This is a genomic window from Pseudomonas protegens CHA0, assembly GCF_000397205.1.
Classification (GTDB): Bacteria; Pseudomonadota; Gammaproteobacteria; order Pseudomonadales; family Pseudomonadaceae; genus Aquipseudomonas; species Aquipseudomonas protegens.
This window is the reverse complement of sequence record NC_021237.1, coordinates 4871408-4982858: the sequence shown is the minus strand read 5'-3', so window position 1 is coordinate 4982858 and position 111451 is coordinate 4871408. Positions and strand designations below refer to the sequence as shown.

General features: G+C 59.7%; 100 protein-coding genes and 1 pseudogene (2 of these 101 cut by a window edge). 65 read left to right on the top strand and 36 right to left on the bottom strand.

Annotated features, from left to right (window positions below):
• The 5 genes from trhO to PFLCHA0_RS21950 form a co-directional block, all read left to right on the top strand.
• Positions 1–929, top strand: partial view of an oxygen-dependent tRNA uridine(34) hydroxylase TrhO gene (gene trhO, locus PFLCHA0_RS21970; protein WP_011062595.1) — the 3' portion only. It extends 13 nt beyond the left edge of the window; the window shows 929 of its 942 coding nt (coding positions 14–942); the start codon falls outside the window, past its left edge; it ends in the stop codon at positions 927–929.
• Between the two features lie 36 nt (positions 930–965).
• Positions 966–1568, top strand: a complete 603-nt coding sequence (locus PFLCHA0_RS21965; protein ID WP_169892285.1) for a DsbA family protein — start codon at positions 966–968, stop codon at positions 1566–1568.
• 31 nt (positions 1569–1599) lie between these two features.
• On the top strand, positions 1600–3381 hold the full coding sequence (locus PFLCHA0_RS21960; protein WP_169892275.1) for an ABC transporter ATP-binding protein: 1782 nt from the start codon (positions 1600–1602) through the stop codon (positions 3379–3381).
• Between the two features lie 208 nt (positions 3382–3589).
• Positions 3590–6049, top strand: coding sequence for an EAL domain-containing protein (locus tag PFLCHA0_RS21955; RefSeq protein WP_011062592.1), 2460 nt, complete (start codon positions 3590–3592; stop codon positions 6047–6049).
• A gap of 77 nt (positions 6050–6126) precedes the next feature.
• Positions 6127–6879, top strand: a complete 753-nt coding sequence (locus tag PFLCHA0_RS21950) for a TenA family transcriptional regulator (RefSeq protein ID WP_220802812.1) — start codon at positions 6127–6129, stop codon at positions 6877–6879.
• Between the two features lie 96 nt (positions 6880–6975).
• Here PFLCHA0_RS21950 and PFLCHA0_RS21945 read toward each other — a convergent pair whose 3' ends face one another.
• The 5 genes from PFLCHA0_RS21945 to PFLCHA0_RS21925 all read right to left on the bottom strand — a co-directional run bounded on the left by PFLCHA0_RS21945 (position 6976) and on the right by PFLCHA0_RS21925 (position 11837).
• On the bottom strand, positions 6976–7902 hold the full coding sequence (locus tag PFLCHA0_RS21945; protein WP_011062590.1) for a GGDEF domain-containing protein: 927 nt from the start codon (positions 7900–7902) through the stop codon (positions 6976–6978).
• A 370-nt stretch (positions 7903–8272) separates the two neighbouring features.
• On the bottom strand, positions 8273–9013 hold the full coding sequence (locus tag PFLCHA0_RS21940; RefSeq protein WP_015636577.1) for a YciK family oxidoreductase: 741 nt from the start codon (positions 9011–9013) through the stop codon (positions 8273–8275).
• A gap of 56 nt (positions 9014–9069) precedes the next feature.
• Positions 9070–9741: an N-acetylmuramic acid 6-phosphate phosphatase MupP gene (gene mupP / locus PFLCHA0_RS21935; protein WP_011062589.1), complete on the bottom strand. Its 672-nt coding sequence runs from the start codon at positions 9739–9741 to the stop codon at positions 9070–9072.
• Between the two features lie 3 nt (positions 9742–9744).
• Positions 9745–10443, bottom strand: coding sequence for a bifunctional 2-polyprenyl-6-hydroxyphenol methylase/3-demethylubiquinol 3-O-methyltransferase UbiG (gene ubiG / locus PFLCHA0_RS21930; protein ID WP_011062588.1), 699 nt, complete (start codon positions 10441–10443; stop codon positions 9745–9747).
• Between the two features lie 62 nt (positions 10444–10505).
• Positions 10506–11837: a TRZ/ATZ family hydrolase gene (locus tag PFLCHA0_RS21925; RefSeq protein ID WP_015636576.1), complete on the bottom strand. Its 1332-nt coding sequence runs from the start codon at positions 11835–11837 to the stop codon at positions 10506–10508.
• Between the two features lie 109 nt (positions 11838–11946).
• Here PFLCHA0_RS21925 and mtnA point away from each other — a divergent pair, with 109 nt between their 5' ends.
• The 20 genes from mtnA to PFLCHA0_RS21845 all read left to right on the top strand — a co-directional run bounded on the left by mtnA (position 11947) and on the right by PFLCHA0_RS21845 (position 37388).
• Positions 11947–13023 carry an S-methyl-5-thioribose-1-phosphate isomerase gene (mtnA, locus tag PFLCHA0_RS21920; protein WP_015636575.1) on the top strand — a complete coding sequence of 359 codons (1077 nt, stop codon included), beginning with the start codon at positions 11947–11949 and terminating at the stop codon, positions 13021–13023.
• 354 nt (positions 13024–13377) lie between these two features.
• A complete protein-coding gene (gene gyrA / locus PFLCHA0_RS21915; RefSeq protein WP_011062585.1) occupies positions 13378–16047 on the top strand; it encodes a DNA gyrase subunit A in 2670 nt (889 codons plus the stop codon).
• A gap of 64 nt (positions 16048–16111) precedes the next feature.
• The gene (serC, locus tag PFLCHA0_RS21910) at positions 16112–17197 is read left to right on the top strand and encodes a 3-phosphoserine/phosphohydroxythreonine transaminase (RefSeq protein ID WP_041120697.1); all 1086 of its coding nucleotides are present in this window, start codon (positions 16112–16114) and stop codon (positions 17195–17197) included.
• Entirely contained in the window at positions 17197–18291 is a 1095-nt protein-coding gene (pheA, locus tag PFLCHA0_RS21905; protein ID WP_011062583.1) for a prephenate dehydratase, read from the top strand. The genes serC and pheA overlap by 1 nt, the downstream gene beginning before the upstream one ends.
• Before the next feature lie 10 nt (positions 18292–18301).
• A complete protein-coding gene (gene hisC / locus PFLCHA0_RS21900) occupies positions 18302–19414 on the top strand; it encodes a histidinol-phosphate transaminase (protein WP_015636573.1) in 1113 nt (370 codons plus the stop codon).
• A 28-nt stretch (positions 19415–19442) separates the two neighbouring features.
• Complete coding sequence (locus PFLCHA0_RS21895) at positions 19443–21650, top strand: bifunctional prephenate dehydrogenase/3-phosphoshikimate 1-carboxyvinyltransferase (RefSeq protein ID WP_041752460.1); 2208 nt, start codon at positions 19443–19445, stop codon at positions 21648–21650.
• Positions 21647–22336: a (d)CMP kinase gene (gene cmk / locus PFLCHA0_RS21890; protein WP_011062580.1), complete on the top strand. Its 690-nt coding sequence runs from the start codon at positions 21647–21649 to the stop codon at positions 22334–22336. The genes PFLCHA0_RS21895 and cmk overlap by 4 nt, the downstream gene beginning before the upstream one ends.
• Positions 22337–22457: 121 nt before the next feature.
• Complete coding sequence (rpsA, locus tag PFLCHA0_RS21885) at positions 22458–24152, top strand: 30S ribosomal protein S1 (protein WP_007931318.1); 1695 nt, start codon at positions 22458–22460, stop codon at positions 24150–24152.
• 195 nt (positions 24153–24347) lie between these two features.
• Positions 24348–24629 (top strand): hypothetical protein, encoded by a 282-nt coding sequence (locus tag PFLCHA0_RS32015; protein WP_015636571.1) that lies wholly within the window; start codon positions 24348–24350, stop codon positions 24627–24629.
• A 141-nt stretch (positions 24630–24770) separates the two neighbouring features.
• The gene (ihfB, locus tag PFLCHA0_RS31380; RefSeq protein ID WP_015636570.1) at positions 24771–25058 is read left to right on the top strand and encodes an integration host factor subunit beta; all 288 of its coding nucleotides are present in this window, start codon (positions 24771–24773) and stop codon (positions 25056–25058) included.
• 215 nt (positions 25059–25273) lie between these two features.
• A complete protein-coding gene (locus PFLCHA0_RS32390; RefSeq protein ID WP_077934601.1) occupies positions 25274–25609 on the top strand; it encodes a Wzz/FepE/Etk N-terminal domain-containing protein in 336 nt (111 codons plus the stop codon).
• Positions 25610–26666: 1057 nt separating this feature from the next.
• A complete protein-coding gene (gene rffA, locus PFLCHA0_RS31370; RefSeq protein WP_015636569.1) occupies positions 26667–27809 on the top strand; it encodes a dTDP-4-amino-4,6-dideoxygalactose transaminase in 1143 nt (380 codons plus the stop codon).
• On the top strand, positions 27796–29091 hold the full coding sequence (locus PFLCHA0_RS21870; RefSeq protein ID WP_172621752.1) for an O-antigen translocase: 1296 nt from the start codon (positions 27796–27798) through the stop codon (positions 29089–29091). The genes rffA and PFLCHA0_RS21870 overlap by 14 nt, the downstream gene beginning before the upstream one ends.
• Positions 29091–29996, top strand: a complete 906-nt coding sequence (locus PFLCHA0_RS30945; protein ID WP_015636567.1) for a glycosyltransferase — start codon at positions 29091–29093, stop codon at positions 29994–29996. Before PFLCHA0_RS21870 ends, PFLCHA0_RS30945 begins: the two co-directional genes overlap by 1 nt.
• A gap of 763 nt (positions 29997–30759) precedes the next feature.
• Entirely contained in the window at positions 30760–31917 is a 1158-nt protein-coding gene (locus PFLCHA0_RS21865) for a glycosyltransferase family 4 protein (RefSeq protein ID WP_015636566.1), read from the top strand.
• Entirely contained in the window at positions 31917–32897 is a 981-nt protein-coding gene (locus tag PFLCHA0_RS30940) for a UDP-glucose 4-epimerase family protein (protein ID WP_015636565.1), read from the top strand. The genes PFLCHA0_RS21865 and PFLCHA0_RS30940 overlap by 1 nt, the downstream gene beginning before the upstream one ends.
• Positions 32894–33910, top strand: a complete 1017-nt coding sequence (locus PFLCHA0_RS21860; protein WP_015636564.1) for an MraY family glycosyltransferase — start codon at positions 32894–32896, stop codon at positions 33908–33910. Before PFLCHA0_RS30940 ends, PFLCHA0_RS21860 begins: the two co-directional genes overlap by 4 nt.
• Before the next feature lie 53 nt (positions 33911–33963).
• Positions 33964–35952 (top strand): polysaccharide biosynthesis protein, encoded by a 1989-nt coding sequence (locus PFLCHA0_RS21855; RefSeq protein ID WP_015636563.1) that lies wholly within the window; start codon positions 33964–33966, stop codon positions 35950–35952.
• Between the two features lie 110 nt (positions 35953–36062).
• Entirely contained in the window at positions 36063–36392 is a 330-nt protein-coding gene (locus PFLCHA0_RS21850; protein WP_015636562.1) for a ComEA family DNA-binding protein, read from the top strand.
• A 201-nt stretch (positions 36393–36593) separates the two neighbouring features.
• Positions 36594–37388 carry an SDR family NAD(P)-dependent oxidoreductase gene (locus PFLCHA0_RS21845; RefSeq protein ID WP_015636561.1) on the top strand — a complete coding sequence of 265 codons (795 nt, stop codon included), beginning with the start codon at positions 36594–36596 and terminating at the stop codon, positions 37386–37388.
• Positions 37389–37413: 25 nt separating this feature from the next.
• Here PFLCHA0_RS21845 and PFLCHA0_RS21840 read toward each other — a convergent pair whose 3' ends face one another.
• Positions 37414–37974, bottom strand: a complete 561-nt coding sequence (locus PFLCHA0_RS21840; RefSeq protein ID WP_011062574.1) for a TetR/AcrR family transcriptional regulator — start codon at positions 37972–37974, stop codon at positions 37414–37416.
• Between the two features lie 191 nt (positions 37975–38165).
• Between PFLCHA0_RS21840 and PFLCHA0_RS21835 the strand changes: the two genes are divergently transcribed.
• Together PFLCHA0_RS21835 and PFLCHA0_RS21830 are read left to right on the top strand one after the other, a co-directional pair.
• Positions 38166–38819 carry a GntR family transcriptional regulator gene (locus PFLCHA0_RS21835; RefSeq protein ID WP_015636560.1) on the top strand — a complete coding sequence of 218 codons (654 nt, stop codon included), beginning with the start codon at positions 38166–38168 and terminating at the stop codon, positions 38817–38819.
• Between the two features lie 15 nt (positions 38820–38834).
• Positions 38835–39686 carry an urea carboxylase-associated family protein gene (locus PFLCHA0_RS21830; RefSeq protein WP_011062572.1) on the top strand — a complete coding sequence of 284 codons (852 nt, stop codon included), beginning with the start codon at positions 38835–38837 and terminating at the stop codon, positions 39684–39686.
• Between the two features lie 44 nt (positions 39687–39730).
• Here PFLCHA0_RS21830 and PFLCHA0_RS31365 read toward each other — a convergent pair whose 3' ends face one another.
• Positions 39731–39898, bottom strand: coding sequence for a DUF2897 family protein (locus tag PFLCHA0_RS31365; RefSeq protein WP_011062571.1), 168 nt, complete (start codon positions 39896–39898; stop codon positions 39731–39733).
• Between the two features lie 132 nt (positions 39899–40030).
• Positions 40031–41395, bottom strand: coding sequence for an ethanolamine permease (gene eat, locus PFLCHA0_RS21825; protein ID WP_015636559.1), 1365 nt, complete (start codon positions 41393–41395; stop codon positions 40031–40033).
• A 342-nt stretch (positions 41396–41737) separates the two neighbouring features.
• Here eat and kdpF point away from each other — a divergent pair, with 342 nt between their 5' ends.
• The 6 genes from kdpF to PFLCHA0_RS21795 all read left to right on the top strand — a co-directional run bounded on the left by kdpF (position 41738) and on the right by PFLCHA0_RS21795 (position 49782).
• A complete protein-coding gene (gene kdpF, locus PFLCHA0_RS21820; RefSeq protein ID WP_019092894.1) occupies positions 41738–41827 on the top strand; it encodes a K(+)-transporting ATPase subunit F in 90 nt (29 codons plus the stop codon).
• An 11-nt stretch (positions 41828–41838) separates the two neighbouring features.
• On the top strand, positions 41839–43533 hold the full coding sequence (kdpA, locus tag PFLCHA0_RS21815) for a potassium-transporting ATPase subunit KdpA (protein WP_015636557.1): 1695 nt from the start codon (positions 41839–41841) through the stop codon (positions 43531–43533).
• 10 nt (positions 43534–43543) lie between these two features.
• On the top strand, positions 43544–45628 hold the full coding sequence (kdpB, locus tag PFLCHA0_RS21810) for a potassium-transporting ATPase subunit KdpB (RefSeq protein ID WP_011062568.1): 2085 nt from the start codon (positions 43544–43546) through the stop codon (positions 45626–45628).
• A gap of 36 nt (positions 45629–45664) precedes the next feature.
• Complete coding sequence (gene kdpC / locus PFLCHA0_RS21805) at positions 45665–46210, top strand: potassium-transporting ATPase subunit KdpC (RefSeq protein WP_015636555.1); 546 nt, start codon at positions 45665–45667, stop codon at positions 46208–46210.
• A gap of 123 nt (positions 46211–46333) precedes the next feature.
• A complete protein-coding gene (locus tag PFLCHA0_RS21800; protein ID WP_015636554.1) occupies positions 46334–48985 on the top strand; it encodes a sensor histidine kinase in 2652 nt (883 codons plus the stop codon).
• 101 nt (positions 48986–49086) lie between these two features.
• Positions 49087–49782, top strand: a complete 696-nt coding sequence (locus PFLCHA0_RS21795) for a response regulator (RefSeq protein ID WP_011062565.1) — start codon at positions 49087–49089, stop codon at positions 49780–49782.
• Positions 49783–49797: 15 nt separating this feature from the next.
• On the opposite strand, the gene PFLCHA0_RS21790 is transcribed toward PFLCHA0_RS21795, so the two are convergent.
• Positions 49798–50832, bottom strand: coding sequence for a patatin-like phospholipase family protein (locus tag PFLCHA0_RS21790; RefSeq protein WP_011062564.1), 1035 nt, complete (start codon positions 50830–50832; stop codon positions 49798–49800).
• Positions 50833–51051: 219 nt separating this feature from the next.
• On the opposite strand from PFLCHA0_RS21790, the gene PFLCHA0_RS21785 reads away from it, so the two are divergent.
• The 3 genes from PFLCHA0_RS21785 (at position 51052) to PFLCHA0_RS21775 (ending at position 53148) form a co-directional block, all read left to right on the top strand.
• Positions 51052–51330 (top strand): hypothetical protein, encoded by a 279-nt coding sequence (locus PFLCHA0_RS21785; protein ID WP_011062563.1) that lies wholly within the window; start codon positions 51052–51054, stop codon positions 51328–51330.
• Between the two features lie 143 nt (positions 51331–51473).
• Positions 51474–52241 carry a CHAD domain-containing protein gene (locus tag PFLCHA0_RS21780; RefSeq protein ID WP_015636552.1) on the top strand — a complete coding sequence of 256 codons (768 nt, stop codon included), beginning with the start codon at positions 51474–51476 and terminating at the stop codon, positions 52239–52241.
• 109 nt (positions 52242–52350) lie between these two features.
• Positions 52351–53148: an acyl-CoA thioesterase gene (locus PFLCHA0_RS21775; RefSeq protein ID WP_011062561.1), complete on the top strand. Its 798-nt coding sequence runs from the start codon at positions 52351–52353 to the stop codon at positions 53146–53148.
• 4 nt (positions 53149–53152) lie between these two features.
• On the opposite strand, the gene PFLCHA0_RS21770 is transcribed toward PFLCHA0_RS21775, so the two are convergent.
• From PFLCHA0_RS21770 to PFLCHA0_RS21760, 3 genes are all read right to left on the bottom strand, one after another.
• Positions 53153–53515, bottom strand: a complete 363-nt coding sequence (locus PFLCHA0_RS21770) for a hypothetical protein (RefSeq protein WP_015636551.1) — start codon at positions 53513–53515, stop codon at positions 53153–53155.
• A gap of 119 nt (positions 53516–53634) precedes the next feature.
• The gene (locus PFLCHA0_RS21765) at positions 53635–55116 is read right to left on the bottom strand and encodes a methyl-accepting chemotaxis protein (RefSeq protein ID WP_015636550.1); all 1482 of its coding nucleotides are present in this window, start codon (positions 55114–55116) and stop codon (positions 53635–53637) included.
• Positions 55117–55201: 85 nt separating this feature from the next.
• Positions 55202–56008: a TatD family hydrolase gene (locus PFLCHA0_RS21760; protein WP_015636549.1), complete on the bottom strand. Its 807-nt coding sequence runs from the start codon at positions 56006–56008 to the stop codon at positions 55202–55204.
• Between the two features lie 235 nt (positions 56009–56243).
• Between PFLCHA0_RS21760 and PFLCHA0_RS21755 the strand changes: the two genes are divergently transcribed.
• The 3 genes from PFLCHA0_RS21755 to PFLCHA0_RS21745 all read left to right on the top strand — a co-directional run bounded on the left by PFLCHA0_RS21755 (position 56244) and on the right by PFLCHA0_RS21745 (position 58809).
• Complete coding sequence (locus PFLCHA0_RS21755; RefSeq protein WP_015636548.1) at positions 56244–57665, top strand: MltF family protein; 1422 nt, start codon at positions 56244–56246, stop codon at positions 57663–57665.
• Positions 57666–57768: 103 nt separating this feature from the next.
• The gene (locus tag PFLCHA0_RS21750) at positions 57769–58203 is read left to right on the top strand and encodes a DoxX family protein (RefSeq protein WP_011062556.1); all 435 of its coding nucleotides are present in this window, start codon (positions 57769–57771) and stop codon (positions 58201–58203) included.
• 285 nt (positions 58204–58488) lie between these two features.
• Positions 58489–58809 carry a hypothetical protein gene (locus PFLCHA0_RS21745; RefSeq protein WP_011062555.1) on the top strand — a complete coding sequence of 107 codons (321 nt, stop codon included), beginning with the start codon at positions 58489–58491 and terminating at the stop codon, positions 58807–58809.
• 131 nt (positions 58810–58940) lie between these two features.
• Here the strand turns inward: PFLCHA0_RS21745 and PFLCHA0_RS21740 are convergent, their stop codons facing one another.
• Entirely contained in the window at positions 58941–59570 is a 630-nt protein-coding gene (locus tag PFLCHA0_RS21740; RefSeq protein ID WP_011062554.1) for a response regulator transcription factor, read from the bottom strand.
• 292 nt (positions 59571–59862) lie between these two features.
• On the opposite strand from PFLCHA0_RS21740, the gene greB reads away from it, so the two are divergent.
• Positions 59863–60336, top strand: a complete 474-nt coding sequence (gene greB, locus PFLCHA0_RS21735) for a transcription elongation factor GreB (RefSeq protein ID WP_011062553.1) — start codon at positions 59863–59865, stop codon at positions 60334–60336.
• A 33-nt stretch (positions 60337–60369) separates the two neighbouring features.
• On the opposite strand, the gene PFLCHA0_RS21730 is transcribed toward greB, so the two are convergent.
• Together PFLCHA0_RS21730 and PFLCHA0_RS21725 are read right to left on the bottom strand one after the other, a co-directional pair.
• Positions 60370–62874: an ABC transporter permease gene (locus PFLCHA0_RS21730; protein WP_015636547.1), complete on the bottom strand. Its 2505-nt coding sequence runs from the start codon at positions 62872–62874 to the stop codon at positions 60370–60372.
• Positions 62874–63557: an ABC transporter ATP-binding protein gene (locus PFLCHA0_RS21725; RefSeq protein WP_011062551.1), complete on the bottom strand. Its 684-nt coding sequence runs from the start codon at positions 63555–63557 to the stop codon at positions 62874–62876. Before PFLCHA0_RS21725 ends, PFLCHA0_RS21730 begins: the two co-directional genes overlap by 1 nt.
• 10 nt (positions 63558–63567) lie before the next feature.
• On the opposite strand from PFLCHA0_RS21725, the gene PFLCHA0_RS21720 reads away from it, so the two are divergent.
• The 3 genes from PFLCHA0_RS21720 to PFLCHA0_RS21710 all read left to right on the top strand — a co-directional run bounded on the left by PFLCHA0_RS21720 (position 63568) and on the right by PFLCHA0_RS21710 (position 65632).
• Positions 63568–64173 (top strand): arylesterase, encoded by a 606-nt coding sequence (locus tag PFLCHA0_RS21720; protein ID WP_041752456.1) that lies wholly within the window; start codon positions 63568–63570, stop codon positions 64171–64173.
• 56 nt (positions 64174–64229) lie between these two features.
• Positions 64230–64523, top strand: coding sequence for a hypothetical protein (locus tag PFLCHA0_RS21715; protein WP_007931378.1), 294 nt, complete (start codon positions 64230–64232; stop codon positions 64521–64523).
• Between the two features lie 134 nt (positions 64524–64657).
• Positions 64658–65632 (top strand): L,D-transpeptidase family protein, encoded by a 975-nt coding sequence (locus PFLCHA0_RS21710; RefSeq protein ID WP_015636545.1) that lies wholly within the window; start codon positions 64658–64660, stop codon positions 65630–65632.
• Positions 65633–65758: 126 nt separating this feature from the next.
• On the opposite strand, the gene oprI is transcribed toward PFLCHA0_RS21710, so the two are convergent.
• Positions 65759–66010 carry an outer membrane lipoprotei OprI gene (gene oprI, locus PFLCHA0_RS31360; protein WP_003448337.1) on the bottom strand — a complete coding sequence of 84 codons (252 nt, stop codon included), beginning with the start codon at positions 66008–66010 and terminating at the stop codon, positions 65759–65761.
• 641 nt (positions 66011–66651) lie between these two features.
• Here oprI and PFLCHA0_RS21700 point away from each other — a divergent pair.
• Positions 66652–66933, top strand: a complete 282-nt coding sequence (locus PFLCHA0_RS21700) for a GNAT family N-acetyltransferase (protein WP_011062548.1) — start codon at positions 66652–66654, stop codon at positions 66931–66933.
• Positions 66934–66993: 60 nt separating this feature from the next.
• On the opposite strand, the gene PFLCHA0_RS21695 is transcribed toward PFLCHA0_RS21700, so the two are convergent.
• Together PFLCHA0_RS21695 and PFLCHA0_RS21690 are read right to left on the bottom strand one after the other, a co-directional pair.
• On the bottom strand, positions 66994–68070 hold the full coding sequence (locus tag PFLCHA0_RS21695; RefSeq protein ID WP_011062547.1) for a 3-deoxy-7-phosphoheptulonate synthase: 1077 nt from the start codon (positions 68068–68070) through the stop codon (positions 66994–66996).
• A gap of 140 nt (positions 68071–68210) precedes the next feature.
• On the bottom strand, positions 68211–68645 hold the full coding sequence (locus tag PFLCHA0_RS21690; protein WP_011062546.1) for a PilZ domain-containing protein: 435 nt from the start codon (positions 68643–68645) through the stop codon (positions 68211–68213).
• Between PFLCHA0_RS21690 and PFLCHA0_RS21685 the strand changes: the two genes are divergently transcribed.
• The 5 genes from PFLCHA0_RS21685 (at position 68644) to cysB (ending at position 72605) form a co-directional block, all read left to right on the top strand.
• Positions 68644–69030, top strand: coding sequence for a thioredoxin family protein (locus PFLCHA0_RS21685; RefSeq protein WP_011062545.1), 387 nt, complete (start codon positions 68644–68646; stop codon positions 69028–69030). The two genes, PFLCHA0_RS21690 and PFLCHA0_RS21685, sit on opposite strands and share 2 nt — an antisense overlap.
• Positions 69030–69986, top strand: coding sequence for a putative 2-dehydropantoate 2-reductase (locus PFLCHA0_RS21680; protein ID WP_011062544.1), 957 nt, complete (start codon positions 69030–69032; stop codon positions 69984–69986). The genes PFLCHA0_RS21685 and PFLCHA0_RS21680 overlap by 1 nt, the downstream gene beginning before the upstream one ends.
• A 31-nt stretch (positions 69987–70017) precedes the next feature.
• Positions 70018–70923, top strand: coding sequence for a 5'-nucleotidase (locus PFLCHA0_RS21675; RefSeq protein ID WP_015636544.1), 906 nt, complete (start codon positions 70018–70020; stop codon positions 70921–70923).
• A gap of 95 nt (positions 70924–71018) precedes the next feature.
• Positions 71019–71519, top strand: a complete 501-nt coding sequence (locus PFLCHA0_RS21670) for a universal stress protein (RefSeq protein ID WP_011062542.1) — start codon at positions 71019–71021, stop codon at positions 71517–71519.
• A gap of 111 nt (positions 71520–71630) precedes the next feature.
• Positions 71631–72605: an HTH-type transcriptional regulator CysB gene (cysB, locus tag PFLCHA0_RS21665; protein WP_011062541.1), complete on the top strand. Its 975-nt coding sequence runs from the start codon at positions 71631–71633 to the stop codon at positions 72603–72605.
• 12 nt (positions 72606–72617) lie between these two features.
• Here cysB and PFLCHA0_RS21660 read toward each other — a convergent pair whose 3' ends face one another.
• Positions 72618–73100, bottom strand: coding sequence for a GreA/GreB family elongation factor (locus tag PFLCHA0_RS21660; protein ID WP_015636543.1), 483 nt, complete (start codon positions 73098–73100; stop codon positions 72618–72620).
• 2 nt (positions 73101–73102) lie between these two features.
• Entirely contained in the window at positions 73103–73501 is a 399-nt protein-coding gene (locus tag PFLCHA0_RS21655) for a hypothetical protein (RefSeq protein ID WP_011062539.1), read from the bottom strand.
• A gap of 123 nt (positions 73502–73624) precedes the next feature.
• Here PFLCHA0_RS21655 and earP point away from each other — a divergent pair, with 123 nt between their 5' ends.
• Together earP and PFLCHA0_RS21645 are read left to right on the top strand one after the other, a co-directional pair.
• Positions 73625–74758 (top strand): elongation factor P maturation arginine rhamnosyltransferase EarP, encoded by a 1134-nt coding sequence (gene earP / locus PFLCHA0_RS21650; protein ID WP_015636542.1) that lies wholly within the window; start codon positions 73625–73627, stop codon positions 74756–74758.
• Between the two features lie 48 nt (positions 74759–74806).
• Complete coding sequence (locus tag PFLCHA0_RS21645) at positions 74807–75379, top strand: elongation factor P (protein WP_007931398.1); 573 nt, start codon at positions 74807–74809, stop codon at positions 75377–75379.
• A gap of 71 nt (positions 75380–75450) precedes the next feature.
• Here PFLCHA0_RS21645 and PFLCHA0_RS21640 read toward each other — a convergent pair whose 3' ends face one another.
• From PFLCHA0_RS21640 to PFLCHA0_RS21630, 3 genes are all read right to left on the bottom strand, one after another.
• On the bottom strand, positions 75451–75870 hold the full coding sequence (locus PFLCHA0_RS21640; RefSeq protein ID WP_015636541.1) for an organic hydroperoxide resistance protein: 420 nt from the start codon (positions 75868–75870) through the stop codon (positions 75451–75453).
• Between the two features lie 218 nt (positions 75871–76088).
• A complete protein-coding gene (locus tag PFLCHA0_RS21635) occupies positions 76089–76550 on the bottom strand; it encodes a MarR family winged helix-turn-helix transcriptional regulator (RefSeq protein ID WP_041752775.1) in 462 nt (153 codons plus the stop codon).
• Positions 76551–76626: 76 nt separating this feature from the next.
• The gene (locus PFLCHA0_RS21630; RefSeq protein WP_011062535.1) at positions 76627–77577 is read right to left on the bottom strand and encodes a LysR family transcriptional regulator; all 951 of its coding nucleotides are present in this window, start codon (positions 77575–77577) and stop codon (positions 76627–76629) included.
• 105 nt (positions 77578–77682) lie between these two features.
• On the opposite strand from PFLCHA0_RS21630, the gene PFLCHA0_RS21625 reads away from it, so the two are divergent.
• Positions 77683–78432 (top strand): sulfite exporter TauE/SafE family protein, encoded by a 750-nt coding sequence (locus PFLCHA0_RS21625; RefSeq protein ID WP_041752451.1) that lies wholly within the window; start codon positions 77683–77685, stop codon positions 78430–78432.
• On the opposite strand, the gene PFLCHA0_RS21620 is transcribed toward PFLCHA0_RS21625, so the two are convergent.
• Together PFLCHA0_RS21620 and PFLCHA0_RS21615 are read right to left on the bottom strand one after the other, a co-directional pair.
• Positions 78422–79276, bottom strand: a complete 855-nt coding sequence (locus tag PFLCHA0_RS21620; RefSeq protein WP_011062533.1) for a LysR substrate-binding domain-containing protein — start codon at positions 79274–79276, stop codon at positions 78422–78424. The two genes, PFLCHA0_RS21625 and PFLCHA0_RS21620, sit on opposite strands and share 11 nt — an antisense overlap.
• A 72-nt stretch (positions 79277–79348) precedes the next feature.
• The gene (locus PFLCHA0_RS21615) at positions 79349–79918 is read right to left on the bottom strand and encodes a peroxiredoxin (protein WP_011062532.1); all 570 of its coding nucleotides are present in this window, start codon (positions 79916–79918) and stop codon (positions 79349–79351) included.
• A 415-nt stretch (positions 79919–80333) separates the two neighbouring features.
• On the opposite strand from PFLCHA0_RS21615, the gene PFLCHA0_RS31880 reads away from it, so the two are divergent.
• The 5 genes from PFLCHA0_RS31880 to PFLCHA0_RS21595 all read left to right on the top strand — a co-directional run bounded on the left by PFLCHA0_RS31880 (position 80334) and on the right by PFLCHA0_RS21595 (position 84936).
• Positions 80334–80501 (top strand): hypothetical protein, encoded by a 168-nt coding sequence (locus PFLCHA0_RS31880; protein WP_015636538.1) that lies wholly within the window; start codon positions 80334–80336, stop codon positions 80499–80501.
• A gap of 447 nt (positions 80502–80948) precedes the next feature.
• Complete coding sequence (locus tag PFLCHA0_RS21610; RefSeq protein WP_169892177.1) at positions 80949–82406, top strand: thiaminase II/PqqC family protein; 1458 nt, start codon at positions 80949–80951, stop codon at positions 82404–82406.
• Entirely contained in the window at positions 82403–83305 is a 903-nt protein-coding gene (locus PFLCHA0_RS21605; RefSeq protein WP_015636536.1) for a hypothetical protein, read from the top strand. The genes PFLCHA0_RS21610 and PFLCHA0_RS21605 overlap by 4 nt, the downstream gene beginning before the upstream one ends.
• Positions 83306–83435: 130 nt before the next feature.
• The gene (locus tag PFLCHA0_RS21600; RefSeq protein ID WP_015636535.1) at positions 83436–83657 is read left to right on the top strand and encodes a DUF1127 domain-containing protein; all 222 of its coding nucleotides are present in this window, start codon (positions 83436–83438) and stop codon (positions 83655–83657) included.
• A gap of 64 nt (positions 83658–83721) precedes the next feature.
• Entirely contained in the window at positions 83722–84936 is a 1215-nt protein-coding gene (locus PFLCHA0_RS21595) for a winged helix-turn-helix domain-containing protein (RefSeq protein WP_015636534.1), read from the top strand.
• A 67-nt stretch (positions 84937–85003) separates the two neighbouring features.
• Here PFLCHA0_RS21595 and PFLCHA0_RS21590 read toward each other — a convergent pair whose 3' ends face one another.
• Positions 85004–86350: a class II 3-deoxy-7-phosphoheptulonate synthase gene (locus tag PFLCHA0_RS21590; protein WP_011062528.1), complete on the bottom strand. Its 1347-nt coding sequence runs from the start codon at positions 86348–86350 to the stop codon at positions 85004–85006.
• Between the two features lie 162 nt (positions 86351–86512).
• Here PFLCHA0_RS21590 and PFLCHA0_RS21585 point away from each other — a divergent pair, with 162 nt between their 5' ends.
• Entirely contained in the window at positions 86513–87268 is a 756-nt protein-coding gene (locus PFLCHA0_RS21585) for a spermidine synthase (protein WP_011062527.1), read from the top strand.
• Between the two features lie 49 nt (positions 87269–87317).
• Here PFLCHA0_RS21585 and PFLCHA0_RS21580 read toward each other — a convergent pair whose 3' ends face one another.
• Complete coding sequence (locus tag PFLCHA0_RS21580) at positions 87318–88109, bottom strand: crotonase/enoyl-CoA hydratase family protein (protein WP_015636533.1); 792 nt, start codon at positions 88107–88109, stop codon at positions 87318–87320.
• Between the two features lie 386 nt (positions 88110–88495).
• On the opposite strand from PFLCHA0_RS21580, the pseudogene PFLCHA0_RS21575 reads away from it, so the two are divergent.
• Positions 88496–90203 (top strand): annotated as a pseudogene (locus PFLCHA0_RS21575) (DEAD/DEAH box helicase).
• A gap of 91 nt (positions 90204–90294) precedes the next feature.
• Here the strand turns inward: PFLCHA0_RS21575 and PFLCHA0_RS21570 are convergent.
• Positions 90295–91062 (bottom strand): DODA-type extradiol aromatic ring-opening family dioxygenase, encoded by a 768-nt coding sequence (locus tag PFLCHA0_RS21570; protein WP_015636532.1) that lies wholly within the window; start codon positions 91060–91062, stop codon positions 90295–90297.
• 102 nt (positions 91063–91164) lie between these two features.
• On the opposite strand from PFLCHA0_RS21570, the gene PFLCHA0_RS21565 reads away from it, so the two are divergent.
• Positions 91165–91833, top strand: coding sequence for a thiopurine S-methyltransferase (locus tag PFLCHA0_RS21565; protein ID WP_011062523.1), 669 nt, complete (start codon positions 91165–91167; stop codon positions 91831–91833).
• 63 nt (positions 91834–91896) lie between these two features.
• Here the strand turns inward: PFLCHA0_RS21565 and htpX are convergent, their stop codons facing one another.
• Both htpX and PFLCHA0_RS21555 read right to left on the bottom strand, forming a co-directional pair.
• Complete coding sequence (htpX, locus tag PFLCHA0_RS21560) at positions 91897–92784, bottom strand: protease HtpX (RefSeq protein WP_015636531.1); 888 nt, start codon at positions 92782–92784, stop codon at positions 91897–91899.
• Between the two features lie 301 nt (positions 92785–93085).
• Positions 93086–94297, bottom strand: coding sequence for a pyridoxal phosphate-dependent aminotransferase (locus tag PFLCHA0_RS21555; RefSeq protein WP_011062521.1), 1212 nt, complete (start codon positions 94295–94297; stop codon positions 93086–93088).
• Between the two features lie 224 nt (positions 94298–94521).
• Between PFLCHA0_RS21555 and msrB the strand changes: the two genes are divergently transcribed.
• The 3 genes from msrB to PFLCHA0_RS21540 all read left to right on the top strand — a co-directional run bounded on the left by msrB (position 94522) and on the right by PFLCHA0_RS21540 (position 95961).
• Positions 94522–94914 carry a peptide-methionine (R)-S-oxide reductase MsrB gene (gene msrB, locus PFLCHA0_RS21550; RefSeq protein ID WP_011062520.1) on the top strand — a complete coding sequence of 131 codons (393 nt, stop codon included), beginning with the start codon at positions 94522–94524 and terminating at the stop codon, positions 94912–94914.
• 103 nt (positions 94915–95017) lie between these two features.
• A complete protein-coding gene (locus PFLCHA0_RS21545; protein ID WP_015636530.1) occupies positions 95018–95503 on the top strand; it encodes a glutathione peroxidase in 486 nt (161 codons plus the stop codon).
• Positions 95500–95961, top strand: coding sequence for a MarR family winged helix-turn-helix transcriptional regulator (locus tag PFLCHA0_RS21540; protein ID WP_015636529.1), 462 nt, complete (start codon positions 95500–95502; stop codon positions 95959–95961). Before PFLCHA0_RS21545 ends, PFLCHA0_RS21540 begins: the two co-directional genes overlap by 4 nt.
• Here the strand turns inward: PFLCHA0_RS21540 and PFLCHA0_RS21535 are convergent.
• Complete coding sequence (locus PFLCHA0_RS21535; protein ID WP_011062517.1) at positions 95945–98266, bottom strand: hybrid sensor histidine kinase/response regulator; 2322 nt, start codon at positions 98264–98266, stop codon at positions 95945–95947. The genes PFLCHA0_RS21540 and PFLCHA0_RS21535 overlap by 17 nt on opposite strands.
• A 165-nt stretch (positions 98267–98431) precedes the next feature.
• On the opposite strand from PFLCHA0_RS21535, the gene PFLCHA0_RS21530 reads away from it, so the two are divergent.
• Together PFLCHA0_RS21530 and PFLCHA0_RS21525 are read left to right on the top strand one after the other, a co-directional pair.
• Positions 98432–99322, top strand: a complete 891-nt coding sequence (locus PFLCHA0_RS21530) for an ATP-binding protein (RefSeq protein WP_015636527.1) — start codon at positions 98432–98434, stop codon at positions 99320–99322.
• On the top strand, positions 99319–99801 hold the full coding sequence (locus PFLCHA0_RS21525; RefSeq protein ID WP_011062515.1) for a GAF domain-containing protein: 483 nt from the start codon (positions 99319–99321) through the stop codon (positions 99799–99801). The genes PFLCHA0_RS21530 and PFLCHA0_RS21525 overlap by 4 nt, the downstream gene beginning before the upstream one ends.
• Positions 99802–99806: 5 nt before the next feature.
• Here the strand turns inward: PFLCHA0_RS21525 and PFLCHA0_RS21520 are convergent, their stop codons facing one another.
• The 5 genes from PFLCHA0_RS21520 to PFLCHA0_RS21500 all read right to left on the bottom strand — a co-directional run.
• A complete protein-coding gene (locus tag PFLCHA0_RS21520; protein WP_015636526.1) occupies positions 99807–102755 on the bottom strand; it encodes an HD domain-containing phosphohydrolase in 2949 nt (982 codons plus the stop codon).
• A gap of 120 nt (positions 102756–102875) precedes the next feature.
• Complete coding sequence (locus tag PFLCHA0_RS21515) at positions 102876–104618, bottom strand: response regulator (protein WP_019092869.1); 1743 nt, start codon at positions 104616–104618, stop codon at positions 102876–102878.
• A gap of 43 nt (positions 104619–104661) precedes the next feature.
• Positions 104662–105288, bottom strand: a complete 627-nt coding sequence (locus tag PFLCHA0_RS21510) for a response regulator transcription factor (protein WP_015636524.1) — start codon at positions 105286–105288, stop codon at positions 104662–104664.
• Positions 105289–105490: 202 nt separating this feature from the next.
• Positions 105491–110449 carry a hemagglutinin repeat-containing protein gene (locus PFLCHA0_RS21505; RefSeq protein ID WP_015636523.1) on the bottom strand — a complete coding sequence of 1653 codons (4959 nt, stop codon included), beginning with the start codon at positions 110447–110449 and terminating at the stop codon, positions 105491–105493.
• Positions 110450–110552: 103 nt separating this feature from the next.
• Positions 110553–111451, bottom strand: partial view of a ShlB/FhaC/HecB family hemolysin secretion/activation protein gene (locus PFLCHA0_RS21500; protein ID WP_011062511.1) — the 3' portion only. It continues 826 nt past the right edge of the window; 899 of the gene's 1725 nt are visible here — the last part of the coding sequence; the start codon falls outside the window, past its right edge; it ends in the stop codon at positions 110553–110555.

Genomic DNA, 111451 nt, shown 5'->3' with positions numbered 1-111451 from the left:
TTGTCGTGGCGGCACTGTACAAGTTCGTCACCCTCGAAGATTACGTCAACCTGCGTGAGCCCCTGTTGCAGGCAATGCTCGACAACGGCATCAAGGGCACCTTGCTGATTGCCGAAGAAGGCATCAACGGCACGGTTTCCGGCAGCCGCGAAGGCATCGACGGGCTGTTGGCCTGGCTGAAGAACGACCCGCGCATGGTGGATATCGATCACAAGGAATCCTACTGCGACGAGCAGCCGTTCTACCGCACCAAGGTCAAGCTCAAGAAAGAGATCGTTACCCTGGGCGTGCCCGGCGTCGATCCCAACAAGAAGGTCGGGACCTACGTCGAGCCACAGGACTGGAACGCCCTGATCAGCGATCCGGAAGTGCTGCTGATCGATACCCGCAACGACTATGAAGTGTCCATTGGCACCTTCGAAGGCGCCATCGACCCCAAGACCACCAGCTTCCGCGAATTCCCGGACTACATCAAAGCCCACTTCGACCCGAGCAAGCACAAGAAGGTGGCGATGTTCTGCACCGGCGGCATCCGTTGCGAGAAGGCCTCGAGCTACATGCTCAGTGAAGGCTTCGACGAGGTGTTCCACCTCAAGGGCGGGATCCTCAAGTACCTCGAAGAGGTACCGCAGCAAGAGAGCAAATGGCAGGGCGACTGCTTCGTGTTCGATAACCGGGTCACCGTGCGCCACGACCTGAGCGAAGGCGACTACGATCAATGTCATGCCTGCCGTACTCCAGTGAGCGTCGAGGATCGTGCATCCGAGCACTATGTGCCTGGTATCAGCTGCCCGCACTGCTGGGACAAGCTGAGCGAGAAGACCCGCCGCAGTGCCATCGACCGGCAGAAGCAGATCGAATTGGCCAAGGCTCGCAACATGCCGCACCCGATTGGTTACAACTACAAGCAATCTTCTTCCGAGGCTTGAGCCATGTCTGCCCGCCTGCTCTATGTGATGGACCCGATGTGTTCATGGTGCTGGGGCTTTGCGCCCGTGGCCCAGGCCCTGGCGGAGCAGGCCCGGGCCGCCGGGGTCGAGGTGCACCTGGTGGTGGGGGGCTTGCGTACCGGTAGCGGTGCGGCCCTGGAACCCAATACCCGGCGCTACATCCTCGAGCACTGGCAGGCGGTGCACCAGGCCACCGGCCAACCGTTCGGCTTCGAGGGCGCCTTGCCCGATGGCTTTGTCTATGACACCGAACCGGCCTGTCGCGCCATCGTCACCGCACGTGGCCTGGCGGCGGACTGCGCCTGGACCCTGCTGGGGCTGATCCAGCAGGCGTTCTATGTCGAAGGCCGGGATGTCACCCTGGCCAGTGTGCTGGTGGAGCTGGCGGAGCGGGCAGGGGTGCCGCGCATCGAATTCGCCGAGGCCTTCGACCGGGCCGAGCAGCATGTGGCTACCGCGGCGGACTTCACCTGGGTCCAGGACCTGGGAATCGCCGGCTTTCCTACCTTGCTGGCCGAGCGTAATGGCCAGTTGGCGTTGCTGACCAACGGCTATCAGCCGCTGAGCGAGCTGTCTCCTCTGTTGGGGCGCTGGCTGGAGCGCGCTGCCTGTGCCTGAACCGGTGGATTCAAGCGTCAGCGGTAAGCCGATCGATCGCCTGAGCTGGGCGCATATCCGTCGCCTGGCTCTTGAGCACAAGAAATCTCTGTGGATCGCCAACGGCGTCGCCGTGCTGGCGACCCTGTGCAGTGTGCCGATCCCGCTGCTGCTGCCCTTGCTGGTGGATGAGGTGCTGTTGGGGCACGGCGATGCCGCTCTGCAGGTGATGAACCGCTTCCTGCCCCAGGGATGGCAGAGTGCCGCTGGCTATATCGGCCTGATGCTCATGGTGACGCTGATCCTGCGCTGCTCGGCGCTGGTGTTCAACGTCATTCAGGCGCGGCTGTTTGCCGGGCTGGCCAAGGACATCGTCTACCGCATCCGCGTGCGGCTGATCGAGCGGCTCAAGCGCATTTCCCTGGGGGAATACGAAAGCCTGGGGGGCGGTACGGTCACCACTCACCTGGTCACCGACCTGGACACTGTGGACAAGTTCGTCGGTGAGACCCTCAGCCGCTTCCTGGTGGCCATGCTGACCCTGGTGGGCACGGCGGGCATCCTGATGTGGATGCACTGGAAACTGGCCTTGCTGATCCTGCTGTTCAACCCGCTGGTGATCTTCGCCACGGTGCAGTTGGGCAAGCGGGTCAAGCACCTGAAGAAGCTGGAAAACGACAGCACCTCGCGCTTTACCCAGGCCCTGACCGAGACCCTGGAGGCTATCCAGGAAATTCGCGCGAGCAATCGCCAGGGCTACTTTCTCGGGCGCCTGGGGCGGCGTGCCGAGGAAGTGCGGGACTACGCTGTGGCCTCGCAATGGAAAAGCGATGCCTCGGGCCGCGCCAGCGGGCTGCTGTTCCAGTTCGGCATCGATATCTTCCGTGCGGCGGCGATGCTGACCGTGTTGTTCTCCGACCTGTCCATCGGCCAGATGCTGGCGGTATTCAGTTACCTGTGGTTCATGATCGGGCCGGTGGAACAGTTGCTGAACCTGCAATACGCCTACTACGCCGCGGGCGGCGCACTGACCCGGATCAACGAGCTGCTGGCGCGGGCCGACGAACCGCAGTACGGCCCGGGTGCGGACCCGTTCGTGGGGCGCGAGACCGTCGGCATCGAGGTCCGCGGCTTGAGCTTCGGCTACGGTGACGAGCGGGTGCTGGACAATATGGACCTGTCCATCGCTCCCGGTGAAAAGGTAGCCATTGTCGGTGCCAGCGGTGGCGGCAAGAGCACCCTGGTGCAGTTGCTGCTGGGGCTGTACACACCGCAGACCGGGGTGATCCGCTTTGGTGGTTCGACCCAGCAGGAAATCGGCCTGGAGACGGTGCGGGAGAACGTGGCGGTGGTGTTGCAGCATCCCGCGCTGTTCAACGACACCATCCGCGCCAACCTGGCCATGGGGCGCGAGCGCAGTGACGAAGCCTGCTGGCAGGCCCTGGAAATTGCCCAGTTGGACGCTACCGTCAGGGCCTTGCCGCAGGGGCTGGACAGCGTGGTGGGGCGTTCCGGCGTGCGTTTGTCCGGGGGCCAGCGCCAGCGCCTGGCGATTGCGCGGATGGTTCTGGCCGAGCCCAAGGTGGTGATCCTCGATGAGGCCACTTCCGCCCTGGATGCTGCCACCGAGTACAACCTGCATCAGGCCTTGACGCGTTTTCTGCGTGGGCGGACTACGCTGATCATTGCCCATCGCTTGTCAGCGGTAAAACAGGCGGACCGGGTTTTGGTGTTCGATGGCGGGCAGATTGCCGAAGATGGCGACCATCAGCAGCTGATTGCCGATGGCGGCCTTTACGCCAAGCTGTACGGGCATTTGCAGCAGGTTCGATAGCCTTGAGTTTTATCCGTCTTTCTGTGCTTAGTGCTTGAATTTCCTGGTGGAACAACCGTTTCGACTTTAGTGCGGCGGCCCGTTTCTCCAGCCAGCCTGCGTCAACGGCGGTCTGCCCTGCGCCGGTTCTGTGGAAATTGGCCTAACCTGTGCTGTCTGAGGCGCAACTACTGGGTGTTCATTTGGCTGTGCGCAAGCAAGGACCCTCATGAAGCAAAAGCGGACTTTCGCAACGCCGCGCTTGTTGGGCATCGTCTGGCCCTTCATCGCCGTGGTGTTATTTCAAGCGCTGTTGGGCGGCCTCAGCCTGTACGTACTGTCGGCGGTACGGGGCTATGTGGCTGGTGAAAGCCTGTGGTCCAAAGGCCAGAAAGACGCCATCTACTACCTCAATCTGTATGCCGACAGCCGCGACGAAGGCACTTTCCTCAAGTACCAGAACGCAATTGCCGTGCCCCAGGGCGGGCATGAGTTGCGGGTTGCCCTGGATCACCAGCCACCGGATCTGGAGGCCGCACGCCTGGGCATCCTCAAGGGCGGCAATCACCCGGACGATGTCTCCAGCCTGATCTGGCTGTACCTCAACTTCCGTCATTTCAGCTACCTGGAAAAGGCCATCGATCTGTGGACCGTGGGGGACGGATACCTGTTGCAACTGGACACCGTGGCCCGGGAGATGCACCAGAGGATCGGCAGCAACAGCGCCAGCGAAGGCGACGTGCAGCGCTGGAAGAGTCAGATTTTCGCCATCAATGATGGCGTCACTCCCGCTGCCAAGGCCTTCAGCGATGCCTTGGGCGAGGGTTCGCGGGTGATCTTGCGGCTGTTGCTGGTGACCAATCTGGCAACCGCGCTGGTGCTGATTGCCCTGGCCCTGCTGCGCACGCACAAGCTGCTGGCCCAGCGCCATGCCTTTGCCGACGCCCTGCAACTGGAAAAGGAGCGGGCGCAGATCACCCTGCAGTCCATCGGCGACGGGGTGATCACCACCGACGTCGAAGGTGCCATCGCCTACATGAACCCGGCGGCAGAGGACCTGACTCGCTGGAAGGCCGAGCAGGCAGTGGGGTTGCCCCTGGCAGCCTTGTTCAACCTGCTGGATGAAAATGCCCAGGCTGACGGTTTTACCCTTATCGAACACATCCTCAGCGGTCAGCTCAGCGGCGGCAGCGAGCATTCCAAACTGATCCAGCGTCTGGATGGCAGCACGGTCTCGGTGACCCTGGTGGGGGCGCCGATCCGCAATGCCGGCAAGGTCAGCGGCACGGTGCTGGTGCTGCACGACATGACCCAGGAGCGGCAATACATCGCCAACCTCTCCTGGCAGGCGACCCATGACGCCCTGACCGGGCTGGCCAATCGGCGGGAGTTCGAGTTCCGCCTGGAGCAGGCCCTGCACAGCCTGATTCGCCAGCCGGCACGGCATGCGCTGATGTTCCTCGATCTGGATCAGTTCAAGCTGGTCAATGACACCTGTGGCCATGCTGCCGGGGACGAGCTGCTGCGGCATATCTGCGCGCTGCTGCAGTCGGGCCTGCGCGAAGGCGACACCCTGGCACGGCTGGGTGGGGACGAGTTCGGCATCCTCCTGGAGAATTGCTCGCCCGAGGCCGCGGAGAAGATTGCCGAGGGGCTGCGCCAGACCGTGCAGAATCTGCATTTCGTCTGGAAAGGCCGGCCCTTCGTGACCACCGTGAGTATCGGCCTGGTGCACATCGCCCAGACCCCGACCACCCTCGAAGCCTCGCTGAGAGCGGCGGACATGGCCTGCTACATGGCCAAGGAAAAGGGGCGTAACCGGGTGCAGGTCTACCATGCCGACGATTCCGAGCTGTCGCTGCGCTTTGGCGAGATGGCCTGGGTCCAGCGTCTGCACATGGCGCTGGAGGAAAACCGCTTCTGCCTCTATTCGCAGGAGATCACCGCCCTGGGGCATGTCGAGCGTGGCGGCGGGCATGTGGAGATTCTGTTGCGCCTGCATGACGAGGCGGGCCGGATGATTCTGCCGGACAGCTTCATTCCGGCGGCGGAGCGCTACGGCCTGATGACCTCTCTGGACCGTTGGGTGGTACAGAACGTATTCAAGATCATTGCCCAATGCATTGCCGAAGGCCGTGAAGGGCCAATGGCAATGTGCGCCATCAACCTGTCGGGTATCACCATCGGTGATGATGCGTTTCTCGACTTCTTGCGCGAGCAGTTTGTCGTCTATGGCGTACCGCCAAAGTTGATCTGTTTTGAAATTACTGAAACCAGTGCGATTGCCAATTTGGGCAGTGCCATTCGTTTCATAAATGAACTCAAGGGCTTAGGCTGCCATTTTTCCCTGGATGACTTTTGTGCGGGAATGTCGTCGTTCGCTTATCTCAAACATTTGCCTGTAGACTTCCTCAAGATCGATGGAAGTTTCGTAAAGGATATGCTGGACGACCCGATTAACCGCGCCATGGTCGAAGTGATCAACCACATCGGGCATGTCATGGGTAAGCGCACGATTGCCGAGTTTGTTGAAACACCGCAGATCGAGCAGGCATTGCTTGAGATCGGCGTGGATTATGCTCAAGGCTACATTATTGAACGCCCGCAATTGTTCACCTGTGACAGCCTGCAGTGTCGACCCGTGAGACCACAGCCACTGTTGTTCAAGGCGCCCGGTACGTTCCGTTGAAACCTCTTTTGGATCCGTACATCACAATCAAAAGGAGCCCGACAGTGATCGACACATTCAGCCGAACCGGCCCGCTCATGGAAGCTGCCAGTTACCCCGCCTGGACCCAGCAATTGATCCAGGACTGCAGCGAGAGTAAGCGCCGCGTCGTGGAGCATGAGCTGTACCAGCGCATGCGCGATAACAAACTCAGTGCCAAAGTCATGCGTCAGTATCTGATTGGCGGCTGGCCGGTGGTTGAACAGTTCGCCCTGTACATGGCGCAAAACCTGACCAAGACCCGTTTTGCCCGCCATCCCGGCGAAGACATGGCGCGTCGCTGGCTGATGCGCAATATTCGGGTCGAGCTCAATCATGCCGATTACTGGGTGCACTGGAGCCGGGCCCATGGCGTGACCCTGGAAGACCTGCAGGCCCAGCAAGTACCGCCAGAGCTGCATGCCTTGAGCCATTGGTGCTGGCATACCAGTTCTGCCGATTCCCTGATCGTGGCCATTGCCGCCACCAACTACGCCATTGAAGGGGCGACGGGCGAGTGGTCGGCGCTGGTGTGTTCCAACGGCATCTATGCCGCGGCGTTCCCGGAAGAGGATCGCAAACGTGCCATGAAGTGGCTGAAGATGCATGCCCAGTACGACGACGCCCATCCCTGGGAAGCGCTGGAAATCATCGTCACCCTGGCAGGGCTGAACCCGAGCAAGGCCCTGCAGGTCGAGCTGCGTCAGGCCATCTGCAAGAGCTATGACTATATGTACCTGTTCCTGGAACGCTGCATGCAGCAGGAAAAGACTGCGGTGACCCGCGAGCGCCTGGCACTGGCCGAAGGCTGAGTCAGGGAATGTCGGGCGCTTCAATTGCCGCGCACGCTGGACGTGTGGGGTGATGAAGTTGCCCGTGCATCAACGGGGCAGGGCGCTACCTTGTGCTCAGCCCGCCATTGCCAGGCGGTTGCGCCCTTCGCGCTTGGCCACGTACAGCGCGCTGTCGGCGCGTCGCAACAGGCTTTCTGCGGATTCTCCCGGTAGCAGAGTCGAACACCCCAGGCTTACGGTAAGTTCGATCGGCTGACCATCGGCCCGGTAGTCCTGGGCCTGGGCGGCATGGCGCAGACGCTCGCCCACCATCGCCGCGGCTTCGCGCCCGGTGTTGGACAGCAGGATCAAGAACTCTTCCCCGCCAAAGCGAAACACCATGTCGACATTGCGTAATTGCCCCTTGATTGCCGCGGCAACGGCCTTGAGCACTTGATCGCCGGCGCTGTGGCCGTGGTTGTCGTTGATGCGCTTGAAGTGATCGATGTCCAGCATCAGCAGCGACAGTGGAAGCAGGTGACGACGGGCCATTTCGATTTCCCGTTGCAGGGTCTGGTCCATGGCGATGCGATTGCCGGTATCGGTCAGTGGATCCCGCAGGGCACTGCGAGTGGCGGCGCGATACAGCAGGGCATTGCGCATCGGGTACAGCAGGGTCGAGAGCAGCGATTCCAGGGAGCCCTGTTCTGATTCGCTGAAGCGCTGGTTGCGGCGAAAGACCAGCTCGCCCATCGGTTCGCCTTCGTGGCTCAGGCTGTAGCTGATGGAGTGATGGCCGCGCTGGCCGAACTCCAGGCGCAGGTCGCTCGGAGTGTGCTGGTACTGCAGGGCATCCAGGGGGACCAGGCGCTGAACCTCACGAAAGAACAGGCCCAGGATGCGTTGCGGTTCAAGGCTGGTCTGCAGCTGCAGGCCCAGTTGCTGGCGCAACTGGGCGAGGCTGATGGGCTGCTTGATCAGTGGCGACTGCTGGCCAAAGCCCAGGCGTTGCAATTTGGCGCTATCGAAGTCAATTGCGTTGGTCTGGGTCGGTGTTTTCATCTGAGCTTGAGCCCCCTGAGCACTGTGTACGGTCTAACTGCCTGGGTGAGAGCGGCTCAGAGCTGCGCGTCATACTGTTCCATCAGTCCCGTAGGACAACGCGCATATTTTAGGCCGTCTCGCCTGTGGCTATAAAGCCCTCAGCGCAAGCCGTTTTCCACAGCGTCAATGCACTGTGTATTGAGTGTCGTTAGAGCGAAACTCGTGCCATTCGGTTCATATTGGGAAAACTTGTTTGGATTCAGCAGCTTGGGTTTCGGCGTAAAAAGGCTGTCGTCAAAAATGACATTTGTTTGGCTTGAAACCTACGCGGGGTAGGCATTGCCGAGGCGTCGCGACGGTATTCCGTCGCGACGAACGGGAGGGGGTATTACTGCGCGTCGAAGGCTTGACCGTTGATCCCGGTGCTGTCCGGCCCCATCAGGTACAGATAGACCGGCATGATTTCTTCCGGGGTCGGATTGTTGCTGGGGTTTTCTCCCGGGTAGGCCTGGGCCCGCATGCTGGTGCGGGTGGCGCCTGGGTTGATGCTGTTGGCACGCACCGGAGCCACGGTGTCCAGCTCGTCGGCCAGGGTCTGCATCAAGCCTTCGGTGGCGAATTTCGACACGCCGTAGGCGCCCCAGTAAGCCCGGCCCTTGCGGCCAACGCTGCTGGAGGTGAAGACCACCGAAGCATCCTGGGACAGCTTGAGCAGGGGCAGCAGGGTGCTGGTAAGCATGAACATGGCGTTGACGTTGACCTGCATCACACGCATGAAGTTCTCCCCGGAGAGCTGCTCCAGAGGCGTGCGCGGGCCGATGATCGAGGCGTTGTGCAACAGGCCGTCGAGGTGGCCGAACTCGGTTTCGATCATGGCCGCCAATTCGTCGTACTGGTGCGGCAGGGCGGTTTCCAGGTTGAACGGGATTACCGCCGGCTGCGGATGGCCGGCCGCCTCGATGGCGTCGTAGACCTCGGTCAGGTTGGCTTCGGTCTTGCCCAGCAGCAGCACGGTGGCGCCATGAGCGGCAAAGGTCTTGGCGGCGGCGGCGCCGATGCCACGACCGGCGCCGGTGACCAGAATGACCCGGTCCTTGAGCAGTTCTGGACGAGCGGAATAATCAAACATAAAAGGCCTCAACAGAAATTGGATCGTCCCCGGCGCTTAGCCGGGCATGCCGCTGCTCAGCAGCTGCACAGCGCGTTGTCCAGAACCTGGCGCAGTTCCAGCGGGTGACTGACCACCACGTCGGCGCCCCAGTGCCGTGGGTTGTCGTCCGGATGGATATAGCCATAGGTCACCGCAGCGGTCCTGGTGCCCGCATCGCGGCCGGATTCGATATCGCGCAGGTCGTCGCCGACAAACAGCACGCTGGACGGGGCCAGGTCGAGCATCTTGCACGCCAGGATCAGCGGTTCGGGGTCGGGCTTGCTGTTCTTCACGTGGTCAGGGCAGATCAGCAGTGCCGAGCGCTCGGCCAGCCCCAGTTGTTGCATGATCGGCTCGGCGAAGCGCAGCGGCTTGTTGGTGACCACGCCCCAGACCAGGTGGGCCTTTTCGATATCTGCCAGCAGCTCGGCCATGCCGTCGAAGAGCTTGCTGTGCACGGCGCAATGCTTGAGGTAGCGCTCGAGAAACTCCAGTCGCAGTTCCTCGAAGCCCGGGGATTCGGGGTCCATGGAGAAGGTCACCGCCACCATGGCGCGGGCGCCGCCGGAGATCTCGTCGCGAATGTGCTGGTCGGCGATGGGTGGCAGGCCGCGATCACGGCGCATGCCCTGGCACACCGCGATGAAGTCCGGAGCGGTATCGAGCAGGGTGCCATCCATGTCGAAGAGAACGGCTCTGATAGCCATGTCTTACTCCTCTCGCAGGGTCTGGATCATGTAGTTGACGTCCACGTCCGGGGCCAGCTTGTAGTGCTTGGTCAGCGGGTTGTAGGTCAGGCCGATGATGTCCTTGACGGTCAGGCCGGCAGAGCGGCTCCAGGCACCGAGCTCGGATGGGCGGATGAACTTCTTGAAGTCGTGGGTGCCGCGCGGCAGCAGCTTCATGATGTATTCAGCGCCGATGATGGCGAACAGGTAGGCCTTGGGGTTGCGGTTGATGGTGGAGAAGAACACCTGGCCACCGGGCTTGACCATGCGGAAGCAGGCGCGAATCACCGACGAAGGGTCCGGCACGTGCTCGAGCATTTCCAGGCAGGTGACCACGTCGAATTGCTCGGGCATTTCCTCGGCCAGGGCCTCGGCAGTGATCTGCCGGTACTCGACGTTGACGCCGGATTCCAGCTGGTGCAATTGCGCCACGGCCAGCGGGGCCTCGCCCATGTCGATGCCGGTCACGGTAGCGCCGCGCTGGGCCATGGCTTCGCTGAGGATGCCGCCGCCGCAACCGACGTCGAGAACTTTCTTGCCCGCCAGGCCGACCCGTTCGTCGATCCAGTTTACCCGCAGGGGGTTGATGTCGTGCAGGGGCTTGAACTCGCTTTCACGGTCCCACCAGCGATGGGCCAGGGCTTCGAATTTGGCGATTTCAGCGTGGTCGACGTTGCTCATGGGTAGTGCTCCAAAGCTAGAAAATTCTCTGTCGGGCCTCGAGCCTGTGCTCAAGGCCCGGGTTATGGGTGGTGGCCGCTGATGCGCCGGGCCCAGTCGCGGGCGGTAGCGCCCAGCTGATGTTCGTCCAGGCGGGTCAGGCGTCGGTCATCCAGCAGTTGCTTGCCGGCGACCCATACATGTTTCACGCAGTCTCGGCCGGTGGCGTAGATCAGTTGCGACACCGGGTCGTAGATCGGCTGCTGGGCCAGACCGGACAGGTCGAAGGCTGTCAGGTCTGCGGCCTTGCCGATTTCCAGGGAGCCCACTTGGCTTTCCAGGCCCATGGCCCTGGCGCCGTTGAGGGTAGCCATGCGCAGTGCGCGATGGGCATCCAGGGCGGTAGCCGACCCGGCCACGGCCTTGGCCAGCAGCGCGGCGGTACGGGTTTCCCCCAGCAGGTCCAGGTCGTTGTTGCTGGCGGCGCCATCGGTGCCTACCGCCACGTTGACTCCGGCCTGCCACAGACGTTCTACAGGGCAGAAGCCGCTGGCCAGTTTCAGGTTGGATTCCGGGCAGTGAATGACGCTGGTGTTGGTTTCTACCAGTAAAGCCAGGTCGTCATCGCTGATTTGGGTCATATGAACGGCCTGGAAGCGGGGTCCCAGCAGGCCCAGGCGAGCCAGGCGCGCCAGCGGTCGCTCACCGTGCTGTTCCATGGATTGCTGCACCTCATGGGCGGTCTCATGCACATGCATGTGGATCGCAGCGTCGAGTTCTTCGGCAATGATCCGGATTTTTTCCAGGTTCTCGTCGCCAACGGTGTAGGGTGCATGAGGGCCGAAGGTGATGTTGATCCGCGGATGATGCTTGAGATCGCCGAACAGCTCTACGCCCTGGCGGATGGCTTCGTCGGCATTCTGGGCACCGGGAATCGGGAAGTCGAGAATGGGGATGGCGACCTGTGCTCGCATGCCGCTGTTGTGCACCCGCTCACTGGCAACCTTCGGGAAGAAGTACATGTCCGAGAAACAGGTGATCCCACCCTTGATCTGCTCGGCGATGGCCAGGTCGGTACCGTCGCGGACGAAGGCTTCATCCACCCACTTGGCTTCGGCGGGCCAGATGTGCTTTTCCAGCCAGGTCATCAGCGGCAGGTCATCGGCCAGGCCGCGAAACAGGGTCATGGCGGCGTGCCCGTGGGCGTTGATCAGGCCCGGGGTGAGCAGGGTGTCGGGCAGTTCGCGGATTTCCGTGGCGCGATACTTCAAGGCCTCGGCGCGTGGGCCGATGAACACGATGTGCCCGTCGCGGATGCCCAGGCCGTGTTCCCTGAGGACGACGCCGGCCGGCTCCACCGGCACCAGCCAGGTCGGGAGCAGCAGCAGGTCGAGCGCAATGTCGCGGTTCGGCATCGAATATCGGTCCAGGGCTTTATATAAAAGGATGGCGAAGTATACCCGAGCGTCCTGGCAGGGGGATCGCTATAATCGGCGGCTTTTGTTCATGAGTGCGGGGTGAGGGATGCGCGATCGTCTGTTGGCTGCGGAGAAAGTCAGGGCCATTGAATGGCGGGATAGCACTCTGTACCTGCTCGATCAGCGGGCCTTGCCTTTCGAGGAGTCCTGGATTGCCTATGACAGCGCCGCTGGAGTGGCCGAGGCGATTCGCTCGATGGTGGTCTGTGGGGCGCCGGCCATTGGCATCAGTGCTGCCTACGGCCTGGTTCTGGCAGCACGTGGACGATTTGTCGCGGGTGGCGACTGGTTTACGGCGCTGGAAGAGGATTTCACCTTGCTGGCGGATGCCGCTCCTGCGGCGGTGAATCTGTCCTGGGCGCTCAATCGCATGCGCGAGCGCCTGGAGCGGGTCAGGGAGCATGCTGCCCCGTTGGCAGCGCTGGAAGCTGAAGCCCTGGCCATTCATGAGAGCGATCGCGAAGCCAACCTGACCATGGCTCAGCTGGGTGTGGACCTGATCCGGCGGCATCAGGGCAACCCCCAGGCCCTGTTGACTCACAGCAATACCGGCGCCCTGGCCACCGGTGGTTTCGGCACGGCCCTGGGGGTGATTCGCGCGGCCTGGCTGGAAGGTATGGTGGAGCGGGTCTACGCCGATGAAACCCGGCCCTGGTTGCAGGGTTCGCGCCTGACGGCCTGGGAGCTCGCCAGCGAAGGCATTCCGGTAACGGTAAATGTCGATGCAGCCGCCGCGCACATCATGAAGACCAAGGGCGTGACCTGGGTCGTGGTGGGGGCGGACCGCATCACTGCCAATGGCGATGTAGCGAACCAGATTGGCACTTACCAGCTGGCGGTCAATGCCATGCACCACGGTGTTCGCTTCATGGTGGTGGCGCCCAGTTCGAGCATCGACATGAGCCTTGCCAGCGGTGATGACATTCCCTTGGCAGAGCGGGCGGGCGAGGAGTTGCTGGAGATCGCGGGCAAGCGCATGGGGGAGGGGGTAGAAGGCTTCAATCTGCTGTTCGATGTCACGCCAGCGGACCTGATCGATGCCATCGTCACCGAGAAGGGCGTTGTCGAGCGGCCGGACACGGCCAAGATGGCGCAATTGATGTGCCGCAAGCGCTTGCACTGACGAGTGTCCGGGCAAGTCGTTGGTGGCGGCTTCCCGGGAAAGCTGTCAGCTCAGTAAAAAGCGCTTAATTATGTGCGAATTTGGCCTCTGAGCCCCTCTCGTCTCTTATCAGGCTGTCACCGGTCAACTAACTATGCTCCATGCGCGTCAGGGGGATAGGTGCGTGGCGGCGATTGTGATAACATCCGGCGGTTTCCAAGGTGGTCCGACGCGGCTGCCTTCACTGCGCAAATCCATGGCATAACTTGTTGATTTGTCGTAAGTCGGTGCATGGCACTAGGCCTGCAGCGGCGAGCTTCGTTCGTCCCATATGGATGTGACGAAGTTTCACCAGAAAAAGGAATCAGGCTTCTCATGGGCGAACTGGCCAAAGAAATCCTCCCGGTCAATATCGAAGACGAGCTGAAACAGTCCTACCTCGACTACGCGATGAGCGTAATCGTCGGGCGGGCACTGCCTGATGCGCGCGATGGCTTGAAGCCCGTGCACCGGCGTGTGCTGTACGCGATGAGCGAGCTCGGTAACGACTGGAACAAGCCGTACAAGAAATCTGCCCGTGTTGTCGGTGACGTGATCGGTAAGTATCACCCGCACGGTGATACCGCGGTGTACGACACCATCGTTCGTATGGCCCAGCCATTCTCCCTGCGCTACCTGCTGGTAGACGGCCAGGGTAACTTCGGTTCGGTCGACGGCGACAACGCGGCGGCCATGCGATACACCGAAGTTCGCATGACCAAGCTGGCGCATGAGCTGCTGGCCGACCTGCACAAGGAAACCGTGGACTGGGTGCCGAACTACGACGGCACCGAGATGATCCCGGCGGTCATGCCGACCAAGATCCCCAACCTGCTGGTCAACGGTTCCAGCGGTATCGCCGTGGGCATGGCGACCAACATTCCGCCGCACAACCTCGGTGAAGTCATCGATGGTTGCCTGGCGCTGATCGACAATCCCGAGCTGACTGTCGACGAACTGATGCAGTACATCCCCGGCCCGGATTTCCCGACCGCGGCGATCATCAACGGTCGCGAAGGCATCATCGAGGCCTATCGCACCGGCCGTGGCCGCATTTATATGCGTGCCCGCTCGATCATCGAAGACATCGACAAGGTTGGCGGCCGCCAACAGATCGTCATCACCGAGCTGCCTTACCAACTGAACAAGGCGCGGTTGATCGAGAAGATCGCCGAGCTGGTGAAAGAGAAGAAACTCGAAGGCATCACTGAACTGCGCGATGAGTCCGACAAGGACGGTATGCGCGTCGTGATCGAGCTGCGTCGTGGCGAAGTGCCTGAGGTGATCCTCAATAACCTCTACGCCCAGACCCAGCTGCAAGCAGTGTTCGGCATCAACATCGTGGCGCTGATCGACGGCCGTCCGCGGATTCTCAATCTCAAGGATCTGCTGGAAGCCTTCGTTCGTCACCGTCGTGAAGTCGTTACCCGGCGTACCGTGTTCGAGCTGCGCAAGGCTCGTGAGCGTGGCCACATCCTTGAAGGCCAGGCCGTTGCCCTGTCCAACATCGATCCGGTGATCGCCCTGATCAAGGCCTCGCCGACGCCGTCGGAAGCCAAGGAAGCGCTGATCAGCACCCCTTGGGAGTCCAGCGCGGTCATGACCATGGTCGAGCGTGCCGGTGCGGATTCCTGCCGTCCGGAAAACCTTGATCCGCAATACGGTCTGCGCGACGGCAAGTACTTCCTGTCCCCGGAACAGGCACAAGCCATTCTGGAGTTGCGCCTGCACCGCCTGACTGGCCTGGAGCACGAAAAGCTGCTGGCCGAGTACCAGGAGATCCTCAACCAGATCGGCGAGCTGATCCGCATCCTCAATAGCGCCACGCGCCTGATGGAAGTGATCCGCGAAGAGCTGGAAGTGATCCGCGCTGAATACGGCGACGTGCGCCGCACCGAGATTCTCGATGCCCGCCTCGACCTGACCCTGGGTGACATGATCCCGGAAGAAGAGCGTGTGGTGACCATTTCCCACGGCGGCTACGCCAAGACCCAGCCGCTGGCAGCCTACCAGGCCCAGCGTCGTGGCGGTAAAGGCAAGTCGGCCACAGGCGTCAAGGATGAGGACTACATCGCTCACCTGCTGGTTGCCAACAGCCACACCACGCTGCTGCTGTTCTCCAGCAAGGGCAAGGTGTACTGGCTGAAGACTTATGAAATTCCTGAAGCATCCCGTGCCGCACGCGGTCGTCCGCTGGTCAACCTGCTACCGCTGGATGAGGGTGAATACATCACCACCATGCTGCCGGTAGAGGAGTACACCGAAGGTCACTACATCTTCATGGCGACCGCCAACGGCACCGTGAAGAAGACCCCGCTGGAGTCCTTCAGCCGCCAGCGCAGCGTGGGCCTGATCGCCCTGGAGCTGGACGAAGGCGACGTGCTGATCAGTGCCGCCATCACCGATGGCGAGCGTGAAGTCATGCTGTTCTCCGACGGAGGCAAGGTCACTCGCTTCAAGGAGTCCGACGTGCGCGCCATGGGCCGTACCGCTCGCGGTGTGCGCGGCATGCGCCTGGCGGAAGGTCAGAAGCTGATTTCCATGCTGATTCCGGAAGAAGGCAGCCAGATCCTCACCGCCTCCGAGCGTGGTTTCGGCAAGCGTACCGCCATTGGCGAGTTCCCCGAGTACAAGCGTGGCGGCCAGGGCGTTATCGCCATGGTCAGCAACGAGCGTAACGGTCGCCTGGTTGGCGCGGTGCAGGTGCTGGATGGTGAGGAGATCATGCTGATTTCCGATCAGGGCACCCTGGTGCGTACCCGTGTCGACGAAGTGTCGAGCCTGGGCCGTAACACTCAAGGCGTGACCCTGATCAAGCTGGCCAGCGATGAAACCCTGGTGGGCCTGGAGCGGGTGCAGGAGCCATCGGAAATCGAGGGCGAAGAGTTCGAAGGTGAAGAGGGTGCTGAATTCGAGGGAGCCGTGCTGGATGCGGTTGCCGATACCGATGAGGCAGCCGAAGGCCAACAGGCAGACGCCGCAGGCGAAGAAGAGTCGCAAGACTAAATAAATCGTAGCAGGGCAGAGTGTTTGCTCTGTCCGCTACCGTGAATGCATAGCGAGAGTGGATGTGAGCAAACGAGCCTATAACTTCTGCGCAGGTCCCGCTGCGCTACCTGAAGCTGTCCTGTTGCGTGCCCAGGCCGAATTGCTGGATTGGCATGGCAAGGGCCTGTCGGTCATGGAAATGAGCCATCGCAGCGATGAGTTCGTATCCATTGCCACCAAGGCCGAGCAGGATCTGCGTGATCTGCTGAATATCCCCTCGAACTATAAAGTGCTGTTTCTGCAAGGCGGCGCCAGCCAGCAATTTGCCCAGATCCCACTGAACCTGCTGCCCGAGGGTGGCAAGGCCGACTATGTCGACACCGGTATCTGGTCGCAGAAAGCCATTGAAGAAGCCTCCCGCTACGGGCAGGTGAATGTGGCGGCCACTGCCAAGCCTTACAACTATTTCGCAATTCCCGGCCAGAACGAATGGCAGCTGTCGCAAGATGCGGCCTACGTGCATTACGCGCCGAACGAAACCATTGGCGGCCTGGAATTCAACTGGATCCCGGAAACCGGCGACGTTCCTCTGGTGGCCGACATGTCGTCCGACATCCTCTCGCGCCCTGTGGATATCTCCCGTTTCGGCATGATCTACGCTGGCGCGCAGAAGAATATCGGCCCCAGCGGCATCCTGGTGAACATCATTCGCGAAGACCTGCTGGGACGCGCCCGTTCGCTGTGCCCGACCATGCTCGACTACAAGGTCGCGGCGGACAACGGCTCGATGTACAACACGCCGCCGACCCTGGCCTGGTATCTGTCCGGCCTGGTGTTCGAATGGCTCAAGGAGCAGGGCGGGGTTGAAGCCATCGCCAAGCTCAATGAGGCCAAGCAGCGCACTCTGTACGATTTCATTGACGCCAGCGGCCTGTACAGCAACCCGATCAACAAGACTGACCGCTCCTGGATGAACGTACCGTTCCGTCTGGCCGACGATCGCCTGGACAAACCGTTCCTGGTGGGCGCCGAGGCTCGCGGCCTGTTGAACCTCAAGGGCCACCGCTCGGTGGGTGGCATGCGCGCTTCCATCTACAACGCCGTGGACATCAACGCAGTCAATGCGCTGGTGGCCTACATGGCGGAGTTCGAGAAGGAACACGGCTGATGTCTGAGCAAGAACTCAAGGCCCTGCGCCTGCGTATTGACGCCCTGGACGAGAAGGTCCTGGAGCTGATCAGTGAGCGCGCGCGCTGTGCCCAGGAAGTGGCGCGGGTCAAGATGGGCTCTCTCGCCGAAGGCGAAGTGCCGGTATTCTATCGTCCCGAGCGTGAAGCCCAGGTGCTCAAGCGGGTGATGGAGCGCAACCAGGGGCCGCTGGGCAATGAAGAGATGGCGCGCTTGTTCCGCGAAATCATGTCTTCGTGCCTGGCCCTGGAGCAGCCATTGAAAGTGGCCTACCTCGGTCCTGAAGGTACCTTCACCCAAGCTGCGGCCATGAAGCACTTCGGTCATGCGGTGATCAGCAAGCCGATGGCGGCGATCGACGAGGTGTTCCGTGAAGTGGCGGCCGGCGCCGTGAACTTCGGCGTGGTGCCGGTGGAAAACTCCACCGAGGGTGCGGTGAACCACACTCTCGACAGCTTCCTCGAGCACGACATGGTGATCTGCGGTGAAGTCGAACTGCGTATTCACCATCATCTGCTGGTGGGCGAGAACACCAAGACCGACAGCATCAGTCGCATCTATTCCCATGCCCAGTCCCTGGCCCAGTGCCGCAAGTGGCTGGACGCCCATTACCCGAATGTCGAGCGCGTGGCGGTGTCCAGCAACGCCGAGGCGGCCAAGCGGGTCAAGGGCGAGTGGAATTCGGCGGCGATCGCCGGCGACATGGCGGCAGGCCTGTATGGCCTGACGCGCCTGGCAGAGAAAATCGAGGATCGTCCGGACAACTCCACGCGCTTTTTGATGATCGGTAATCAGGAAGTGCCGCCGACCGGCGACGACAAGACCTCGATCATCGTGTCCATGAGTAACAAGCCCGGTGCCTTGCACGAGCTGTTGGTGCCATTCCACGACAATGGCATCGACCTGACGCGAATCGAGACCCGACCTTCGCGCAGTGGTAAATGGACCTATGTGTTCTTCATCGACTTCGTCGGCCACCACCGTGATCCGTTGGTCAAGGGTGTGCTGGAAAAGATCAGTCAGGAAGCAGTAGCACTCAAGGTGCTGGGTTCCTACCCGAAAGCGGTTCTCTGAGGCTTTAACAATGAGTGGCGACTTCCTCGCACTGGCACAACCAGGCGTGCAACAACTTTCGCCTTACGTTCCGGGCAAGCCCGTGGACGAACTGGCCCGTGAGCTGGACATCGATCCGGCCACCATCGTCAAGCTGGCGAGCAATGAAAACCCGCTGGGCGCCAGCCCCAAGGCCCTGGCGGCGATTCGTGACGAGCTTGCCGAGCTGCCCCGTTATCCGGATGGCAATGGTTTTGCCCTCAAGTCCCTGCTGGCCGAGCGCTGCGGCGTGGAAATCGACCAGGTGACCCTGGGCAACGGTTCCAACGACATTCTGGAGCTGGTGGCTCGTGCCTACCTGGCGCCTGGCTTGAATGCGGTGTTCAGCGAGCACGCATTTGCCGTCTACCCCATCGTTACCCAGGCTGTCGGAGCCCAGGCTCGCGTGGTTCAGGCCAAGAACTGGGGGCATGACCTGCCAGCCATGCTCAAGGCGATCGATGATCGGACCCGCGTGGTGTTCATCGCCAACCCGAACAACCCGACCGGTACCTGGTTCGGTGCCGAGGAGCTGGACGAGTTTTTGCAGGATGTACCGGCCCACGTGCTGGTGGTGCTGGACGAGGCCTATATCGAGTACGCCGAAGGCAGCGACCTGCCGGATGGCCTGGACTTCCTGGCGGCCTACCCGAACCTGCTGGTTTCGCGAACCTTCTCCAAGGCCTATGGCCTGGCGGCCCTGCGGGTCGGTTATGGGCTGTCGACCCCGGTGGTGGCGGATGTGCTGAACCGCGTGCGCCAGCCTTTCAACGTCAACAGCCTGGCCTTGGCTGCGGCTTGCGCCGCACTTGAGGATGTGGACTACCTGGCCGAGAGTCGTCGTCTTAACGAGGCCGGCATGCAGCAGTTGGAGGCGGGGTTCCGTGATCTGGGCCTGAGCTGGATTCCTTCCAAGGGCAATTTCATTGCCGTGGACCTGGGGCGTGAGGCTGCGCCGATCTTCCAGGGGTTGTTGCGCGAGGGGGTGATCGTGCGTCCGGTGGCCAACTACGGCATGCCAAATCATTTGCGCATCACCATCGGCCTGCCGGCGGAAAATACTCGTTTCCTTGAGGCTTTGGCCAAGGTTCTGGCCCGTGCTTGATGTCATTCCAATGCAATCTGCTGTGCCTATGATCGGTCGCCTGGTGGTGATCGGCCTGGGGTTGATTGGCGGTTCCTTTGCCAAGGGTTTGCGTGAAAGTGGCCTGTGTCGTGAGGTAGTCGGTGTCGATCTGGATCCGCAGTCCCGCCAGTTGGCGGTCGAACTGGGGGTGGTGGATCGCTGTGAAGAGGATCTGGTCCTGGCTTGCCAGGGTGCCGATGTGATTCAACTGGCGGTGCCGATCCTGGCCATGGAAAAGCTGCTGGCTCTGCTTGCCGGCATGGATCTGGGCCAGGCGGTGCTGACCGACGTCGGTAGCGCCAAAGGCAATGTGGTGCGCGCTGCACAAGAAGCTTTTGGCGGCATGCCTGCACGTTTTGTCCCGGGGCACCCCATTGCGGGCTCCGAGCAGAGTGGTGTGGAAGCCTCCAACGCGCAGCTGTTTCGTCGACACAAGGTGATCCTGACGCCTCTGGAGCAGACTGATGCCGCGGCGCTGGACCTGGTCGACAGGCTTTGGCGTGAGCTGGGGGCGGATGTCGAGCACATGCAGGTCGAGCGTCACGATGAAGTCCTGGCGGCGACCAGCCATTTGCCGCACCTGCTGGCGTTCGGTCTGGTCGATTCCCTGGCCAAGCGCAGTGAAAATCTCGATATCTTCCGTTACGCTGCGGGCGGGTTCCGCGATTTCACGAGAATCGCCGGCAGCGACCCGGTCATGTGGCACGACATCTTCCTTGCCAATCGCGAGGCGGTACTGCGCACACTCGATACATTTCGCAACGACCTCGACGCTCTGCGTGATGCGGTCGATGCAGGGGACGGGCATCAATTGTTGGGCGTATTCACTCGCGCCCGGGTTGCCCGCGAGCATTTCGGTAAAATCCTGGCCCGCCGGGCCTATGTGGACGCTATGAACTCCAACGATCTGATTTTCCTGGCAAATCCTGGTGGCCGCCTGTCTGGGCGGATTCGTGTACCGGGCGACAAGTCGATTTCTCACCGCTCGATCATGCTTGGCTCGCTGGCTGAGGGCACCACTGAAGTGGAAGGTTTCCTCGAGGGCGAAGATGCTCTGGCAACCTTGCAGGCTTTCCGCGACATGGGCGTGGTCATCGAAGGGCCGCATCATGGTCGTGTGACCATTCATGGTGTTGGCTTGCACGGCTTGAAGCCGGCTCCAGGGCCGATCTACCTGGGGAACTCCGGTACCTCGATGCGCCTGTTGTCAGGCTTGCTGGCTGCACAAAGCTTCGACAGCACGTTGACTGGCGATCCGTCCCTGTCCAAGCGTCCGATGAATCGTGTGGCGAACCCGCTGCGGGAAATGGGCGCGGTCATTGAGACGGCTGCCGAGGGTCGCCCGCCGATGGTGATTCGTGGCGGTCACAAGCTCAAGGGGCTGACCTACACCTTGCCGATGGCCAGTGCGCAGGTTAAGTCCTGCCTGTTGTTGGCAGGTTTATATGCCGAAGGGAAAACCACGGTCACCGAGCCGGCTCCGACCCGTGACCATACCGAGCGCATGCTGCGTGGCTTCGGCTACTCGGTGAGTGTCGACGGCGCCACGGCCTCGGTCGAATCCGGCGGCAAGCTCAAGGCAACCCATATTGAAGTGCCTGCGGACATTTCTTCCGCGGCGTTCTTCCTGGTGGCTGCATCCATTGCCGAAGGTTCCGAACTGGTGCTGGAGCACGTGGGGATCAACCCGACCCGTACAGGTGTGATCGATATCCTGCGGTTGATGGGCGCTGACATTCGCCTGGAAAACCAGCGCGAAGTGGGTGGCGAGCCGGTTGCCGATCTGCATGTGCGCGCCGCCAAGCTCAAGGGGATCGAGATTCCCGAAGAGTTGGTGCCGCTGGCAATCGATGAGTTCCCTGTGTTGTTCGTCGCGGCCGCTTGCGCCGAAGGGCGCACGGTGCTGCGTGGCGCTGAAGAACTGCGGGTCAAGGAGTCTGACCGTATCCAGGTGATGGCTGATGGCCTGCTGACCCTGGGGGTCAAGTGCGAACCGACCCCGGACGGCATCATCATCGAGGGTGGCCAGATCGGTGGCGGGGAGGTTCATGGGCATGGTGACCACCGTATCGCCATGGCTTTCAGTGTTGCCTCGCTGCGCGCCAACGCGCCGATCCGCATTCATGACTGCGCCAACGTCGCGACCTCGTTCCCGAACTTCCTTGCGCTTTGCGCGCAGGTGGGGATCCGTGTCGCGCAAGAGGCTCAGTCGTGAATATCAAGGCGCCGGTGATCACCATCGATGGGCCGAGTGGTTCGGGTAAGGGCACCATTGCTGGCAAGCTGGCCAAGCATCTGGGCTGGTGTCTGCTGGACTCCGGAGCGCTGTACCGGCTGCTGGCGTTCGCTGCGCGCAATCATGGCGTCGATCTGACCAACGAAGAGTCGCTGAAATTGTTGGCGGCTCACCTGGATGTGCAGTTTCTCGGAGCTACTGAGAACCATCCGCAGCGGATCATTCTTGAGGGTGATGACGTGACGGATGACCTGCGCAACGAGCAGGTCGGGGCCTGGGCTTCTCAGGTTGCGGCGTTGCCTGCTGTGCGAGACGCCCTGCTGCAGCGTCAGCGTGCCTTTCAGGAGCCGCCAGGGTTGGTTGCCGATGGCCGTGACATGGGAACCGTGGTGTTTCCCGACGCTCCGTTGAAGATTTTCCTGACTGCCAGTGCCGAGGAGCGTGCTCGTCGCCGTTACTTGCAGTTGAAGGGAAAGGTCGATGGTGTTAGTCTGTCGAGTCTGCTAGATGAGATACGTGCGCGTGATGAGCGCGATACCCAGCGAGCGGTGGCCCCGCTCAAGCCGGCGGCTGACGCCATACAGCTGGATTCCACGGAGTTGTCCATTGATCAGGTGTTGCAACGCATCTTGAGTGAAATCGCCATTCGCGATATCGCCGGGTGAACAAGAAGGATTGCAGGGGACCAGTCATAGTCCTGCGATCGTTCTTTTATATGAACGTAACCCACATCGTCTGGGATGTGGCAGATGGGCGGATTCTTCGCCCTTATCAACAGGAATTAAAATGAGCGAAAGCTTTGCGGAACTCTTTGAAGAAAGCCTAAAAACCCTGAACCTTCAGGCAGGCTCCATCATCACCGGTGTTATCGTCGACATCGACTACCAAGCGCGTTGGGTAACCGTTCACGCTGGTCTGAAGTCTGAAGCGCTGATCCCGCTTGAGCAGTTCTACAACGATGCTGGCGAACTGTCCATCAATGTTGGTGATGAAGTTCACGTTGCTCTGGATTCGGTTGAAGACGGCTTTGGTGAAACCAAGCTCTCCCGTGAAAAAGCCAAGCGCGCTGAATGCTGGATCGTTCTGGAAGCAGCCTTCGCAGCCGAAGAAGTGGTCAAGGGCGTTATCAACGGTAAGGTTAAAGGCGGCTTCACTGTCGACGTTAACGGCATCCGTGCGTTCCTGCCAGGTTCTCTGGTTGACGTCCGTCCAGTGCGCGACACCACGCACCTGGAAGGCAAAGAGCTCGAGTTTAAAGTCATCAAACTCGACCAGAAGCGCAACAACGTTGTCGTTTCCCGCCGCAGCGTCCTCGAAGCCGAGAACTCCGCTGAGCGTGAAGCTCTGCTGGAATCCCTGCAGGAAGGTCAGCAAGTCAAAGGTATCGTCAAGAACCTCACCGATTACGGCGCATTCGTCGATCTGGGTGGCGTCGATGGCCTGTTGCACATCACCGACATGGCTTGGAAGCGTATCAAGCATCCTTCCGAAATCGTCAACGTTGGCGACGAGATCGATGTCAAGGTTCTGAAGTACGATCGCGAGCGCAATCGTGTTTCCCTGGGCCTGAAGCAACTGGGCGAAGATCCATGGGTTGCTATCAAGGCTCGTTACCCAGAAAGCACCCGCGTTACCGCTCGTGTAACCAACCTGACCGACTACGGCTGCTTCGCTGAGCTGGAAGAAGGCGTGGAAGGCCTGGTACACGTTTCGGAAATGGACTGGACCAACAAGAACATCCATCCTTCGAAAGTCGTACAAGTCGGCGACGAAGTGGAAGTTATGGTTCTGGACATCGACGAAGAGCGTCGTCGTATCTCCCTCGGCATCAAGCAGTGCAAGTCCAACCCATGGGAAGACTTCTCTGGCCAGTTCAACAAGGGCGATAAGATCTCCGGCACCATCAAGTCGATCACCGATTTCGGTATCTTCATTGGTCTGGACGGCGGCATCGACGGTCTGGTTCACCTGTCCGACATCTCTTGGAACGAAGTGGGCGAAGAAGCCGTACGCCGTTTCAAGAAGGGCGACGAGCTGGACACCGTTATCCTGTCGGTTGACCCAGAGCGCGAGCGTATCTCCCTGGGTATCAAGCAACTGGAAAGCGATCCGTTCTCCGAGTACGTCCAAGAGAACGACAAAGGCGCAATCGTTAAGGGTGTTGTAAAAGAAGTTGACGCCAAAGGCGCCATCATCACCCTGGCTAACGATATCGAAGCTACTCTGAAAGCCTCCGAAATCAGCCGTGACCGCATCGAAGATGCGCGTAACGTTCTGAAAGAAGGCGAAGAAGTTGAAGCCAAGATCATCAGCGTTGACCGTAAGAGCCGTGTAATCCAGCTCTCGATCAAGTCGAAAGACGTTGAAGACGAGAAAGAAGCTATCCAGAGCCTGCGCGACAAGCCAGCTGCTTCGGATATCGCTGCTGGTCCTACCACTCTGGGTGACCTGCTGCGTGCACAAATGGAAAAGCAGAACTAAGTTCTGTCAGACCATAAAAAGGGCGACTTCGGTCGCCCTTTTTTATGCCTGAAATTCGAGAAGCTCAGCGGAGTGCTGGGGAAACCAATCTGTGCAATGAGTTGTCTCTTTCTTAGGTGGGTTGGCTGCCGTGTCAGGGTCTAGGTACCCAATGGGTGCATTATTCAAGCAGCATAAGCTGCCTTAAGGAAGAGTATGAGCAGGTTGGGTGTAGTGGTTTTGATTCTTCTTTTGGCAGGGTGTACGACCAGTGTAAAGACCCACGCGGTGCGCGGGGTCAGTGGCATAGAGATCGACTGTTCGGGGCTGGGGTCGGATTGGGACAAATGCTACAAGCGTGCTGCACGTGAGTGTAAGGCCAATGGCTACAAGGTCATTACAAAATCCAGTGATGCCAAGGATGAGGAGGGGGATTATCCTTTCGGTTGGAATCCGGCGGGTTATCTGACTCGAACGATGTTGGTCATGTGTCGATAGGGCCGCTTTGTGTTTTTGTCACTGCATCTTCTGCAAAAAAAGGAGTTTGTATCAGTGTGGTAGATGGGCTGTTCAAAACCCTCAGAGCATGCTAAAACCTTTGAAGCACTGACCTAGCTGCTTGAAAAAGAAGGGAAAAATATGACGAAGTCGGAGTTGATCGAACGAATTGTCACCCATCAAGGGCTGCTCTCATCCAAGGATGTCGAGTTGGCGATAAAGACCATGCTTGAACAGATGTCACAGTGTCTGGCTACCGGTGATCGAATTGAGATTCGAGGATTTGGTAGTTTCTCTCTTCACTATCGTGCTCCTCGCGTAGGCAGAAATCCAAAAACTGGTCAATCAGTCAGTCTGGATGGCAAGTTTGTACCTCATTTCAAACCGGGTAAAGAGTTGAGAGATCGTGTCAATGAAGAAGAAATTTAAATAATGGAAGTTGCACTTAAAGTTATATGTCGCTCATTTTGAATTCTGTTTTTTGAAGTTGCGGATATATATTTTAAAATTCTAAGATAAATATTAAAGTTATCTCTGCTTGAATGTTGGTTAAGGGGGAGTATTTTTTATATTCTATATATCTATAAGTGAATCTTGGTCCGGGAATGGCTAGTTATTATCAATGTGCTGCTCAGAGTCTTTAAATGGCTATAGAAACAGATCATTCTGAGGTTTTCTCCCCTATTCGAATAAAGCTCTTCACCTTGCTAAGGATTTTATGGTTTGAACGGTTGCTGTTTTTATTCAGTATATTAGTTGTGACGTTTATTTTTACTGTTTTCGCTTTTATTATCAAGCCCGCTTACGAAGCTCGAATTTTATTGTACCCACCAGGGGTTAGGGACGTTTCGATTATCGGTTATAGCTTTCTGAAAGATGAAGATACTATACGTGAAGCGATCGCTAAAATTTACTCTACATTTATTCGTAACGCTCGATCTGATAACTATCTTAGAGAGTTTTCTGGGAGCATATTCTGAGGTCGTCTAAAGTGAGCAAAAATATAAAATTAACTCAAGCATAAATAGCTATGAGGAGTTCTCAGAGAGAATCTCGTTTAATGAACTATTTATAAAGCGAGCTGCAGGAAATGATTCTAAAGATAATGAGACTCCTAAACCGGTTCTTGTGACTTTTAGAGGTCCTGAGGGAGAAGACTTGGTGTTTTTGCTGGGGGTCATATGATCTTGTTATGAGGAAGACTGCAAGTGAGGTTGCGTCTAATATAAATGCAGATGCTGCTATGCGAGCTGGTTATTAGGCAAAACAAATTGATATTCGGCGAGAGGTTGAAGGGGAGGAAGCTGTAGATGATCTTAGGAGGGCGCTAGATGTCTCAAGTATATTTGCGTTGGGCTCTACACTAAATGGTACAGGGGCTTCGGTTTCGCTTAAGAAGAAAACTAATGAAGCAGGAAATGAAGAAAATAGAGACAAGGGTTTATTTGCTGACGAGCTTCGATATCTACTAGTTCAAAAAATATTTTATAGTTCAGTGGTTGTTGAGTCTGATGAATTATCAGTTTGTTTGAAAGACGGACCTATGGCCAGCATAGGTAATCCCATACACCCATAAAAAATGTTCATCATCCTGATTGAGGTTCTCGTAGGGGCGGGGTTAGGGGGGGGGGGCTCTGTCTGTTACTCTTTATCATTATAAGAAGTCGCTTTCGTGTGCATGATGAAGGGGCATCTCTCGCGCGATGAGCTTTTGCAGAGAGGAAGGGAGCGTGGAATTTTGACCATCCAAGGCTAAAAATAGTCCGTAAAGGTTAAGATTTTCCGATAGTTGTGTATAATTTAAATGTTATTGAGTGCAAGCCACATGTTGTGAAACTGGCGTAAGCTAGCTAACAGTTGCAGGATGCTGAAAAACTATTCGTATATGCTACGGAATCAAGATGATTTTATACTTTATGTGAAATATCTTTATTGTTGGGTGGTAACTTTTAAGTTATATGCTTGTAATGAGTTATAGATTGGTTAACTATTTTAAATAAATGTAAAAGTATTTTGGCTAAAGGATGTAAACGAAAAATGAATATCCCATTCAACAAGCCACCATATACTGGAAGTGAAGATCAGTATGTGATATCAGCTATGCGCAGTGATAAGATGTCCGGTGATGGAAAATTCACCATCCTTTGCCAAAAATGGTTTGAAGAAAGTTTGGGCTGCAAAAAAGCTCTATTAACCCCTTCCTGCACTCAAGCTTTAGAAATGTCTGCTTTGTTAATCGATATTCAGCCGGGTGATGAAGTAATTATGCCTAGCTATACTTTCGTAAGTACGGCGAATGCGTTTGCTCTAAGGGGGGCAAAAATTATTTTTGTAGATATTCGTCCAGATACGATGAATATTGATGAGACGCTTATTGAAGCGGCTATCTCAAAGAATACCAAAGCCATAGTTCCAGTTCATTATGCCGGTGTTGCTTGTGAAATGGATACAATAATGGGTATAGCAAATCATTATGGATTGTATGTGATTGAAGATGCCGCACAGGGAATGACATCTTTCTATAAAGGAAGACCCTTAGGGACAATAGGGCATATGGCAGCTTATAGTTTTCATGAAACAAAAAACTATACAAGTGGTGGCGAAGGCGGCTTATTAATTATAAATGATGAAAGTTTTATACTCAGGGCTGAAGTCATTCGAGAGAAAGGGACGAATAGAAATCTATTTTTTCGAGGAATGATTGATAAGTATACTTGGGTGGATTTGGGCAGTAGTTACCTTCCTGGGGAACTTCAAGCAGCTTATCTGTATGGCCAGCTTGAAAAAGTTGAAGAAATAAAAGAGTCTAGGATTAAAACATGGAGATTTTTTTATGAAAATCTCAGTGAGCTTTCAGCTAATGGGAAGCTAGAGCTGCCTATAATTCCCGCAGAATGTATAAGTAATGCTCATATGTTTTACGTTAAGCTTCCTGATATTGGTATTAGGACAAAGGTCTTAGAGTATTTAAAGAATAATGGGATTGGTGCGGTATTCCACTATATTCCATTGCACTCTGCTCCAGCGGGTATTCGACTTGGTGCTTTTGTTGGTAAGGATAAATTTACAACATCTGAGAGCGAGCGTTTAATCAGACTTCCAATTTGGTATGGAATGACTGATCTCGAGAGAACTACTGTAGTGGATGCTGTCGTCGAGGCTGTCAATGCATGTTGCTAGTAATGCAAGTCGAATTTTAGTTAGTCGAAAACATGCATTACAGAGTGCTGCTTTAACTGTCGCCTCTCAAACATCTAAAATCGCAGTTGGTTTTATTTTGATAAAACTGATTGCGGTTTATTTAGGTGCTGGTGGTATGGGGTTGCTGGGTAACTTTATGAGTCTCGTTGCTATGCTATCTCTGATGGCCGGTGGCGGCATATCTAATGGAGTGATCAAATATGTAGCAGAGTATAAAAAACAACCTCGACGGTTGGCTGAGTTTATTGGTTCAGCAAAATTATACTCTCTTTTGTTTTGTACTTTTTTTTGTATAGTTGGAGTTTGTTTTTCGCAAGATATCTCGGGTTATATTTTTAAGAGCGAGGAATATTATAAAATAATAGTTTTTTTATTTTTTGCTCAGTTTGGTTTTGCATTTGTTAATCTAGTGTGCGGTGTCGCTAATGGGCTGCGTGATACTAAAACATATGCACTTATTCAGATATCAGGAAATGTTCTAGTTGTACCGATCAGCTGGTTCCTAATTGGATTTTATCAGCTGGTAGGTGCCGCAATTTCAATGGTTTTGATGTTTCTTATTTATTCAATTCCAGCATATTTTTTTTATCGTAGGTCTTTTTTCTTTAGAGCCAAAATTAAAACAAAGATTAATGCGCTAGCTATAAGAAGGCTATCCGTTTTTACTTCCATGGCCCTGGTGGGAGCAGTGAGCGTACCTCTGATAGAAATACTAGTTCGGCAACAGATTATCAATCACATAGGCTATGCGTCAGCTGGAATATGGCAAGGGGCGATTAAAGTTTCAAGTGCATATATGGGTTTTTTTACCATATTCCTTGCAGTCTATTTTATGCCTACAATCTCAGGAAGTAATAATAGAAAAGAAATCGCAAGTTTAGTGTTGAGATTCATGGCAGTCGTGATGTTTGTTTTTCTTTTTGGGGCGAGCATTTTCTTTTTATTAAGAGTGCAAATTATACCAATAATATTATCGAGTGATTTTGAGTCATTAGAGTCATTGATTAAGTATCAATTAATTGCGGATTTTTTTCGTGTTTCGACTTATGTTATCGGTTTTGTAGTTATAGCCAAGGCTGCACTGAAAATCTATATCGTAAGCGAATTGCTGCAGGGGATATTCTTTTTTAGTGCCAGCTCTATTTTTCTTAATTTGGGGCTCGGTCTAAAAGGTGTATTCCTAGCTACTTTGTTGATGAATATTGTATATTTTGTGGTTGCCGTATCAGGTTTTTTTCTCTATAGGAGAAGGGAAGTATAATGTTATCAGCTACTGTCGTCGTATCTTGCTACAATCAAGAGCGCTATATTGTAGAGTGTCTTGATAGTATCCTGTCGCAAGAAATAAATTTCGAGTGTGAAGTTATAGTCTCTGATGATTGTTCTACTGATAGAACTCAAGAGGTTCTTCTTGAGTACTCTCGTTTGCATGAGGGAAGACTCAAACTAAACCTCCGCTCAGAAAATGTAGGGCCTGCCTTAAACTATCTTGGTTTACACTCAATGGCTTCAGGCGACATCGTTTTCCATTTTGATGGTGATGATGTAATGCTCCCTGGAAAGTTAGCTCTTCAATATAAGGAGTTTCAGGAAGATGCTCAAGTCAATGTCGTCTTCCATAAAGCAGTATACTTTTCTGATGATGATAAATACTTGTCTGATACACAATTTCCAGACTCTGCCGAAAGATCAATAGATGTTTCGGGGGAGGAGCTTGCTCGTTGGGGGTCAGTTGCTGTCCATAGTTCGTATGCATATAGAAGAAGTTCAAGGAAAACGGTTATAAAACGTGAGTTTATGGAGTGGTTTTTTGCTATGGACTCTTTAATTCCCGAAGGAAAGGCTGTTTATATAAACCAAACTTTGGTTAAGTATAGATGCAATCCATCTGCGGGTTCGTATCTATCCACACAATCAGGAAAGTTAAAGGCATACTCTATCTATTTTGATGATATTGAGCGTTATTTTGATAGCTATAAAGTTTTACGATGTGATCTATATGCAAACTACTTTGTTACGTTTTTGGCTATGCTAAGGTCTACTAATAGATTTTCGCTGAAGCGTTCATTGTTCTTGCTGCGCAATATATATTGCCTCCGGCCCAAAAAAGTACTCAACACACTTGGTGTGCGAAGGCTGGTTGGTCCTAAATTGAAAAATCGATAATTTGGAGAAGAGATGACTTATCTAAATCTCTATGGTTTGGATGTTTATATAGTTATCTCTTTTTTTGTTTTTTAGCATTCTAAATGCTTTTGGCGAAATCAAGGTCTCTTAAAGAGGTATTGTGTTTAGCTGAGTTTTTTGTGGTGCTGCGGGCCATAGGATTTGTTTCTCAGAGTATTGCTGTACGTTAATTTTATACAGATGGCGATACTTGGTTTTATATAAAGTTATATGACTATCTGGATGCGGGGTTGATAACCCTTTTCAAACAATAGAAACTTCATTCGTTTTGCTGATGAGGTTTTTTGTTTTTTGGGGGGGCATCAAGCACTATTTTTTCTAATAACATTTTCTTTTGCTATTTCTTATTACTAACTGGCGATGGGGCTTTTGGATGTATTCCTCGCTGCTGGTAGCTTTAATTCTGATCCTCAGGTTATTCAATCTATCAAATGGGTCTGGGCTTTATCTTTTTCATGTGTGCACCTTGGTTTCTTTTTTATAGTGATCGGATTGGTCTTTGTTTTTGGATATTTTATCCAATTTTAATTTTGTATACTTCGTGCGAGTTCTCGAAAGTTGGTTTTTTGAGTATTTAAAATAATTGATGCTAATTAAGTACTTGTCCTTGTTCGTAGGTATCACCCTGTTCGGTGACTTTTTTTCATAAATATGCTATTTTCTCGCCGTTGGATAAGGTTGGGGTTTATGAGTGGCGACGTTATTTTTTGGTTTGAGTTTTAATCGGGCGAGGGCTTAGTGGGTGACAAAAGAAGCAATCAGGGTTGCTAGGGTTTCCACAGTTTCGTTTTTCATAGTGACGCAACTAGAGACTCAATTTGAGCAGTTGGCAATGTCTGGCGTTGATTTGACGGCCATTTCAAGTGCTGATGAATCGGTTAGTAGGTTGCTCGAAAATAAGAGATTTAATTTTTTACCAATTAATATTGAGCGTAAAATTAATATTAAAAAAGATATTTTAAGTTTGTTTCTTTTGATAAAGGCTTTTCGAAAATATAATTTTGATATAATTCACTCAACTACACCGAAAGCAGGATTGTTATGTTCTATTGCGGGTCTGTTTGCTAGACGGTCCGTTCGATTGCATACATTTACTGGGCAGCCATGGGTAACTATGTCTGGTTTAAAATGCTCACTTCTAAGAGCGTGCGATAAGCTTGTCGGTATACTCAATACGCACTGTTATGCAGATAGCCATAGCCAAATGAAATTTCTAATTTCGAATGGTATTATTAAGCCAGAGAGAATATCAGTTCTGGGGGCTGGGTCGCTCGCGGGTATAGATTTAGAAAGATTCAATAAGAAATACTTTCCAGAAAGTACATGCTTGGATTTGAGGTCAAAACTTGGTATTTCAGAAAATAGCAAGGTGGTTCTATATGTTGGCCGAATAACACCGGATAAAGGGATTAGTGAGTTAGTTCAGGCTTTCGAGAGGATATCTGCGAAAGACAGTGATGTATTTCTTGTGCTGGTTGGGCCTTCTGAGCCTGAAGGTCAACTAATTATTGATAGCATTCCTGAATATATAAAGTCGCATGTTAAAGTTGTCGGTTACGACCGCGAGCCTGAACGATATATGGCCGTCGCAGACTTGCTATGTTTGCCTAGTTACCGTGAAGGATTTGGCACGGTTATCATTGAAGCGGGGGCGATGGGGATCCCTTCAGTCGGGACCGATATCTATGGCTTGTCTGATGCGATTTTAGACGGGCTGACAGGTTTGCTAGTTAAAGTTGCAGATCCCGTATCTCTGGAAGAAGGGATCTGGACGTTATTGTCTAATCCATCGATGAGATACTCTATGGGCGCTGAGGCACACCGTCGAGCCTCGGAAAATTTTAGTTCTTCCAGATGCTCGGAGTTGCTGCTGAAAGAGTATAAGGCGTTTATAAGTTGATGGACGAAGTCTTTGAGGAAAAACAGCGCGTCATGGTAACGGGGGCAGCAGGGTTTGTCGGGGGCTGCTTAGTTCGTGCACTTACTTTACATGAGGCTTATATTCCCATATCAGTTTTTCGCTCTGAAGGTGATTTGCAGCTTATATCAAATAATGTATATGCTGCCAATGTATCCCCGGAAACGGACTGGGCTGTAGCTTTGGCCGGCGTATCTATAGTTGTTCACGCTGCTGCACGAGTGCATGTGATGAACGAAAGTTCCGCTACTGCTCTAGACGAATATAGAAGAGTAAACTTTCATGGTACTTTGAAGTTGGCGCGTCAAGCCGCTGAGGCCGGTGTGCGTCGCTTTGTTTTTATTAGCTCCATAAAAGTTAATGGAGAGGCTACTAGCCTTGCACGACCTTATTGTGCAGATGATCCAGTTAACCCAGTTGATCCATATGGTGTATCCAAACATGAGGCTGAAGTTGCTCTCCGCCAGCTCGCTTTGAAAACTGGTATGGAGGTGGTAATTATTCGTCCTACACTGGTTTATGGACCAGGAGTAAAAGCAAATTTTGAGGCTATGCTTGCGTGGGTTAAGCGAGGAGTCCCCTTGCCTTTAGGGTCGATTAACAATAAGCGTAGTCTGGTTTTTATTGAAAATTTAATTGATCTAGTTATTCTGTCTATGCATCATGAGAGTGCTGCAAATCAAACTTTTCTCGTTAGTGATGATGAAGATCTCTCTACAAGTGAGTTGTTGGCGAAAGCAGCAAATGCATTGGGTGTAAAAAGCCGAGTTTTTCCATTTCCAAGTAGTATGCTTAGATTATTTTTAACTCTCTTAGGACGTAAGGCAATTTCGCAACGCCTATGTGGAAGCTTGCAGGTTGATATAAGTAAGACCTGCCTTCTCTTAGGTTGGCGTCCCGCAGTAAACGTTAACGAGGCGTTAAAAAGAACCGCGGCAGTCTTTGTGGAAAAAAGCGTATGAGCCATGTGTACTGGGTGATGTTCTTTTCGTTTGTTGGTTCCTTGATGGGGACTGCAGTTTTACGCAGATACGCTTTATCTAATAGCCTTATTGATATACCTAACTCCCGAAGCTCTCATACTGTTCCCACTCCTAGGGGCGGAGGGGTGGCTATCGTTGTTGTTTTTATAATCAGTGCCATCGTTTTAGAGATTACCAGTAATTTGCAATTTTTTACTATGTTAGCTCTTACAGTTACAGGGGGGATGGTTGCCGTTATCGGGTTTCTCGATGACCATGGGCATATTCCCGCTCGCTGGAGATTATTGGGGCACTTTACAGCCGCAATTTTGGGGGTGGCATTATTGGGTGGGATGCCATCTATGCTTATACTTAATGTATATGTTGAATTGGCATGGGCAGGACATATCTTTGCAGTTTTTTACTTAGTATGGATGCTTAATTTATATAATTTTATGGATGGTATTGACGGTCTGGCTGCCATTGAGGCTGTGTTTGTTTGTTTAGCTGGCGCAGGCTTATATTGGATAGTTGGTAGCTATGACTTAGCTTGGGCTCCTTTGGGTCTGGCTCTTGCGGTCTTGGGCTTTTTGTACTGGAATTTTCCCCCTGCTCGAATTTTTATGGGCGATGCAGGTAGCGGATTTCTTGGATTAGTTCTTGGTTTGCTTGCCCTGCAGGCTGCTTGGACTAATCCATCGTTATTTTGGAGTTGGTTGATTTTTCTAGGTGTTTTCATTGTCGACGCGACGTTTACTCTTTTCTGTCGGCTATTAAGAGGGGAGAAGCTGTACGAGGCGCATCGCAGCCACGCTTATCAATTTGCAGCGAGGCGTTACGGTAGGCATTTTCCGGTAACGTTGGCAGTGCTATTTGTAAATATAATTTGGCTATTACCACTAGGCTTTCTTGTGGGTACAGAAAAGCTCGAAGGAATTATTGGTCTTATAATAGCTTATGTACCTTTGATTCTTCTTGCAGTGTTCTACAAAGCCGGCGCAAGAGAGAACTGAGATGCGGGTTCTGGTTTACGTCTGTGGCGTTTTTATTTAAGAAGGGTATTAGTATGTTTCGTCAGTGGTTGCTTGAGCTTCCGAGGCGCCAAAAACGCTTGATCCAAGTCGCAGTAGATACTGTGCTTGTCTGGCTTGCGTTGTGGTTAGCGTTCCTTGTACGTCTTGGCATTGATGAAATTGCCAATCCATTAGAGGCGCACCCATGGCTTTTCCTGTTTGCACCTTTAGTTTCTATTCCACTATTCATCCATTTCGGTCTATATCGAGCAGTTTTACGTTATTTTGGTACCGATGCACTCATCGCTATTACTAAGGCTGTGACGTTGTCTGCGTTGGTAATGGGGGTTATTGTTTATGTTTATAGTAATCATAAGTTTGTAGTTCCTCGTTCTATTGTTTTTAATTTCTGGTGGTTGAGCCTCATCATGATTGGAGGCTTGCGCTTAGCAATGCGTCAATACTTTCTTGATGATTGGTTTTCTACAACACAACACATGCCTTTCTCCAATACAGATAATAATCTTCCTAAAGTTGCTATTTATGGAGCAGGCGCTGCTGGTAATCAACTGGTTGCGGCGTTGAGGATGGGGCGAGCAATGCGTCCTGTTGCTTTTATTGACGATGATAAGAGCATTGCAGACAGGGTAATCGCCGGACTACATGTTTATCAGCCCAAAAATATTCAACGAATGATTGATGCAACTGGAGCGCAGGAAGTTCTTTTGGCCATTCCTTCTTCAAGCCGTGGGCGTCGTCGTGAAATCTTGAGCTTTCTTGAAAACTATCCTTTTCATGTTCGAAGTGTTCCCGGGTTTATGGATCTCGCCAGTGGCCGAGTGAAAGTTGATGATATTCAGGCTGTTGATATTGCTGATTTGTTAGGACGTGACGCAGTTCCGGCTCAAGAGGATTTGCTTGAACGCTGTGTGACGAAGAAGGTAGTTCTTGTAACTGGCGCCGGAGGATCCATTGGCTCCGAGCTATGTCGGCAAATATTGCTTCTTCGTCCTACTGTATTGTTGTTGTTCGAGCATAGCGAGTTTAATCTCTATAGTATTTTTTCCGAGTTAGAAGGGCGTGTTGCTCGTGAGTCACTTTCCGTAAAGGTATTACCTATTCTTGGCACTATAAAAAGTCATGAAAAGCTCGTTGATATAATGACTACCTGGAAAGTTAATACAGTTTACCATGCTGCGGCTTATAAGCATGTCCCAATGGTAGAACATAATATTTCCGAAGGCTTTTTTAATAATGTAATCGGCACGCTTAATACAGCCCAGGCAGCATTGATATCTGGTGTTACAGATTTTGTCTTGATATCTACAGATAAGGCAGTTCGTCCCACCAATATAATGGGAAGCACTAAACGCTTGGCTGAGCTGACGTTACAAGCACTTAGTCGAGAAAAAGATCCAGTTTTATTTGATGTGGCTGGTTGTGAACAGATAAGAAACAACACTCGATTTACAATGGTTCGTTTCGGTAATGTTTTGGGCTCTTCAGGTTCTGTAATTCCATTGTTTCATAAACAAATACAGTCTGGTGGCCCCTTGACTGTTACTCACCCTAAAATTACTCGATATTTCATGACCATTCCTGAAGCTGCACAGCTAGTTATTCAAGCGGGGTCGATGGGCTTGGGCGGGGATGTATTTGTATTGGATATGGGAGAACCGGTAAAAATTGTAGAACTGGCTGAGAAAATGATTCATCTCTCAGGTCTGACTGTTCGCTCGGAAAAAATGCCTCATGGCGATATTGCTATCGAATTTACCGGGTTGAGGCCCGGTGAGAAACTTTACGAAGAGCTATTAATAGGTGATAACGTTTCTATCACTCCACACCCGATGATTATGACAGCTAATGAAGATTATTTGCCTTGGGGTGTGTTGAAAACTAACCTAGCTAAGATGCTCGAGTCTGTTCATCAAGATGATTACGTCACATTCCGCCAATTGTTGCGTGAAACAGTGAGTGGCTATACGCCAGACGGTGAAATTGTCGATTGGATTTATCAACAACGCCGTTTACAACCATAAGTTTACATAAACAGTAACCATCTACATTTTGACTTGTCCCCTGCATCACCTAGGTTTGGAAGGCAGCTTTGGAAAGCTGCTTTCCTTACTCGATGTCATGGAGCGTCACTATGCGTAACTCTTTTTTCACCTCATTGATCTTTGCTTTTCTCGCCAGCTTTGCACTTGTCACTCAAGCAGCGCCGGGTCCCCAGACCCAGCCCAGTTCTGCGCAAGTGGCGGAGCAGGCGCCGATTCAAGCGAGCAAGGTCAACCTCAATACGGCGGATGAGGCTGTGCTGCAACGCGAGCTTTTTGGGGTGGGGGCTGCCAAGGCCAAGGCGATTGTCGCTTATCGGGAAGAAAATGGGCCCTTTGCTTCGGTGGACGAGTTGCTGGAGGTCAAGGGGATTGGCAGGGCAATTCTGGAACGAAATCTGGATAAGCTCGAAGTCAATTGAGTTCTCCCGCATAACGTTTGAAGGCCGGTCTCTGACCGGCCTTTTGCATTTCATGAGTGGGGTAGCTGACAGTGAATCTCTATCGCCTGGATTGATTATTTTCATGATGGCTCGAAAATATTATGGCAATAATATTTTTGGGCGCCAAATGTTTCTGGCCGAAGGCGCTCATTACTTTCATGCATTGTCAGGAGTCCAGCTATGAGTTCGATTCAATCCCAAGGTACAGCATTGGTCACTGGGGCCTCATCCGGTATTGGAGCGGTTTATGCCGAGCGACTGGCAGAGCGAGGTTTTGATTTGTTGCTGGTTGCTCGGGATGAGGGACGTTTGAAGGTGGCAGCCAATGCGTTGAGCGATAAATATAACGTGCAAGTGGAGGTGTTGAAGGCGGATTTGACGCTCAAGAAGGACTTACTGAATGTCGAGCGACGTTTGCGCGACGACTCCCGTATCAGCTTGCTGCTGAACAATGCGGGAGTAGCTGCCAACGGGGCTTTGGCTGGCGCCGATCTGGATCAGATGGAGCACATGATTCAGCTCAATGTAGTGGCACTGACCCGGCTGGCCGGGGTGGCTGCAACGAGTTTCTCTGCGACTGGGCGTGGGGCGATTATCAATATTGCCTCGGTGGTGGCCTTGATTCCTGAGCGTTTCAACGCGACTTATAGTGCAACCAAGGCATATGTACTCAGTTTGACTCAGTCGCTGCAGGCTGAGTTGAAGGGCAGCGGGGTTCGTGTACAGGCTGTCTTGCCGGGTGTCACTCGTACCGAAATCTGGGAGCGTTCAGGGCTCGATGCCAAGGCCATTCCGGCGGAAATGGTGATGGAGGTACAGGAGATGGTCGATGCGGCGTTGAGCGGCTTGGATCAGGGTGAGTTGATTACATTGCCTTCGCTACCCGATCCTGCGGATTGGCAGGCTTTGGTGGCGGCGCGCTTGGCTCTTGGCCCCAATCTGTCCAGGAGCAGTGCGGCCGCTCGCTATAAATAAGAAGAGTAGGTTGGAGCGGATCGCTTCAGCGCCGCTCCTGTTGCTTCAGGCCCTCGCGAACCACCTCCAGTATCCGAGTTCCCAACTCCGGGTTTTCCACGCTGCGAGAAAGCATGAGTGCACCGACCAAGGTGGACATGAGCATCAGACTTCGCTCGGCTTTCTGTTCGCCTTCCAGCACCGATTCTAGTTGTTCGAGCCTGGTGTTGAGCACCTCATCTGTAGTCGCACTGGGTTGCCCGCGCTGGCCGAGTTCCGAGCTCATGGTCGGTAGCGGGCAGCCTTGATGAGGGGACTTCTGGTGCCACTCGCAGAGGTAGTTATCGATAAAGGCTGGCAGTGGATGCTCTTGTGCGAACAGTGCAGCGCAATGGGCGTCCAGCTCTTGGGCGGCGGCGCGCAGGGCTTCTTCTACCAGTTCATCCTTGGACTTGAAGTGGGAATAGAAGCCGCCATGGGTCAACCCCAGGGCTTTCATCAGGGGCTGTAGACCTGTTGCACCTATCCCGTCACGCCGAAAACGTTCTGAAGCTTCCTTGATAATGCGTTGATGAGTCTGGGCTTTATGGTCTGGCGAGTAACGCATTTGAGAAACCTCCGCAACTAGAAGACCATTTTAACCAAGGATTCTCAGATCATGCCCCTACTTCTAGGCAGGGATTGTCAGCGTTGACAGCTTCCCGACAGCTTTTCGTGAGGGCATAAGGGGTGATTGAAGTTGGCACGATAAGTGATTACCTGCTGTTCATAAATTGTTGAACAATCGTGAGGTGCCCCATGAGCGACGGACTATCCCTGGCGGATCACATTACTGTGGAACTGCGGGCTGACATCATCGGTGGTCGTTTATTGCCCGGAATGGCGCTGGTGGAAAGCGAGCTGGTCAGTGCCTATAGCGCCTCACGCAATACCATCCGTGAAGCCCTGCACCGCCTGGGGCAGGAAGGGTTGACCTGGTACGTGCGGCACAAAGGCGTGGTGGTCCGTCGCCTTGGTGCTGATGACGTGCGGGATCTGTTCCGAGTGCGCCGTACCCTGGAGTTGCAGGCCATCGCCAATGCTCGCCCGCTACGCGAGTACCAGTCCGATCGCATGCTCGATGCCATGGAAGCGGCGGAGCTTGCCCGGGAGCGCGAGGACTGGCGCGCCGTGGGAACCCATGGCCTGCGTTTTCACCAGCATGTGGTGGGGTTGCTGGGCTCGCCACTATTCGATGAGTTCTTCACCAACGTGGTGGCGCAGTTGCGCCTGGTGTTTTGTACGGCGCCGGATGAGGCGCGGTTTCAGGCGCCCTGGCTGGTCCGCGACCGACAGATCCATGAATGGCTTCTGGAGGGTGACAAGGCGGCCGCCATCGAGGCCATGGAGTTGTATCTGGACGACTCGGAGCGCCTGCTGTTGGACATGCTCGACCAATCCCTGTGTCACTGAATGAGGGCGATACCCATGTACAAAGACTATCCAGCGGCTTATCAGGTCAGCAAAGGTTCGGCGCTACAGGTGGACAAGGCGTTTTACGAACGCATTCGGCACAATCAGGGCCAACGCCATCTGATCGAGCAGTTCGAGGTTCCGATCCGTACCGGACGCGCCTGGAAGGTGCCCGCCGGGCACGTATTTCGGGTGACCACCCCGGTAGGGCCGCAGGTGGGCGACTTCAACGTATGGAATGCCAACGATCCACGTGAGCGCCTCTGGGCTGCGCGCACCCGGCAGTTGCAGGGGGCGCATGTCAGTACCCACGACCGGCTCTGGTCGAACCTGCCTTTTCTGCGGCCGCTGGTGACCATCACCGATGACAGTCTGGCCCATTACGGCATCGACGAGCATGGTGGCCGCCTGCACGATCTATTGGGCACCCGTTGCGACCCCTATGTGAATCGCATGCTTACCGGCGAGGACTTTCACCATCACTGCCATTCCAACCTGACGCGGGCAGTGCTGCCTCATGGCCTGACCGAGTTCGATGTGCATGATGTGTTGAACATCTTCCAGTGCACGGGCCTGAACCATGACGACATGTACTTCATGAAGGCCTGCCCGGCGCAGAAGGGGGATTATCTGGAGTTCTTCGCCGAAATCGACCTGCTCTGTGCATTGTCGACCTGTCCGGGCGGAGATCTGTCCTTGCCGATGTGGGGGCCTGAAGCTCAGGATCCGTTAAGCGTGTGCCGTCCACTGGGAGTGGAAATCTATCGTCTGGACGAATCGCTGCTCGAAGGCTGGAGCCAGCCGCAACGTGCAGCCTATAAGGGCCAGCATGGGTTGCACATTGCCAAGGCCGAATGGGAGCGCTGAGCTTCCAGGCAGCCCCTGCACGTTAGGGTGAAGGGGCTGTAGGCTTAACGATCCTGCGCTTCCTTGGCATCCATTTGTGCGTTGCGCTCGGCCACGCGCTTGCGTTGCTCATCGGTCAGCTCGACCTTGTTGGCGGTGTCGCGCAGCATCATCAAGCCGCCAACGATAGAACCGATAGCAACCACCAGAATCAACCAGGCATACCAGGGCATAGGGCTCTCCTTAATGGGCAGTAGCCCGCAGGCGAAGGTTCGCCTTCGGGCCTGCCTATAACGCTTTGAGTTAAAGCGCTTCGCAGTGGTTCCATTGTATGCCTGATCCGCCTGGTGCGAGCAGAGCGCGGTTCAACGGCCGGTGAGCATGGCGTCCACCGGTGCGTCGGCCCGCAGTTGCCCGGTCAGCAGGAAGTAGATGAAGCCCAGGGCCATGAACACCAGAAATATCAGGCCGATCAGGGCATTGAACCAGGCCATGGCCACCAGGCAGACCGCGGCCAGTGCCAGGGCGATGGCCGGCACCAGCGGGTAGCCCGGGGCGCGGAAGCTGCGTGGCAGATTCGGTTCCGCCCTGCGCAGTTTGAACAGGCTGAGCATGCTCATGATGTACATCACGATGGCACCGAACACCGCCATGTTGATCATGGCGGCAGTGAGGGTCATGCCGCCAAGGTTGATCAGGCCATCGCTGTAGATGGCGGCGATGCCGATCAGGCCGCCGGCGGTGATCGCCCGATGTGGCGTCTGAAAGCGCGACAGCCTGGCCAGGGAGGCAGGCAGGTAACCGGCCCGGGCCAGGGCGAAGAACTGGCGCGAGTAGCCGAGGATGATCCCGTGGAAACTTGCCACCAGGCCGAACAGGCCGATCCATACGAGCATGTGCAGCCAGCCGGAACTGTCACCCACAACGGTCTTCATCGCCTGGGGCAGCGGGTCGTTGATGTTCGACAAGCTGCGCCAGTCCCCCACGCCGCCGGCGAAGAACATCACCCCCATGGCCAGCAGCACCAGGGTCAGGATGCCGCTGATATAGGCTTTGGGAATGGTGCGCTTGGGGTCCTTGGCTTCTTCGGCAGCCATGGCCGCGCCTTCGATGGCCAGGAAGAACCAGATGGCGAAGGGAATGGCGGCGAACATCCCGGCAATTGCCGGGGCGCCGAAGGCGTCGGCGCCTGCCCAGCCGTTGAGGGCGAAATTGCTGAAGCTGAAGGCCGGGGCCACCACGCCCATGAACACCAGGAGTTCGGCCACCGCCAGCACGCAGACCACCAGTTCAAAGGTGGCTGCCAGTTTCACCCCGAGAATGTTCAGGCCCATGAATACGATGTAGGCGCCAACCGCGGCATGTTTCGGATCCAGGGCCGGGAATTGCACGTTCAGGTAAGCGCCGATGGCCAGGGCGATGGCGGGAGGGGCGAAGACGAATTCGATCAGGGTGGCCAGCCCCGCGATCAAGCCGCCTTTTTCACCAAAGGCGCGACGGCTGTAGGCAAACGGGCCGCCGGCGTGGGGAATCGCTGTGGTCAGCTCGGTGAAACTGAATATAAAGCAGGTATACATGGTCGCCACCATCAGCGAGGTCACGAGAAACCCCAGGGTTCCTGCCACGCCCCAGCCATAGCTCCAGCCGAAGTACTCCCCGGAAATCACCAGTCCGACTGCGATGCCCCATAAATGCAGCGTGCCCAAGGTGGGCTTGAGTTGTGTATTCATCGGTTGCTCCCTGAACGATTAGGACGTGCTCGCGGCTGTTCTGTGCAGTGCCCATGCCAGTTCCTGGAACACCGTCGTAAAGCACGAAAAGCTGTCGTATCGAGGATGTTTCGCCGATTTTTAGCACTATTGACCTTCAGTGAATGGGGGCGTGATGCCTCGCATCGGGGCAGCCGCGCTCCAGAGGCGAGCGATGCGCTTCATCGCCCCTCGTAAAGGCTGGATGACGCCAGTCTTTACGCTTTCTTTATGTGCTGCCCGCCCCGTCGATCTCGTTCCTTTACAGGCACCCTGCGGACAATGCCTGCATTCGCGGCAATCGCCGTACCACGGAGACATTCCATGAACATTCTGGACGCGGTGTCGCTGCTGCTGGCAGTGGGCCTGTTCATTTATCTATTGGTTGCGCTGCTGCGCGCGGATCGGAACTAGGAGCTGCGGTTATGCACAGTTATGACTATTGGCTGATCCTCGCCTTCTTCGCTCTGGTGCTGTTGCCCGCACCTTGGCTGGGGCGCTTCTACTACCGGGTGATGGAGGGCCAGCGCACCTGGCTGACCCCGGTTCTGGGCCCGGTGGAGCGTGTCTGCTATCGAATCTCCGGGGTCGATCCACAGGTTGAGCAGAGCTGGCAGAAATACACCCTGGCTCTGCTGGCCTTCAACCTGGCGGGGTTTGTCCTGCTGTTTGCTATCTTGCTGTTTCAGGATCACCTGCCGCTCAATCCGCAGCATCTTCCGGGGCAGGAATGGACGCTGGCGTTCAACACCGCCGTCAGTTTCATGACCAACACCAACTGGCAGTCCTACAGCGGCGAAGCCTCCCTGAGCTACCTCAGCCAGATGGTCGGCCTTACCGTGCAGAACTTCGTCAGCGCTGCCACCGGGCTGGCGGTGCTGGTTGCCTTGTGCCGCGGCATTGGCCGGCGTTCGGTGCGCACCCTGGGCAACTTCTGGGTCGATATGACCCGCGCCACCCTCTACGGCCTGCTGCCGCTGTGCCTGCTGCTGGCGCTGTTCCTGGTCTGGCAGGGCGTACCCCAGACCTTTGCCCATTACGTGGATGCCCTGACCCTGCAGGGCAATGACCAGGTCATTCCGCTGGGCCCGGCCGCCAGCCAGATTGCCATCAAACAGTTGGGCACTAACGGTGGCGGTTTCTTCGGCGTCAACTCGGCGCACCCGTTCGAGAACCCCACGGCCTGGAGCAATCTGTTCGAACTGGTATCGATCATCCTGATTCCGGTGGCCCTGGTGTTCACCTTCGGCCATTACGTCAAGGACCTGCGTCAGAGCCGGGCGATCATCGCCTGCATGTTCGCCTTGTTCCTGATCGGCGGTGCTACCTCGCTGTGGGCGGAGTATCAACCCAACCCGGCCTTACAGAACGCAGCGGTAGAGCAGGCTGCGCCCCTGGAAGGCAAGGAAGCCCGCTTCGGTACTACCGCCACGGTGCTCTGGTCGGTGACCACCACTGCGGCCTCCAACGGTTCGGTGAATGGCATGCACGACAGCCTCAACCCGCTGAGCGGTATGGTGGCGCTGATCAACATGATGGTCGGCGAAGTGATCTTCGGCGGCGTCGGCGCGGGCCTCTACGGCATGTTGCTGAACGTGTTGATCGCAGTGTTCCTGGCCGGGCTGATGATCGGTCGCACCCCGGAATACCTGGGCAAGAAGCTACAGGCCAAGGAGGTGCAGTTGCTGGTAGTGACCCTGATGGTGATGCCCATCGGCGTCCTGGTGCTGGGCGCCCTGGCCGCCAGCTTGCCGGGGCCGGCAGCAGCCATCAGCAACCCGGGGCCCCATGGCTTCAGTCAACTGCTCTACGCCTACACCTCGGCCAGCGCCAACAACGGCTCGGCGTTCGGTGGCTTCAGCGCCAATACCCCGTTCCATAACCTGATGCTGGGCCTGGGCATGCTGATCGGTCGCTTTGGCTACATCCTGCCGGTGCTGGCCCTGGCCGGCAGCCTGGCGATGAAGAAGACCGCACCCATCGGCCAGAACAGTTTTCCCACCCATGGCCCGCTGTTCGTGGCCTTGCTGACCGTGACCATCTTGCTGGTGGGCGGCCTGACCTTCCTGCCGACCCTGGCGCTGGGCCCAATCGCCGAACACCTGAGCATGGGCTTCTGAGGACCTGATGATGAATATGCATGTTCCTGCCTCGAACAAAGCCGCCGATGCGCTCGCCAAGAGCCAGCCGGCCAAGGCCGAAGTGGCGAGTACCGCAATCTCGGCCCTGTGGCGCCCGGCGCTGATCCAGGCTTTCGTCAAGCTTGACCCGCGCCAGTTGCAGCGCTCGCCAGTGATGCTGGTGGTGGAACTGACAGCGATCCTGACCACCGTGCTGTGTTTCATTCCGGACACCGCAGTGCCGACCTTCGTCGCCGCCCAGATTGCTCTCTGGCTGTGGTTCACGGTGCTCTTTGCCAACTTCGCCGAGGCCCTGGCGGAAGGCCGCGGCAAGGCTCGCGCCGACAGCCTCAAGGCCGGTAGCGAGGGCTTGAGCGCCCGCCGCCGGGCCGGCGACGGCAGCTATCAGTTGGTGCCAGCGGTCAATCTGCGCAAAGGCGACGTGGTGCGGGTCGAAGCCGGCGAAATGATTCCCGGCGATGGCGAGGTGATCGAAGGTATCGCCGCGGTCAACGAAGCGGCAATCACCGGTGAATCGGCTCCGGTGATCCGGGAATCCGGCGGTGATCGTTCGGCGGTGACCGGCAATACCCGGCTGGTCTCCGACTGGCTGCTGGTGCGCATTACCAGCAACCCCGGCGAGTCGACCCTGGACCGCATGATCGCTCTGGTGGAAGGTGCCAAGCGGCAGAAGACACCGAACGAAGTGGCCCTGGATATCCTGCTGATCGGCCTGACCCTGATCTTCCTGCTGGTGGTGGTGACCCTGCAGCCCTTCGCCCACTTTGCCAATGGCAGCCTGCCGCTGGTGTTCCTGGTGGCGCTGCTGGTGACCCTGATCCCCACCACCATCGGCGGCCTGCTCTCGGCCATCGGGATCGCCGGTATGGACCGCCTGGTGCGCTTGAACGTGATCGCCAAGTCCGGGCGCGCGGTGGAGGCGGCGGGTGACGTGCACGTGTTGCTGCTGGACAAGACCGGCACCATCACTTTCGGTAACCGCCGTTGCAGCGCCATCTACCCGGCGCCGGGCGTCAGTGCCCAGGTACTGGCCGAAGCGGCCTTGATGGCCTCCCTGGCGGACGACACCGCTGAAGGCAAGTCCATCGTCGAGTACCTGCGGGAGCTTTATCCACAGCCCGAGCCGGGCAGCGATCTGCTGACGGCAGTGCCTTTCAGCGCTGAAACCCGGCTGTCCGGGGTCGATTACCAGGGCCGGGTCTATCGCAAGGGGGCAGTGGATTCGGTGTTGAGTTTCGTCGGCCTCAAACGCAGCGAGCTGGCACCGGCCCTGTCCCGGGAGATCGACAAGATCGCCCAGAGCGGCGGCACCCCGCTGCTGGTCTGTGCCGAGGGCCGGATGCTCGGCGCCATTCACCTCAAGGACGTGGTCAAGCCCGGCATTCGCGAGCGTTTCGCCGAGTTGCGCAAGCTGGGTATCCGTACCGTGATGGTGACCGGCGACAACCCGCTGACCGCCGCGGCCATTGCCGCCGAAGCCGGAGTCGACGATGTGCTGGCCGAGGCCACGCCGGAGAAGAAGCTGGCGCGCATTCGCCACGAGCAAAACGACGGGCGTCTGGTGGCCATGTGCGGTGATGGCGCCAACGACGCACCGGCATTGGCCCAGGCCGATGTCGGCATGGCCATGAACGACGGCACCCAGGCGGCGCGCGAGGCGGCCAACATGGTCGACCTGGACAGCGACCCGACCAAGCTGCTGGATGTGGTGCAGATCGGCAAGGAGCTGCTGGTGACCCGGGGTGCCCTGACCACCTTCTCCATCGCCAACGACGTGGCCAAGTACTTCGCCATCCTGCCGGCGCTGTTCGCGGCGATTTATCCACAGCTGGGGGTGCTCAACATCATGGGGCTGGCCAGCCCGCAGAGCGCAATCCTTTCGGCCATCGTGTTCAACGCCCTGATCATCGTGGTGCTGATCCCCCTGGCATTGCGTGGGGTGCGGGTACAGGCGGCCAGTGCCGCGCACCTGCTGCGGCGCAACCTGTTGATCTACGGCGTGGGTGGCATCGTCGTGCCCTTTGTCGGGATCAAGCTGATCGACATGCTGTTGACTGCGCTGCACCTGGTGTAACCGGCCTGCAGATCTGAACGAATCGAGGAGTGAGAAATGACTAGCGTAGTGCGTCCGGCCTTGAGCCTGATTGTGTTGATGACCCTGATCACCGGTGTGGCCTATCCCCTGGTGGTGACCGGCGTGGCCCAGTTGGCCTTCCCTGAACAGGCCAATGGCAGCCTGGTGCTCGATGCCGACGGCAGGGTGCGGGGTTCGGCCCTGATCGCCCAGGATTTCGTCGGTGATGCCTGGTTCCATCCGCGCCCTTCGGCGGGGGCCTTTGCCACGGTATCCAGCTCTGCCAGCAACCTGGCGCCGAGCAACCCGGCCCTGGCCACGCGGGTGATCGAGGATGCCGGCAAGCTCCTGGTACCGGGGCAGGGGCCGGTGCCCCTGGCATTGCTGACCACTTCGGGCAGCGGCCTCGATCCACACTTGCCACCGCAGGCAATTGACTATCAACTGGCGCGGGTCGCGGCGGCGCGCAACCTGTCGCCAGCCAAGTTGCAGGCCCTGGTGGACGCCCATATCGAGCAGCCGCTGGTGGGGCCGCCGGTGGTCAATGTACTGGCCCTGAACCTGGCCCTGGAACAGCTGTAGCCGCTGCCGAACCTGCGAGGCTGCAAAATGCCCCGCGGGGGCTTCCAGCCCCAGGGAGCGCTGGCAAACGCAACTGAAGTGAGCGCAGATTGAACCGAATGTCTTGTCGCAGAGAGATAACCCATGAGTGATTCCGGTCGCGCCGACGCGCTGCTAGCCGAGCTGCCACGGGACGGCCGCGGCCGACTCAAGGTGTTCCTGGGCGCCGCCCCCGGGGTTGGCAAGACCTACGCCATGCTTCAGGCGGCCCATAGCCAACTGCGCCAAGGGGTCAAGGTGCTTGCCGGGGTGGTGGAGACCCACGGCCGCGCCGAGACCGAAGCCTTGTTGAGCGGGCTGCCCCAGCAGCCCTTGGTGCGTTCGGAATACCGTGGCGTATTGCTGGAGGAAATGGACCTCGACGGCCTGCTCAAGGCCAAGCCCAAGCTGGTACTGGTGGACGAACTGGCCCACAGCAATGCCCCGGGCAGCCGGCACGCCAAGCGCTGGCAGGACATTCAGGAGTTGCTGGCGGCCGGGATCGACGTCTTCACCACGGTCAATGTCCAGCACCTGGAAAGCCTCAATGACCAGGTGCGCGGCATTACCGGGGTCCAGGTGCGCGAAACCCTGCCTGACTGGGTGTTGCAAGAGGCCTATGAGTTGCTGCTGGTGGACTTGCCGCCCCGAGAGCTGCTGGAGCGTCTGCGGGACGGCAAGGTCTACGTGCCGGAGCAGGCGCGGGCGGCCATCGATGCATTTTTCACCCAGACCAACCTCACCGCCCTGCGCGAACTGGCGATGCAGACCGCCGCCGCCCAGGTGGACAACGACCTGGCCCAGGGCTATCGCCAGTTGGGGCAGGCGGCACCGGCGGTGCGCGGGCGGCTGCTGGTGGGTATCGACGGCGATGCCCAGGCCGAGCGGCTGGTACGTCACGCCAGCCGTGTGGCTCAGCGTCGCCACCTGCCCTGGAGCCTGGTGCATGTGGATAACGGCCGGTTGCGCGACGAGCAGGCACGCTTGCGCTTGCAGGCCGCTCAACAACTGGCCGAGCGCCTGGGCGGGGAAGTGGTCCTGTTGCGTGCCGGCGAGGTGGCCAAGACCCTGATCCAGCACGCCGCGGAGCGTCGCGCCAGCCTGCTGCTGGTGGGGCAGTCCAGGCGCCGCTGGCGCCGGCGCTGGTTCGGTGGCGGCTTGGCGGCGCGCTTGCTGCGCAATGCCGATGGCCTGGAGATCAATGTCCTGGACAGCGAGCCCCAGCCCCATCAGCCGGGCCTGCGGGTCAAGCATTCGCTGATCTGGTTCGACTACGTCCTGGCAGTCCTGGCCACCCTCCTGGCCAGCGCCCTGGCCTGGGGGGTGGCCAGTGTCCTGCCGTTGCCGAACATCTCCCTGGTGTTCCTCGCCGCGGTGCTGCTGGTGGCAGTGCGCAGCAGCCTGGGGCCGGCCCTGGCTTGCGCGGCGCTGTCCTTTCTCAGTTATGACTTCCTGTTCATTCCGCCGAACTTCTCCCTGGCCATCCAGCGGGAAGAGGATGTGCTGACCCTGCTGTTCTTCCTGCTCATGGCCGCGCTGACCGGCAATCTGGCGGCCCGCCAGCGCCGGCAGTTGCAGGCCTTGCGCGATACCCAGGAGGAAACCGGCGAGCTCCTGGACCTGTCGCGCAAGTTGACTGCCGCCACTGACCGGCAAGCGGTGATCAGCGCCGCGGCCCAGCATTTGAATGGTCGCGACGAGTTGCGTGTCTGCCTGATCAACCGCGACGGGCAGGGTGGATGGAAAGTCGAGACCGGTGGTTCGCCGCAGTTCTCCGAGGCCGAGCGTGCGGCGGCCGACTGGGCCTGGCAGCATGACCAGCCGGCGGGGCTGGGCACCGGGACCTTGCCCTTTGGTCGATGGTGGTGGTGGCCGCTGTCGGTGGATGACGGGCCCCTGGGATTGCTCGGTGTCTGCCCCCGTGAGGGCGAGGAGTTCAGCGGCCAGCGCCGACGCCTGCTCACTGCGCTCAGCCAGCCACTGGCCCAGGCCCTGGCACGGGCGCGGCTGGCCGAGGACCTGGAAGCGGCGAGGCTGCACGGGGAGACCGAACAGTTGCGCAGCGCCTTGCTGGCTTCGGTATCCCATGACCTGCGCACACCGCTGACCTCAATGCGCGGCAGTATCGACAGCCTGCTGGCCCTGGGGGAAGCGATCCCCCTGGAAGATCGGCGAGAGCTGCTGGAGGGCACGCGGGATGAGGCCGAGCGCCTGGACCGCTATATACAGAACCTGCTGGACATGACCCGGCTCGGCCATGGGGCCCTGAAGCTGGCCCGGGACTGGGTCGCGCCGGGGGATATCGTCGGCAGTGCCCTGAACCGCCTGCGGGCGGTGCTGGCGCCGTTGCAGGTGGCCACCGAACTGCCAGCGGACTTGCCCTTGCTTTACGTCCATGCGGCGCTGATCGAGCAGGCGCTGGTCAATGTGCTGGAGAATGCTGCCCGCTTCTCGCCACCCCAGGGCCATCTGCAGTTGAAAGTCAGTGCCAGCGAGCAGGAATTGAGCTTCGCCGTCAGTGATGAGGGCCCGGGGATTCCCGAGGATGAGCGGGCAAAGATCTTCGACATGTTCTACACCGCTGCCCGTGGCGACCGCGGCGGGCAAGGCACCGGCCTGGGCCTGGCGATCTGCCAGGGCATGGTCGGCGCCCATGGCGGGCATATCAGTGTCGCCGAGGGCATTGGCGGCAAGGGGACATGCATCACCTTGCACCTGCCGTTGCAGACCCAGCCGGAGCTTGAGTCCGACCTGTGAATACCTGTAGAACGCGCTGCGGCCTTGCCGCGTCAGCGCCACACGGATGCGGCATGCCTTGCGCTACGCTTTTGCCTCTTAATTTGTCTTGAACTGAAACCATGAGCCAGACCGCGACCATCCTGGTCATCGACGACGAGCCGCAGATTCGCAAGTTCCTGCGCATCAGCCTGGCGTCCCAGGGATACAAAGTGATTGAAGCCGGGACCGGCACCGAAGGCCTGGCCCAGGCCGCCTTGAACAAGCCGGACCTGCTGGTACTTGATTTGGGGCTGCCGGACATGGATGGGCAGCAGGTGCTGCGCGAGTTTCGCGAGTGGTCGGCGGTGCCGGTGCTGGTGCTTTCGGTGCGTGCCAGCGAGTTGCAGAAGGTCGAGGCGCTGGATGGTGGTGCCAACGACTATGTGACCAAGCCTTTCGGTATCCAGGAGTTCCTGGCGCGGATTCGCGCCCTGTTGCGCCAGGCGCCGAGCGGGGAAGTGCAGGAGGCGGCGTTGCAAGTGGGGCCGCTGACGGTCGACCTGGCTTATCGGCGGGTGCTGCTGGACGGTGTCGAAGTGGCCCTGACCCGCAAGGAATATGCGGTGCTGGCCCAGCTGGCGCGGCACCCGGGGCGGGTGATTACCCAGCAGCAACTGCTCAAGGACATCTGGGGCCCGACCCACACCGAGGACAGTCATTACCTGCGGATCGTGGTCGGGCACTTGCGCCAGAAGCTGGCGGACGATCCGACCCGGCCACGCTTCATCGTCACCGAGGCGGGGGTCGGCTACCGCTTGCTGGGCGCCGATTCCTGAGTTTGCGGCCTTTCGCTACTGGTCCTGCTCGTAGCGGTCCAGGGTATCGCTGGCAATCTCACGGCCCAGGGCGATCAGCTCCGGCGCCTTGTAGAACTCGAAGAAGCGGCAGACGCGCTTGGGCACGTTGATGAGGATATCCGGCGGGTAACCGGCGATCTTGTACTGCGCCAGGGAGGTCTGCATGACCTCGAAGCTCTGGTTGACCAGGTCCAGCAATGACGCCGGGCCGACGTTGTCGATGATGAAGGAGCCGCTGGCGGATTTCGGCGCGCCGTCGGTTTGCGGCGCGGCGGCCGGTTGCTGGGCTTCCGGTTCGGCGCCCTCGACCCATGGATTGATCTCCGCGGCTTCGCTCTTGAAGGCTTCCTGCTCGAGCAGTAGCAGTTGTTCGGCCTGCTTGCGGCGAAACGGCAGGTGTGAGCCCAGGGAGTTGATCAGGCTGTCAAAGCGGCTCTTGAACGCGGGTGGGCGCTGGATTACCGGTAACTGGTAGTGGCGCTGGTTGGTGGAGTTGAGGTTCACCGCAATGATCAGGTCGCAGTGGCTGGAAACCACCGGAACGATGGGCAGCGGGTTGAGCAGGCCGCCGTCCACCAGCATGCGGTTGCCCTGCATGACCGGGGTGAACAGGCTGGGGATCGCGGCGGAAGCACGCATGGCCTGGTGCAGGCAGCCTTCCTGGAACCAGATTTCCTGCTGGTTGGTCAGGTCGGTGGCGACGGCGGTATAGGGGATGCGCAGGTCTTCGATGTTCACTTCGCCGACGATCTTGCGGATCTGGCCGAAGACTTTCTCGCCGCGAATCGCCCCCAGCCGAAAGCTCACGTCCACCAGGCGCAGCACGTCGAGGTAGTCCAGGCTTTCGATCCATTCCCGGTACTCGGCGAGCTTACCTGCGGCGTAGATGCCGCCGACCACCGCGCCCATCGAGCAGCCGGCAATGCAGGCGATGTCATAACCGCGTTTTTCGATTTCCTCGATGACGCCGATATGGGCGTAACCGCGAGCGCCCCCCGACCCAAGGACCAATGCGACACGTTTGCTCATGATTCGTCCCTTCGACAAACAGGCTGCAACAATGCACCCATAGCGCCTCGTGGTTCAATTGCTGATGCGCTGCGGGGCCTGTGAGTTTTTTTCTAGGGCCGCCGGGGCCGCGAGGCTATGCTCCTGCAGCTATATTTTCCAAGGGGTGGGACTGGCACTTTTTCCTGCGGCCATCGTCTTAACCTGTACGACTGTTTTCCCTATCTTGAGGTGTCATCGATGAAAGCCTGGATCTGCCTGCCCCTGATTGCGTTGGTATTGACCGGTTGTGCAGGCAAGACTGCCTACCGTGACAGTTGCGGCACGCAGCTGGACGCTGCCTGGCACGAGCTGGACCTGGCCAAGGCCGAAGGTTTCGCTGGCACCGTGAGCTACTCCAAGGCGTTGTCGCTGCTGACCGGCGCCAAGACCCAGCAGCAGTTCGAAGCCTTCGAAGGCTGCACCAACAAGGCCGAGAAGGCGCGTTTCTACATTCGTGAGTCCCGGGCCGGGCGCTGAGCCGCGACAGCCGCTAAGCTGGTCCGACAATCATCACCGCGAACCTGAATGATCTGGCGCAATGCCTGTCGCCGGTTCGCGGTGCCAATCTTGGAACTGGATAAGCCGAAGTCAGGCTTTTGACTCGTGTTGGGGAAGCCTCGATGTCTGCCTTGGTTGATCGTTTGGTGGCTCAGGTTCTGGGCCTGGAAGTGAGTTTGCTGGCTTGTCAGGCCCGCTTGTCGGCCGCCACGGATGCCGAGGCCTTGCATGATCTGCGCATCAGTGTGCGACGCTTGCGCAGCCTGTTGCGCCCGTTGCGTGGCCTGCCCGGAGTGGAGCAACTGGAAGCCGCGGCCAGCGAAGTGGGGCGGGTGACCACGCCGATTCGTGATCGTGAAGTATTGGCGGCCTATCTGCATCAGCATGGCCAGCATGCTGCTGCCGACCGTCGTACCTCACAACTGTTGCGTGAGTACTCGGCAGTGGCCGCGGGGGCGGAATTGGCGCAGTTGTTTCTGGTGCTGGATGCCTTCCCCAGGTTCCTCCGGGCCTCTGAGCGCCAAGGTTTGCTGCGGGGCCTGCGCGGCAGTATCGAAAAACGCCTGGCCAAACAGTGGAAAGCCTTGGGCCAGGCGCTGCTGGACCCTGCCCACGACCGTCATCGCCTGCGTCTGCTGATCAAGCGGGTGCGTTACGCCGCCGATGCCTATCCCGAGTTGGATCGCTTGCCCTCCCAGGCGATGAAGCGCCTCAAGGCGGCTCAGAGCGCCCTGGGCGATTGGCATGATTGCTGGCAATGGCTGGCCCAGGCCGAGCAGCAACTGGATTTACTGCCCTGTGTGGCGGTCTGGCGCAGAACCATGCTCAAGGCCGAGGCCCGCTCCGATCAGGTGCTGGAGCAACTGCATCGCGATTGCTTCAAGCGGTGAAGGCCAAAGGGCGGCTTATCTGTCCGCTGCTTTGGCCGGAATAATGGCTGTGTGGCTCTGCGACGCTGGTTAAGATCCCTCAGTCTATTTTTTGTCCCCCGAGGTTTTCATGCGTTTCTACGATTTGCTCGAAGCCGTTCGCGGCCAGCCCCAGGCGCTGACCATTCCGGCGGAATGGGCCCAGGGGCGCGCCAGTTTCGGTGGCCTGGTGGTTGCTCTGCAGTATGAAGCGATGCGGGCCAAGGTTGCGGCGGACCGCCCCGTGCGGTCGCTGGCGGTCACCTTTGTCGGCCCGGTGGCGCCAGATGTGCCGGTCAGTTTCGAGGTGGATGTGCTTCGCGAAGGCAAGGCCGTCAGCCAGGTACTGGGGCGGGTCATGCAGGAGGGTCAGGTGGTGACTCTGGTACAGGGCAGTTTTGGCGCTTCCCGTGAATCGTCCGTCAGTGTGGCCGCCGAGCCAGCGCCCGAAATGAAACACTGGGATGACTGCCAGGAGCTGCCTTATATCCAGGGCGTGACGCCGGAGTTCATGCGTCATCTGGCAATGCGCTGGAGCATCGGTGGCCTGCCATTCACCGGCAATCGCTCCCGCGATATGGGCGGTTGGGTGCGTTTGCGTGGGGATGTGAAGGAAGAGCCGGTCACCGAGGCGCATATCCTGGCGCTGGTGGATGCCTGGCCGCCGGCGCTGTTGCCGCACCTGACCAAGCCCGCTGCGGGCAGCACCCTGACCTGGACCATCGAGTTCGTCCAGCCGTTGCTGGAACTGAGCACTCTGGACTGGTGCAAGTACCGGGTGGAAATCGAACACGCGCGTGACGGCTACGGGCATGCGGCAGCGGCCTTGTGGAATGCTGAGGGCCAGTTGATTGCCCTGAGCCGCCAGACGGTGACCATCTTCGCCTGAGCCATCAGTGCCGGTGGCGCTGCAACCAGGCACGCCACCAGGCACCGCTCAGGACAAAGCGTGGAAAGGTCACGAACTGTTCCACCAGCAGCCGTTGCACGGCATCCTTGCGATCACTGAAGGGCTCGGCGGCCTGGACCTCCAGGCTGTGTCCGTGGCGCTGCAGGCCCAGGGCTGCGAGGATGCCGACCACACCGATGGCCAGGCTCAGGAAGCTCAAGGAAAACACGCCCGAAACAATCAGCAGAAAGCCGATGATGAATAGCGGTACGGCAATCAGGTGCAATACCAGATTGGCAGGGTGCTGGTGATTCTGCGGGTAGACGCGCCATTGCCAGGCGGGGAGGTTGGGGTGACGTTTGCCCATGATGATCATCCTTAGTTCTTGAAGACTCATGAACCAAGGATAGGGGCCAGTTGGGATGGCGGCGAATCAAGGCTGGCTATCGGTGCGATAGCCAGTAGAGGGGGGTAGAGGCACTCGGATCAGAGTTTCAGCTGGCCTATGGCTTTGCTCAACTCACCGGCCAGGGTCGCCAGTTCACTGCTGGTGGTGGCCGAGGCAACGGTCTGTTGCACGGTGTTCTCGGTGACATCGCGAATGCTCACCACCGCCCGGTTCATTTCTTCCGCTACCTGGCTCTGCTGTTCCGCTGCGACAGCGATCTGCGTGTTGCTTTCGCGCATCTGGGCTACGGCGCCGGTGATTTCCGCCAGTGCCGCGCCGGCTTCCTGGGCCTGTTGCACGCAGTCATCGGCCTTGAACGAGCTTTCCTGCATGAAATCCACGGCATCCCGGGTGCCGGCCTGCAGGGCCGAGACCATGCTGGTGATCTCGTCGGTGGAGGTCTGCACACGCTTGGCCAGGTTGCGCACTTCATCCGCTACCACGGCAAAACCGCGGCCCATTTCCCCTGCTCGAGCGGCTTCGATGGCGGCATTGAGTGCCAGCAGGTTGGTCTGCTCGGCGATGCTGTGGATAACGTTGACCACGCCATTGATCTTCTGGCTGTCCTCGGCGAGCTTCTGAATCATCTCGGCGGTCTGCTGCACGCCATTGGAAAGCCCGGCGATGGATTTCTGCACCCGGCCCACCACTTCATGGCCGGTACCGGCCAGGGTGTCGGCGGTCTGCGACAGGTCCCGGGTGGCACCGGCATGCTGGGCGATGTGATAGACGGTGGCGGACATCTCGTTGATGGCCGTGGCGGCCTGATCGGTTTCGCTCTGCTGGCCGAGCATGCCGTGGCGTACATCGTTCATGCTCGAGGCCAGGCGTGCGGCGCCCTGGTCCAGCTGCCGGGCGGTATTGGCCACGGTATTGACTACCCGCTGGTATCCGGCCTGCATGGCATTGAAGGCGCTGGCCATCTGACCCACCTCGTCCTTGCAGGACAGCGGCACGCGAGCAGACAGGTCGCCGGTCTTCTCCACGTGCAGCATGACGTCCTTGAGGGTGTTGAGTTGGCTGAGGAGGAAACGGATCAGCAACTGCGAGGCGCAGAGCATGGCGAACATCAGGATGAACACTGCGACGGCGTAATTGGTGAAACGATCGCTGAAGACCTGGGCCAGGCTCGGGGCATAGGCCAGTACGGCGACCTGCTGGCCGTCGGCGCGCTGGATCACGTCAGCGCCCAGTAGCGGATTTTCACCGAACAGCGGCATCGGGTTGAGCTCGACCCAGCCGTTGGCGCCGTTGAGTTCGCTGAGAGTCTGCTCGTTGAGGCTGGGTGTCTGCCCCCGGGAGAAATACAGCAGGTGTTCGGCGCTGGGCAGCGTCTGTCCGACGGGCCAGGCGCCGAGCAGCCTCGCCTCGGCCTGGGCGGCAGCCTGGGCTGTCTGGCTGCGAGCCTGTTGCTCCAGTTGCACGGCGTACAGCACCAATAACAAGGTGGTGACGAAGGCGACTGCATTGACCGCCCAGAATTTGTACTTCAGCGAGATATTGCTAAGCCAGGCACCCATGGAAGGTCTTCTCTGATTGAGCGAAACAGTATTGGCAAGGTGCCATTATTGTGCCGCCATGATCTCGGAAAAATCTTGATGTGGGTCAAGCAATCTCTGGCAAGCGAAAAAACGCCCGAGAGCAGGCGGTACTGTGGCTTGCAAGGTCTTCCAGGGTTTCACCGCGGTGCAATGCAACTTCTCGTAAAACCTCGGTCAGATAGGCTGGTTCGTTACGACCATTTTTCGGCTTTGGCCGCAAGCTGCGGGGAAGCAGATAGGGGGCATCACTTTCCAGCATCAGGCGCCCGCGGGGGATGTCGCGTACCAGCGGGTGCAGGTGGGTGCCGCGGCGTTCGTCGCAGATCCAGCCAGTGATGCCGATGTGCAGGTCCAAATCGAGGTAGCTGAACAGGGCCTTTTGTTCACCGGTAAAGCAGTGGACTACAGCAGCCGGCAAGCGATCACGGAAATCCCGCAGGATGTCCAGCAAGCGCTGGTTGGCGTCACGTTCGTGGAGAAACACTGGCAACTGCAACTCGACAGCCAGGGCCAGGTGTTCTTCCAGGACTTTTTCCTGTTGCGGGCGGGGAGAGAAGTCCCGGTTGAAGTCCAGGCCACATTCGCCCACGGCGCGTACCCGTGGCTCTCCAAGTAGAGCGCGCAAGCGTCGCGGGCTGTCGGCATTCCAGTCGCTGGCGCTGTGGGGATGCAGCCCGGCGGTGGCAAACAGTCTCTGCCCGTCGGCGTCCAGTTTCTGGCACAACTCCAGGGCCTGTTCACTGCCTTCGACGCTGGTTCCGGTGAGGACCAACTGGCACACCCCAGCCTCATAAGCACGATTGAGAACGGCTTGGTGTTTTTCGGCAAAACTGGGATTGGTCAGGTTGACGCCGATATCGATGAGTTGCATGGTGCTATCTCCGCCTGCGGCCGGAAAGCATATCAGAGCTGTAGATTTATAAGAAAAACCAAGAACTACAACGAGTTATAGCTGTCTTTTGCTGCCGGACCAGAGCAACGGCCACGTTCTTCAGCGCCATTGCACGGGTCTTTCGCAGCTTGCCAGCGCTCAAGGCGCTCTGTTTCTGGCAATCAATTCTTCAAAAAGCGACGAAGGGTTGAACAGTATTCTTTGCGGAGAACGGATGACCCGATCCTCGATATTGCTCGCGCTGTGCCTGTCATTGCTGCTGCCCTCGCCGGCGCTGGCGCGCTTGCCCGGGCCACTGGAAGCACACGCCACGGGAAAAGTGCGCGACCTGGCGGAAATCCGCAGCAGCCGGGTACTCCGGGTGCTGGTCAATCAGAGCCGCAATAGCTCCGGAGAAGTCCAGGGCCAGGCCATAGGTGTCGAGTACCACCGCCTGCGCTCGTTCGAGCAGTACCTCAATGGCCATGCTCGCGACGGCCAGGAAATCAGCCTGAAGATCATTCCCAAAGCCAAGGATCAATTGCTGGGTGCATTGCAGCGGGGCGAGGGCGACCTGGTGGCGCCTGGTGAGCTGCTGGAAGCCCAGCCCGGAAATGCGGTCAGCTCCAGCGACCCGATCGTCAGTAATGTTCCCCTGCTGCTAGTCGGGATCAAGGGTGAGCGCCGTTATACACGGATCGAACAGCTGTCCGGCAAGACCCTGACCCTGACTACCGGTAGTGCGGCGGGGGACGCGGTCAGCCAGATCAATCAGAAGCTGGCCCTGCACAAGCTGGCGCCGATCAAGGTGGAGTGGGTCGACCCCAGCCTGGCGGTGGAGGATGTGCTGGAAATGGTCCAGGGCGGTATTTTCCACCTGACGGTTGTCGAGCAGCCGATTGCCGAACGCTGGAGCAAGATCCTGCCCAAATTGCGTTTGGACAGGCAGTTGAAGATCAGTGAGCCGGGTGAAGAACACTGGTTTGTCCGGCGCGATGCGTCGATGCTGCGGGCGAGTATCGACCGCTTCCTCAAGACCTATAAGGCGCCGGCGGATCAGGATGTGGCGTTCCTGCGTATCTACCGACGCCAGTATCAGGTGCACTATCCCCTGGCCCGGGCCGACCGTCAGCGTCTGGAAAAACTGCGTCCGGTTTTGCAGAAGCATGCCGGCGAACAGGGCATGGACTGGCTGAACCTGGCGGCGCTGGCGTTCAAGGAGTCAGCGTTGCAACCCCCTTCCAGAAGCGGCAGCGGCCCTACCGGGCTGATGCAGATCACGCCTTCGGCAGCGCAGCGGGTCGGGGTCAACAATATTCAGTCCGTAGATAGCAATGTGCAGGCAGGGGCCAAGTACCTGGCGATGATTCGCCGTAAATTTTTTGCCAGCCCCAAACTCAATGAGCGCGAGCGCATGGCATTTGTGCTGGCGGCCTACAACATGGGGCCGGAGCGGGTGCAGGGTATGCGCAGTGAAGCCCGGCGGCGGGGGCTCAACCCCAACCAGTGGTTCTTCCAGGTGGAGCGCATCGCCATGGAGCAAGTGGGCATGGGGGCCGTCAGCTATGTTAATAGCGTCAACAAATACTATCTGGCCTTTGATCGTGAACGAGACTCCCTGGAGCCTCCGGAGCGAAAAGTTGCGTCACGTAAATAATCTAAAAAATCGATTATTAGCTTGAGTAATTTCCGCTTTTAACATGATTAAAACTGATTAGTATGGCGGCCAACTTTCCTACCTTCACACAGGACTACACAGCATGAGCACACTGACCAACAAGCTACTGGGCACTCGCGCGGGCTACGGCTTGACCGTACTGCGGATCTTCGTCGGCATCATCTTCGTGGCGCACGGCTCGCAGAAACTCTTTGGCTGGTTTGGTGGTGGCGGTCTGGCGGGAACGGCGCAGTGGATGGAGAGTATCGGTCTGGCTCCCGGCTATTTGATGGCGTTGTTATCGGGGGGGACCGAGTTCTTTGCCGGTCTGGCATTGATCATTGGCCTGCTGGCGCGTCCCGCTGCATTGGGCCTGTCGTTTACCTTGCTGGTGGCGATTTTCTCGGTGCATATCAGCCATGGCCTGTTCATGGCCAACAACGGTTATGAGTTCGCTCTGGCACTGCTTGGCGGCACTGTCGCAGTTCTGATTGAGGGGGCCGGCAAGCTGTCTCTGGATGCGGCAATCGCCAAGTAAGTCGATGCGCGGGCGGTGTTCCAGAGGCTCTGGATCAGCCGTCGGCAAAGTTATCCCAGGCCTGCGAATGCAGGCCTTTTTCGTAGCTGACAAATCTTGACACTGACCTGTCGGCTTCTCTAGGATGCTGCTCATGCGCCGATTTAAACAGCTACTTGCGGGGCGCCAGGTGAGTCGAAAGATCACTGATAGAAGCTATAGTCAGGCTTCGAAATACCGCTAAAGCGCTGGTTCGGTGTTGCCTCTCACCTGCCCGGCAGAAATCTGAGGCAGAGACACAATACGATGAATGCACCACGCCCCCTTGTACGTCTTGCGCCGATCACGGCGAGTCTTTCCCAGCGCAATCCGAAAATCCTCCTGGGTGGCAAGCACCAGCCCACACTATTGCGTTATCTCGACGGTTGGCCACGACGTTCCCCGGGCCCAGCGGCATTTCTGATTCAATTTGTCGAAGAAGGTGAGTCCCTGGCACGCTTTGCCAGCGACAGCTTCGATCTGGCGGTCATTCCGGCACCCAGTGCAGCGGATGCTGCTGAAGTCATCAAGCAACTGACCCGCGTCGCTCGCCAGGGGTTGATCATCCGCCGCCAGTTCAGCAGTTGACCCGCCGGTAGTGCATCACGGCTGCTGAACTGCGCCTTGTACAGATCGGAATTCCATTGAACAGAAACCGACTGGAACGTCTTCAGTCGTGGCGGTTGTCCGTCATTTGGTGGCGATTAATGGCTTGATGATCAAACAACGGCATTGCGTTTGGCCAATTCGGCCAAGGCCACCAGGTTGGAAACATTGAAACGCTTGAGTAACCGCACTTTGTAGGTGCTGACGGTCTTGTGACTGATCAACAGCGCATCGGCAATCTGCTGGTTGTTCAGACCGGTAGCCAGCAGTTTCAGCACTGTTATTTCGCGGTCGGTCAGGCGGGAAATCAACACACTCTCCTGGTTGGCGGCGTTGGTGTTCTGCTGCAGGATATTAATGGTGTCTTCCGGAAAGTAGCTGTACCCGGAAAGGATGGCCTTTACCGCATTGGCCAATTCGTGAAGGTTCTCGGTCTTGCACAGAAAGCCTGCGGCTCCGGCTTGCAGGCAGCGCAGGGCGAAGTTTTTCGAATCACTTGAGGTCAGTACCAGGGTCTTGACGTGCAGCCCGGCGGACTTGATGTGCGCGATGACCGAGAAACCATCCAGGTTGGGGATGCCCAGGTCGAGGATCAGCAGGTCCGGCAGGTGTTTGCGCACCAGTTGCACGGCATCGGCACCGTTGTCGGCTTCGGCGACGATATTGTGATGATGAGGATCCAGTACCGACCTGATGGCCAGTCTGATCAGTGGATGGTCATCGACGATAATGATGTTGCCCATGTGGTACTTTCCCTTTGTTTTTGAGGTGTTGGTAGTTATTGGCTAGCTCTGTGGGGAATGGGTATCAAGCAGTGTGGCGTGCCGATTGCCGACGCTCTTGTCGAACCTATGCCCTGGGCCGTACGGCTCGGCTGTTTGGCCCTATGATTGGCTGACCTCTCTGAAATCTAAATCGGACAAATCTGATAGTGATGTCCATAGATCGGTGGCAGATGCCGCTCATGACGTGCCGGCTTTGTCGGCTCATACAACTAATGCGCAGCATGCATAAGGCTGGAGGCTGATTAGCCAATTGAGTACCAAGCTCATCACACAGGATGGTTACGACGCTCTGAAACAAGAGCTGGACTATTTATGGCGGGAGAAGCGCCCGGATATCACGCAGAAGGTCACCTGGGCGGCCTCGCTGGGCGATCGCAGCGAGAATGCGGACTATCAGTACAACAAGAAGCTTCTGCGGGAAATCGATCGTCGGGTGCGCTACATACGCAAGCGCCTGGAAGACATGAAGGTGGTTTCCTACGCGCCGGAACAGGAGGGACGGGTGTTCTTTGGTGCTTGGGTCGAAGTCGAAAACGAGGCGGCCGAGATCAAGCGCTTTCGTATCGTCGGTTACGACGAGATCTACCTGCGCAAGGACTACATCTCCATCGACTCGCCCATGGCCAGGGCGTTACTGAAGAAGGAAGTGGGTGACGAGGCCGTTGTCCACACCCCGGCAGGTGAAACCTGCTGGTGGATCAACCAGATCGATTATGTGAAGTAGGCTCGCCGACCTGGGCAGGCGAGCCTTGGGCTTTCAACCTTCGCGCAATACATTCAGCGGGCTGGCGTTCAATGCTCGACGGGTACCGAAAACTCCCGCCCCGCCTACTAGCAGCGCCCCCACCAGAGGCAACAGTAACAGCCATGGATGCGGGTGCCAGGGCAGATCGAAAGCGAACCGGTAGAGCACCAGGCTGACCAGTTCGCACCCCAGTGCCGCCAGCAGGCCGCTGACTGCGCCCAGCAGGCCGAACTCGATCCGCCTGGCTTTCACCAGCAGTTGCCGCTCGGCCCCGAGGGCACGCAGCAGCGCCCCCTGGCGAATGCGTTCGTCCAGGGTGGCCTGGAGTCCGGAAAACAGCACTGCCATTCCTGCCGCCAGGACAAACAGCAACACATACTCCACCGCCAGGGTGACCTGGGCCAGGATGCTGCGCAGTTGTTCCAGCAGGGCTTCGACCTGAAGGATGGTCACGGCCGGGAAGGCCCGGGACAGCTCGACAATCTGCTGATCGTGACCAGGACTCAGGTAGAAGCTGGTCAAGTAGGTTGCGGGCAGATCCTTCAAGGTGCCCGGTTGGAAGATCATGAAGAAGTTCGGCTGGAAGTTGTCCCAGTTGATGCTGCGCAGGCTGGTGACCCGGGCCTCCCGGTTGGCGCCGGCGACCGTGAAGGTCAGGTGATCACCCAGCTTAAGCTTCAGGCTCTGCGCCACCTTGGCCTCGACCGAGACGCCGGGCAACCCGTCATCCGGCTGGGCTGACCACCAACTGCCCTCGATAATGCTGTTGCCGCTGGGCAGATCGGCGGCCCAGGTCAGGCTCAGATCGCGTTGTATGGCCCGATCACCGCTGGAATCCTTGCTGACGATCTCCCTTACCGGCTCGCCATTGATGCTCACCAGGCGCCCCGGAACCACGGGGTACAAGGGCGCCGAAGGGGCGGAGAGCTGCACCAGGCGCTCGCTGAAGGCCTGTTTTTCCGCCGGCAGAATGTTCAGTGCGAAGTAGTTGGGGGCATTTTTCGGCAATTGGTTTTGCCAGATGTTCAGCAGTTCGCCCCGCAGCAGGGCAATCAGCGCCATGGACAACAGAATCAGGCCGAAAGCCAGGGATTGCCCGGCCGCGGCCAGGGGGTGACGCAGCAACTGGCCCAGGCCCAGGCGCCACGGCAGGGCGGCGCGGGCCAGCAGGCGCCGCAGGCTTTGCAACAGCAACAGCAACAAGCCACCCAATACCAGTGCCGCCAGCAGGCCACCGCCCAGCAGGGCGAAGGTCAGCACCAGGTCCAGGCTCAAGCGCCACATGATCAGGCCCAGGGCCAACAGAGCGGCGCCGTAGATCATCCAGGTGCTGGAGGGGATTGGCAGCAGGTCGCGCCGCAGTACGCGCAAAGGCGGCACCCGTCCCAGCGCAGCCAGGGGCGGCAAGGCGAATCCGGCCAGGGCCACCAGCCCGGTACCGATGCCGGCGATGGCGGGTAGCAATCCCCCGGGTGGTACGTCGTTGGGCAGCAGGTCATGTAGCAGGTAAAACAGGCCGAGCTGGGCCAGCCATCCCAGCAACGCCCCACTGAGGCTGGCCAGCAGACCCAGAACGCCTAGCTGTACGCTGAACAGCAGCATGGTTTCCCGGCGTGAGAGGCCCAGGCAACGAAGCAGGGCACTGGCATCAAAGCGTCGCGCGGCGAAGCGATTGGCCGACAAGGCTACTGCAACCCCTGACAGCAGCACCGCTACCAGGCTGGCCATGTTCAGATAACGTTCGGCCTTGCCCAGGGCTCCACCGATCTGCTGGTTGCCATCGCGGGCATCCTGCAGCCGCTGGTTGGCGGCCAGCGCCGGCTTGATCTGTTGACGATAGGCCTCAAGCGCCGGAGCCGGTCCGCGCCACAGTTCCTTGAAGCTGACCCGGCTGCCAGGCTGGACCACGCCGGTGGCTTGCAGATCTTGCAGGTTGATCAGGACCCGGGGCGTCAGGCTGTAGAAGTTGCCGGCCCGGTCAGGCTCGTAGGTCAGTACCCTGGCCAGGCGCAAGGTTTTCATGCCGACGTCGATGCTGTCGCCGATCTTGAGGTCCAGCGCAGTCAGCAAGCGCGGTTCGACCCAGGCGTCTCCGGGCGCGGGACCGCCGCCGGGCTCCTCGACCCCATAAGGGGCTGCGGCACTCTTGAGCTGCCCCCTCAGGGGGTAGGCTTCGTCGACGGCCTTGATGCTGGAGAGCTGGATCGCATGGTCGGTGGCAATGACGCTGGAGAACTCGACTATCCGCGCATGATCCAGCCCCAGTTTCAGGCCGCTGTCGAGCTGCTCCGGGCGTGCTGGGGAACTGCCTTCCAGCAGCAGATCGGCGCCGAGGAACTCGGTGGCGCGTAACAGCATGGCGCCGTTCAAGCGTGCACCGAAGTAGCCGATGGCCGTGCTGGCCGCAACCGCTACCAGCAAGGCGAAGAACAGTACCCGCAACTCTCCGGCACGGGCATCGCGCAACAGTTGGCGGACAGCGAGGCTGAACAGGCGCGGCAGCGGCAGACGTGCCATCAGGGCTCCAGAGGGGCGACCAGCAGGCCCGCTTCAAGACGGATCAGGCGCCGGCAACGATGGGCCAGGCGTTCATCATGGGTCACCAGCACCAGGGTGGTGCCGCTTTCCTTGTTGAGTTCGAACAGCAGGTCACTGATGCGTTCACCGGTATGGCTGTCGAGGTTGCCGGTGGGTTCATCGGCAAACAGCACATCGGGTTCGGCAGCGAAGGCCCGGGCAATGGCTACCCGCTGTTGTTCGCCACCGGAAAGCTGGCGTGGCGAGTGGCTAAGGCGCTGGCCAAGGCCAACCCGCTGCAGCAGTTCGGTGGCCCGCTCGCGGGCATCGCGACGGCCGTCCAGCTCCAGGGGCAGCATGACGTTTTCCAGGGCATTGAGGCTGTCGAGCAATTGGAAGGACTGAAAGACAAACCCTACATGCTCGGCCCGGATACGGGCCCGCTGATCCTCGTCCAGCTGGCTCAGGGCCTGGCCGGCGAGGGTGACTTCGCCGCTGCTGGGCAGGTCGAGCCCCGCCAGCAAGCCAAGCAGGGTCGATTTGCCGGAGCCGGAGGCGCCGACGATGGCCAGGCTGTCGCCCTGGTTCAGCTCGAGGCTGAGTTCATGCAGGATGGTCAGTTCACCTTCCGCGCTGGGAACCACTTTGCTAAGGTTCCGCGCAGTGAGAATGCTTGCGCCCATGGAGAATCCGATGCGTGTATGGTTTTTGAGTGCCGGCCTGGCCTTGATGTGCATGGCCCAGAACGCAGCGGCGGGTACGGTCCTGATCGTTGGCGATAGTATCAGTGCGGCTTTCGGCCTGGATACCCGTCAGGGCTGGGTAGCCCTGCTGGAAAAGAGGCTCAAGGACCAGGGTTTTACCGACAGGGTAGTCAATGCCTCGGTCAGTGGTGACACCAGTGCCGGGGGCCAGGCGCGGCTGCCGGCGCTGCTTGCAGAGCATAAGCCTGAAGTGGTGATTCTCGAGTTGGGGGGTAACGATGGCTTACGCGGCCAGCCGCCCCGGCAATTGCAACAAAATCTTGCTTCGATGATCGACAGCTCCCAGGCCCAGGGTGCCAAGGTGCTGCTTTTAGGCATGCAATTGCCGCCCAACTATGGCGTGCGCTATACCCAGGCCTTTTCCCAGGTCTACAGCCAGTTGGCCAGCGAAAAAAAGGTGGCCTTGGTGCCGTTTTTTCTTGACGGGGTCGGGGGGCATCCCGAACTGATGCAGGCAGACGGTCTGCACCCTGCGGCAGCGGCCCAGGGCAAGTTGCTGGAAAATGTCTGGCCGACGCTAAAACCGCTGCTTTGACGCTTTTCTAGTGACAGTGTTTCGGCTAATGTGGCGCCCCCGATTTGGAGCCCCCGATGCCGCGTCCCGCCTGGTCCCTGTTTGCCTATCAACTGATCGAGCCTGATGAGCAGCTTGACCTGTTCGCCTGCCAGGAAGTTCGGGTGCATCTGGTGACGCGTCAACTGGAGTTGGGCGGCTCTGCCGACCGCACCTTGTGCGGCACTTTGTTGCCCGCGCAACCGCGCTGGTCGAGCGTGGATCGGACGATTTTCCAGGACCAGCGACTCTGCCCGTTGTGCCGGGCGATTCTGGAGTCGCAAAAACGTGGCACTCCGCCAATCTGGCCTGAGCTGCGTTTCGAGTTGTAGGCGGTCGCCAGCAGGCCGTTTCGACAGGGAATTCATGTGTCTGCGCTTGTCTCCCCGGCCTGGCTGCCGAAGCCGGAGGGCGGGGTGTACAATCGTGTTTCTTTCATTCGTTGTTCATGCGAAGGATTATCCGGATGTTGCCCCGCCTCCCTGTCGTCACCCGCTGCCTGACACTCGCCGCCTTGTGTGTGGCCGGTCCTGTTGCCGCATTGGAATTGCCTCTACCGCCGCCGGGTGAAGACATCGTCGGCCAGGTACAGGTGATCAAGGCCAAGTACGAGGATACCTTCGCCGACCTGGGCACGACCTACGACCTGGGTTACCTGGAAATGGTCGCGGCCAACCCGGGGGTCGATCCATGGCTGCCGGGGGCGGGCACCGAGGTGATCCTGCCTACGCGTTTCATTCTGCCGCCCGGGCCGCGCGAAGGCATCGTGATCAACCTGGCCGAGTATCGACTGTACTACTACCCCAAGGGTCGGAACGTGGTCTACACCTTCCCGCTGGGTATTGGTCGTGAAGGCTGGGGGTCACCGATCGCGCACACCAGCATTACCGCGAAAACCCCGAATCCGACCTGGACGCCCCCGGCGTCGATCAAGGCCGAGCATGCCGCCGACGGTGACCCCTTGCCGAACGTGGTACCGGCCGGGCCGGACAACCCCTTGGGGCCATTCAAGTTCACACTTGGCACGCCGGGTTACCTGATTCACGGTTCGAACAAGAAGTTCGGTATCGGCATGCGCACCAGCCACGGTTGTTTCCGCATGCTCAACAACAACGTGCTGGAAATGGCCGGCATGGTGCCAGTGGGAACTTCGGTGCGCATCATCAACGATCCGTACAAGTTCGGTATCAGCGGCGGGAAAGTCTACCTGGAAGCTCATACGCCGTTGGATGACAAAGGCAATCCTTCGGTGGTCGACAAGCACACCGCAGTGATCAATGCCTTGCTCAAGCGTGAGGACCTGGCTAACAACCTGCGCATGAACTGGGATGTGGTGCGTGATGTAGTGGCAGCCGAAGATGGCTTGCCGGTGGAGATCGCCGTGCCGACGACAGCGCCTGTGACAACAATGTCCAACGCGACCTACGATTTGCAGCAGTAAGCGCTTAAGTGCAACCCGCCGATACCTGCTGGTAGCGGCGGGTTTTTTATTGCCGGTGAAGAACTCCGGGCAATAAAAAAGCCGATCCAAAAAATGGATCGGCTCGATAACAATCCCGAGGGACTATTACTTGCGGCTAGCTTTTTCCAGCATACGCAGAGCGCGCTCGTTAGCTTCGTCAGCAGTCTGTTGTGCTTTTTGAGCAGCAGCCAGAGCTTCATCAGCTTTACGATAGGCTTCGTCTGCACGAGCCTGAGCACGAGCTGCTGCGTCTTCAGTAGCAGTCAGACGAGCTTCGGTTTCTTTGGATACGCTGCTGCAACCGGTAGCCAGAACTGCGGCCAGAGCCAGAGCAGAGAATTTCAGAACGTTGTTCATCGTGTTCCCCTTCAAGGACTTTCTATTAGTAGCTATCACCTCAGAGTGAGGAAATAGCCGGCGTACATACTACCCATTACTTGTAGTAAGTAAACTGACGTAGCGCAAGAAGCAAAAAAAATTCTAGGCGCTGTTTCTTTTTCGAGCAACTTTTTAGCGGGTTGTATAAAAAATATTCAGCGGCGAAGCTCCGGGGCCGAATGCTGCTTGTTTGCCAGCATCGTTATCGGAGTTTCCGGGCGCTGTTTCAGAGCCTAGGCTAAAGTCGGTCTATATTGTGTCGACTGCACTTTTCTTCAGAATTTGTTCAGCCCTGAACCTATGTTTAAGCATCTTGTGGGTGACTTTAAGAGGCGTCGCTCGTCTTATGTTTCAGCATCCGGCGATGTACCGTCTCAAGACGTTTAGGTATCGATCCCGACTAAGGCTCGTACTCAGCCTCAACAAGGTTTTGCGCCGATCTGTGACGAGTGTGGCTTGAGCATTTGTGCCAATGGCGCCTATATTTTGTAACGTGCTGATGGCGCAAGAGCGAGAGCTTCTACGGGCGGCCGACAGGCACGAGGTGGCGTAAGTTGTTCCTTCGCCGGAAAAACATCGGTAAGGTAGGGGTCAGCATTCCAGACCCGCAAGGAGTAGTGATGAGCGAGGCGTTGTCCATCCACCATGACCAGGCTGGTCATCAGTTCGAGACCAATGTGGACGGTCATCGTGCCTACCTGACCTATATGGACCTGGGTAAGCAGACCCTGGATATCTATCGCACTTTCGTGCCCAACGCACTGCGTGGGCGCGGTATTGCCGCGGCGCTGACCGAGCAGGCGCTGGAGTACGCCGAACGCATGGGCTACACAGTGATTCCGTCCTGCTCGTACGTAGAGCGCTATATGGAGCGTCATCAGCGTCACGCAGCAAAGCTCTGACCGGGGCGACCATGAAAAACGCCGGGCTTGGCCCGGCGTTTTTGTGTCTGCAGGAAAGGATCAGCTGCGATCGCGTTTCGGCAAGACGTCCTTGAGCTTGGCGTGCATGCCGCGCAGGGTCTTCTCGGTACTTTCCCAGTCGATGCAGGCATCGGTGATCGATACGCCGTACTGCAGTTCCGACAGGTTCTTCGGAATCGCCTGGCAACCCCAGTTCAAGTGACTTTCCACCATCAGGCCGATGATCGACTGGTTGCCCTCGAGGATCTGGTTAGCCACGTTTTCCATGACCAGCGGCTGCAGTGCCGGGTCCTTGTTGGAGTTGGCGTGGCTACAGTCGATCATGATGTTCGGCTTGATCTTGGCCTTGCTCAGGGCCTGCTCGCAGACGGCGACGCTGACCGAGTCATAGTTGGGCTTGCCGTTGCCGCCGCGCAGTACCACGTGGCCGTAGGCGTTGCCTTTGGTGGTGACGATCGACACGCCGCCCTGGGGGTTGATCCCCAGGAAACGGTGAGGGCTGGAAACCGACTGCAAGGCGTTGATTGCCACAGTCAGGCCACCGTCGGTGCCGTTCTTGAAGCCCACGGCCGAGGACAGGCCCGAAGCCATTTCGCGGTGAGTCTGGGATTCGGTGGTACGTGCACCAATGGCCGACCAGCTGATCAGGTCCTGCAAGTATTGCGGGGAGATCGGGTCTAGGGCTTCAGTGGCAGTAGGCAGGCCCATTTCAGCCAGGTCCAGCAGCAATTGGCGACCAATGTGCAGGCCGTCCTGGATCTTGAACGAGTCGTCCAGGTAAGGGTCGTTGATCAGGCCTTTCCAGCCGACGGTGGTCCGCGGTTTCTCGAAATAAACGCGCATCACCAGGTACAGGGTGTCGGAGACTTCAGCCGCCAGTGCCTTGAGCCGCTCGGCGTATTCGTGGGCTGCCTTGATGTCGTGGATCGAGCAGGGCCCAATGACGATGAACAGGCGGTGATCAGTGCCGTCGAGGATATTGCGGATCACTTCGCGACCCTTGGTCACGGTGCGCAAGGCGGTGTCGCTCAGCGGGATGTCTCGTTTGAGTTGATCAGGGGTGATCAGGGTCTCGTTGGAGGCGACGTTAAGGTCGTTGATCGGTAAATCAGCCATCGTGTTACTCGTCAGGTCACGGGTGCCGGCCGCCAGCGATCCCCGCGCGGCGGAGCACAGCGGATTTGAGCGCGTCGGGGAGCGGAACCTTAGCGCGTTAGCCGGTGACTCTACAATGGGCAGGTGGCGGTTTTATTGGGCTATGGCTGCACAAAAGCCTGGTGCACACGGTCTTCGGAATAGTCTTCTGCGTGCTGCTCGACCCAATCCAGCGCCAGCGCCTCAATGCATTGCTGTTCGCTCTGAGGTTCATGCAGGCGACAGTAGCGGGCGATCTGGCACACCTGCTCACCCATGCGCGCGCCGAACAGCGTTTGTTCGTCGACGAAAGCGATGCCCACCAGGTAGCCACGCTTGCGTTTCAGGCACCAGGCGACATAGCCGTTGTAACGGGCGTTATCCCCCAACGTTGGCATGTACACCTCCAGCGCGGTACCGCGGCGCCAGGCACGGTGGTAATTGCACGCCATGCCACCGAGGCTGATAGTGTGCAACCGCTGGCGTGAAATACAGGCGTGCTTGCGCAAGGTCAGTTCAACCGGAACATCATCAGGATGAGGCAGAAAACGTCCCATGACCGCAGACTCCGAGTGTCGTCCATTTGACATTGTTTCCCCCAGTATAGTGCTCGAATTGGAACTGACCGATTTCGATATCGACCAGCAATTACTGGGCCTGGGCGGCGTTTCCCTGGTTGTTTTCACCAGTGTCGGCTGTTCCAGTTGCCGTTGGGCCCGGGCGCGGCTGCCGGAGTTGGAGCTACCCATCGACCGTCTTTGCTGGGTCGATGCGGGCGATAATGGCGGTGCGGTTCAGCGCTATCAGGTGTTCCACTTGCCGGCTTTGTTCGTGGTCCGCGACGGTGAGTTTCATGGAGCGCTACAGTCGCGCCTGACGCAGCAGGATCTCAGCGAGAGCCTGCGTCAGGCGCTTAATCGAATACCAGAGGAGTTGCCTTGATGGGTGCAGGCCGTAAACCGCGTGTAGGCATTATCGGGACCGGAGCGATCGGAGGTTTTTACGGGGTGATGCTGGCACGTGCCGGTTTCGACGTGCACTTTTTATTGCGCAGCGAATATCCGGCAGTGCTCGAGCATGGGCTGCAAGTCAATAGCAGCCAGCACGGCAAGCTGACGTTGAAGCCGGCGCAGGCCTACGCCAATGCCGAACAGATGCCGCCTTGCGACTGGCTGCTGGTGGGCGCCAAGACCACCAGCAACCTTGATCTGGCGCCGGCGATCATTCAGGCCGCGGCCACCGATGCCAAGGTTCTGGTGCTGCAGAATGGGCTGGATGTCGAAGACGACCTGCGCGCGGTGCTTCCCGATTCGCTGCATCTTCTGGGCGGCTTGTGCTTTATCTGTGTGCACCGCGCCGGGCCCGGGCAGATCGAGCACCAGGCGCTTGGCGCGGTAAACCTGGGTTACCACAGTGGCCCGGCCAGTGCCGATGCGACCCTGAGCCAGGCGATAGTCGAGGAGGGCGCCGCGCTGTTTCGCGAGGCGGGGCTCGATTCCCAGGCCATGGGCAACCTGCAGCAGGCGCGCTGGCAGAAGCTGGTGTGGAATGTCCCGTATAACGGCCTGTCGGTTCTGCTCCGAGCCAGTACCACGCCACTGATGGCCGACCCCGCCAGCCGCGAGCTGATCCAGGACCTGATGCAGGAAGTACTGCAGGGGGCGGCGGCTTGCGGGCATGTCATCCCCGCGGCCTATGCGCAGCAACTGTTCAAGTCCACCGAACACATGCCGGATTACTGGCCCAGCATGTACCATGATTTCCTGCACCAGCGTCCTCTGGAGCTGGCAGCTATCTATGCTGCACCCTTGGCGGCAGCGCGGGCCGCAGGTTGTGAGCTGCCGAAGATCCAGGCGTTGTACCAGGCCTTGAGTTTCATCGACCGGCACCACGCCTGAGTTGGGCTTATTACCTTTAAGGGGATGAAATATGGCAAAGGGCCTGGATGGCAAGCTGGTGGTGGCGATCTCGTCGCGGGCGCTGTTCGACCTGGGCGACAGCCACAAGGTCTATCTGGCCCAGGGGGTCGAAGCCTATCGGCAGTACCAGATCGAACATGAAGAGGAAGTCCTCGAGCCCGGTGATGCCTTCCCTCTGGTCAAGAAACTCCTCAGCCTCAATGCCAGCCTGGGCCGAGCCCGGGTCGAGGTGGTGCTGGTCTCGCGCAACAGTGCCGACACCGGGTTGCGTGTGTTCAACTCGATCGAGCACTACGGCCTGGGCATTTCCCGAGCAGCCTTCGTCGGCGGGCGCAGCCCTTATCCCTATCTGGCGGCCTTTGGCAGCGACCTGTTTCTCTCCACCCATGCCGATGATGTGCGCAGTGCACTAGAGGCCGGCTTTGCTGCGGCAACCATTCTGTCCGGCGGCACCCGGCGCGCTGAAAATGGCGAACTGCGCATCGCGTTCGACGGTGATGCGGTGCTGTTTTCCGATGACTCGGAGCGTATCTACCAGTCCGGCGGCCTGGAGGCATTCCAGGCCAGTGAGCGGCAGTCGGCACGAGAACCGTTGCCGGGCGGGCCGTTCAAGGGGTTCCTGGCGGCACTCAATCTGCTGCAGGGAGAGTTTTCCGATGAGGCCAGTCCGATCCGTACCGCCTTGGTGACAGCCCGTTCCGCGCCGGCCCATGAGCGGGTAATCCGCACTTTGCGCGAGTGGAACATCCGCCTGGACGAATCGCTGTTCCTTGGCGGGCTGGAAAAAGCCGCCTTCCTCGAAGCCTTTGCAGCCGACGTGTTCTTCGACGACCAGGCCGGTCACTGCGAGCTGGCTCGCGAAGTGGTCGCCACCGGTCACGTGCCGCACGGCGTAAGCAACGAAACCAAGGCTTGAATCCTAAAATCCGTGGTTTTTCCTCGGACCTCCCACAGTTCCAGGCACTGCTAAGCTGAATCAATCTCCGCCATCTTGGCAGTTGAGGAGGTCATATGATTCGTTCGATGCTGTATGCCACTGACCTCGGTCTGTATGCGCCCTTTGTGATGCAACATGCCCTGGAGCTGGCTCGAACGTTCAATGCCGACTTACATGTAGTGCACGCCGTGGAGCCCATGGGCCTGTTCGCCGAATCAGTGTTGCAGAGCTACCTGGATGAGCAGTCGTTGAATGAGTTTCACCGCCAGGGCCTGAATACAGTGATGGCCAATATAGAGCAACGGGTGCTGGACAGTTTTCGCGAGGAACTGGGGGAGGGGATGCAGGACCTGACCTTGATCCAGTCGGTGCGGGTGCTTCAGGGGGACCCGTCCCAGGTGATTCTGGAGCAGGCGGGGAAACTCTCTGTGGATTTGCTGATCGTAGGAAGTCACAGCCATGGGGTGGGGGCGCAAACGCCTTTGGGGCGTACCGCAACGCGAGTTCTGCAACTGGCCAAAGTCCCGGTTTACCTGGTGCCTCTGGTGCAGCGTCGACGTCAGGGCGATACCTGAGGATGGAATGGAAAATTCTGAATAAAAGTTCTAGATTTATTCTCCTGACCATTAATATAGTTATATACCGTCGCTGATACCCGTGGCGTCTACCTGCTTTGAGGGATTGATATGAAGCTTCAACAATTGCGCTACATCTGGGAAGTGGCGCACCACGACCTCAACGTCTCCGCTACCGCGCAAAGCCTTTACACATCGCAACCGGGTATCAGCAAGCAGATCCGTCTGCTCGAGGACGAACTCGGGGTCGAGGTCTTTGCCCGCAGTGGCAAGCATCTGACCCGCGTGACCCCGGCCGGCGAGCGCATCATCACCACCGCCGGCGAGATCCTGCGCAAGGTCGAAAGCATCAAGCAGATCGCCCAGGAGTTCTCCAACGAGAAGAAGGGCACCCTGTCAATCGCCACTACTCACACCCAGGCGCGCTACGCCTTGCCACCGGTGATCAGCAGCTTTATCAAGCAGTACCCGGATGTGGCCTTGCACATGCATCAGGGTTCGCCGATGCAGATTGCCGAAATGGCCGCTGACGGCACTGTGGATTTCGCCATCGCTACCGAAGCCCTGGAGTTGTTCGGTGACCTGGTGATGATGCCGTGCTATCGCTGGAACCGCTGCGTGGTAGTGCCTCAGGGCCACCCGCTGACCAAGCTGCCGAAGTTGACCTTGGAAACCCTGGCCGAGTACCCGATCGTCACTTACGTGTTCGGTTTTACCGGTCGCTCCAAGTTGGACGAAGCCTTCAGCCATCGCGGCCTGACGCCCAAGGTGGTATTCACCGCTGCCGACGCCGACGTGATCAAGACCTATGTGCGCCTGGGCCTGGGCGTGGGCATCGTGGCCAAGATGGCGGTCGACACCAAGCTCGACAGCGACCTGGTGGTGCTGGATGCCAGTGAACTGTTCGAATCGAGCATCACCAAGATCGGTTTCCGTCGCGGCACTTTCCTGCGTGGCTTCATGTGCGATTTCATCGAGAAGTTCGCCCCGCACCTGACCCGCGAAGTCATGGCCAAGGCCATTGCCTGCCATAACAAGCAGGAACTGGAAGAGCTGTTCGACGGCGTCGAATTGCCGGTCCACTGATCCCCAGCCTGCCTAGCGGACCTCGGTGACAGTGAACTGTTGCCGGGCGCCCGCCACCACGATCTCCACCTCATCGTCCTCGAACTTGCCCAGCAGGCTGTTGCCCAGGGGCGAGCGGGGGGTGATGACGGTCACCAGTTGCCCCACTACGTAGACCTTCAGGCCCGCGCCATCCGGGCCGAGAAACAGCCACTGTTCGTGGCCGTTTTCATCTTCCAGCCCCAACAGCGCACCGATCTGAATCCCCTTCTGCGGGTCATGAGGGCGCAGGCTCAGGTTCTGCCAGAGGCCCAGGGCCTGGCGGATTTCCTCGACCCGTCGAGCCTGGCCGGCGGCCAGGTAGGAAGCTTCCAGCCCCAGGGTGTCGTACTTGTTCTCGGCGATATTTTCTTCGTGGGTGGCGGTTTCGTAAGCGGTTTGTGCCGCTCGCACCGCGACCTCCAGGTCGTCCCGGAGCTGTTGCAGAATCAGTTGGCAGACGGACTGTTTATTCATGGTCAATTACAGAATTGCAGGACGTTGGCCCGGCTTTTTTCGCTCGGCGCGGTCTGGTCCTGCTGCAACCAGAACTGGCATTTGGGGTTGGACAGGTTGCGCAGGTTGCTGCGGGCGTTGTCCAGGGATTGCAGTTCCTCGTTCTTGCGCAGGTTTTCCTGGTACTGCTCGAACATTCGGTTCTGTGGCTCAGGTGGCGCGGCCACCGGTGGTTTTGCCAACTGCTGCACCGCTTGTGCGACCGGAGCCAATTGCTGGCTGAAAAGGTAGTGCGAGGCCAGCCAGCAGGTCAGGGCGATCGCCAGGAAACCCAGCCACAGGCCCAGGGCAATGCTGGCGGTGAGCGCCAAGAAGTTGAAACTGATGCGCAAGGAGCGACGTGCGGTGGGACGATGGGACATGGCTGCCTCCTGGCGGGCGGTGTTGGGCAAGGGCCGATTGTCGCACGAAGATAATCGCGGTTGGCTCTTCTGCGCAGGAGCATTTATGCGGACAATCGGTGCCTTTGCCAATCGGGGAGTGGAATGAAAGCCTCCTGGGATATTTTCTGCAGCGTGGTCGACAACTACGGCGACATCGGCGTGACCTGGCGCCTGGCCCGGCAACTGGTGGCCGAGCATCAATGTGTGGTGCGCCTGTGGGTCGATGATTTGCGCGCTTTCGAAAAGATCTGCCCGCAGATCGATAGCCAAAAGGCCAGCCAGATTCAGGATGGCGTCCAGGTGCGGCACTGGCCCGTCCAGTGGCCGGACGAGGCGGCGGCCGATGTGGTGATCGCGGCTTTCGCCTGCCAGTTGCCCCACGCCTACATGGACGCCATGGCCGACCGTGCGCGTGCGCCACTGTGGCTGAACCTGGACTACCTGAGCGCCGAGGACTGGGTCGGCGGGTGCCATGGCCTGCCTTCCGTGAAGTTTCGCGGGGTGCAGAAGTACTTCTTCTTTCCCGGATTCCAGGCCGATACCGGCGGCTTGCTGCGCGAGGCCGGGCTGCTCGAGCAGCGCCGGGATTTCCAGGGCAGGCCCCAGGCCCGGCTGGATTTCCTGAAATCCCTGGGCGTATCGCCTGTTGCCGGCAGTCGCTTGATCTCGCTGTTCGCCTACGAAAATGCCGGGGTTGCCAGTTGGTTGCAGGCCCTGGCCGACGACGGGCAGCCGACTCATCTGCTGGTGCCCGAGGGCCGCGTGCTGGCCGATGTGCAGCGCTGGCTGGGAGAGGAACCGCTGGCGCCGGGCTGTCCCCAGGTACGCCAGTCGCTGACCGTTCAGGTGTTGCCCTTCGTGCGCCAGGAGGATTACGACCGGCTGCTCTGGTGCTGCGACTTCAACGCGGTGCGCGGGGAGGACTCCTTCGTTCGGGCGCAATGGGCCGGGCGTCCGATGCTCTGGCACATCTATCGCCAGGATGAAGACATCCACCTGGACAAGCTCGAAGCTTTTCTCGGCCTCTATACCCGCACCCTTTCCCTGGGGGCCAAGGCTGCAGTGCTGGCCCTGTGGCAGGCCTGGAACAGCGAAGCATCGATGGCCGAACCCTGGAAAAACCTGCTGCAATACTGGCCGGAAGTCGCCGCGCACGCCGAGCAATGGTGTCTGGAACAAGGCTCCCAGCCCGATCTTGCTGCGGCGCTGGTGCAGTTTTACCTAAATTGGATATGATACGCGGCCTAGATTTTTGTAAATCCCATCCAAATTCGGATATTCGCAATGAAAACTGGTAAAGAACTCAAACCCGGTACCGTGATCCGTATCGACAACGATCCTTGGCTGGTTCAGAAAGCTGAATTCACCAAGTCCGGTCGTAACAGCGCGATCATGAAGACCAAGCTGAAGAACCTGCTGACCGGTTACAAGACCGAAACCGTTTACGGTGCGGACGACAAACTGGACGACGTGATCCTGGATCGCAAAGAAGCGACCCTGTCGTTCATCAGCGGCGACACCTACACGTTCATGGACACCACTGACTACACCATGTACGAGCTGAACGCCGAAGACATCGAAGCGGTTCTGCCGTTCATCGAAGAAGGCATGACCGACGTTTGCGAAGCTGTGTTCTTCGAAGACCGTCTGGTTTCCGTTGACCTGCCGACCACCATCGTGCGCCAGGTTGACTACACCGAAGGTTCCGCGCGCGGCGACACTTCGGGCAAGGTGATGAAGCCTGCCAAACTGAAAAACGGTACCGAGCTGAGCGTTGCGGACTTCATCGAAATCGGCGACATGATCGAGATCGATACCCGCGAAGGCGGTTCCTACAAAGGCCGCGCCAAGGTTTAAACCTGGCTCGCCCCTGTAGACGAAAAAGCCCGACCTTGAGTCGGGCTTTTTTATGCCTGGAATTTGCTGTTTCAGACCGTAACGTGCAGGCGCACATCCACATTGCCACGGGTGGCATTGGAGTAGGGGCAGACCTGATGCGCGGCATCCACCAGGCTTTGCGCTTCGTCCTGGGCCAGGCCGGGCAGGCTCACATGCAGGTCGATATCCAGGCCGAAGCCGCCGGAGATCTGGCCGATGCCGACATGGGCAGTGATCGAAGCGTCGTCCGGGATCTTGCGCTTGCTCTGGCTGGCGACGAACTTCAGGGCACCGATAAAGCAGGCCGAGTAACCGGCTGCGAACAGCTGTTCAGGGTTGGTCGCCTGGCCACCGGCACCACCGAGTTCCTTGGGGGTGGCCAGTTTGACGTCGAGGATCTGGTCATTGGAAACAGCGCGGCCATCACGGCCACCGGTGGCGGTTGCAACGGCGGTGTAGAGAGTTTGCATGGTGGAAGCCTCGTGGTAGGTGATTTTCGCGCTAATTATTTGTGCGCTAAGTAAGTGCGAAATAAATGTATCTCGCTAATATTTAGTGCGCAAGATAAATTTTGCTGAAAACCCCTCCATTAGCCTTGAGTCATGGGCAACTCATTGATTCTGAAAAAGATATTTTTTCGGTTGAGAAGCTAGCCTCAGCCATAGGGGGCTGGCTTGCCAGCAAAGCGTCAAAGACTGCCCTGCAGATGCCCGCGCAACACCTGCAAATCTTCCTGCAACTGACGCAATTGCTCCACGCTCCGGCCGCTGGCCCCGAGGATGCACAGGGGAATGTCCCGGGCTTGCTCGCGCAGCACCCGGCCCTGTTCCGTCAGTTGGACAATCACCACCCGTTCATCTTCCCGACTGCGGGTGCGGCTGAGCAGACCTTCGGCCTCCAGGCGCTTGAGCAGCGGGGTCAGGGAGCCGGGGTCGGTCAGCAGGCGCTGGCTGATCTCGCCGACCGTCAGCCCGTCCCGTTCCCAGAGCACCAGCATAGCCAGGTACTGCGGGTAGGTCAGCCCCAGCTTCTGCAGCAGAGGCTTGTAGACCTTGGTCAGCATCAGCGAGGTGGAGTGCAGGGCAAAGCACACCTGGTTGTCCAGCAGCAGTTGATCGCAGGAGTCCAGGGGGGAGCGTTCGGTGGTCATGTTGGCGGCCTTGATCATTAATGGTCATGAATCTAGCGGGCGAGTCTTTAATGCGCCAGGTAATTTTCCTCAGGTTTCAGCCCATTGCGCTTTGCAATGCCAGGTCCCAGGGCGGAACCGGGCTGAAGCGGCTTTTCAGGTACTCCAGCAGCAGGCGGCTACGGGCATTGGGGTGCTGTTCCATGCGCAAGGCGTAGATGCCGGCGGTTTCCGGCTTGGGCAGGCCGCCTTCGCAGAACAGCGGCACCAGTTCGCCGCGCAGCAGGTATTCACTCACCAGCCAGGTGGGCAGGTGGGCAATGCCCAGCCCGGCCAGGGCCCCGGAAAGCAGGGCTTCAGCGTTATTGGCACCAAGGCGTATACGCTGCGGACGATGGCTCTGCACCTGGCCGTCAAGCTCGAAGCGCCAGGCGAACAGCGGCGCCAGGCCATCCCAGTCGAGGCCGTCGTGCTGACTGAGTTCGGCGGGGTGGCTGGGGGTGCCGCGGCTTTTCAGGTAGGAGGGGCTGGCACAGGCGATACGCACGATGCTGGCCAGGGAGGTGGCGACCATCCGCGTGTCCACGCGCTGGCCGGCGCGCAGCACCAGGTCGACCTTGCCCAGGTGGGAGCCCTGCATGTCGACAAAGCTGTCGATCAGGTGCAACTGCACATCCAGCCCGGGGTAGAGCACCAGGAAATCGGCAATGGCCGGCGCCAGGTGGCGGCGCCCGAAGGCAGCGGGGGCATCGATGCGGATCAGGCCCTCCGGGGCATGGCTCAGGGAAACTGCCTCGGCCCGAGCCAGTTGCAGCTCGGCAACGATACGCCGGGCCCGTTCGGCAAAGGCCTGGCCGGCGGCGGTGGCGACCACGGCGTGGGTGGTACGCATGAACAGAGTGGTGCCCACGGCGTTTTCCAGGCTATCGATGCGCCGGGCCACGGCGGAGGGCGTCAGCGGATGGCGGCGTGCCGCGGCGGAAAAGCTGCCCGCTTCCAGCACATCAAGAAACAGCCCCAGTTGTTCGGTCAGTGTATTGGGATTCATGATCAGCTCGCTTATGCGAAAACGGCAAAGCCATTGTGCGTTGCTATGCGTTTCCGTGCCAGGGCCGACTGCGTAGCATGCAGCTCTCAGGTGAGGAGAGCGGTTGTGATCGAGTTGATGATGTATCTGTTGTTGGGCGCGGCGTTGGGTACGGTGGGCGGGCTGTTCGGTATTGGCGGTGGCTTGATCGCGATTCCGGTGCTCGGCGTGCTGTTTGGCCTGGACCAGCAGATTGCCCAGGGCACGGCGCTGGTCATGGTTGTACCCAATGTGCTACTCGCGCTGTGGCGCTATCACCAGCGCAACCGCATAGAGGCGCGCCACGCCTTGCCCCTGGCCCTGATGGGGTTCAGTTTCGCCTGGCTGGGCTCGATCTGGGCGGTGGGCATCGATGCCCAGAAGATGCGCATCGGCTTTGTCGCCTTTCTTCTGGTGCTGTCGGCCTACAACCTGCTGCGCATGTTCATGGCCAGTGCCCCGGCCAGCAGCGAGATACGTTACCCCTGGCCTTGGCTCGGGGTATTGGGCGCCGCTTCCGGGGCCATGGGCGGGCTGTTCGGGGTGGGGGGCGCAGTGGTTGCCACGCCGGTACTGACCAGTGTCTTCGGCACCACCCAGGTGGTAGCACAGGGTTTGTCCCTGGCGCTGGCGCTACCCAGCACGGGGGTCACCCTGGTGACCTATGGCTTTCACCATCAGGTGGACTGGGCGATCGGTCTGCCGCTGGCAGCCGGTGGCTTGCTGAGCATCAGTTGGGGGGTGAAGGTCGCCCACGCCTTGCCCGAGCGGCTGTTGCGCGGCCTGTTCTGCGGCTTCCTGGTGGTGTGTGCGGTGATGCTGGCGTTTAAAGTTTGAAGCCTTCGACGATGTGTTCGGCCAGGCATTCGGTGATGGGCGAGGGCTGGTTGAGGTTGCGCAGCAGCATGATGCTGGCCTCGGGCAGCTCCGGCAGCCCTTCGTTCTCGCCGAGGATGCGCAGGTCCGGCGTGATCAGGCTTTCCAGCTGCGCGGTGATCGCCAGCCCGGCGCTGACCACCGCCATGATTGCCGACAGGCTGGAGCTGTTGTAGGCAATGCGATAGTCGAGGCCGATGGCATCCAGGGCGTTGCAGGCCCACAGCCGGCAAAAGCAGTCGCTGTTGAACATCGCCAGCGGCAGTGGCGTCTGTTCATGGGGCGTGAAGCACTGGGCCACGGCCCAGACGAAGCGCTCCTTGCGCAGGAGTTGGCCGATCTCGTTGCCCGGCTCTCGGGTGACGATGGTCAGGTCCAGGTCCTGGCGTTGCAGCAGTTGCTTGGACGATTCGCAATGCACTTCGATCTGGATCAGCGGGTAGCTCTGGGCGAAGCGCGACAGAATCCCCGGTAGAAAACGCATCACATAGTCATCCGGCGTGCCGATGCGCACCAGCCCCACCATGTGCGGTTCGCGCAGGGTATTGAACACTTCGCTATGCAGTTTCAGGATGCGCCGGGCATAGCCCAGCAGTACCTGGCCCTCGGCGGTCAGCTTGACCTGGCGTCCGTCGCGCTGGAACAGCTGGCGTTGCAGCACGTCCTCTTCCAGGCGCTTCATCTGCATGCTCACCGCCGATTGGGTGCGGTTGACCCGTTCTCCAGCCCGGGTAAAACCGCCTTCATCGGCGATGGCGACGAAGGTGCGCAGCACTTCGGTGTCGATGCTGGGGAACTGGGACATTGATCAAATCCTGAGATGCATGGGGCAGGAAGCATTCCTGGGCCTGATCTTATTCCTCGCAAGGCCATGGCGTCATCCCTGGCGTTGCGCTTGCAGCCAGGCCAGCACCTGCCGGGCGTTCTGGTCCGGTGGAAACACCGGGTAGAACACCTTTTCGATCTGCCCGGCCTTGAGAATCAGAGTCAGGCGTTTCAGGAAGCGGGTGGCGTTCAATTCGAACATCGGCAGCCCCAGGGCTTCGGTCAATTGCCCCTGTGCATCGGAGAGCAGGGCAAAGGGCAGGTGCAGCCGCTCGACGGCTTCACGTTGATAGTCGCTGTCCTGGCTCGAGAGGCCGAACAGGTTCGCCGCCCCGGCGGCCGCGAGTTCCTCGGCCAGGTCGCGAAAGCCGCAGGACTGCGGGGTACAGCCGCGGGCGCCGGGGGTCATGTCCCAGCCCTCCAGCAGCGGCAAATCCGGTCGTCCCATGCGCGGGTAGACATAGAGCACCGTTATGCCGGGCAACGTCGACAGGTCGACCCCTTCGCCCGAGGTGGAGGGCAGTCGTAGCCCGGGCAAGTGCAGGCCTTGCAAGTGACGGGCTGCGCCATCGTCCTGGGGGGGCGGGATACGCGACCAGTCCACGCTCAGCATGTCTCTCATGACGCTTCCTCCTGATCAGTAGTGCTGGGCAATCGCAATAGGGATAGCTGGATAACAGAGTGTCGATAGTGCTCCTTCAGTTCAAGTAGTACTGCGGATAAATGATGTTCGATCCAGCAATTAATGCTCGTGGCTTTTATTGGTTTTGTCTTTGGCTTTAGTTGTGCTGTGTTATTAGCGATAAGCCTTATCGGTGCTGGCTATAAATTTTCAAGAAAGGTCTGGAGTGTTGGCTATAAGTTGTCGTTTGCTAATTTCGCTGCGCGATAAAAATCAATGAATATGCCCTGGGCCGATTAATGGTCAACTTTGTCGTTGTTTGGGTTTGCCTAAAGAAACATCCGCTACTAGTGTTGCGCTTGCCATGTACAGATGGTCTGTACTGGGATTGCGACCAACTTTGGAGGGTCCTTTCATGAACGTGAAAGCGGAACACACTGAGCCAACCACTGCCGAGCTGACACAGCTCAAGACCAAGCTCAAAGCCGGCAAGCTGGCACCGGAAGACCTCAAGGCGCTGGTGGGCCTGGTGGAACGTACGGAGAAGGCGGCGAAGCAACTTAGGGCAGCCATCGTCGAGTAAATGACGCTAACGCTTTGGAGGGCAGGATCAGAAATGGACCTCACTACTCGAACTACTCATATCGATATATCTGAACCGTTGCGTAGCCCTCCATTTTTAGCGCGCAGCACTATCGGCAGTCACTCGGTACTGCTGCTGGGAAGTCTGGAAGCGCCTATCTCTACACTTAGTGATAATGCTTTTATTGTCGAACGCATTGCCCAGAGTCTCAACTTGTCGGCGCTGGGCGCCCAGTTCAATGCGGAAGAAGTTATTTTTCTGCTGAACGAGCAATATACCGCTGCAGAAGAGTTTGTTTATGGTCACCCCATCTGGCGAAAGATAAGAGAGGGTGATCAAGCTGCGCTCTACGCTTATATTCTGGAAACCCGGCACTACCTGGCTGCCGCGGCCTCGAGGATGTGCCCCTCGGTCAGCCCGGGCATAGGGTTGTCGCCGATCTCCCTGATGCTGTCCAGGCATGCGCTGGAGGAGTGGGATCATGCGCAGTTCTTCAATGAGGCCCTGGAGCTGATCGGCTGTTCCGGCGACATGGTCAGGCTGGCCCGGCCTTTGCCCGCAACCCTGGAGTGGATTCACCTGTCCCGGCAGATCGCGGCCATGGGCGAGCTGGTGTCGGCGGCCTGCTCCGGTTTCATGGAGCACTCCTCGGTGGAGCAGGAGGCGGTGCTGGGTTGGCATGAGTTGCTGGTGGGCCACAACCTGTTGAGCCGCAAGGCGACAGACAAGGTGCTGGGGCATTTTTCCACCGACATCCAGTATGGGCATTCGGATAACTGGAAGAAGGCCGTGCGCACTCAGGACTGCTACCCCGCGCCGGTGGTGGCCACGGTGCTCAATGCAGTCTGCAGCCTCAGCGAAATGATCTACCGCTGGCTGACTGCGCTGGAGCAGGGATGTGCCAGTTCCATTGTCACCGCGGCCCAACTGGTGGCCGAGGAGGGGCTGGACCAACTGTTGCACGCCGCTGATTCACCCCTGGACGTGGAAATTTTCCAGGGCCTGCCGGTCTGGCCGTCCAGTGTGATGAGCCTGGTCAACGGTGAGCGTTCCGGCGATGACAACCCTGCCGATACCGTCGTTGCATCCTGCTATGCCCTGGGGCCGCGAATGACGCAACTGGTCATGAGCCCGGCGCCTTTTGGCGCACTGATCAGCCAGGTGCATGAGCAGTTGCTCAATGGCCAGAGCTCCAGCGCCGAGAGTGTGGCGGCCATCGAACAGATGACCACCGACTGGCTGGTATCGGTGGACGGCCACGGCCTGTGGCAACAGATGACCGAGGGCTGCGCGGATGAGCTGATCATCGGCTACATGCTGGAGAACTATCATTACCTGGCCTCGGCGACCCGACATGTCAGCCCGGCCATTGCCGCCTGTGCGGATGCGCGGATCCGCGAAAACCTGTTGCAGCACCTGCAGGATGAGCTGACCCACTGCGACATCCTCAAGCCCAGGCTGCGCGAACTGGGAGTCCGGCGCCCGGAAGCGATGCGACCCTTGCCGACCACCACTGCCTTTGTCGGTTATCTCAGCGACCTGGCACGGCATGACTGGAAGGGCTACCTGATCGGTTCGACCTATCTGCAAAAAAGCCTGAGCGAATGCCGTGGCGATGATCGTCACCTGCGTTTCTACTCGCAGGTGTCCGCCAACAACCCGCGCTGTGCAGCGTTGCTGGGGGCCATGGCAGCCCATGACGAACTGGATGACGAGCTGGGCCACGATCAGCGGCCGTCGCTCAACATCGAGTACCTGCTGGCGCGGGGCGACGTGGGCCGTGACTCGGTGGCGCGTGCGGCCATGCTCCCGTCACTGGCCTGGAGCTTTCTGGATGGCATCCGCCAGCACTATTGCACCGGCAAGGACGCGGTGCTGCAGCGCCAGGCCTGGAGCGCAACATGAACCAGCCCTATTTCCAGAACCTGGAGCCCCTGGCGCAGTTGCAGGAATTGTTATTCGAGCGTGATGACTTCGAGGCCCTGGCCAGGCGCTTGCCGGAACCCAGGATGGCTCTGGAAAAGTGGCGCGATGTGTTGCATGGCGAGCTCCTGTCGCTGTTTCGCTGGGGGCTGATTCGCGCCAGGGAGAGCCTGGATGACCAGGGGGCGGGCCAGGGCTATGGCCAGGAAGTCCTGTGCCTGCTGCCCTATTACGGCTTTTGTCTGCACGCAATCCGCCGCGCCGCGCCCTTTGCCTTGATGGGCATACCCACCACGGTGTCGGTGCGTCACGACCGTTATCAGGAGGCCAGTGCAGTGATTGGCGAGTTGGCGGCCGTGCTTGGCGTAAAGGATTGGCTGCGGGTCAGTGAGGAATCCTCGGCAGAGCTGGTGCGGCAGTTTCATGGGCGCGATGGCCTGATCGTGCTCACCGGCAAGCAGTCCACCTACACCAGCCTGCGAAACCGTTACCCGGACGCGCGGATCATTGCTGCAACCGGCTGTTGCGGGGTGGTCCTGTCGGTGGAGGAGCAGCCGGCCCGCGTCATCGAGGAACAGCGCCAGGAACACCGGTTGCCGGTCAGTTGCAGCAACCATGGCTACACCGTCCTTGCCGAAGCCCTGACCCCGCAGGCGGCGGTGCTGGCCATCAACGGCGCCCGGCCCGCGGTCAGCAGCACGGTGCAAGAGTTGCTCGGGCAACTGCACCCGTCCATTGTCCTGACTCCCCCTTCGGCTCTGCCGTTGCCCGATGATCTTGGCGGCTACAGCCTGCTGGCCTGTGAAGAGTCGGCGGCGGCCAGCCTCGATGGTTTCGGTCGCGACCCACTGGGCGGCTGGCCGGGGGATTACCGGATCTGAAAGCGGTCCCTGGAAACACCGGCGGGGAACCAAAGCATCAAACCCTGAGATGTATTGCATAAGAAACATTCGTTGGATTGATCCTTGTTCGGGGAAGAGACTGTGCTCATCCCCACTGGAGGACAGGATCATGAAAGCGCAAAAGGGTTATCTGCTGGTTCACAAACTGCCAATTCAGGCGTTGTCGTTACGTGCACTATGGCACCAGGTGGTCCGCTGGCACGAGTTGGCGCAGGAGCGCCGGATGCTTGCCGGCCTGAGCGATTCGGCCCTGCATGACCTGGGGTTGAGCCGGGCGGATGTGGAGCATGAAGCGGTCCGCCCGTTCTGGGACGACCCGATGCACAAATAACCCGGTGGCCACTACACAAGCCGGTCCAGGGTGCGCTAGCGTGCGGGCAGACCAGGAGACGCTCATGCCCGCACTACCTTCTTTCTCGCTCAAGCAGGCCCGCCGGCTGGCGCTGGCTGCCCAAGGCTTCGGCGGGCGCCAGCCGCCGGCATCGATCAAGGCCTCCCGACTCAATCAGCAGATCGAGCGCCTGGGCCTGTTGCAGATCGATTCGGTCAACGCCCTGGTGCGCGCCCATTACTTGCCGCTGTTTTCCCGTCTTGGCAGTTATCCACAGCAGCTGCTCGATCAGGCCGCCTGGAGCCAGGGGCGCCAGCGCACCTTGTTCGAGTACTGGGGGCATGAGGCCTCGCTGCTGCCGATGTCCATGTACCCCTTGATGCGCTGGCGCATGCAGCGCGCACGCCAGGGGCAGGGTATCTACTCGCAACTGGCGCGTTTCGGCCAGGAACGCCAGGCCACTCTGCGCCGGGTGCTGGCGGCCGTGGAGCAGCAGGGCGCGCTGGGGGCCGGCAGCCTCTCCACCCGCGAAGAGCGGGCCGGCCCCTGGTGGGACTGGAGCGAAGAAAAGCATGCCCTGGAATGGCTGTTCGCTGCCGGTGAGGTGACAGTGTCCGGCCGCCGCGGTTTCGAGCGTCTGTATGACTTGCCGGAACGAGTGATCCCGGCGGCGATCCTCCAGCAGATGCCGTTGGAGGAAGCCCAGGCCCAGCGCCGGTTGCTGCTGCAGGCGGCCGGGGCACTGGGGGTAGCCACGGAAAAGGACCTGCGGGACTACTTTCGCCTCGATCCCGGCGATAGTCGCGCGCGGCTTGCCGAGTTGTGCGAGTCCGGCGAACTGCTGGGCTGTGAGGTCCAGGGCTGGAAGCAAAGTGCCTATTGCCTGCCCGAGGCGCGGGTGCCGCGCAAGGTCGAAGCCAGCGCGCTGTTGTCACCTTTCGATTCCCTGATCTGGGAGCGTAGCCGTACCGAGCGGCTGTTCGATTTCCGCTACCGCCTGGAGATCTACACGCCTGAGCACAAGCGGGTCTATGGCTATTACGTGCTGCCGTTCCTGCACAACGAGCGGATTGCCGCCCGGGTCGACCTGCGGGCGGAGCGGGCCCAGGGGCGTCTGGCGGTGCACGCGGTGCATGAGGAGCCATTCGGTCTGGACGACGAGGGTGTCCGGGCATTGGCCCTGCAATTGCGAAAGATGGCCGACTGGCTGGGGTTGGAACAGATTCAGCTCAATTGCCAGCGTGATGGCGCGCGACGCCTGCGTGAGGTGCTGGGGTGAAGAGCTTCGCGGGCCAGCCCGCTCCTACACAGCCCTTGCAGGAGCGGGCTAGCCGGCGAAAGCGCTCTTAGCGCTTGACCTGCTTCAAGGTCTCGGCAATCAGGAAGGCCAGTTCCAGAGACTGGTCGGCATTCATCCGCGGGTCGCAATGGGTGTGGTAACGGTCCGACAAACCATCCTCGGTAATCGGCCGGGCACCGCCGATGCATTCGGTGACGTTCTGCCCGGTCATCTCGATATGGATGCCACCGGCATAGCTGCCTTCGGCCTGGTGGACCTGGAAGAACTGCTTGACCTCGGTGAGGATCTGCGCGAAATCCCGGGTCTTGTAGCCGCTGCTGGCCTTGATGGTGTTGCCGTGCATCGGGTCCGAGCTCCACAGCACCTGCTTGCCTTCGCTTTCCACCGCGCGAATCAGCTGTGGCAGGTGATCGCCGACCTTGTTGGCGCCCATGCGCACGATCAGGTTGAGGCGGCCGGGATCGTTTTCCGGGTTGAGGATATCGATCAGGCGGATCAGTTCGTCGGTGTTCATGCTCGGGCCGACCTTGACCCCGATCGGGTTGTTCACCCCGCGCAGGAACTCCACGTGGGCGCCGTCCAGTTGCCGGGTGCGATCGCCGATCCACAGCATGTGCGCCGAGCAGTCGTAGTAGTCGTTGGTCAGGCTGTCGCGGCGCACGAAGGCTTCTTCATAGTTGAGCAGCAACGCTTCGTGGGCGGTGAAGAAGCTGGTTTCGCGCAGTTGCGGCGCGCTGTCCAGGCCGCAGGCACGCATGAAGGCCAGGGTTTCGTCGATGCGGTCTGCCAGTTGGCTGTACTTCTCGGCCAGGGCCGAGTTGGCGATGAAGTCCAGGTTCCACTTGTGCACCTGGTGCAGGTCGGCGAAACCGCCCTGGGCGAAGGCTCGCAGCAGGTTGAGGGTGGCGGTGGCCTGGTGGTAGGACTGCAGCAGGCGGTCGGGGTCCGGCACCCGGCTTTTTTCATCGAAACCGATGCCGTTGACGATGTCGCCGCGATAGGCCGGCAAGGTCACGCCATTGATGGTTTCGTCGTTGGCCGAGCGCGGCTTGGCGAACTGGCCGGCCATGCGCCCGACCTTGACCACCGGGCAGCCGGCGGCAAAGGTCATGACGATGGCCATCTGCAGCAGCACCTTGAAGGTGTCGCGAATCTTCGCCGCGGAGAATTCGGCGAAGCTCTCGGCACAATCGCCACCCTGCAACAGGAATGCCCGGCCCTGGGTGACTTCGGCAAACTGGCGACGCAACTCCCGGGCTTCACCGGCAAACACCAGCGGTGGATAACTGGCCAGGCTTTGCTCGACCTGCAGCAGGTGCGCGGCATCGGGGTAGTGGGGTTGTTGCTGGATCGGCAGGGCGCGCCAGCTGTCGGGGCTCCAGGGTTGGCTCATCGCGGACTCGAGTGCTTTAACGGTGGGAGGGGCATGTTAGCAGCAAATTAGTGCGTGACCTGCTCCTCTCGCTTGGCCGACAATCGCGCCTTTCCCGCTCGCTGCCGAGCGGTTGGTTTATCGCGCCGGCAAGGTTCTGTGCCCGCGCGGCTAGGAGATGAAATGACTGAGGAGCGCGTCGAGCGCCTGCTCGCCGAAGTGCATGACGAATTCGGCATGATCCGGGTCCTGGAAGTGGCGGACTATCGTTTTCTCGAATTTGGCGATGCCATCGAGCAAAGCTGTGTGTTCACGGCGGACCCCAGTTGGCTGGAGTACGACTACACCCGGGCCATGCTGATCGGTGCCCTGTGCCATGAGGCGCCGGAGAGCGCGTTGTTTCTCGGGCTGGGCGCCGGCACCCTGACCCAGGCTTGCCTGAAGTTCCTGCCCCTGGAAGATGTGGAAGCCATCGAACTGCGACCGGACGTGCCGCGCCTGGCTATCGAGTACCTGGGGCTGGACGACGATCCGCGTCTATATATAAGAGTCGGCGATGCCCTGGAGCTGCTGGACAGTGCTGAATCCGCCGACCTGATCTTCGTCGACCTGTACACCGACGTCGGCCCCGGCGTCGGGCATCTGGCCTGGGGGTTTCTGGAGAACTGCCAGAAGCGCCTCAACCCCGGCGGCTGGCTGGTGATCAACCAGTGGGCCACCGATGATGGCAAGCCCCTGGGCGCCGCCCTGTTGCGCGGGCTCTATCACCGCCATTACTGGGAGTTGCCGGTGAAGGAGGGCAACGTGATTCTGATCGTGCCGTCCGACCTCGACCAGGAGCTGGACCTGCCAGGCCTGAATGCCCGGGCCCAAGCCCTGGCCCCACGCTTGGGCTACTCCCTGCAACCCTTGATCAAGGCGATCCGCCCGGCCACATAAGCCCTTGCTGGCGCCGGCTGGCCGGCGAAGCCGATCTGCCGGCCCCTGTTCAACAGCCCTTGAACACCCCGGGCCGTTTTTCGATCATCGCCCGCACGCCCTCTTTGGCGTCCTCACTGTTCATCAGTTTGTGCACCAGCGGCGCCAGCCCCTGGGCGGCCACCGTTTCCCCTTCGAGCCTGGCCTGGCGTGCCGACATCAGGGTCGCCTGCACCCCCAACGGTGCCTGGCGGGCAATCCGTTCGGCCAGTTCAATGGCCCGGGGCAGCAGGTCTTCGCTGGCCATGACCTCCTGCACCAGGCCCAGGCGCAGGGCTTCATGGGCATCGAATTCGTCCCCGGTCAGCAACCAGCGCATGGCATTGCCCCAGCCGGCCAGTTGATGCAGGCGCAGGGTCGCGCCGCCGAAAGGGAAGATTCCGCGTTGCACCTCCATTTGCGCGAAGCGGGTATTGCTGGCGCAGAGATTGATGTCGGAGGCCAGCATCAGCTCGATGCCGATGGTCAGGCAGTAGCCTTGTACGGCGACGATCACCGGCTTGTTCACCCGTGGGCCGCTGAACACGCCCCAGGGGTCGCAGCCACCGGCTGGTGCTTGCCAGCCCTGGGCCAGGGCGGCGCCGACATTGGCCAGGTCCAGGCCTGCGGTGAAGTGCTCGCCGTGGCCGAACACCACCGCCACTCGCGCCTCGCTGCTGGCTTCGAACTCGCCGTAGGCCAGGCTCAACTGGTTGAGCAGCTCGAGGTCGAAGGCATTGCGCTTGGCCACCCGGTCCAGGCCGATAAGGAACAGGTGACCACGTAGTTCACGGCTGACACGGCTGGCACTGGGCTGATTCATGAGCGCTGTCCTGGGAAGAAAGAGGGGAGGTTGGCGCGGGCGGTTTCGTGCACAAAGGTGAACCGTTTAAGCGCGATGACCAACAGCGCCGGGCCTGAGCAAAATAGCGCGCCGCCGAAGTCTGCGCAAAGCCCATGACAATCGGGTGTTCAGCGGATTTTTCCGATAAAAAAAACTCCCTTTTTTGAGTAATTCCGGTATAGTGCGCGCCGGCCTTTAGCCGGGCCACGTTTAGGTAATGCAATTCCCCGAAGTCAGCTTCGGCTGCTTGTCCGCTGCGCGGACTATCCTTGACGATCCATTCATCCAATCGTTTTCGCAAATCCCCGCCGACAAAGCTGCCAGGGTGACTCTTGAGTCTTACACGGCATGCGCAGCTTTGGAGCATGGGTCTTTGCGGATGCACTTAGAGGCAGACCCATGACCCAGGAAATCGGCGGCTTCGCCGCTCTTGAACTTCATCCCAATATTGTCGCTGCAGTAGTCGCTACCGGCTATGAAGAGCCTTCGGCTATTCAGCAGCAGTCGATCCCGATCATCCTTGCCGGTCACGATATGATTGGTCAGGCGCAAACCGGTACCGGTAAGACCGCTGCCTTTGCCCTGCCTATCCTGCACCGCATTGATCCGTCCAAGCGCGAGCCGCAAGCTCTGATCCTGGCCCCAACCCGTGAGTTGGCGCTGCAAGTAGCAACCGCTTTCGAAACCTACGCCAAGCAAATGCCGGGCGTGACTGTTGTGGCCGTCTACGGCGGTGCGCCGATGGGCCCACAACTGAAAGCAATCCGTAATGGCGCACAGATCGTTGTCGCCACTCCGGGCCGTCTGTGCGACCACCTGCGTCGCGACGAAAAAGTCCTGGCCACCGTGAACCACCTGGTTCTCGACGAAGCCGACGAGATGCTCAAGCTGGGCTTCATGGATGACCTGGAAGTGATCTTCAAGGCCATGCCGGAGACCCGCCAGACCGTACTGTTCTCGGCCACCCTGCCGCAGTCGATCCGGGCCATCGCCGAGCGTCACCTGAAGGACCCGAAACACGTCAAGATCCAGAGCAAGACCCAGACCGTCACCGCGATCGAGCAGGCTCACCTGCTGGTTCACGCCGACCAGAAGACCTCTGCCGTTCTGAGCCTGCTGGAAGTTGAAGATTTCGACGCCCTGATCATGTTCGTGCGCACCAAGCAAGCGACCCTGGACCTGGCCAGTGCCCTGGAAGCCAAAGGCTACAAAGCCGCTGCGCTGAACGGCGACATCGCCCAGAACCAGCGTGAGCGCGTGATCGACTCCCTCAAGGATGGCCGCCTGGACATCGTTGTGGCGACCGACGTAGCCGCCCGTGGTCTGGACGTACCGCGCATCACCCACGTATTCAACGTGGACATGCCGTACGATCCGGAGTCCTACGTACACCGTATCGGCCGTACCGGCCGTGCCGGTCGCGAAGGCCGCGCGCTGCTGCTGGTGACTCCGCGCGAGCGCCGCATGCTGCAAGTGATCGAGCGTGTAACCGGTCAGAAGGTTGCCGAAGTTCGCCTGCCGGACGCCCAAGCCGTTCTCGATGCCCGCATCAAGAAGCTGACCAACAGCCTGTCGCCGCTGGTGGCTGATGCTGAAGCGACCCACGGTGATCTGCTTGATCGCCTGACCGCCGACATCGGTTGCAGCCCGCGTGCCCTGGCCGCAGCCCTGCTGCGCAAGGCTACCAACGGTCAAGCGCTGAACCTGGCCGCGATCGAGAAAGAGCGTCCACTGGTGCCCAACAGCGCTCCACGTGGCGATCGTCCTGAGCGTTCCGGTGACCGTCCTGATCGTGGTGACCGTGAGCGTCGCGCGCCAATGCCTCTGGGCGAAGGTCGTGCACGCTGCCGTACCGCGCTGGGTGCCCGTGACGGCATCGCTGCCAAGAACCTTCTGGGCGCGATCCTCAATGAAGGCGGCCTGGCCCGTGAAGCTATCGGCCGCATCCAGGTGCGTGACAGCTTCAGCCTGGTCGAGCTGCCGGAGGATGGTCTGGACCGTCTGCTGACCAAGCTCAAGGACACTCGCGTTGCCGGCAAGCAGCTGAAGCTGCGTCGCTATCGCGAAGATTGATCGGCCCCTGAGCTGATTGATCAGGCATAAAAAATCCCCGACTGGTTCGGGGATTTTTTTTGCCTGTCATTTGCCTTGGAGCTGGTGGCCATCAGCCAAATCGGTAGATGTCCATGCCCAGGGCGCCCAGGGTGAAGCCCTGGTGGGCCACGCTGAATTCGCCACCGGCGCCCCGGGCGAAATACAGCGGCAGCAGGTGTTCATCACTGGGGTGGCTGCGCACGGCATTCGGTGCCTGCTGGCGGTAGTCATGCAGGGCCGCCTGGTCATCGGCCGCCAGCTTGTCGATCATCCAGTCGCGAAAGGCCTTGGCCCAGGGTTCGACGCTTTCCGGGCCAACGTGCCAGTCCAGGTCCCGCAGGTTGTGGGTGATGCTGCCGGAGCCGATCAGCAGCACGCCCTGTTCCCGCAGGCCCGCGAGGGCATGGCCGATACGGGTCTGCAGGGCCGGGCCCAGGCGGCTGGGCAGCGACAGCTGGACCACCGGGATGTCCGCCTGCGGGTACATCAGCGACAGCGGTACCCAGGTGCCGTGGTCGAAGGGGCGCTGGCTGTCCAGTTGGGCGGGCAGGCCTTCGGCCTGGAGCAGCTCCACTACCTGGGCTGCCAGTTCCGGATCGCCCGGGGCCGGGTATTGCACGGCAAACAGCGCGGCGGGGAAGCCGCCAAAGTCGTGCCAGGTTTCCGGGTGCGGGTTGCAACTGACCCGCAGATCGGAGCTTTCCCAGTGGGCCGAGACCACCAGGATCGCCCTGGGCCGTGGCAGCTCGGCTGCCAGGCGAGCCAGGGCCGGGCCGCTGGCGCCGGGTTCCAGCGCCAGCATGGGAGAGCCGTGGGAGATGAACAGGCTGGGAAGCATGAAGAGGCTCCTGAAGGTTAAGATGCGCCATCTTCAATCAGATCAATGATCTAAATCTAATATAAGTTTTAGCGCTTTTTTATCGAATTTTAAGGACTTCTCATGCAAGCGGACTTTTGGCAAAAGCGCTGGGAGCGCGATCAGATCGGCTTTCACCTGGCCGAGGTCAACCCTTACCTGCAGCAGTACTGGCCGGCCTTGGGCCTGGCGGCGCAAAGCCGCGTGCTGGTGCCCTTGTGCGGCAAGAGCCTGGACCTGATCTGGCTTGCTGACCAAGGGTTCGAGGTGCTGGGCATCGAACTGGCGGAAAAGGCGGTGGAGGATTTCTTTCGTGAGCACCAGTTGCAGCCGCAAATCAGCCAGCACGGGGTGTTCAAGGTCTACGCCCACGGGCCCATTGAGCTCTGGTGCGGTGATTTCTTTGCCCTGACCGCCGAGGACACCGCTGATTGCACGGCCCTGTATGACCGTGCAGCCATGATTGCCTTGCCCTCGCCCATGCGACAGCGCTATGCCGCTCACCTCAATGGCCTGTTGCCGAATGGCAGCAAGGGGCTGCTGATCACCATGGATTACGCCCAGGAGCAGTTGGACGGCCCGCCATTTGCGGTGCTCGACGATGAGGTCCGGCAACGTCTGGGGGGCGTCTGGCAACTGCAGGTAGAAACGGAGCGCGACATTCTTGGCGAGAGCTGGAAGTTTCTCCAGGGTGGCGTGACCCGGCTGGTGGAGAGGGTCTATCGCCTGAGCAAGCAGGGTGCCGCGAGATAGGTTTTTGGCGGCCAAGCAAAAGGGCGACTTGCGTCGCCCTTTTGGGTATTGCCTTGCACTGGATCAGCCGCGACGACGCAGGGCCTCGATACGCTCTTCCAGCGGAGGGTGGCTCATGAACATGCGAGCCAGGCCCTGCTTGATGCCACCGTTGATGCCGAAGGCATTCAGGGTGTCGGGCATGTGCACCGGCAGGCCCTGTTCCGAACGCAGGCGCTGCAGCGCGCCGATCATCGCGTTGGTGCCGGCCAGACGGGCGCCGGCTTCGTCGGCGCGGTATTCGCGTTTGCGCGAGAACCACATAACGATGGCGCTGGCCAGGATACCCAGAACCAGTTCGGCGAAGATGGTCGCCACGTAGTAGGCGATGCCCTGGCCTTCTTCGTTCTTGAAGATCACCTTGTCGACGAAGTTGCCGATGATCCGTGCGAAGAACATCACGAAAGTGTTCACCACACCCTGGATCAGTGCCAGGGTCACCATGTCACCGTTGGCGACGTGGCCGATCTCGTGGGCCAGCACGGCTTTCACTTCATCGGGCGAAAAACGTTCCAGAAGGCCCTGGCTGACGGCTACCAGCGCATCATTCTTGTTCCAGCCGGTGGCAAAGGCGTTGGCCTCATAGGCTGGGAAAATACCCACTTCGGGCATCTTGATGCCCGCTTCGCGGGACAGTTGCTCGACGGTCTGCAGCAACCATTGCTCATGGCGGGTGCGCGGTTGGGTGATGATCTGCGTGCTGGTGCTCATCTTCGCCATCCACTTGGAGATGAACAGCGAGAACAGCGAACCGGCAAAACCGAAGACCGCACAGAAAATCAGCAGCTGATTGAGGTTCAGATCAACCCCATTGGCCGCCATGAACCCGTTGAAGCCGAAAAGGCTCAGGGTGATGCTGGCAATCAGCACGACCGCAAGGTTAGTGGCCAAAAACAGCAGGATTCGCATCATGGTTGTAGAAATCTCCTCAAGCTAAAGATGTAGCGTACTGCGGGGTATATAAGGTGCGGCAACCGCCTATTCAATACGGCTTCTATTTCAAACTGTGTCGCACAGGCCGGGTCTAGACGCTTGTAGTTCAATGCCATGAGCCAACGCCAGGGCGGCCGCCACCCGGCTGCGGTGCAGAGGTGTGACAGTGGGCAGGACGGAAAGTGCAAGCTTATAGAAGGGGAGTGGAGCAGGGCAGTGAAGATGTGTTGCTGAATTAATCGCAGTGCGACCAGAGAAGGATCGCACTGCGATTTTTCCGTTACTGGCGGTAGGACTTGAGGAAGCTGCCGATCCGACCAATGGCCTGCTCCAGGTCATCCACCCGCGGCAGGGTCACGACGCGGAAGTGATCCGGCCATGGCCAGTTGAAGGCCGTGCCTTGCACCACCAGGAGCTTTTCCGAGAGCAGCAGGTCGAGGACGAACTTCTCGTCGTTGTGGATCGGGCAGATCTTCGGGTCGATCCGCGGGAAGGCATACAGCGCGCCCATGGGCTTGACGCAACTGACTCCGGGAATGTCGTTGAGCAGTTCCCAGGTACGGTTGCGCTGTTCCAGCAGGCGGCCCGGGGGCAGCACCAGGTCGTTGATGCTCTGGTAGCCGCCCAGTGCGGTCTGGATGGCGTGCTGGCTGGGCACGTTGGCGCACAGGCGCATGTTGGCCAGCATGTCGATGCCTTCGATGTAGCTCTGGGCGTGCTGCTTGGGACCGGAAATGGCCACCCAACCGGAACGGAAACCGGCTACCCGATAGGACTTGGACAGGCCGTTGAAGGTCAGGCACAGCAGGTCCGGGGCCAGCGAGGCGGTGCAGATGTGCACGGCGTCATCGTAGAGGATCTTGTCGTAGATCTCGTCCGAGAACACCACCAGGTTGTGCTGGCGGGCCAGCTCCAGCATGCCCAGCAGCACTTCCCTGGGGTAGACGGCGCCGGTGGGGTTGTTCGGGTTGATGATCACCAGGGCCTTGGTGTTCGGGGTGATCTTGGCCTTGATGTCGGCCAGGTCCGGCCACCAGTTGGCCTGCTCGTCGCACAGGTAGTGCACCGGGTTGCCGCCGGCCAGGCTCACCGCGGCGGTCCACAGCGGGTAGTCGGGGGCCGGCACCAGCACTTCGTCGCCGTTGTTGAGCAGGGCCTGCATGGCCATCACGATCAGCTCGGAAACACCGTTGCCCAGGTAGATGTCTTCGATACCGATGCCTTCCACCTGCTTCTGCTGGTAGTACTGCATCACCGCCTTGCGGGCACTGAACAGGCCCTTGGAGTCGCTGTAGCCCTGGGCAGTGGGCAGGTTGCGGATCACGTCCTGGAGGATTTCGTCCGGCGCTTCGAAACCAAAGGGCGCCGGGTTGCCGATATTCAGCTTGAGGATGCGGTGGCCTTCCTCTTCCAGACGTTTGGCGTGCTTGAGCACTGGGCCGCGTATGTCATAACAGACGTTGGCGAGCTTGTTCGATTTGCTGACCTGCATGGCGATGTGTTCCCGAAAATGAACGATCCAGGCGGAGGATGAACTACCGTACTGGGAATCCTGCCGTGTCACACCGGCCTGTAACCCGCACCGGCTGCGGCAAAATCCGTTTGAATGGGTGTAACGCGGCTGCCAGACTGGCGTCTGACGAGGCGCAATCATACGTGCCGCCCGATCCGTGGAAAAGACACAGATCGGGCTTTTTCCGTTGCAGAGGAAGGACCATGGAAAAGCTGGAAAAAACCCTGGAAGAATGGCGGTCGATGCTCGACCCGGAGCAGTACAACGTCTGCCGGCTCAAGGGCACCGAACGGCCCTTCTCGGGCAAGTACAACGGCACCAAGACCGATGGGGTTTATCACTGCATCTGCTGCAATGAGCCGCTGTTCGATTCCAAGGCCAAGTTCGATTCCGGGTGTGGCTGGCCGAGTTTCTACGAGCCCATTGCCGACAGCGCCATGGTGGAGATCCGTGACATGAGCCACGGCATGATCCGTACCGAAGTGGTCTGCGCCAAGTGCGACGCGCACCTGGGCCACGTGTTCCCGGACGGCCCGCCGCCCACCGGCCTACGTTACTGCATCAACTCGGTGTGCCTGGACCTGGTGCCGCGCTGACCGGTTGGCGATTCTTCGGAATCGCCTTTTTTCAATTAAATTGCATGCAATTTAATTGAGCGCTATTTTGCTGCCTCTTACTTCCACACATGGAGTTGCCGTCATGACCGACTCACTGCTGACCATTCCCTGCACCACCATCAAGGGTGAACAAAAGACCCTGGCGGACTTCGCCGGCAAGGCCGTGCTGGTGGTCAACACTGCCAGCAAGTGCGGCTTCACCCCGCAATACAAGGGGCTCGAAGAGCTGTGGCAGACCTACAAGGACCAGGGGCTGGTGGTATTGGGCTTTCCCTGCAACCAGTTCGGCAAGCAGGAACCAGGCAACGAAGGGGCGATCTCCGAGTTCTGCGAGCTCAACTACGGTGTGAGTTTCCCGCTGTTCAAGAAGATCGAGGTCAATGGCGCCGGGGCCCATCCACTGTTCGCTCAGTTGAAAAAGCGCGCACCCGGCGTGCTCGGCTCCCAAGGCATCAAGTGGAACTTCACCAAGTTCCTGATCGGCCAGGACGGCAAGCTGGTCAAGCGTTTCGCTCCGGCAACCAAACCCCAGGACCTGAGCCGCGAGATCGAAGCCCTGCTCAAATGAACGACCTGTCCGTGGATTCACTGAAACTCGATTCCCAGCTGTGCTTCAAGCTGTACGCCGCCTCGCGGGCGGTGGTCCGTGGCTACAAGCCGATGCTCGACCGCTTGGGCCTGACCTACCCGCAGTACCTGGTGATGCTGGTGCTGTGGGAATGGCAGGCAACGCCTCCGTCCCTGCCGACGGTCAAGGCCCTGGGCGAGCGCCTGGCCCTGGATTCCGGGACCCTGACCCCGTTGCTCAAGCGCCTGGAGCAGTTGCAACTGGTGCAGCGCCAGCGGTCCGAGCGCGACGAGCGCGAGGTGCACTTGAGCTTGAGCGATAGCGGCCTGGCGCTGCGTGAGCAGGTGCCGCCGCTGAAGGCGGCGCTGCTGTGCGACAGCGGGATCGATCTGGACAACCTCGATCAGTTGCGCGCCGGCCTGGATCAACTGCTGCAGCAGATCAAAGCTTTGTCGTAGTCGGCACCCAGAGGTCGAGCAGGGCGATCAATTCTTCGCGACGGAACGGTTTGGCCAGGTAGTCGCTCATGCCGGCGGCGCGGCAGCGTTCACGCTCCTCGGGCATGGCGTTGGCAGTCAGGGCGATGATCGGCAGATCCGGCCAGCGCCCGCTGCGCCGGATCTGCCGGCTGGCTTCGTAGCCATCCATGACCGGCATGTTGCAGTCCATCAGCACCAGATCGAAACGATGCAGCTCCAACTGGTTGAGGGCTTCGGCGCCATGGGCGGCCACGGTCACCGCGCAGCCGAGCTTGCTCAGCATGCCCTTGGCCACCAGTTGGTTCACCGGGTTGTCCTCCACCAGCAGAATGTCCGCCCGGCGCCGTTGCACCGGCATTTCCAGCTGGGCGTCGTTGAGGGTGATGGTTTCCCCCAGCAACGAGCGTCGCAGGGTCTGATACAACGCATTGCGCGCCAGGGGCCGGGCCTGCTGTTGCAGTGGCGCCAGGGCGTTGGCCTCTTCGCTGGGCAGGAAGCTGCCATAGGCGGTCACCAGCAGGATTGGCGCGCGGATCGCCGGGCGCAGGCCGAACAGGCATTCCGGGCAGTCGGTGATCAGCAGGTCGGGGTCGAGGCCGGCCAGGGAATCCTCGATATCACAGCGCTGATAGCTCAGGCCCCAACTGGGCAGCAGGCTGGCCAGCAGCTCGGCGAGGCCGCTGCCGGCCTCGGTGATGGCGATGATCTTCCCGGCCAGCGCCGGCGGCGGGGCGGCCGGAGTGTGGCAGGGCAGCGGCAGGTCGGCGCAGAACTGGCTGCCGAAGCCGACTTCCGAACTGATGCTCAGGCGGCCGTCCATGGCTTCGCAGAGGTTGTAGGTCAGGGCCAGGCCCAGGCCGGTGCCTCCGTATTGGCGAGTGATGCCGGCGCCGGCCTGGGTATAGGGCTGGAAGATGCGCACCTGGGCTTCCTGGGCGATGCCGATGCCGGTGTCGCAGATCTCGATGCGCACCCCGTCGCCCAGGGTGCTCAGGCGCACATCGACGCGGCCGAAACGGGTGAACTTGAGGGCGTTGGACAGCAGGTTGCTGACGATCTGCCGCACTCGGGTCGGGTCCCCCAGTACCAGGGCGGGGAAGTCCGGGGCGATCAGGCAGGCCAGCTCCACGCTGGCCGCGGCGTTTTGCGACAGCAGGTTGGCGGTGTCCTCCACCAGTACCCCGAGATCGAAGGGAATTCGCTCCAGCTCCAGTTGCCCGGCGTCGAACTTGGACATGTCGAGAATATCGTTGAGCAATTCCACCAGGACCTTGCCGGAGTCATGGGCAATCGACAGCTGCTGGCGCTGCTCGGGGTTCAGCGGGCTGTCCAGGGACAGCGCGATCATCCCCAGCAGGCCATTGAGCGGGGTGCGAATCTCGTGACTCATGTTGGCCAGAAACGCCGCCCGCGCCTGGGCCATGTCCAGGGCAGTGCGCCGGGCGATCTCCAGTTCCTCGTTGGACTGGCTGAGCCGGGCATTGCTGGCCTTGAGCTCGGTGGTGCGGGCCGAGACGATGTTCTCCAGCTGCCCGAGGTATTCGGTCAGGCGGTTCTCGGCGTTGCGCCGCTGCTGGATCTCGGTGGCCATGATGTCGAACTGCTGGTTGGCCACCTTGACCAGCACCCCGACTTCGTCGTTCTCGTGGCCATGGGGAAAGTCCAGCTTGGCCTGTTTCGGGCTGCGCGGGTCGCGGCTGCTGAGCTCGCGGATCACCCGCACCAAGGGCTTGGTCAGCATCACGTAGAACAGCGCCAGGAGAATCCCGGTGAGGATCAGGCTGCGGGCGAACCCGTTGATCAGGGTGACTTCGGCACGCCGCAGGAAACGGCTGCCGAAGGCGTAGGTATCCACATCCAGGTGCAGGGTGCCGAGGGACTCCTCCGGCAGGTGGCTCAGATACAGGCGATCCTCGAACTGGCGATCGGCGCCGAACAGGAAGTCGCTGATGGCCCGATAGCGGCTCTGTTGCGGTGGCCGTTCGACGTTGGCCAGCAGGGTATTGTTGTTGTCGATCAATTGCGCGCGAATGATCGCCGGGGAGCGCAGCAGGCCCAGGGTCAATTCCTGGGCCAACTCGGCGTCGATGTTGTAGGCGATGCGCGAGGCCGGATTGTGGCTGATTTCCAGCAGCGATTGGATTTCACGATTGATGGAGGCGTCTTCGCTGGCATAATCGATGCCGATTTGCAGCAGACTGAGCGCGGTCCCCAGAATGAAACCCACCAGCACGGTGAGCCGGGCCTGTTTATAGGACAGGCGGTTGGTGAACTTGATATCCATGGGGGGTTGAACCACTTTCGTTTCCCTTCGCTGCGCAAGCATAGCTGATCATTTTTGGTTGCCGGGCTGGCCGGGCAGCAGCTGATAAAGCGATAGACCCCTTGATCGGGATTGCGTTTGCTCTGTGTGCCGCATCATTACCTTGAACGTGCCTGAGGAAAAGTCGTGGATGCTCGATTGAATGCATTTCTTGAACGTGCCGATGCGGTTCTGGCGCGGATTGAACCCTTGTTGCCCACCCTGCGCCAGCCCATCGACTGGAATCAGTGCCTGGCGGCCCGCTGGCAGCGTGAAGGGCGCAGCGGTTTCCTGCTGCCGCTGGAAGTCAGCCTGGACATGCGCCTGAGCGACCTGATCGGGGTCGACAAGCAGCGTGAGCAACTGGCGCGCAACACCCAGCAGTTCCTTGACCGCCTGCCAGCCAACCATGCCCTGCTCTGGGGTTCGCGTGGCACTGGCAAGTCTTCCCTGGTACGGGCCCTGCTGGCCGAGCACGCCAAGGGCGGCCTGCGGCTGATCGAGATCGAGCGTGACCACCTGGCGGACCTGCCGCGGGTGGTGGAACAGCTGGTCAAGCTGCCCCAGCGTTTCGTGCTGTTCTGCGATGACCTGTCGTTCGAGGCTGGCGAGGGCGATTACCGGGTGCTCAAGAGCGTGCTCGACGGCTCCCTGGAGCAGGCCCCGGAGAACGTGCTGCTGTACGCCACCTCGAACCGCCGGCACCTGGTGCCGGAAAAGGAAAGCGACAACGAGAACTGGAAGCGCGTCGACGGCGAGCTGCATCCCAGTGAAGCCGTGGAAGACAAGATCGCCCTGTCGGACCGTTTCGGCCTGTGGCTGTCGTTCTATCCCTTCACCCAGGAGCACTTCCTCAACGTGGTGGAGCACTGGATCGGCGAACTGGCGCGCAAGGCCGGCCTCGACTGGCAGCGTGACGAAGAACTGGACATCCTCGCGGTACGCTGGGCCACCGGCCGGGGCAACCGCAATGGCCGTTGTGCCTATCAATTTGCCCGCTATTGGGTGGGCCTGCAGTTGTTGGAGCAAAAAGCATGATCGATTTGCAAAGCGCCGGCCAAGGCCTGGACGGTTACGGGCTGCTGTGCGCGCAGTTGGAGTCGCTGCTGGCCGATGAGCGTGATTTCATCGCCAACGCCGCGCAGTTCTCAGCCTTCCTCTATAGCCAGCTGGAGGACCTGAACTGGGCGGGGTTCTACCTCAACCGCAACCAGGAGCTGGTGCTCGGGCCGTTCCAGGGGCAGATCGCCTGCGTGCGGATTCCGTTTGGCCGCGGCGTCTGCGGTACCGCGGCGGCGACTCTGCAGACCCAGCGGGTGGAAGATGTGCACGCCTTTGCCGGGCACATTGCCTGTGACAGCGCCTCCAACAGCGAGCTGGTGGTGCCGCTGGTCAAGGACGGCCGGTTGATCGGCGTGCTCGACCTGGACAGCCCGAAGCTGGCGCGCTTCGGTGTTGCCGACCAGGCGGGAATCGAGCAACTGGCGGCGATCTTTCTGCGCCTGAGCGACTGCTGAAGCCCTCAGGTGCTCAAGCCCGCCTTCTTGAGCAGTGAATCCTGGTCCACCGGGTCGACCTGTTGCGGCGTCAGGAAACGCTCCGCGTAGCGCTGGTAGATCCGCTGCTGGATGAACAGCTCGAACAGCTCGGGATCGATATGGGCATCGCGGCACATCATGGCCATGATGTTCAGCGCCTCGCTCAGGGTCTTGCCCCTTTTGTAGGGGCGGTCTGCCGCCGTCAGGGCCTCGAAGATGTCGGCGATGGCCATCATCCGCGCGGGCAGGCTCATCTGTTCGCGCTTGAGCTGCTTGGGGTAGCCGGTGCCGTCCATCTTCTCATGGTGGCCGCCGGCGATCTCCGCCACGTTCTGCAAGTGGCTGGGGAAGGGCAGGTGCTCGAGCATGATGATGGTCTGCACGATGTGGTGATTGATCACATAGCGTTCTTCGGCCGTCAGCGTGCCCCGGGCAATGCTCAGGTTGTACAGCTCACCACGGTTGTACTTGTGGCTGGGCACCTGCAGTTTGAAGCCCCAGGGGTTGTCCGCCGCCATGACTTCCGTGGCGCTGCGCTCCAGCAGGTGTTCGGGCTTGTCCGCCAGTAGCGGTTCCAGCACCGGCAGGCTCGGCGCCGGGGTGCGTTCCTGGCGCTGGTTCTCCTCCCAGGAAACCCCCAGGCGATCGTCCAGGGTCCGGCTCCAGGTGCGTTGGGCGATGCGCTGCAGGCGCTGCTGATCGGCCTCGGCCATGAATTCGGTGCCCATGTTGCAGCGGGCGACAAAGGTGAAGTCATCGTCCAGGGCCAGCAGCCGGGCCTCGCGCTCGGCGGCAAGAGGCTGTTCGTCGCCGCCCAGGGCCAGGGCGCGCCAGTAGTCGATCCAGGCGTCGCGCTTGAGCACCTCGAAGCGGGTGCGGATTTCGTGGATGCGGTTGTTCAGGGTTTCCAGCTTGGTGGCTTTGTCCACCACGTATTCCGGGGTGGTGACCTTGCCGCAGTCGTGCAGCCAGGCGGCGATGTGCAAGGCTTCCCACTCGTCCTCGCCGGGCTGGTAGGCAGCGAATCGCGGGTCCTGGCTGGCGGCGGCCGCCTCGGCCAGCATCAGGGTCAAGGCCGGTACCCGCTGGCAGTGGCCGCCGGTGTAGGGGCTCTTGGCGTCGATGGCCCCGGCCAGCAACTGGATAAAGGCATCCAGCAACTGTTTCTGCTTGTTCTGCAGGCGCTGGCTCTCGATGCACAGGGCGGCGGTGGCGGACACGGCCTGGATAAAGGCGATGCGGTCCGGGCTGAGTTTGTCCAGGTCGGCCTCGGCGCCGCTGTCCACCAGGAACAGCAGGAGCATGCCTATGGTTTCGTTGTGCCGGTTGCGCAGGCGGATGCCCACCAGGTGCGCACTGGGGCTGTCCAGGGCCAGCAACACGCTCTGCAGGTCCGCGGCCTGATCGAATCCCAGGGTGGTGACCACGTTGTCGTTGTGGGTCAGTTGGCTCAGCCACTCGGGAGTCCGGCTGTCCGCCAGTTCCCGGGAGCCGATGGGGAACTGCGTCATGTCCTGGGGCTGGCCATCGATGATCAGCCCATGGGGCTCCAGGCGCGTGCCCTTGCTTTCACAGAGGTAGATCAGGCCGGCCTGGGCCTGGGCGATCTTCACGGTCTCGAACAGCACCCGTTGCAGCAGCGGGTCGAAACGGGTTTCGGCGGACAGGCTGGCGTTGATCTCGAAAAAGCTCGCCAGGGTGTCTTTCATCCGCGCCATCGAGATGCTCAGTTGATCAACCTCCAACACCGGTGAACGCCGGGAAACCGGATAGTCGAAATCGAAACTGCGGATCGCGTCGGCCTCCTGCACCAGGGCGTGTAGCGGCCGTACCAGGACCCGGGAGATCAGCCAACCAAGGGGCAGGCACAGCAGCAGGGTGGTGAGGGTAATCAGCGCGCCTTGCCAGCGCAGGCGATAGGCGTCGGCCAGAAGTTCGTCCTCGGGCACCAGCAGCGCCAGCTGCAAGCCGCCGGGGCCACCCTCGGAGATATGGCCGCTGGCGACAATCCAGCTGCGCCCCTGGGCCTGCAGATGGCCGCCTTCGGTCTGGCCACGCATCAGGGCAGCGAGCGCCGGGCTCAGGTCGTTCGCCTTGACCAGCCGCGCACTGCGTTGTTCCGGCAGCAGCTTCTGGCTGTCCGGGTAGGCCACGACGTTGCCCTGGTCATCCAGCAGGGCAACCTCGGTGGAGGGTGTGACGCGGTGCTTGGCCAGGGTCGAGGACAGCTGTTCCAGGGTCAGGTCGGCGGCGATCACGGCCATCTTGCCGCTGTGCCGGGCCAGGGTGGTGCCGACGTTCTGGGTGGAAAAGAACACATAGGGGCGGGTAGTGATCTGGTCGGCGTCGCCCCGGGCGCTGGAGAACCAGTCGCGGTTACGTGGGTCGTAGCGCTCGTCGGGGTGCTCCAGGCGGTCGATCAATACCAGCGCGGGGTCATAGAACAGCGATTGGGAATGGACTTGGCCGGTGCGGGAGTCGCGTTCGATGCTCCACACCTCGTAGGCGCTGTTCTGCGGGGCCTGGCGCCTTTCGCGGATCTGCGGATTGCGCAGTGGCCGCACCATGAAGAAATCGCCATTGGCGTAGCCCAGGTACAGCGAAGCCAGGTCCGGGTTGTCCAGCAGGGCCTGGCTGAAAGGCCGCAGCAGGGTCAGCCGGTCTTCCAGGTTCGCCGCCTGGGCCGCCGGCGAACCCGCCAGCAGGCTGAGCAGATGGCGCATGGGATCGTAGGTGGCCTTGACGTCGCTGCGTACATCCAGCTCGATGCGCTGGAAAAGCTTTTCACTGCTGTCGAGGATCAGCCGCGTGGTCTGCTGGTAGTTGTAGAGGCCCAGCACCACACCCGTCAGGAGCAACAGCAAGGTGAACATTGCACTGATATGGATATGCAGAGGAAAGCGGCGTTGTGCTAAGGCAGGGGTGCTCAGCATTCCAATTCACTCCAAAGGCACACGAGGCATGGCTCAGGACCCAAGCATAGTTAAGGCTGGCATTGCCTGCCTTGGCTTTACCGGGGGCCGAGGGTGTCGAGGAAACCGTCGCTACGGGTTTCATGGGTGTGGCTGACGGCGAGGCAATACTGGCCTTTTGCTATTTTCCTGGCAAGAGGCAGGCCGGGTTGCTTCGCGGGGCAGCGCAGGTTGCGATTGAGCCTGGCCTTCGAGGTGTCGGTGCAGGGATTGGGCAAGGCGTATCAGGGCCAGGTCCAGGGCGCGCACAGCGGTGCTGATGACGGTAGCCCCGGCCCGTTCCAGGCAAGCCCGCTCCAGGTTTTCACAGCAGTTCTGCAAGGGGGTGGCCCGGACCATCAGCGCCGAGCCCCTGATCTTGTGGGCCAGCTCCAGCAGGGCGGTGAAATCGTCGGGCGGGATCCTCCCCAGCAGGTGGCGATCCTCACGGCAACACTGCGACAGTTTTTCCAGCATGCTCCGGACAAGCTGCGGCTTGCCATGGGTCAGGGTGAACAAGGCCTCGATGCTGAAACTGTCCGGCCTTGGCAGGGGGTGCAGCGTCGCCAGGCGTGAGCCCAGCAACTCCAGCCCCAAGGGCTTGCACAGGCAATCGTGCATGCCGGCATCCAGGCCACGCTGATGCGTCTGCGGGTCGTTGCTGGCGCTGCAGCCGATCAGGTTGACCGCCGGCCCGGAGCCTTCGCTGCGGCGTATGGCCTCGGCCAGTTGGTAGCCATTCATCAAGGGCATGTTGCAGTCGACGATCAGCAGGTCGAAGTCGCCCTCGTGCCATAGCTGATAGGCCTGCAACCCGTTCCCGGCGCAGGTGACCCGGTGCCCGAGGTGCTCCAGTTGCCCTTGCAGCAAGGTCAGGCTGGCAGGGTGATCGTCTGCCAGCAGCACATCCAGCGGCAGTTGGGCAGCAGCCGGCGTGGCGGCGACGGGCCTGGGGGCGACGGCCGTGCGGCCGGGCAAGGTCAGCCTGACCTGCACTTCGCATCCGGGGCCCGTGCGGCCGTGCAGGCTCAGGCTGCCCCCCATCTGCAGGCAAAGCTGATGGCTGATGGGCAGGCCGAGGCCACTGCTGTCCCGTGGCGACTGGCTGGTCGGTTCCACCTGGGCGAAGGGCTGCAACAGGCGCTGGCGCTCCTGTGGGGGAATGCCGATGCCGGTGTCCAGCACCCGCAGCAGCAGGTCGAAGTGCCCGGGGCGCGCCGCCGGCAGCAATTGCAGCTTGACCTGCACCTTGCCCTGTCGGGTGAACTTGAGGGCATTGCTCAACAGGTTGGTCAGGATCTGCTTGAAACGCAGGCCATCTACCAGTACCTGGGGTTCGGGGGATGGGGCCTGGAACTCCAGGCTCAGGTCCAGGTTCTTCTGCCGGGCCAGGGCCTGGAACACCCCCAGCACTGCCTCGGCGCTGTGGCTCAGGCAGGTCCAGGCCGGGTTCAGTTGAAGTTGCCCGGACTCGATCCGGCTGATGTCCAGCAGGTCGCCGAGCAGCTCCCGCAGGTCACTGGCGGCACCCAGGGCCAGCTCCAGGGAACCACGGTTGGCTGAGCCGTCCTCGGTGCGTTGCAGCACCAGTTCCAGGAGGCCGATGAAGGCGTTCAGTGGTGTGCGGATCTCATGGCCAAGGTGGCCGAGGAACTGGCCTTTCAGGCGGTTGGCCCGCTCGGCCTGCTGCAGGCTGGTGCCCAGGGTTGCCACCGTCTGTTGCAGCGCCTGGACCTGTTGCCGGTGTTGGCGCAGTTGCCGGTACAGGCAGGCCAGGCCCAGCCCGGCAGCAATCGACAGCAACAGCAGGGCAGCAACGCCCATCGGCAGCAGGGCCGGGGTCATGGCCAGGGTACCCGGCACATCGGGGAAGGGGCTGGCTGGCGGTTCATATCAATGCGTTACGCTTGGCCATGTCCACCAGCTCACTCATCGAGGTGGTCGCCAGTTTCTGCATGATGCGTTTCTTGTAGGTGCTGACGGTCTTGTTGCTGAGAAACATGCCGGCGGCAATTTCCTTGTTGGTCTGGCCCATGGCGAACAGCTGCAGGACCATCAATTCCCGGTCATTGAGTGAGTTGAACTGCGCCAACTCCAGTGGCGAGCCAAAAGTGATGCGGTCAACCTGCAGGGCCTGGCTGGGGAAGTAGTTGTAGCCGCTGCAGATTGCCTTGATGGCGCTGAGCAGCTCGCTCATGTCCTCCTGTTTGCAGACGTAGCCGCAAGCCCCGGCGCGCATGCAGCGGTTGGCGAACAGGGCAGCGGACTGGGCGGTCAGGACCAGGATCCGCGAGCGCCTCGGCATATTGCCGAGGCGCTCCAGCAGCTCCAGCCCGTCCAACTTGGGAATGCAGATATCGAGGATGACCAGGTCCGGTTCGCAATCACGGACCATTTGCAGTGCATCGACGCCGTTATCGGTTTCACCAACGATCGAATACCCCTCGTGCTCCAGCAGGATGCGAATGGCCATGCGCACCACGGGATGATCATCAATGATTAGTACCGAGCCCATACAGGCCTCCAGCCGACCAATGGAAAGCCCGAACGTTAGCCCAGCTGGTGGAGGGGAAAAGTGGCGAAAGTGCGGTTAGACGCAATCTAGGAAGCGCCTTACACAGAATAAGGGGAGGGATTACAGGCGGGTGGCATCTAATGGAAGTTCAACAGGGTGGGGCACCCAGGCCGCCCTCCCAGGAAGGAGGGCGGCCATGACCTCATGGCGTTTTCTGATCGATACCGGCTTGCAGCAGCTGGCTGTTGCTGTGGCCGCCGACACGCAGCGGGCCGAGGTTGAACACCTGGTCCTTGCTGGTAGCCTCGTCCTGTTTGCGGGTCAGCTCGCTACCGGCGCCCAGGGCCAGGTTGACCGGTGACTTGGACAGGTTGAGCCCGGCGTCGACACGGTAGTCCGAGCCGGCCAGGGCGTTGCTGGTGACCTTGGAGCCCCCCAGGTCGACCCGGCCCTCGCTGGCACCGATGCGTGCACCGGTGAGCGTGGTTTCGCCGCTGACCCGCAGATTCACCCCTTGCTGGCCACGGATGCCCGAGGCCTGCTCCACACTGTCCTTGCCAGCATGGCTGAAGCCCAGGTTCAAGGTCGGGGTGTAGGAGGTGTTGCCGCTCTTGTCGCCGAACAGTACGCCTTCTGCGGTGTTGGCCACCTTGCTGCCGGTGGTGTTCTTCTCGCTGACCGAGTAGCTGTCGCTGGTTTTCGGCCAGAAACGTTCCTTGAGGCTGGAGAAGCCATTGCCCACGGCGTCGGCCTTGTCGGCCAGGTAGCTCTTGGCCTTGTCCACACCGTTGCCAAAGGCGCCACGGGGCTCGGGGTTGACGTCGTAGCTGCCGCTGCGGCTGAGCTTCTCGCCCAGGCGTTCCTTGGCGTTGTTGGCCTGGGCGACCACGCTGTCCTTGGCCGAGCCGAGTTTGTCGACGCCCTTGTCGACGGCGTTCTCCAGTTTCTCGCGGTGCTTGTCGAAGCCTTTCTCGGCCTTGGCCTTCAGGTCGTCCTTGAGCGGGCCGGCCGGCTTGGCCAGCTTGTCCACCAGCCCGGGCTGGTTCTTCGCCACTTCCAGCTTGGCGTCGATATTGACCTGGGTGCTGCGCAGGCGGTCCTGGCGGCTTTCGATGTCGAGGCGGCCACCGATGGCTCCGTCGACCCGTTGCGCGTCGATGTTGGCCCCGGCCAGATGCACGTTGCCGGCGCTGTTGAGGACCACCTGGTCGGCCTTGATCAGGCTGTTGTGCTGGGTGGTGCTCTGGCGCTGGTCGACGTCGATCTTGGCCCGGGCGTTGATCCCGCGGTCGATTTTCGGCGAGTCGTGCTCGCTGGCATCGGCCAGGGTGGTCTTGCCCATGCTGCCACCGGCGCCCAGGGTCAGGCCCCAGTTGTCATGGGCCTGGGTAGAGTGCGCCGACTCCTGGAAGATGCCGCCCTGGGCCGCATCCAGGACGACCTTGCCGGCATCGATCCGGGTGCCCTGCAAGTGAATCGCGTCGTCGCCGGTGGCGGCGCTGCCCAGCAGGACCTGGCCCTGGCTGTAGAGTTGCGCGCCGCGCTGGCTCTGGTCGTTTTCAGAGACCCGGCCAATGTTGAAGTTGGCGCTGAGGTTGGCGCTCTTGCCGCTGCTTTGCTCGCTGCTGGTTTTACTGGCACCGGCGGTGAGCCCGCCACCCAGGTTGCTGCCCTGGCTGGTGTGGGTGTCCACGGCGGCTTGCAGGTCCAGTTTGCCGCCAGCGTCCAGGCGGATATCGCCGGTAGGCCGTGCCGCGTTGCCGATCTGCGTGCCTTGCAGCGTCAGGTTGGCGCCGCTGTCGAGCTGCACCGGGCCCTGGCCCTGGATGCTGGCAACCCGCGCCTGGCTGTCCTGCTGCTCCAGGCTCTTGTGGTCCAGCTGGACACCGGCACCCAGGTTGAGGTTGCTGCCGTTGCTGCCCGGGGTGGTGCCCAGGGTCAGCGAGGCGTCGCCACGCAGGCTGGAGTTGCTGCTGCTCTGGCGGTCATGGGCCTGGTTCAGCGCCAGTTCACCGCCGCTCTTGAGCGTCACGCCACCCTGGCCGCCGTTGAACTGGCTGCCTTCGAAGCGCCCGTCGCCGGCCAGCTGGATGTCCACGCCCTGGCTGGCGTTGTAGCTGCCGACCTGGGCCTGGTCCTTGCTGCTGGTGACGGTACTGCTGCCACCGGCGCCGCTGCCGCGGATGTTCAGGTCCTCGCCGGTATTGGTGTAGACCCGCACGCCGGCCTTGGCATCCAGGGCCTGTTCGCTGCTGCTGGTGCTGTTGCTGGCGGCGCTGGCCAGCAGGCTGTCGGCGCTGATTTTCACCGCGCCATCAGTGGCACGGTACTGGGTGCCCTGGTCCTGCAGTTGGCCTTTGACCTTGACCTCGACCTGGCCACCGCTCAACTGGCTGACCACCGCGGTGCCGCTGCTGCTGTCCAGCTGGCGGTTCTGGTGGCTGACGTCCACGTCCAGCCCGACGTTGGGCTGTTCCAGGGCATCGAGTACTCCCGGTTGATGGAACTTGCGTTGGGCCACGCCCTGGATGGCCTTCTCGATCGGCCGGGTGATGCCCTTGTATTCAACGTTGGCGCCGACATCCACTGCCCAGTTGTTGTCCTGGTGGTGGCTGGTTTCGCTGTTGCGGGCGGCCTTGTTCACCACCTCGCCGGCGTTGACCTGCAAGGTACCGCCAGCCTTGACCTGGGCCCCTTCGGTGGTCAGGCGGTTGCCGGCGTTGATGGTCAGGTTGCCGCTGGCGCCGATGTTGCTGGTTTGCGCGGTGCTCTTGCTGCTGCTGTCCTGGCTGCTGTTGTGCGCCACTTCCACGCCGTTGCCGGCCCGGTCCAGGCCGCCGGTGTAATAGAAGCCGCCGCCGGTGGTGGTGCTGTCGCTGTGCTTCTCGGTTGTGTTGTCCGCGGCCAGCAACTGCACATGCTTGCCGCTCAGGCTGGCATCGCCGGCCGTGGCCGCAAGGTCGCTGCCTTGCACCTTGAGATCTTCGCCGGCAGTGACCGCCAGGGTGCCGCCGGTGAGGCTGGAGGCCTGTTGCCGGGTGCTGTCGCTGCTGTCGTTGCGCTGCTGATCCTGGTAGCGCACCCCGGCCCGGTATTGGCCGGTGCCCGGTGCATTTTCCTTGGCGTAGGCGTCGAAGCCGCGCTTCTGGGTGCTGCTGCTGTCGTGCTGGGTGTCTTCGGCGGCCGCGACCTTGATCGTGCCCTTGGCGCTGGCGTCCAGTGCCCCTGCTGCGGCGACCTGGGAGCCGCTGACGGTCAGGTCCTCGGCGCTCTGCAACTTGAGGTTGCTGTCCGAGCGCAACTGGCTGCCGACCGTGGTGCTGCCCTTGTTCTGCTGGCGGCTCTCGTCCTTGGCAATGCCGAAGAACTTGCTGTCCTTGCTGTGGTTGTTGCTGTGGGACGTGTCCCGCACGCCGTCGATGGTCAGCGCGCCCTTGTCACTGATGACGCTGGCCTCGGTACCGCCGCGGGCCTGGCTGCCGCTGATACGTACGCTGTCGGCGCGCACGATCAGCTTGCCGTCGGCGTTGACCTTGCTGCCCTGGTTCTGGGTCTTGCCCTGGTCGCCGTCGGCGTTCTTGCCGAAGAAGCCACCGCCCACCAGGTCGCCGGAGTAGCGCTGGTTGCTCTGGCTCTGCTGGCGGCTGGCGCTGGTGATGTCGACGTCCTTGGCGCTCAGCAGGATGTCGCCCTGGCTGTGCAGCTCGGCGCCCTGCAGTTGCAGTGTCTGCTGGCTGGTCAGTTCCAGCTGCTTGCCGCTCTTGAGCTGGCTGGTGACGGTGCGCTGCTCGCTGCTGGCGTTGTCCCAGTTTTCCTTCCACAGGTGCTTGCGATGCTGGCCCTGGTCACGCTGGGTGTGGGTCTCGGTGGCAGCGGTCAGGCGCAGGTCGCCGCCGCTTTGGGCGCTCAGGCGATTGCCGGCCTCGACGCTGCTGCCCTGGATCTGGGTGCTGGCGCCGGAATTCAGCTCGGCATCCTGCCGGGCGACGACCTTGTTACCGTGCTGGCGGCTGTCGCTGTCGGTGTGGGTACTGTCGTAGGTTTCCCAGGTGATGCCGATGGTGCTGTTTTCCCATTGCTGGCGTTTTTCCTGGAGCTTGCGGCTTTCGATGCTGCTCAGGGTCAGGTTGCGCCCGGCGTCGAGCTTGACGTTGCGGCCACTGACATCGGTGGCGGCCAGGGTCAGGTCCTTGGCTCCGTGCAGCTCGATGTCGCCCTGGCTGCTGACCCCGGCACGGATCGCGTCGAGGCTGTTGTCCACGGCCTGGCCACGGATGTCCAGGTCACCGGCGGAACTCAGCTTGACCCCGTCGCGGCCGTCCACCTGGACGGCGCCGACACGCACCCCGGCACCTTCGGCGGTGCTGACGATATTGATCCGCCCGGCCTGCATGGCACCGAACAGGCTGGCGTCGATGCGCTGCTCCTGGGTGCGGCTTGCCGGGTCGACGTTACGCACCTGGCCGCTGGGGTAGTCCAGCTGGTTGCGACCGACGGTGACATTCAACTGGTCCCGGGCCTTGAGGGCGCCCTGGCTGTCGATGCGCGGGGCGATCAGATTGATCGAACCCTCGGCGTTGCGCAGGCCACCGCCCTGGATAGCCAACTGGCCGTGGGCATCCTGGGTGTTGAGCCCTTGCAGCTTGCCGTCCTGGAGTTCCGGGCGGCCCACCACCAGGCTGGCATTGGGGGTGTTGATGAAGCTGCCGCCATTGACCGAGATGCCATTGGGGTTGGCCAGCACGAAGTCGGCGGCGCGGCCGAAGATCTCCTGGGCACCATTGAGTTGCGAGGCATTGCGGCTGATCACTTCGTTGAGGATCACGCTGGCCGCCTGGCCCTGGAGCTGCGCGTTGGCTGCCAGTTGCCCGGCCAGTTGCGATTGCCCGGCCTGCAGGGCGTTGTTCAAGACCACGCCTTGTTGCCCGACGTTGTAGTCCAGGAACTGGTTGTGGGACAGGCCGCCGGCATTGGGCGCGACGATGTTGACGATGGGTACGCCGCCCTGGTTTTGCAGTTGCGGGGTGCCGCCGGGGCCTTCGACCACGGTGATCCCGCCGGCCAGGGCCAGGGGTAGATGGGACACCAGCAGCAGGCCGGCGATGGTCCAGCGCAATGTGCCCTGGGGTGAAAGGTTGAATCTATGAGTGTTGTCAGGCATGAGAACCTCGTGCTGAGTGGGTGAGCCGGGCGTTGCTTTCTAAGGGGGCAACGGCGCGTGATGCTCAGGTTCGTCGGTTGATTCAGGCTAATCGGCGGTCGGGTCAAATCTGCAGGCTGAACCTGGCCAGCCAGACTTCCGGCTCCGTTCGGAAACCTTCTGGGGTGTTGAGGCTGCGTTGGTAGTCCAGGTCGACCTGGAGTTTTTTCCAGCTCAGGTTGAGCCCCAAGCTGGCACCGCTCAGCTGCCGGCTCCGGGCGCCGTGCTCGGCCTTGATCCAGCCGTTGTCCAGGCCCAGGCGCGGGGTGATCTTGACCGGCAGGTCGTTGTCGAGCGGCAGGCGCAGGGTGTTGCGCCATACCGCGCCAATGGCGCCGGAAGCACTGTTGATGCGATAGCCGCGCACCGCCGAATCGTCGGTGCCCAGCAGTTGTTCGATGGCCGGCAGCGGGTCCGGGCTGTACTGCGCCGAGAGCTGGCTCTGCCACTGCCAGCGCTGGGTGCCCAGCTGGCCGTTGCGCCACTGGCTGAGGCCGGCGCGGTACTTGCGGAACTGCGCCTGGGGCAGGTTGCGCTGTACCTGCTGCGAGTCGCGGTCGGCGCCGAACCAGGTCAGGCCCTGGGCGTAATTGACATCCAGGTTCCACACTGCGCTGTCGAGCCAGAACAGGTTGAGCCCGGCTTCGGCCACGGTCAGGGTCGGGCTCTGGATCTGCAGGTGGGCCTTCTGCAGGTAGCTGTCCACATCCTTGTAGGCCAGTTGCAGGTTGGCGCTGAGCTGGTGGCTCTGGTCGCGCCACAGCACCCGGTCGGCGCGGCCGCTGACCATGTCGGTACGCCCGCTGTTGTACAAGGTGGTGCGGGGCAGCTTGAGCGGCGCGCGGTATTCGGCATGGCTGGCGAACAGGCTGTAGGTCCAGTAGCCGTAGGGCACCGAGTAGAACAGGCTGCTGCTGCGGCTGTAGCGCGGGCCGTGGTTGAGGGTGTCGCTGTAGTTCAGGT

What these genes read in the sequence shown, in the direction of transcription:
- PFLCHA0_RS21965 (WP_169892285.1), top strand. Translation starts at nt 966, where the DNA reads ATGTGTTCATGGTGCTGGGGCTTTGCGCCCGTGGCCCAGGCCCTGGCG.
- PFLCHA0_RS21955 (WP_011062592.1), top strand. Translation starts at nt 3,590, where the DNA reads ATGAAGCAAAAGCGGACTTTCGCAACGCCGCGCTTGTTGGGCATCGTC.
- PFLCHA0_RS21950 (WP_220802812.1), top strand. Translation starts at nt 6,127, where the DNA reads ATGGAAGCTGCCAGTTACCCCGCCTGGACCCAGCAATTGATCCAGGAC.
- PFLCHA0_RS21945 (WP_011062590.1), bottom strand. Translation starts at nt 7,902, where the DNA reads ATGAAAACACCGACCCAGACCAACGCAATTGACTTCGATAGCGCCAAA.
- PFLCHA0_RS21940 (WP_015636577.1), bottom strand. Translation starts at nt 9,013, where the DNA reads ATGTTTGATTATTCCGCTCGTCCAGAACTGCTCAAGGACCGGGTCATT.
- mupP (WP_011062589.1), bottom strand. Translation starts at nt 9,741, where the DNA reads ATGGCTATCAGAGCCGTTCTCTTCGACATGGATGGCACCCTGCTCGAT.
- ubiG (WP_011062588.1), bottom strand. Translation starts at nt 10,443, where the DNA reads ATGAGCAACGTCGACCACGCTGAAATCGCCAAATTCGAAGCCCTGGCC.
- PFLCHA0_RS21925 (WP_015636576.1), bottom strand. Translation starts at nt 11,837, where the DNA reads ATGCCGAACCGCGACATTGCGCTCGACCTGCTGCTGCTCCCGACCTGG.
- mtnA (WP_015636575.1), top strand. Translation starts at nt 11,947, where the DNA reads ATGCGCGATCGTCTGTTGGCTGCGGAGAAAGTCAGGGCCATTGAATGG.
- gyrA (WP_011062585.1), top strand. Translation starts at nt 13,378, where the DNA reads ATGGGCGAACTGGCCAAAGAAATCCTCCCGGTCAATATCGAAGACGAG.
- pheA (WP_011062583.1), top strand. Translation starts at nt 17,197, where the DNA reads ATGTCTGAGCAAGAACTCAAGGCCCTGCGCCTGCGTATTGACGCCCTG.
- hisC (WP_015636573.1), top strand. Translation starts at nt 18,302, where the DNA reads ATGAGTGGCGACTTCCTCGCACTGGCACAACCAGGCGTGCAACAACTT.
- PFLCHA0_RS21895 (WP_041752460.1), top strand. Translation starts at nt 19,443, where the DNA reads ATGATCGGTCGCCTGGTGGTGATCGGCCTGGGGTTGATTGGCGGTTCC.
- rpsA (WP_007931318.1), top strand. Translation starts at nt 22,458, where the DNA reads ATGAGCGAAAGCTTTGCGGAACTCTTTGAAGAAAGCCTAAAAACCCTG.
- PFLCHA0_RS32015 (WP_015636571.1), top strand. Translation starts at nt 24,348, where the DNA reads ATGAGCAGGTTGGGTGTAGTGGTTTTGATTCTTCTTTTGGCAGGGTGT.
- ihfB (WP_015636570.1), top strand. Translation starts at nt 24,771, where the DNA reads ATGACGAAGTCGGAGTTGATCGAACGAATTGTCACCCATCAAGGGCTG.
- PFLCHA0_RS32390 (WP_077934601.1), top strand. Translation starts at nt 25,274, where the DNA reads ATGGCTATAGAAACAGATCATTCTGAGGTTTTCTCCCCTATTCGAATA.
- rffA (WP_015636569.1), top strand. Translation starts at nt 26,667, where the DNA reads ATGAATATCCCATTCAACAAGCCACCATATACTGGAAGTGAAGATCAG.
- PFLCHA0_RS21870 (WP_172621752.1), top strand. Translation starts at nt 27,796, where the DNA reads ATGCATGTTGCTAGTAATGCAAGTCGAATTTTAGTTAGTCGAAAACAT.
- PFLCHA0_RS30945 (WP_015636567.1), top strand. Translation starts at nt 29,091, where the DNA reads ATGTTATCAGCTACTGTCGTCGTATCTTGCTACAATCAAGAGCGCTAT.
- PFLCHA0_RS30940 (WP_015636565.1), top strand. Translation starts at nt 31,917, where the DNA reads ATGGACGAAGTCTTTGAGGAAAAACAGCGCGTCATGGTAACGGGGGCA.
- PFLCHA0_RS21860 (WP_015636564.1), top strand. Translation starts at nt 32,894, where the DNA reads ATGAGCCATGTGTACTGGGTGATGTTCTTTTCGTTTGTTGGTTCCTTG.
- PFLCHA0_RS21855 (WP_015636563.1), top strand. Translation starts at nt 33,964, where the DNA reads ATGTTTCGTCAGTGGTTGCTTGAGCTTCCGAGGCGCCAAAAACGCTTG.
- PFLCHA0_RS21850 (WP_015636562.1), top strand. Translation starts at nt 36,063, where the DNA reads ATGCGTAACTCTTTTTTCACCTCATTGATCTTTGCTTTTCTCGCCAGC.
- PFLCHA0_RS21845 (WP_015636561.1), top strand. Translation starts at nt 36,594, where the DNA reads ATGAGTTCGATTCAATCCCAAGGTACAGCATTGGTCACTGGGGCCTCA.
- PFLCHA0_RS21840 (WP_011062574.1), bottom strand. Translation starts at nt 37,974, where the DNA reads ATGCGTTACTCGCCAGACCATAAAGCCCAGACTCATCAACGCATTATC.
- PFLCHA0_RS21835 (WP_015636560.1), top strand. Translation starts at nt 38,166, where the DNA reads ATGAGCGACGGACTATCCCTGGCGGATCACATTACTGTGGAACTGCGG.
- PFLCHA0_RS21830 (WP_011062572.1), top strand. Translation starts at nt 38,835, where the DNA reads ATGTACAAAGACTATCCAGCGGCTTATCAGGTCAGCAAAGGTTCGGCG.
- PFLCHA0_RS31365 (WP_011062571.1), bottom strand. Translation starts at nt 39,898, where the DNA reads ATGCCCTGGTATGCCTGGTTGATTCTGGTGGTTGCTATCGGTTCTATC.
- eat (WP_015636559.1), bottom strand. Translation starts at nt 41,395, where the DNA reads ATGAATACACAACTCAAGCCCACCTTGGGCACGCTGCATTTATGGGGC.
- kdpF (WP_019092894.1), top strand. Translation starts at nt 41,738, where the DNA reads ATGAACATTCTGGACGCGGTGTCGCTGCTGCTGGCAGTGGGCCTGTTC.
- kdpA (WP_015636557.1), top strand. Translation starts at nt 41,839, where the DNA reads ATGCACAGTTATGACTATTGGCTGATCCTCGCCTTCTTCGCTCTGGTG.
- kdpB (WP_011062568.1), top strand. Translation starts at nt 43,544, where the DNA reads ATGAATATGCATGTTCCTGCCTCGAACAAAGCCGCCGATGCGCTCGCC.
- kdpC (WP_015636555.1), top strand. Translation starts at nt 45,665, where the DNA reads ATGACTAGCGTAGTGCGTCCGGCCTTGAGCCTGATTGTGTTGATGACC.
- PFLCHA0_RS21800 (WP_015636554.1), top strand. Translation starts at nt 46,334, where the DNA reads ATGAGTGATTCCGGTCGCGCCGACGCGCTGCTAGCCGAGCTGCCACGG.
- PFLCHA0_RS21795 (WP_011062565.1), top strand. Translation starts at nt 49,087, where the DNA reads ATGAGCCAGACCGCGACCATCCTGGTCATCGACGACGAGCCGCAGATT.
- PFLCHA0_RS21790 (WP_011062564.1), bottom strand. Translation starts at nt 50,832, where the DNA reads ATGAGCAAACGTGTCGCATTGGTCCTTGGGTCGGGGGGCGCTCGCGGT.
- PFLCHA0_RS21785 (WP_011062563.1), top strand. Translation starts at nt 51,052, where the DNA reads ATGAAAGCCTGGATCTGCCTGCCCCTGATTGCGTTGGTATTGACCGGT.
- PFLCHA0_RS21780 (WP_015636552.1), top strand. Translation starts at nt 51,474, where the DNA reads ATGTCTGCCTTGGTTGATCGTTTGGTGGCTCAGGTTCTGGGCCTGGAA.
- PFLCHA0_RS21775 (WP_011062561.1), top strand. Translation starts at nt 52,351, where the DNA reads ATGCGTTTCTACGATTTGCTCGAAGCCGTTCGCGGCCAGCCCCAGGCG.
- PFLCHA0_RS21770 (WP_015636551.1), bottom strand. Translation starts at nt 53,515, where the DNA reads ATGGGCAAACGTCACCCCAACCTCCCCGCCTGGCAATGGCGCGTCTAC.
- PFLCHA0_RS21765 (WP_015636550.1), bottom strand. Translation starts at nt 55,116, where the DNA reads ATGGGTGCCTGGCTTAGCAATATCTCGCTGAAGTACAAATTCTGGGCG.
- PFLCHA0_RS21760 (WP_015636549.1), bottom strand. Translation starts at nt 56,008, where the DNA reads ATGCAACTCATCGATATCGGCGTCAACCTGACCAATCCCAGTTTTGCC.
- PFLCHA0_RS21755 (WP_015636548.1), top strand. Translation starts at nt 56,244, where the DNA reads ATGACCCGATCCTCGATATTGCTCGCGCTGTGCCTGTCATTGCTGCTG.
- PFLCHA0_RS21750 (WP_011062556.1), top strand. Translation starts at nt 57,769, where the DNA reads ATGAGCACACTGACCAACAAGCTACTGGGCACTCGCGCGGGCTACGGC.
- PFLCHA0_RS21745 (WP_011062555.1), top strand. Translation starts at nt 58,489, where the DNA reads ATGAATGCACCACGCCCCCTTGTACGTCTTGCGCCGATCACGGCGAGT.
- PFLCHA0_RS21740 (WP_011062554.1), bottom strand. Translation starts at nt 59,570, where the DNA reads ATGGGCAACATCATTATCGTCGATGACCATCCACTGATCAGACTGGCC.
- PFLCHA0_RS21730 (WP_015636547.1), bottom strand. Translation starts at nt 62,874, where the DNA reads ATGGCACGTCTGCCGCTGCCGCGCCTGTTCAGCCTCGCTGTCCGCCAA.
- PFLCHA0_RS21725 (WP_011062551.1), bottom strand. Translation starts at nt 63,557, where the DNA reads ATGGGCGCAAGCATTCTCACTGCGCGGAACCTTAGCAAAGTGGTTCCC.
- PFLCHA0_RS21720 (WP_041752456.1), top strand. Translation starts at nt 63,568, where the DNA reads ATGCGTGTATGGTTTTTGAGTGCCGGCCTGGCCTTGATGTGCATGGCC.
- PFLCHA0_RS21715 (WP_007931378.1), top strand. Translation starts at nt 64,230, where the DNA reads ATGCCGCGTCCCGCCTGGTCCCTGTTTGCCTATCAACTGATCGAGCCT.
- PFLCHA0_RS21710 (WP_015636545.1), top strand. Translation starts at nt 64,658, where the DNA reads ATGTTGCCCCGCCTCCCTGTCGTCACCCGCTGCCTGACACTCGCCGCC.
- oprI (WP_003448337.1), bottom strand. Translation starts at nt 66,010, where the DNA reads ATGAACAACGTTCTGAAATTCTCTGCTCTGGCTCTGGCCGCAGTTCTG.
- PFLCHA0_RS21700 (WP_011062548.1), top strand. Translation starts at nt 66,652, where the DNA reads ATGAGCGAGGCGTTGTCCATCCACCATGACCAGGCTGGTCATCAGTTC.
- PFLCHA0_RS21695 (WP_011062547.1), bottom strand. Translation starts at nt 68,070, where the DNA reads ATGGCTGATTTACCGATCAACGACCTTAACGTCGCCTCCAACGAGACC.
- PFLCHA0_RS21685 (WP_011062545.1), top strand. Translation starts at nt 68,644, where the DNA reads ATGACCGCAGACTCCGAGTGTCGTCCATTTGACATTGTTTCCCCCAGT.
- PFLCHA0_RS21690 (WP_011062546.1), bottom strand. Translation starts at nt 68,645, where the DNA reads ATGGGACGTTTTCTGCCTCATCCTGATGATGTTCCGGTTGAACTGACC.
- PFLCHA0_RS21680 (WP_011062544.1), top strand. Translation starts at nt 69,030, where the DNA reads ATGGGTGCAGGCCGTAAACCGCGTGTAGGCATTATCGGGACCGGAGCG.
- PFLCHA0_RS21675 (WP_015636544.1), top strand. Translation starts at nt 70,018, where the DNA reads ATGGCAAAGGGCCTGGATGGCAAGCTGGTGGTGGCGATCTCGTCGCGG.
- PFLCHA0_RS21670 (WP_011062542.1), top strand. Translation starts at nt 71,019, where the DNA reads ATGATTCGTTCGATGCTGTATGCCACTGACCTCGGTCTGTATGCGCCC.
- cysB (WP_011062541.1), top strand. Translation starts at nt 71,631, where the DNA reads ATGAAGCTTCAACAATTGCGCTACATCTGGGAAGTGGCGCACCACGAC.
- PFLCHA0_RS21660 (WP_015636543.1), bottom strand. Translation starts at nt 73,100, where the DNA reads ATGAATAAACAGTCCGTCTGCCAACTGATTCTGCAACAGCTCCGGGAC.
- PFLCHA0_RS21655 (WP_011062539.1), bottom strand. Translation starts at nt 73,501, where the DNA reads ATGTCCCATCGTCCCACCGCACGTCGCTCCTTGCGCATCAGTTTCAAC.
- earP (WP_015636542.1), top strand. Translation starts at nt 73,625, where the DNA reads ATGAAAGCCTCCTGGGATATTTTCTGCAGCGTGGTCGACAACTACGGC.
- PFLCHA0_RS21645 (WP_007931398.1), top strand. Translation starts at nt 74,807, where the DNA reads ATGAAAACTGGTAAAGAACTCAAACCCGGTACCGTGATCCGTATCGAC.
- PFLCHA0_RS21640 (WP_015636541.1), bottom strand. Translation starts at nt 75,870, where the DNA reads ATGCAAACTCTCTACACCGCCGTTGCAACCGCCACCGGTGGCCGTGAT.
- PFLCHA0_RS21635 (WP_041752775.1), bottom strand. Translation starts at nt 76,550, where the DNA reads ATGACCACCGAACGCTCCCCCCTGGACTCCTGCGATCAACTGCTGCTG.
- PFLCHA0_RS21630 (WP_011062535.1), bottom strand. Translation starts at nt 77,577, where the DNA reads ATGAATCCCAATACACTGACCGAACAACTGGGGCTGTTTCTTGATGTG.
- PFLCHA0_RS21620 (WP_011062533.1), bottom strand. Translation starts at nt 79,276, where the DNA reads ATGTCCCAGTTCCCCAGCATCGACACCGAAGTGCTGCGCACCTTCGTC.
- PFLCHA0_RS21615 (WP_011062532.1), bottom strand. Translation starts at nt 79,918, where the DNA reads ATGAGAGACATGCTGAGCGTGGACTGGTCGCGTATCCCGCCCCCCCAG.
- PFLCHA0_RS31880 (WP_015636538.1), top strand. Translation starts at nt 80,334, where the DNA reads ATGAACGTGAAAGCGGAACACACTGAGCCAACCACTGCCGAGCTGACA.
- PFLCHA0_RS21610 (WP_169892177.1), top strand. Translation starts at nt 80,949, where the DNA reads ATGCTGTCCAGGCATGCGCTGGAGGAGTGGGATCATGCGCAGTTCTTC.
- PFLCHA0_RS21605 (WP_015636536.1), top strand. Translation starts at nt 82,403, where the DNA reads ATGAACCAGCCCTATTTCCAGAACCTGGAGCCCCTGGCGCAGTTGCAG.
- PFLCHA0_RS21600 (WP_015636535.1), top strand. Translation starts at nt 83,436, where the DNA reads ATGAAAGCGCAAAAGGGTTATCTGCTGGTTCACAAACTGCCAATTCAG.
- PFLCHA0_RS21595 (WP_015636534.1), top strand. Translation starts at nt 83,722, where the DNA reads ATGCCCGCACTACCTTCTTTCTCGCTCAAGCAGGCCCGCCGGCTGGCG.
- PFLCHA0_RS21590 (WP_011062528.1), bottom strand. Translation starts at nt 86,350, where the DNA reads ATGAGCCAACCCTGGAGCCCCGACAGCTGGCGCGCCCTGCCGATCCAG.
- PFLCHA0_RS21585 (WP_011062527.1), top strand. Translation starts at nt 86,513, where the DNA reads ATGACTGAGGAGCGCGTCGAGCGCCTGCTCGCCGAAGTGCATGACGAA.
- PFLCHA0_RS21580 (WP_015636533.1), bottom strand. Translation starts at nt 88,109, where the DNA reads ATGAATCAGCCCAGTGCCAGCCGTGTCAGCCGTGAACTACGTGGTCAC.
- PFLCHA0_RS21570 (WP_015636532.1), bottom strand. Translation starts at nt 91,062, where the DNA reads ATGCTTCCCAGCCTGTTCATCTCCCACGGCTCTCCCATGCTGGCGCTG.
- PFLCHA0_RS21565 (WP_011062523.1), top strand. Translation starts at nt 91,165, where the DNA reads ATGCAAGCGGACTTTTGGCAAAAGCGCTGGGAGCGCGATCAGATCGGC.
- htpX (WP_015636531.1), bottom strand. Translation starts at nt 92,784, where the DNA reads ATGATGCGAATCCTGCTGTTTTTGGCCACTAACCTTGCGGTCGTGCTG.
- PFLCHA0_RS21555 (WP_011062521.1), bottom strand. Translation starts at nt 94,297, where the DNA reads ATGCAGGTCAGCAAATCGAACAAGCTCGCCAACGTCTGTTATGACATA.
- msrB (WP_011062520.1), top strand. Translation starts at nt 94,522, where the DNA reads ATGGAAAAGCTGGAAAAAACCCTGGAAGAATGGCGGTCGATGCTCGAC.
- PFLCHA0_RS21545 (WP_015636530.1), top strand. Translation starts at nt 95,018, where the DNA reads ATGACCGACTCACTGCTGACCATTCCCTGCACCACCATCAAGGGTGAA.
- PFLCHA0_RS21540 (WP_015636529.1), top strand. Translation starts at nt 95,500, where the DNA reads ATGAACGACCTGTCCGTGGATTCACTGAAACTCGATTCCCAGCTGTGC.
- PFLCHA0_RS21535 (WP_011062517.1), bottom strand. Translation starts at nt 98,266, where the DNA reads ATGGATATCAAGTTCACCAACCGCCTGTCCTATAAACAGGCCCGGCTC.
- PFLCHA0_RS21525 (WP_011062515.1), top strand. Translation starts at nt 99,319, where the DNA reads ATGATCGATTTGCAAAGCGCCGGCCAAGGCCTGGACGGTTACGGGCTG.
- PFLCHA0_RS21520 (WP_015636526.1), bottom strand. Translation starts at nt 102,755, where the DNA reads ATGCTGAGCACCCCTGCCTTAGCACAACGCCGCTTTCCTCTGCATATC.
- PFLCHA0_RS21515 (WP_019092869.1), bottom strand. Translation starts at nt 104,618, where the DNA reads ATGACCCCGGCCCTGCTGCCGATGGGCGTTGCTGCCCTGCTGTTGCTG.
- PFLCHA0_RS21510 (WP_015636524.1), bottom strand. Translation starts at nt 105,288, where the DNA reads ATGGGCTCGGTACTAATCATTGATGATCATCCCGTGGTGCGCATGGCC.
- PFLCHA0_RS21505 (WP_015636523.1), bottom strand. Translation starts at nt 110,449, where the DNA reads ATGCCTGACAACACTCATAGATTCAACCTTTCACCCCAGGGCACATTG.